Genomic DNA, 112,121 nt, shown 5'->3' with positions numbered 1-112,121 from the left:
AGTGATTGCTGCAGTTAGAGTTGTTTTACCGTGGTCAACGTGGCCGATTGTACCTACGTTTACGTGCGGTTTCGAACGTTCAAACTTTTCTTTTGCCATGACGGAACCTATAAGTTTTTGTGTATCTAGATTACATATAAAAATAATCCACGCGCGCGCGGATTAGGTTTATTCTTTACAATTATAAATGTTTTTGTGACAAATCAAAGGAAGTATTTGGGAAGATCCGGAGACTGGTGCTGATAGGCAGATTTGAACTGCCGACCTCACCCTTACCAAGGGTGCGCTCTACCAACTGAGCTATATCAGCACACCAGAAATCTGGAGCGGGCAGCGGGAATCGAACCCGCATCATCAGCTTGGAAGGCTGAGGTAATAGCCATTATACGATGCCCGCTTTAGGAACCTGTTCTTAACTACCTCAGAACCGTCAAGAATAAAGTGGTGGAGGGAGCTGGATTCGAACCAGCGAAGGCTGAGCCGTCAGATTTACAGTCTGATCCCTTTGGCCGCTCGGGAACCCCTCCACATAAAAATTCTTTTCTAAAGCGTGTTCTAAATCTTATAAAGATGGTGCCGACTATCCGAGTCGAACGGATGACCTACTGATTACAAGTCAGTTGCTCTACCAACTGAGCTAAGTCGGCACTGCTTTAGTACGGGGCGAGATATTAGAGCAACCGATGACACTATGCAACAGTTAAATCAAAAAAAATCGCAATTTCTTGTTTAAATGCTCATATTTACGACAAAACATTCATTATTTAAACGTTTTGCTGATATTTACGCCAAAACACCAGCCCTTGCATTACCAAGTCATCAAAATAGATTCCTGATGGATCAAGGTGTTGCTGTATCAACTCACCGTATCCACCCGCATAAATCAGCTGTATTTCATTGCCCACATGCTCGGTTTGTTCCACAGCTTGTTTAGCCAGTGCGACAGTGGCGCTTAAGGCTGCATTTTTTACAGCATTGGGCGTATTGATCCCAAGCACTGTATCAAACGAGGTAGTTGAATCGCTGAATACTTTTTGCGTATTGGCAACCAAGCTTTCAATCATCATGTCTAAACCCGGTAATATCCATCCACCTTGATGCTGACCATCGGCTCCGAGAACATCCACTTTAGTTGCCGTGCCTGAATCGACAATAATACAAGCTTTATTAGGAAATAAATGATAGCTCGCCACCACAGTCAACCATCTGTCGATCCCTAAATTTTTAAATTCAGGATAGGCGCACTTGAGCCCCCCCAGCGAAGCTGAAACGGACGCAAAATAATGAGGGATTTGGTGTAATTGGGCATTGTGCAATATCGGTTCAAGACCTTCATTGCCACCCACCTGAGCTATCAATACCTCCTCTATCTTTTGCCAAGGTATATGTACCTCACTGATAACCGAGATATTACCACCGCGCTCTAGCGCAACTTTTACAGCCGTATTGCCGACATCAACAAGTAATCGCATTAGCCTTCCTTACGCAGTGATAGTTCGCCACCATAATAGGTTTTGCACTCGCCATCTTGGCGCAATATCAATCCACCCTGTTGGTCAATTCCTTCACAGATCCCGCGCCATTGCCGTTGCCCTGTACTCAAACTGACAGCCTGATCGCGAAATGCATTGAGTTCATTCCACTGTGCTACCATCTCGCTCAGTCCATTCTTTTGGTACATGTGGAGGCGCTTTTGCAAACATAATGTCAGTACCACCACAAGCTGATTTTTATCAATATCAGTAATGTGTTGGCTTAAGTCAGTCCATGCTTGGTCAATGTATTGCGCAGCGGTATTCGGCATCGCCACATTTAGCCCAATACCAATCACTAAATGACATGGACCCTCCATTTGGCCATCTAACTCCACCAGCACACCCGCTAATTTGTGTTCATTAATATAAATATCATTTGGCCATTTTAACTGGACGTCTATTTCATATAGTGCTTTTAGGGCATCGTAAACGGCTAGGCCAACAGCAACCGACACCCCCATAGCGGCTTGCATACCCTCTTCAAAATGCCAGTAATAGCTATAATATAAATTTGCCCCAAATGGTGACTGCCATTGCCTTCCGCGACGGCCCCTGCCCGCCTGCTGCATTTCAGCAACGAGTACATGTCCCGAGTTTAAATCATCGACATTAGTTTGGATGCGGCGCATCAACTCGCTGTTGGTTGAGTCGATTATAGGCTGTACTTCTATACGACAAGGGTTATCACTGAGCGCTTGCCAAACAGGCAAAATTTTATTTTGGTCTAACAGCGGTAAACTGTGATTGAGTCGATAGCCTTTTCCCGATACCTTAAAAATATCAATGCCCATATCTTGTAATGATTTGATATGCTTAGAGACGGCTGCTCGGCTAATACCGAGATCCTCACCCAGTGCTTGACCGGAAATAAAATGGTCGCGGCTCAATGCACTCAATATAGCAAGTTTGTTGCCGACGGGAGCTTTAACCATGGTTATCTCCTTGAACCCACTCACCTTGCTGGGCAATCAACCTCACCTCAGGTGTCAATGCTATGGCAAACTTTTCTGATACAGCCTGCTGAATGTGTGCAATCATATTTAACAGTTCTGCCCCCTGCCCTTGTTGATCATTGACCAAGACCAGTGCTTGTTTGTCATAGACACTGATCCCCCCTATTCGGTGCCCTTTCAGCCCCGCTTGCTCAATGAGCCAACCCGCAGCGAGTTTAACCGTGAGATCACTCACCGGATAAACGGGCATATCTGCATACTGCTCACGCAATTTACACGCAACTTCTTTGCTAACTACTGGGTTTTTGAAAAAACTTCCGGCATTGGCACACACGCTAGGATCTGGTAATTTACTGCATCGGATCTGCATCACCCGCTCTGCGATGTCCTTTGCATTCACAGTCTGTCCAACAAGATCTTGTAATGGCCCATAATTTAATACTGGTCGCCACTGTTTGGGTAATTTAAGCACCACCTGAGTGATAACAAAGCGCCCTTGCAACGCCCCTTTGAAGATCGAATCTCGATAGCCAAAATGACAAGCAGCCTTGTCTAGCTCCTCAAACATCTTTGTTTCTATGTTATACCCCGTGAGAGAGTCAAACACATCTGCCAATTCGACACCATAAGCACCTATATTTTGCACCGGAGCGGCCCCCACAGTACCTGGGATCAAAGCAAGGTTTTCCAATCCACCAATACCCATGTCCAGAAGTTTGAGCACCAGTTGATGCCAATTTTCTCCAGCACTAGCTTTCACCACATAGTGTTGTTCGGTTTCTGTGACTTCAATACCACGATTGGCCATCAGTACGACCTTACCGTGAAAATCTTCTAGAAAAATACAGTTACTGCCTTCTCCCAAAATGAAAAAGGGGGGGTCAAAATCGATGCAAGTTAACTGCTCTGGCACTTCTATGCGCAACAATTCACGGCAGCGAGTGGGCAAAGCAAATGTATGTAAGGACTGTAAAGAGTGCACTGGCAGCGCCTTTCAAAATACCAACTATTTTCCCTAGTTTACCCGATTGATGTCTCCAACGCATCCGAGTGTCATTTATATACTGAAGTGGTATAACAGAGATAACTCTCAATCATGAGCAAGGATAAAAATGAAACTCTCAGCCTTAACATTTGGCCTCGCACTGGCGGGCCTCTCTCACACTGTTTTGGCGGCAAAAGCCGTCGATGAACACACTTTTGCCAATCTAGATGATGTAGTGAGCACACACTTACACTTAGATTTAGATATTGACTTTGATGACAAACAGCTAGAAGGGTTTGTCGAGCACACATTAAAGTGGCAAAACAAACACGCCCGTACATTAGTGTTAGATACACGCGATCTTGAGATTGATCGCGTAATGTACCAAACACCTCAGGGAAAGTGGCACCCAGCCCAGTTCACATTGGCACCTCGCAATGGGGTAAAAGGCGCTAAGCTAACAATTAAGTTTAAACAACAAGCGACCAAAGCGCGTATTTACTACAATAGCTTGCCTCAAGCTTCTGGCTTACAGTGGTTAACACCGATGCAAACTGCCAGCAAAACACACCCATTTATGTATAGCCAGTCTCAAGCTATTCATGCCAGAAGTTGGATCCCTGTACAAGATACCCCAGCGATGCGCACCACTTATACCGCCCGTATCCAAACACCCAAAGATGTACGCGCTGTGATGAGTGCCGATAATTCAGAAGCTTTTGTAAAAGACGGCGATTATTGGTTTGATATGCCCCAAGCTATTCCACCTTATTTAATCGCCATTGGTGCCGGTAATCTTGAATACAAAGAAATGTCTCACCAAACAGCTATTTTCGCAGAGCCACAAATCCTCGAAGCTTCTGTGGCTGAGTTTAACGATACGCAGGCGATGATAGACAAAACCAATGCCATGTATGGTGAATATGCATGGGGTAGATATGACTTATTAATGTTGCCACCAAGCTTCCCATTTGGCGGTATGGAAAACCCGCGTTTATCTTTTATCACACCAACTGTTGTTGCGGGAGATAAAAGCTTAGTAAACTTGATCGCACATGAGCTTGCACATTCTTGGTCAGGTAACCTTGTTACCAATGCCACTTGGGAAGACTTGTGGCTCAATGAAGGATTCACCTCTTATGTTGAAAACCGGATCATGGAAGAAGTGTTTGGCCGTGATCGTGCAGTTATGGAACAAGCATTGGATGCCGCAGGACTGCGCGCGCAGCTCAACAACATTCCAGCACCCGATACACGTCTAAACTTAAAGCTCAATGGCCGCGATCCTGATGATGCGTTCAGCAAAGTGCCCTATATTAAAGGCCAGTTATTTCTCATTTACCTTGAAGAAAAGTTTGGCCGCGAAAAATTTGACGTGTTTGTCAAAGGTTACTTTGATGCTTACGCTTTTAAATCACTGACTACCGCTGAATTTGTGCAGTATTTGGATAAGCACCTACTGAAAAAACATCCGGGTGTCGTATCTCTGGACAAAGCCAAAGAGTGGATATACCAACCAGGACTCCCTGCAGATGCCCCTACCCCAACCTCCAACGCATTTAATCAAGTTGATGCGCACATGCAGGCTTGGCTAAGTGGAAGCAAGCAACTCGACACCCTGCCGACACAAAACTGGACGGTACATGAGTGGCTACACTTTTTAAATAATTTGCCAAGGGATCTGTCGTTGGACAAGATGCAGGCACTGGACAAAGCCTTTAACCTAACAAATTCAAGCAATGCCGAATTAGCATTTGCTTGGTATATGCTCGCAGTCGGCAATGGCTACCAAGCTATCTACCCAGCACTGGACAAGCACCTAACAGGAATTGGCCGACGTAAATTGATTGTTCCACTATATAAAGCATTGGCTAAGACGGATAAGCGTGAGTGGGCATATCGCGTTTATCAGAATGCTCGAGCAGGTTACCACCCACTGGCGCAGGGAACTGTTGACGCTATTTTCAAATAAACACGCCCTCAGAGATAAAGCACATTGCTTTATCTCTGACAAATTTCCACATTAGGATACACAATCAATGCTGTGCTTCAATGGAAGCTAAAAATGCCGCGCGTTGCTCCGGTGTAGCCTGTTGCCACCAAAATTCAAGCATTGATACAGCATCGGGTTTTCCTGCACTCGGCGCTGGCTTATCGTTATCTATTTTTGCGGCAGTTGTATCATTTGTCACAGACACATGTACTGGCGCAGCAACCGGCTTTGTCGCTTCGCTCACACGACTAGCCGACACTTTGTTTCCTTGCTTAGCTTGTAGCCAAATAGTAGGTGACTTTGCAAAAGCACGAGCTTGCTCTACCGTTTCTATGGATTTAAAGCGCACTTGATAATCACTTTCCTTAATGTCTACTTCCACCCAAAATGGCTTTGAGTCAACCACCTCATGTTCGTCGTAGTCCAGCTCAAATAAATCTGAATACTTCACCTTGATCCGGTGAACACCTGCCGGCAATTCTAACGTGCGCACTTTGTTAAAAAATGAATGTTCAATTTCTCGGTCATTAACTTGTAAAGGCAGCAATTCTTCTGGGAAATTAACTTCCCCAGCAACAGAAATACCACTATAAAGTGCTATAAAAATTCCAAATATACTATTTTTCTTCATATTTCCTCTTTATTTGATTGCTACCTTGGTGGGGTAAGGTATTTGTGCCAAATTTAGTTACAATTATGAATAAGCATGAATTGTAATTTCCCTTGTATCTTGTTGAGTCCGCGCTATGCTGAACAGCTAAACTAACGTATATAAGGATAAAAGTAATGAGCCAAGAGACGATTTTTACAAAAATAATTAATCGTGAAATACCTGCAGATATTGTGTACGAAGACGATAAGGCGCTTGCATTTAAGGATATTAGTCCACAGGCTCCATTTCATGTTTTGGTGATCCCAAAGCAGCCGATCGCAACAATTAACGACGTGAACGAAGAAAATGCGCACTTAGTTGGGCACTTACATTTAGTAGCAGCTAAACTTGCGAAAGAGCACGGATTTGCTGAGGATGGTTATCGCGTTGTTATGAATTGCAATAATGATGGTGGACAAACCGTATACCACATTCACTTACATGTTCTAGCAGGACTGGAAATGGGTTGGCCTCCGTACCAAAGTAGGAAAAAAGTAGTATCTTAAATTATTCTTTGTTAATGAATGTAATTAACTAAGCTATTACTCTACGAAAAAAAATTTATAATTTAATCAACCAGTTGAAGCTTTATCTGAATTTGGTCGTTTACAAAATAGGCTATCGTGCCACACTTTATATCGTAAACTTCTTTTTATTGATGAAATTTCTAATACAAAAGGTCTGATTCACGTGTTAGCATTGCGTTATCAGACAGAATGAGAGTGTTTTTCAAATGAGCAGTACTGCATTTTTATTGCTAGATAAAGAGCCTATCAACACGATAGGAATAAACGTTTTGCAACCCCTGTTAAAAACACAAGGGCTAGACGTCGTCACAGGAACTGATATTTCCGAAGTACCAGAAGATACTCGGTTGCTTTTTATTGAGACAGCAGTCAATGATGCATGGGGCAAGCTGAAAGAGCAGTTAGTTAACCTCAAAGTCAGTTGCGACATCGTGCTGTTCAACTTAGATGAAAACCCAGAATTGGCTAATCGTGCATTACTCAGCGGCATTCGCGGTGTATTTTATACCACAGATAATGCAGATGTATTGATGAAAGGCATCCGCCTACTGATGGAAGATCAGCTTTGGTATCGTCGTGAGATCATGTGTAATGCGTTAAATCGCATGCTGCAATTTAACAAAGATGCGCTTCATAAACTGACTGAAGGTGATATCGAGCCAGTAAAACTCACTAAGCGTGAAAAAGCGATCATTTCTCTGATGAGTAAAGGCGCTAAAAATAAAGAAATTGCGGAAGATTTAAATATCAGCCCACATACGGTGAAAACTCACCTATATAGTGCATTTCGTAAAACTAAGTGCCGTAACCGTATCGAACTTTTGTCATGGGCACAGCAAAATATCCCTGACGAGATACGTTAATACACAACGTACACTTCCCTGTTCTGTCAAAAAGCATGCTGTTAGCATGCTTTTTGTTTTTTAGACTTATCATGTAACAGCTCGACAAGCCATCTCATTAATTTCTCGGTGCATCGCTTTACTGCGCTGAGTCTTCGCTCTATCCTAGGTACGTCTTTTAATTGTTAACAAAGCCCCTATGTTGGACCACAAAACCCTGTATGTAGCCAGTGCAGCGATGACGGCAATGATGACGCTCATTAATTATTTAACGTGGCGTGCAAATAAAAATACACCCGGTGTATTGCTGTATATTTTCTATCCATTAATTTTGTTTGCCGCCATATCCATGTTCGCACTGCATAGCTTTCTCTCGCAGTGGCAAACCATCGGCATTGCCAACACCTTACTGTTTCTCGCTTCAATCATACATTGTTGGGCAATAAGTCAGTTCCTCGGACAGCGGGGCGTTGAATTTAGAAGTTATCTTTTTGCTACCTTAGCGCTACTGTCAGCATTAATCTATTATGCGATGGTGGATGACAATTTGCGAAAGCGGATCTTGATCTCTGACCTTCAGCATATTGTCGAGGCAATTCTTCTCAGCTATTACTTTATTCGTTATGCCCGTAAGCAATACCCCAACGGTAGCATCGTCTATTTAATCGTACTGGGGTTTATCTTTACTGCATTCATTGGTCGCACGGTATTCATGGGCGAAGTTAACCAAGTTTCTCTTTTTGCTGATCCTTGGTTTTCTATTGCCATATTTTTCAACGGTGTACTGGCTCCTATATTCTATGCAACCGGTATGGCGCTACTCTGTAATGAAAGACGCGAGCTCAACCTCAACAATCTCACAGAAAAAGCGCAAAAAGACCTCGAAATTCGCGGCTTGTTTTTATCTACCATCAGCCATGAGATCCGCACGCCACTCAATGGCATTTTAGGCAGTGCGCAATTGGTCCTAAATCGCAGCCACGATCAACACAGCAAGGCCTATTGTGAGGCCATTATTAATTCAGCTGAGTCACTCAACTTATTGATTGATAAAGTCTTAGACTACGCTAGTTTAGATCAGAGCGACGAGGTACTGTCGTCTGAAGACGTTGAACTTAAAAGCTGGCTAGATAACCTGTGTTTATTGATGAGCCCGTTGGCCGAGCAAAAGAAGCTCACCTTTACCCTACTCTACGACTTGCCCGATCAAGTGTGCTACTACTGCGACCAACAAAAACTGCGGCAAATTTTACTCAACCTCGTCGGCAACGCCATTAAATTTACCGACAAAGGCGAAGTAAAACTGCGTGTTGAGCTGCTCGAAGAGGCCAATATGTCACATATTGTTCGATTTAGCGTGGTCGACTCAGGCCCAGGTATTGAAGAGGAAGACATCGACAAACTGACCGAACCTTATGTGCAAAGTAATGCAGGTAAAACCAAAGGAGGCACAGGTCTTGGTTTAGCGATAACAGCGCGCCTTCTCAGCAAGCTGGGTAGCCAACTTGAAATCATCAGTGAGTTGGGTAAAGGCAGTTCATTTAGCTTTGACGTCAGCCTGCCTGTCGGCGAGCTAAGCTTGGTTGAGCAGCGCCATCACAACCCAGAATATCCCACCGGACTGTCTGTGCTGTTGGTCGAAGACCTAGATTTAAACCGTAAGATCGCCATCGAATTTATGGCTGCGGACGAACATAAAATCAAATTGGCTTACGATGGTTCAAGTGCCATAGAACACCTCAAAGAGCATGTGTTTGACGTGGTATTACTAGATATGAATTTACCTGATTTTACTGGGCAAGAGGTACTTAGGCATCTGCAAACCATTGAACACAAAAACAAGCGCACGCCATTTTTAGCTTTCACCGCGAGCTTAAGCCCTGAAGAGATCAAAGAATACCTTTCTCTAGGGATCAAAGATGTGGTGGGTAAGCCCATCAAACAAGAAAAACTACGTCAGGCGATCAGTGACTCACAAAAAGCCCAAAAACCGGATATGCGTGTAGAGTTAAGCGACACTTTATATGATGATACGGCGGTTAATTCCCTTAAAAGTGGCTTTAGTGAAGATGAAGTATCGTCAATATACAATGAGTTTGTGTTATCTGCCCGAAACAAACTGATCCATATCCAACAGCTCTTAAGTGAAGATGAAGAACAATGTATTAAGTCCCTCCACCGCCAAGCCAGTACCGCCTTGCAATTAGGTTTTAACCGTTATGGCCTCGCTTTGAAAAAAATAGAACGTCGCCTGCTAGATGGCAAACAGTGCGACGATGATTTAACTCAGGCGATGGCACTGTGGCAAAAAAGTTTAGAGGCCTATTTACAATTTGTTCGCCAACAAACATTAAGCTAATAGTGAAAATTGCAGCTTCCTTTGGGAGCTGCGATCTTGCCTTACTGACAAAGTTACTTTTCTATTTGCTCAAGAATTAATACAAACGCCTCATAAGCTGTATAAAAATAATGCAAAGTTGCCGCAAATGAGCGCACTTTTATCGACACATTATCGACTTTAGTTAAAAAATTCGCCATCCTACCCGGGTAAATAGAAAATAAGCTCACAACAAGACAAGAAACCAAAACTCAGCAACAGACTGAGACTTGGCTTGACAACACATAGGAATACACCATGGCACTATTTAAATCACCTATTGCCGCTGCGATAGGTGCCGCATTGATCGGACTAAGCACTCCTTCTCTTGCCGCCTCAGGCGCAGAAGAAAGCACCGCAAAGTGGGATGTACTCAACCCACCAGGTGAAAAACAAACAATCACCATAGATACCAACGAAACAACTTGGAGTAACGTGGATGTTAGCCCAGATGGCCAACACGTGATCTTCGACATGCTAGGTGATATTTACGTTATGCCAATTTCAGGCGGTAAAGCGAAGGCCATTACCAGTGATCGTGCTTGGAACTTCCAACCAAAATTCTCACCTGATGGCAAACATATCGCGTTTATTTCCGATCGCGCGGGTGCTGAAAACCTATGGGTAATGGATATTGATGGCAGCAATATGCGTCAAGTATCTGATGAGTCACACAACCTACTGCACAATCCATCATGGTCACCTGATGGTCAGTATATCGCGGTAAAACAAGGGCAAGTAACTGGCCGTACTATCCCGGGTGGTTCTATTCGCATGTACCACATTTCAGGTGGTAAAGGCGTGCTAGTACGTGAGAGATTGCACGGAGCCAAATCACAAAAGAATATTGCAGAGCCTGCGTTCTCAACTGATGGCAAAAAAATATACTACTCAGTGGACGCCACACCGGGTGTACGCTGGCAATACAACAAAAATGCTCTTACTTCGGTATTTGAAGTTCGCTCTTGGGATCTAGCAACTGGCGAAGAAGAAACAGTTATTCGCGGTGCAGGTGGTGCGATCCGTCCAACGCCAAGTCCTGATGGCAAGTCTCTGGCGTTTGTAAAGCGTGAAGACAATGGCGAGAAAATGATCAGTGCACTGTATATCAAAGATTTAAAGTCTGGTATCGAAACACAGATCTTCACAGGCCTAGATCGAGACCTGCAAGAAGCCAACGGTGCACAAGGTAATACACCGGCGTTTGCCTATACACCAGATGGCAAAGCTTTAGTATTTTGGTCAGGTGGCGTATTCCACAAAGTGGATATTGCTACAAAACAAGCGCAAGTTATTCCTACTCGCGTCGTAACGGAAAAAGAAATCACGCCAGCATTAAAATTTGCGGTTGATGTGGCGCCTGACAACTTTAAAGTCAAGCTGGCACGTTGGTCACAGCTCTCACCAAACGGCGAAACAGCATTGTTCCAAGCTTTGGGTCACCTTTATGTCAAAGACATTGAATCTGGCAAAGTGCGTCGAGTGACCAAACAAAATGACCACTTTGAATTTTACCCAAGCTACTCACGCGATGGTAAATACATTGTCTATACGACATGGGATGATCAGGAACTAGGCAGTATCCGTGTTGTTTCAGCCAAAGGCGGCAAAGGCCGTGTCATTACCCAAGACCCAGGTCACTACATTTCACCTAGCTTCTCGCCAGATGGTAAAAAGATCTTGTTCAAGAAAGTAACTGGGGGTTACCTATTGAGTGGTGATTGGTCAATGCACCCGGGCATTTACCTAGTCGATGCAAAAGGTGGCGAAGCCAAGCGCGTTGTAAAAAGCGGTGACAACCCACACTTTGGTGCCGATCCCAAGCGCATTTATTTCTCAGTTGCCAGCAGCGAAACCAGTCGAGAGTTGAAAAGTGTCGACTTAAACGGTCATGAAGAGCGCAGCCATTTCAAAGGCGAATACATCTTTGATTACAAGGTCTCTCCTGATGGCAACTATGTCGCTTTTATTGAGCACTTCAATACATTCGTTGCCCCATTTACTAGCACAGGTAAAACACTATCGATCAACAAAGGCGGTAAGTCTTTCCCTGTAAAGCAAGTATCTAAGTACTCTGGTGACTTCCTAAACTGGAAGGCAGACAGCAGTGCTCTGACTTGGGCATTTGGTCCAAACTTATACCAACGTAAACTGACTGATACTTTCTCGTTTGTAGAGAATGCTGCAGATAACCTAGATGAGTTAACCGCAGAAGGTATCGATTTAAGCTTCGAGCAACCTTCAGACAAGCCAAAAGGTTTATTGGCGTTGGTTGGTGGTAAAGTTGTAACGATGCGTGATGCAGAGAACCAACAAGAAGTTATCGAAGACGGTGTGGTACTTATCGAAGACAACCGCATTATCGCAGTGGGCGCGCGTGGCGATGTCACCATTCCGAACTCTGCAAAAGTGATGGATATCAAGGGTAAAACGGTTATTCCAGGTCTTGTTGATGCACACGCACACGGTAGCTACGGTAGTCGCGAACTACAGCCTGAGCAAAACTGGAACCAATTCTCAAATGTAAGCTTTGGTGTAACCACTATTCACGATCCATCTAACAACTCTAACGAAGTATTCTCTATGGCTGAGCTACAGCGTGCTGGTTTAACCGTTGCTCCGCGTATTTACTCTGTAGGCCGTATTTTATACGCAGGTGAAGCCCCAGGTTATAAAACGCCAATCAACAATTTAGAAGATGCTCAATTCCATGTTAAGCGCCTCAAAGATGCCGGTGCAATCTCAGTTAAGAGTTACAACCACCCTCGCCGTGATACTCGCCAACAAGTACTTGAAGCGGCAAAACAAATGGAAATAATGGTGGTGCCAGAGGGCGGTTCGAAGTTCCAGCAAAACATGAACATGATCATCGATGGTCATACTGGCCTTGAACATGCTCTGCCTATCCCGAATATCTACTCAGACGTTACGCAAATGTGGAGTCAAACGGAAGCGGGCTTCACGCCAACTTTCAACGTAGCGTACGGCGGGATCAAGGGTGAAGACTATTTCTACAACACCACTAATGTTTGGGAAAACGAGCGACTCATGAGCTTTGTGCCTGAATATGTGGTTAAACCTATGTCTATCCGTCGTGAAAAGGCACCTGAACACCACTACAACCACATCGATGCTGCAAAATCGGCAAAACAATTGCGCGACAAAGGTGTAACGGTTCATATTGGTGCACACGGCCAGCGAGAAGGTTTAGGCGCACACTGGGAACTATGGTCAATGGCACAAGGTGGCTTTAGTGCTTGGGAAGCGCTGCGCAGCGGTACCATTGATGGTGCCAGATACCTTGCGATGGACCACGACATTGGCACCATTGAAAAAGGTAAGCTTGCGGATTTAGTCATTATTGATGGCGATGTCCTAAACGACATTCGCGAGTCAGAAAAAGTGACCTACACCATTCTAAATGGCCGTGTATATGATGCGGCGACCATGAACGAAATCGGTAACGACACGCGTAAGCGTCAGCCATTCTTCTTTGAAAATGGAAATAAGACGCCAATGCACCCTGACACGGAAGCGTACATGGAAGAAAAAGCACACAAGTATCACTGGAAGCACTAATAGCTAAGCTATAAATCAGAAAAAGGAAGCAGCATACGCTGCTTCTTTTTTATTTCTGCTCATAAGTCATCAAAAATTCACAACACAATTCGCTCACCTCTCATTATTGCAATATTCAGAGTTACCAAGCAACGCATTCAAAAATCAAAAAAGCAGCAATTTTTGCAACTTCCCAACGCTAGATCTTATCGGGAAGTGATCTACACTAACGTTAATTCTGTACGTTTATTAGCCACACTTTTTGTGTGGTTTATGCTGATTGAAAGCCGTTAGTAAACAATCAGTAGGCAGAATCATGTAGCAACACTTGCGTCGTACAAATGCCAGAATACAAGGATCGGAGGGCCACTTATGTCTCGTATTCGTCACTTCTTAAAATCTCTCGATTTAGCAAAAAAGCTGATGATCGCTTTTTTACTGGTCGCCCTCATCCCCACAGCTGTCATTATTACCTTTTCGTTAATCCAAGCGTCCAACACAATTAGCGAACAGGTATATGCACAGTTGGGCGCTGTCGGGAAGGTGAAAAAACGCGCCATCGAAAGACACTTTAAAACCGTCGAGGATAAACTCCAGGCACTAGCCATCAACCCTTATCTGCTTGAAGCAACACAAGACTTGCTAGATGGATTTGATGAAATAGAATCAACCGACAACCTACCCAATAATTTACAACGCTTTTACCAGCAAGAGTTTTTGCCTCGTTTCGAGCAGCAAACTAATAGCAAGGTCGCGCTCAACTCACTATTAGATTCATTGTCAGGACAAGGGGTGACACTGCAAACCCGCTATATTGCCGACAACCCCAACCCCATCGGAGAAAAAGACACATTGAAAGCGACTGGTCACCTCGATGCTTATGACAAAGCCCACCAGCGCCATCATGAATTTTTCCGAAAACTCACTGAAGTTTACCAACTTTACGATATCTTCATCGTGGATAACTACAGCGGCAATATTGTCTATTCTGTGTTTAAAGAAGTGGATTTTGCAACCTCGCTCAAAACAGGTCCTTATGCCAATAGTAGCATCGCCGATGTATTCACTCGGGCGCTGATAGAGCAAGATCAAATGCTGTTTGCCGACTATGAGCCGTATCTACCTTCCTACAATACACCAGCCAGTTTTGTTGCCATGCCATTGGACTTCGCAGGTATTTCCCAAGCAACTTTAATATTTCAGCTTTCTATTGATGCCCTCAATGAAATCATGAGCGAACGTCATGGGCTCGGCCAAAGTGGCGAAACATATTTAGTCGGCCCAGATGGTTTAATGCGCTCAGACTCATATTTAGATCCGGTCAATCACTCCGTGAAGGCATCTTTTGCAAACCCCGAAACTGGTGCCATAGCCACTGAATCTTACAAACTGGCCATGCAGGGCCAGCAAGGGCAAAAGGTCGTTATCGACTACAATGGTAACCCAGTGTTATCCGCATACAGTGATCTTCAAGTCTTTGATGTACGCTGGGCACTGCTGGCCGAAATTGATGAGGCAGAGGCCTTTGCTCCCGTTGTATCGCTGCGACAAACTATGGCAATTGTTATGGTCATCAGTATTGTAGTGATTCTTTTTACAGCACTGTGGTTTGCCAGAAGCCTATCTCGGCCTGTCCACAATTTAGTTAATACTATGCGCGCAGTGCAATCTCGCGGTGACTTCTCGCTCCGCGCTGAGATCAGCTCAAGAGACGAAATAGGGCAATGCGCCCAAGCATTCAATTCCTTGCTCGATGCACTGCAACTATCGATATCAGAAGCCAATCGCGTATTAAATCAAATGGCCAAAGGGAAATTCAACGATCGTATCAGCGCGCCATGCAATGGCGAGCTAAAAGAATTAAAAGATGCCACAAACGAATGTGCTGGCTGCTTAGAAACTGCGCTGGGCGAGATCAACTTTGTGATGAAAGCGATGGCAAAAGGACAATTTGATCAGCAGATCGAAGCTCAGTTAAGTGGCGACTTAAACACATTGAAATCCAATATTAACCGCTCAGTTACCTCCATTGATGACACCATGAATGACATTGTGACCGTTATGACTTCTGTTGAGCAAGGCCAATTCAAGATGCAAGTCGAAGTCGCTGCCAGTGGTAGTTTGGCGCGGCTTAAAGATTGTGTGAATAATTCGATCCGCAGTTTAAGTGGTGCAATTGACGAACTCAGTTGTACCATGAGCGCAATTAGCAATGGAGACTTTTCTAAACGGATCACACACCCTTTATCTGGACAATTAGCACAGCTCAAAGTCGATACAAATCAAAGCATGGACAACCTTGAAGCCATTATTCAAGATATCGGCAACACCATGGAGGCTGTCAGCGAGGGAGATTTTAAACATACTATTTCTACCCCCGCCCATGGCCAACTCGGGCAATTAAAAAGTAATATAAACCTCTCAATCTCCGGATTAGATCAAGCCATCGGAGAAATTTCATCGGTCATGATGGCGATTAGCCATGGCCGTTTTGACCGCACTATTAACTCTCCGCTTAAAGGACAGTTATCAACCCTAAAAAATGATATCAATAATACCGTCAATAACCTTGATCAGGTCATCGAGGAGCTTGTCAGTGTTATGGCAGCGATGAGTGAAGGCGACTTTTCTCACAAGATAGAGTCTTCATTACAAGGGCAACTGCTGTGCTTGAAAGAGGATGTTAACAGCTCCATTGACGCGGTTTCAGATGCAATACACGCCGTGACCGATAGTCTCAGCGCCATTGCTAAAGGTAACTTAAACAGCCACATTCAAGGCAACTATCAAGGTGTCTTTGCCACACTGCAACAAGACGTAAACACTACCACACAAAAGCTCACCCACGTGATCGAGAGTATTCAAAGTGCCGCCAGCTTAGTTGCTCACAGTACCGAAGAGATAGCCGCCAGTAATGCGGAGATAAGTCGACGCACCGAGGAGCAGGCAGCCAACTTGGAAGAGGCCAGCGCCAGTACAGGCCACATGTTAGAAGAGCTCACCCTAGTCGTACAGCAATCTGAAACCGCCGTTGAAAAGTCCCATAATGCAGAACACATTGCCAAAGAAGGAGGCACACTTTCGCAAGATACAGTACGCGCCATTGATGAAGTAAACACCGCCAGCAAAGATATTAATGAAATCGTTTCAGTCATCGACGAGCTAGCTTTTCAAACGAATCTCTTGGCCTTAAACGCAGCTGTGGAAGCTGCGCGTGCAGGTGAAAACGGTCGAGGCTTCGCTGTGGTTGCCAATGAAGTGCGAGAGCTTGCCGGGCGAAGCGCCGCTTCAGCAAAACAAATTAAAGACATTATCAGCAATAGTAACGATAAGGTCCAACAGGGCACCACTTTGGCTAACAGCTCAGGTGAAAAGCTGGATCATATTGTTCAAGCCGTGGCCGATGTAAACGACAATATTGTCAGTATTAATCGCTCGACGATAACTCAGAAGCAAGCTATCGAAGAAGTAGATGTGGTCGTTCAGCGACTGACAGATTTAATTCAGGAAAACTCCGCAATCACAGAAGAAACCATGTCCGCAGCAAAGCGAATGGCAACTCAAGCAATGGAGATGAAAAACTTACTGAACTACTTTACGCTGGCCGATGAACCACGCACACAATCACAAGAAATGACAGAGCCTAATCAAGCCCTACTCGTACATCAATACAATGTTTAAACTCAGTGGAGCGGCACTGGCTGCTCCACTAATCTTTATAATGTAATCTCAAACCCATCAGCATCTAGGTGTGCTGGGAATTGGCTTTTGTATTCAGCCAGTTTACCTTTATCCAGAGAGACCGTCACAACGCCCGTCAGATTGTCATCCACCTGCTCAATAGTCTGACCTAAATAGTCCAGTGCTATGGTTCCCCCATCGTGGGCAACACCTTTGCCATCTGGACCTATTCGGTTTGTAGCCAATACAAAACACTGATTTTCGATAGCACGGGCACGTAACAAGGTATCCCAAGCAAAGCGCCTTGCGGATGGCCAGTTTGCAACATTTACCATCACATCATAGTCGTTTTTACTGCGTTGAAAGACAGGAAAGCGCAAGTCATAACACACTTGAGGCAAGAGCTTAAAACCGTTGATTTCAAAAATTTTTCTTTCACAGCCCTGCGTCACATACTGGCCTTCATTGCCGAGACAAAATAAATGGCGTTTATCGTATGTTTGCTGCGACCCATCAGGCCAAACCCAATAAAAGCGGTTCGCTTTCTTATCACCGTTGGGGACCAGCACGGAACCTGCCACCACACATTGCAAACGCTCAGCTAGTTGCTGCATAAAACTCAGCGCCAGTGCGGCCTGCTCTGCGGTGGCTTGTTGCAGCGCAAAGCCTGTGGCAAAGGTCTCAGGCAACAGCAATAGATCACACCCTGTGGGTGCTGCTGTCAGCTGCTCAATAGTAGTAAAATTTTGCTCTGGTGACAGCCAGGCAATGTCGTACTGCACCAAACTAACCGTTAAAGTTGACATAGTTTCTCCGCCGCTGCGATAAGTGTATCGGTCTCTTTTGCAAAACACAGACGAATAATTTTATCCTGTGTTGGTTTTTCATAAAACACACTTAACGGAATAGCGGCTACACCACTTTGCTCAATCAATTGCTGGCAAAATGTAACATCATCCAGCGTTGAAATATCACTGTAATCTAGTAATAAAAAGTACGTGCCTTCACTAGGTAAAACCTTGAATCGACTTGGGGCGAGCGCTTGCACTAACACATCGCGTTTTTGCTGATAGAAGTCAGATAACTCATCGACATGCTCAGGCGCGTCACGCAACATTTCAGCCAAGGCAAACTGTGCTGGTGTAAAACTAGAGAAGTTGACAAACTGGTGAATTTTTCTGAACTCACTCGACAGTGCAGGCGGAGCCACGCAGTAGCCCATTTTCCATCCCGTACAATGGAAGGTTTTACCGAAACTCGAGATCACAAAAGCGCGCTCAGATAGCGCTGGGTCACGCAATACACTTAGGTGCGATGCGCCATCAAATGTAATATGCTCGTACACTTCATCACTGATAAGGTATATATCATGCTGATCCAAAAGCGTTTTCAGCGAGTCTAAATCAACTTGCTTGAGTGTTTTTGCACTGGGGTTGTGTGGAGAGTTTATGATGATCGCACGAGTTTTCTCGGTAATTTTGTTGCTCACCAAAGTCCAATCTATCTCATAATCCGGCGCACTTAATGGAATGTGTACAGTTTTGCCCCTCGCCAATTCTACAGCAGGTCGATAAGAGTCATAAGCGGGGTCAAAGACGATAACTTCATCACCGTCGCGGACCAGTGCTTGAATAGCGACAAACAAGGCCTCTGTCGCGCCTGCGGTCACCGTCACCTGCGCGCTGGCATCAATGTCTTGCTGATATCGACGCGCCACTAGTGCAGCAATCTCTTGTTGTAGCGCAGCAACGCCTGGTGAAGGTGCATATTGATTGTTGCCTGCGAGCGTTTGCTCGGCCAGTGCTTGCTTTAGCTTAGTCGGAGTATCAAACTCTGGAAATCCTTGCGACAAGTTAAGCGCACCATGTGCATTGGCAAGACCCGTCATCTTAGTAAAGATACTGGTACCGACATCTGGTAATTTACTTTCCATATTGTAACTCTTTTGGTTATGGCGTAGGCGATAAAGCGATGCTATCATTGCCAAAGATAGAAGTATAGCCGTCCAAACCTCTTAAGGTAGATCGAATATGCAAACAAAGGCAGCAAAACAAGCACTGATTGACGCTGGACGCTGGGTAAACCAACAAGGTTGGGTCCCTGCAACGGGTGGTAATTTTTCGATGAAGACCGATGATGGCTTTGTCGTCACCGCCAGTGGCTTTGATAAAGGGCACCTAACCCCTGAGCAATTTTTAGAATTAGACCAACAAGGTAATATTGTCTCTGGTGAAGGCAAGCCTTCCGCTGAAACCGCCTTACACTTAAAACTGTATGAGTTGCAACCTCAATCTGGTTGTATTTTACATACACATTCTGTTGCAGCTACGGTACTTTCGCGCTTTATACGCAGCGACAACTTTGCGGTTACAGGATATGAAATGCAAAAATCACTATCCGGTATTCAAAGTCATCTCGATACACTTTCCATTGCCATTTTTGATAATGATCAGGATATTCCAGCCTTGGCAGAGCGCGTAGCTAAACACCATCAATCATACCCAATTACCCACGGTGTCTTGATCCGTGGTCACGGCCTGTACGCGCTTGGCAACAGTATTTTTGAAACACGCCGACACATTGAAGGGTTAGAGTTTTTATTTGCTTGTGAGTTGGAGCGGATAAAACTAGAAGGAGCAGTAAAATGATAAAAGCCATACTCACAGATATTGAAGGCACAATTACTCGCATATCATTCGTTAAAGACATTCTTTTTCCTTATGCTGCAAAACACCTCACTGACTTTGTTATAAATGCGCAGCATGAGCCACAGGTAAGCGCTCAAATAGAAGCGGTTAGAGCAGAGATAAATCAACCGAATGCGAGCTTAGAAACCGTCATAGATACTTTGCTCGGCTGGATTGCAGCCGATAAAAAAATCACCCCACTTAAACAGTTGCAAGGTTTGATCTGGCAAAATGGCTATCAACAAGGAGACTTTACGGGCCATATCTACCCGGATGCTTACACCTATTTAACCGACCAGCAGCAGTCAGGAATCGTACTGTACGTCTATTCATCTGGCTCAGTCAAAGCGCAACAACTACTTTTCGCGCATTCAGATTTTGGTGATATGCGACCGTTATTTAGCGACTATTTTGATACCCGAGTAGGAGCTAAGCAGCAAACCCAGTCATATCACAACATCCTTCAAAGTGTCCCCTTTGCTGCACACGAAATCCTTTTTTTAAGTGATGTAGTCGCAGAGCTTGATGCAGCGAAAGAAGCGGGAATGCAGACATTACAGTTGTGGCGCGATGGGCAAACAACAAGCCCCCAACATGACTTCATAACCGACTTTGAACAAATAAAAGATGAGAAACCGTCATGAGTTACTTACACATCTACCAAGAACATCAGCCAAATACGGCAACGTTTCAAAGTGACGATGCCATAAAAATTACCCAGCAACTTGCTGAAGTTGGGGTGCGCTTTGAACAGTGGCAAGCAACACAAATACTGGCACATGATGCTGCAGAAGCAGACATCATAGATGCATACCAGCAAGATATCACACGCTTAAAAGCACAGGGTGGATATCAAACTGTTGATGTGATCGCGCTGCAAAAAGGTAATCCGAATGCGGCACAATTACGCGAGAAATTTCTTTTTGAGCACACCCACAGTGAAGATGAAGTACGTTTTTTTGTCGCAGGACAAGGTTTATTTTGCCTACATATTCAAGACAAAGTGTATCAAGTGCTGTGTCAACAAGGCGACTTGATCTCCGTGCCAGAAAACACACCTCATTGGTTTGATATGGGCAGTGATCCTGAGTTCACAGCCATTCGCCTATTCAATAACACCGAAGGTTGGGTTGCCAAAGAAACAGGGTCGAACATTGCAAAGCAATTTCCAATTTTAGACTAAATTCTAATCTCACAGTGACACATTGGACAGACATAACCTACCGTGTCACTTCACATTACAGCGCTGAAAACACGGGTTTGGTATATACACCGCTGTCAAATACCCAGCCAGTTACCAACCTTGCCGGTGTCACATCAAAAGCAGGATTATAAACATCAGCTTGCTTGGGTGCCCACTGACAGTCACCAAAACTGCCACTCACACCTGTCACTTCAAGTGCACTGCGCTGCTCTATTTCAATGTCTTGTCCGCTGGCACACAGTGGATCGAAAGTCGTTTTTGGCGCCACCACATAAAAAGGTATCTGATGAAAATGTGCTAACACAGCTAGGTTATACGTGCCGACCTTATTTGCAAAATCACCATTTGCCGCCACCCTATCCGCACCGACAAATATTTTGTCCACCTTGCCTGCAGCCATCAAAGAAGCTGCCATGCTATCGCACAATAAAGTGTACGGGATCTGCCAGCGAGCAAGCTCATACGCAGTCAACCGCCCACCTTGTAATAAAGGGCGCGTTTCATCTACCCAGACATGAATATTGCCATGGCGCTGTGCTGCTTGATAAATCACGCCAAGTGCAGTGCCAATTCCCGCTGTAGCCAGTGCTCCTGTATTGCAGTGGGTTAGAATGTTATCCCCAGCATTGATTAGCTCAACACCATGCTCCGCAATACGTTTACACAGAGCAATATCTTCTTCAAATAATTGTTCAGCGACGGCAACAACCGACTCAACATATCGCTCATTGTTTACTACCGCTCTCAATCTATCCATACAGTGTTTGAGATTCACCGCCGTTGGACGCGTAGCTTCTAAATCATCTATCGCCTGACCTAATTCTTGCTGTGATCCGCCCTGCTCAGCCAGATATGCCACCAGTAACGTTGCCGCTAGGCCAATTAAAGGCGCGCCTCGTACTTGAAGGTTATTGATCAGACCCTGCATCTCACTGACAGTTTGACATACATGCCAAACCTCCTGATGTGGCAATAAATATTGGTCAAGCACCTGCACTTTACCATCTTGATATTTCAAACTTTGAGCGATTAAGTCTTTCATTTTGTTTAAAGGATAGGCAGTTAATATTGTTACTCATTCTACATAAAGATCTAAAGATGTATAGACATCTAAACATTTAAAAATATAGAATGCCAAAAGTTACTTTAATTTTTGGTGAATAACAGTGAGCAAATACGTTGCCTTTAATAACGACACCGCCTTAAGTTACGTCCAAGAACTGGGGCAATTCTTTCCTACAGACTCTGTGCTTTCTTGCTATGAGTTTGGTGATGGCAATCTCAATTTGGTGTTCCGTATCCAAGATACAAACCAGCGAAGCATCATTTTGAAGCAAGCCCTGCCCTATGCACGTTGTGTTGGTGAAAGCTGGCCTCTAACCTTAGATAGGGCTAGGATTGAAGCAAGTGTTTTGCAAAAACATGGTAAGGTCTGCCCTGAGTTAACAGCAAAGGTGCTTCACCACGATAGCGAACTGGCAGTGACTATTTTGGAAGATCTCGGCGATTTGGCTATCTTGCGTGGCGAACTTAACCAAGGGCAAACATTTCGCCAGCTGGGCTCGGATGTCGCAACTTATCTTGCAAGAACGAGCTTTTACCACTCAGACTTTTACTTATCTCCAGCAGATAAAAAAGCCTTGGTACAAGAGTTCACCAACCCAGAGCTTTGCTCTATCACTGAAGATTTATTTTTCGACGACCCCTACCGAGTAAATGAGCGCAATAACTTTCCAACAGAATTAACAGAGCAAGTTCACCTACTGCGACAAAACAACACATTGCTGATCCATGTCGCCCGACTGAAAAGTAAGTTCTTTTCTTCGCCTCAGACATTGCTGCATGGCGACGTTCATACAGGAAGTATCTTTGTAGCACAAAATCAAACCAAGTTTATCGATCCTGAATTTGGTTTTTTTGGGCCTATTGGGTTTGATTTGGGTTCATTTATTGGAAACTTACTACTCAATTACTGCGCGCATAATGGCCGTGTTGCCGAAGCCCCCAAACGCCGTGACTTGCACAGCTATTTACTCAATACCATTTCTACTTGCCTGCAAGTATTTGAGCAGCAGTGGCTAACACTGGCAAAAGAAGAAGGCCGAGATTTAGCGTTGCAAGCACCAGGTTACAGCGAGCAATTTTTACAAGAAGTACTGCAAGACGCTATGGGCTATTGTGGGACAGAGCTTATCCGCCGCACCATCGGATTGGCGCATGTGGCAGATATTGATGAAATCGAAGCCGCTGACAAGCGCTTGGCGGTTCAAAAACAAACTCTGTTGTTGGGGGAACAATTAATCCTCAATGCAAAAAGCTGTCGCTCTACTGATGATTTTTATCAGCTCATTATCAGCTTTGTCCACTAATAAAAAAGCCGCCTAATGGCGGCCTTTTCACTGTGATTATTTTTGCATTTGCGCCTGTTCAATATACTTAGCAATTTGTGCTTCAAGAACAAACAGCGGTACTGAGCCATTTTTCAAGATTTGATGATGGAACTCGCGGATTTCAAACCGCTCACCTAGTGCTTGCTCAGCCTCAGCTCTGAGACGTCTAATTGTCAGTTCTCCCACCTTGTATGACAGGGCTTGCCCAGGCCAAGAAATATAGCGGTCCGTTTCTGTTTTTACGTTATGTAACGACAATGCCGTGTTATCTTGCATGAACTGCATCGCTTGCTCACGACTCCAGCCAAACATATGTATTCCCGTATCTACAACCAAACGGGCTGCACGCCACATTTCATAGGTTAGCCGACCAAAATCACTGTAGGGATCTTGATAAAACCCGGCTTCAATACCTAGATATTCTGAATAAAGTCCCCACCCCTCACCAAATGCCGAAATATATTCACTTCGATATTCGGGTAATTGAGTTAACTCGTCATTCATGGAAATTTGTAAATGGTGCCCTGGCACGCCTTCATGAAGGGTCAACGCTTCTAATACATACAAAGGCCTTTTATCCAGTGCATAAGTATTTACCCAGTAATAACCCGCATCCGTTTCCGTTGATGGGCTGAGATAGCGACCCGTGGTGTACTTAGGTGCTAAGCTGTCTGGCACTGGCGCAACCCCATATGGCACGCGCGGCAAAGTGGATGTATAGAAGAACTTTGGTAACTGCGCATCCATCTTTTTCGCGATAAATGAAGCTTCTTTTAACAATTCTTCCGGAGTCTTGGCATAAAATTGTGGATCTGTTCGCAAAAATTCGACAAATTCCGCAAAAGTGCCGTCAAAACCGACCTTTTTGATGATTTTATCCATTTCAGTACGAATGCGCTTCACTTCTTGCAGTCCCAGCTCATGGATCTGCTTGGGTGTCATAGAAGTTGTGGTGAAATGCTTAGCGCGATTTATATAAAATGCCTTGCCATTTGGAGAGGTAGACCAAGCAATATCATCCTTCGCAGCAGGTCGATACTCATTGACGAAAAAGTCATAGTAGGACTGATAAGCTGGATTTGCATATTGGAGAATGGCCGTTTTTGCTTGCTGCTGCAGCTGCTTAAATTCGGCATCAGGCAAACCCGCTTGGTTAACTTTAAATGGCGCATAAAATGGTGAACGCTCAACATCCTCCACTGCTATATAAGCGGTTATAGAAGACTCAAACCCTTTCAACACCACTTTAGGTTGGGTTAAACCTATTTTCATGCCCTCTCGCATCCATGCCATTTGCTGAGAAAAGTACCTTGGTAATTGTTTGATGCGTTCAATCAACAGCTGATAACCAAGGGCTGTGGTAAAGTCATGCTCTCTGATCTTAAACATCAGCGAGGTGTGAAATCCAGATTCAGACAACAGCGGTACATAGTGATGTTTATAGTGATACAAATCGACTTTATTTTGTACCTGTGCCCGTAAAATCGCAAAATTGATCTGATTTTCAGCACTAAGCTGAGATTCATCAATTGCATCGAACTGTGCTAACAAAGCCAACCTGCGCTGATTTTTGTTGGCCAAGCCTTGTGCTGACATATCTTCCAACAAAAATTCCGCGTCCAGCGATGTAATGGCAGAGCTATCTATCTCAGCACGAAACGCCATTACCTGCTCGGACAATGCCACAAAAGTTTGATCTGGATTAGTTGATGTCGTCTGACACGCTGACAGACTTAATGCCAGTGCAATAGCACTGAGTGGTTTAACAATGGCGTTTAACACAGGGGTTCCTTAACGTTCGCTGGGATAGCGCACCATAACGAAGGCTCCTATCTGGATGCAAGTATATTCGACCAAAGATCAGCAAGTGCGCTCTCCAAAACCTCTCTACAGGGAGGATAGTATAAAGTTGTTGATAAAATCACCTAAAGAACATAAACGGGTAACTTTTTACCGTTTAAGAGGCAAATTTTACTTTCAAAAAGTCGCATTTACGATTAATGTAGCGGGGCTTCAGATAGGATGAAATCATGACTTGTGCCGAAGGACATTAAGGCTTTAAAAATAACTTTAATGTGTGGTGTATAAGTAGATGACGTTCCATGATCCAATGGCGATAGCCCAAGAAAAGATGACCAAAGTATGTCATTTTTTGGAGCTACACTCTCTACCGCCAACACCACTCAATTATCAAGTGGCCTATACCTTTATCAGTCGTAGCAACGAACCTCTCACCTCTCGTTTGGAGCGGGATCTGCGCAACAGCACTACTATCGATACGGTATATATAGAGCAGCTGTATTTCGAATTTATATACACTGAGCACCAAGAAGAACTCGCAGTACTGAAAGAAGTTGATAATGTCATTGATGAGCTATCTACATCCTCGGCGCGCGCTCAGCACAGTATTTCGCAATTTACACAAAATATTCGCAAATACACCAGCGAGTTAGATACTCAAGATATCGCCAAAAGTAAAAAAGTACTCGGTGAGTTTGCCAATCAAACTGAGCGTTTTCTCGAACAGCAACAGCGTTTTAAAAACGGCTTACAAAAAGCCAGAGCATCGCAAAACCAGCAGTACATTGCGCTCAATCGAATTCGAAAACAACGTTTGATCGACCCACATACAGGCTTGTATAAACGACACTATCTTAATCAAAAGACACAGCTTTGGTTAGATCAAGATAAAACCCTGTGCGCTATCTCTATTCAAGTAGATAACCTCAGCGATTTCACTGCTAGGTTTGGGGATATGATCGGTGAAACGGTATTGCAACGCGTCGCGAACAAAATCAAAAAATATGTGTTAGAAAGTGGCGTACCTGGGCGTACAGGTAAGCAAGAGTTCACCATTTTGCTTGCAGATATTGAACCCGAAACAGCCAAAGTCATTGCCGCTAAAATCCGCAAAGGTGTTGAAAAGCTAAAATTTATCAGCAATAAAGGCAATGTACAATTTCCAGAAGTTCAACTGGCGATAGGGATTGCAAAAAGACAAACTGAACGCGATTTTAATGAATTGGCAGGCCAAGCGTCGTACGCAGCTCAAAAGGCACATGCTTTGGGCCGTGACTGCTACATTTCAGGCGCCATCTAACCACCCTTTGCCTATAAAAATTTTGCGATTAGCTGCCACTATAAATTGCACCTAAGTGTCGCTATCAAGTACACTATACCCATCTAAACTGTGTCACCAAGGCCAACATGAAAGAAGAAAATCGCGATACCACACACTTTGGTTATAAAACTGTAGAGTCCAATCAAAAAGAGTCGCTGGTTGCAGATGTTTTTCACTCTGTCGCAGCTAAATACGACATCATGAATGACTTTTTATCGTTTGGAATACACCGTCTATGGAAACGTCAAACCATTGCTTGCTCTGGTGTACGCAAAGGTCATCGAGTGTTAGACCTTGCCGGTGGTACAGGTGATTTAACTGCCAAGTTTAGCCAATTAGTTGGCGATACAGGCCAAGTGATCCTGGGCGATATCAATGACTCAATGTTGAAAGTTGGCCGTGACAAACTGCGTGATCTAGGTTTAGTAAACAACATTGAATATGTGCAAATGAATGCTCAGGCGTTGCCTTTTCCAGATAACAGTCTTGACGTCATCACCATCGCATTCGGACTACGCAACGTAACAGATAAAGACGAAGCCCTGCGCTCGATGTATCGAGTACTAAAACCGGGTGGACGCCTGTTGGTTTTAGAGTTTTCAAAAACCGAAAGCGAAGCACTGTCAAAGCTGTATGATTTCTATTCATTCAACATACTGCCAAACGTTGGTAAGCTGGTCGCCAATGACAGCGAGTCTTACCGCTATTTGGCGGAATCAATCCGTATGCACCCGGACCAAGAAACCTTAAAAAGTATGATGGAAGATGCAGGTTTTGAACAAACCAGCTATCAAAACTTCACTGGCGGCATCGTTGCGCTGCATAGAGGGTTCAAATACTAAAGTTTAGTAAGGATAAGTTTATGTGGGTTTCTGTATTGACGGCTGTTGCCGAACAAGCTGTTAATCGTCTTTTAACGCTTGAACCAAATCTTGCCAGCGATCTGCAAAGTTCAGCGCATAAAGTACTCGCGTTGACGCTAACAGACTTAAACTTATCCTGTGCACTGCACTACAACGGCAAACATTGTTTTGTCTATGGTAATTACCACGACAGTGCAGACTGTCATATTACCACCTCTGTTGATTCTCTGGGTGAATTAAAGGACCCCAGCCAACTGACACGTTTGATCCGCTCCGGTAAGCTGGACTTAGAAGGCGACCTTCACCTTGCACAGTCCTACAGTAAAGCGTTTGCCAATCTAAACATCGATTGGGCAGAACACCTGTCTCGTTATCTTGGCGATGCCGGCGCCGAGCATTTGGTGAGTAGCGTCAAACAGTGCGCTAACAGCGCACAGCAACATTCAAAATCTTGGCAACAGGTGGTAACTCAGCTGTGTCAGGATGAATTGAATGTGACCGTCCACCCTTTGGAATTACAACAATTTAAAGCTCAAACCAGAGCGCTTTCATCGCAACTGGCTGCGCTTGAACAACGCATTAATGCACTAACTGACTGACTTTAAGGAGCTGGAATTGTCCATCGCTCGCCTATATCAAATTGGTAAAACATTTCTAAACTACGGCCTAGATGAACTGCTACCTCAGCAACTACAACCTTGGTATGCAAAGCTCCTTAGAAAAAGCGTATTTTGGCTGCCAAACAAGCACCAAGATAAGTCAGCAGGTGCGCGATTACGTCTAGCACTTCAAACTTTAGGACCAGTCTGGGTCAAGTTTGGCCAGATGCTGTCAACACGACGTGATCTGTTACCTCATGACATGGCCCAAGAGTTAGCGCAGTTGCAAGATAACGTAGAGCCTTTTGATGGTGGTGAAGCGCAAAAACTCATCGAGCAGGCGTTGGATCTAACCCATATCAGCAACTTGTTCGAACATTTCGAACAGCAACCACTGGCATCTGCATCCATTGCGCAAGTACACACAGCGCAGTTACAAACCGAACATGGTCTAAAGGATGTCGTGGTCAAAGTGATCCGCCCGGACATTGAGAAACAGATATTGGCCGACCTCTCATTAATGGAGCAATTTGCCAAAATTCTAGCTTGGCTGGTCAGTGAAGGACGCAGGCTTCGCCCTGTTGAAGTTGTCCGTGAATACCGTAAAACACTGTTGGACGAACTTGATTTAATGCGCGAAGGGGCTAATGCCATTCAACTTAGGCGCAACTTTGAAGGCTCGGAAGCACTTTACATTCCAGAAGTGTATAGTGAGTTTTCACGCCAAAACGTTTTAGTGATGGAGCGCATCTATGGAATTCCAGTATCTGATACCGATACTCTAGAAGCGCAAGGTACTGACATGAAGCTGCTCGCTGAACGCGGTGTAGAAGTCTTTTTTACCCAAGTTTTCCGCGATAGCTTTTTCCACGCCGATATGCACCCTGGCAATATTTTTGTCTCGTATGAACACCCGGACAACCCACAATATATTGGTATTGACTGCGGTATCGTCGGCACCTTAAATCGTGAAGATAAGCGCTACTTAGCTGAAAACTTCATTGCCTTTTTCAACCGTGACTACCGTCAGGTTGCCCAGCTGCATGTCGACTCAGGTTGGGTTCCCGCTGATACCTGCGTAGAAGAATTTGAGTTTGCCATTCGCACTGTGTGCGAGCCAATATTTAATAAACCACTTGCCGAAATTTCGTTTGGCCATGTGCTAGTTAATCTATTCAATACTGCAAGACGCTTTAATATGGAGGTTCAACCTCAATTAGTGCTACTGCAAAAAACGCTGTTATATGTTGAGGGGCTTGGCCGTCAGCTATACCCGCAACTAGATCTGTGGAAAACGGCCAAACCGTTTTTAGAGCATTGGGTTAAAGAGCAAGTTGGGCCAATGGCAGTCGCGAAAAAGTTGTACCAAAACTTGCCGTTTTGGGCTGAAAAAATGCCCGAGCTGCCAGATTTGATCTATCAAAACCTCAAGCGCCAACACCATCGCCCTCAAGTAGCTTCACCAAGCTTCAATAAACAAACAATGCAGAGCATTTTACTCGGCATGGCGGCGTCGACCTTTGCAATTATTGCCGGGCTCTGTTTTATCGCCGAACTTAACGGCGCAAGCCTTGGTAGTGCAGTGCTGGCAAGCTTGCTATTTATTTGCGCTTGGCGTAAAACAGGGTGATATTTTATACGCTAGGCGTATAATCAATTCAGTAAATACAAATAACACATAAATGGAGTCGTTATGGGATTAGGTGGAATCAGTATATGGCAATTGTTGATTGTCCTTGCAATCATTGTCTTGCTTTTTGGCACGAAAAAATTACGCGGTATGGGTGGGGATCTCGGTAACGCAGTAAAAGGCTTTAAAAAGGCAATGTCTGATGAAGACAATAAAGAAGCGGATAAACCCAAAGACGCGATTCAAAGCCAAGCACAAACTAAATCTGCTAGCACCGAAACAGATAAAGAAAAGGTATAATTTACATGGGCATGTGGGAGCTCGTCGTCATTTTGATTGTCGGTTTAGTGGTGCTGGGGCCGGAACGCTTACCCGTGGCCATTCGAACAGTCAGTCGCTGGATACGTACCGTAAAATCAGTCGCTAACTCAGTAAAAGCTGAGGTAAATGAAGAACTCAGAGTTCATGAACTTCATGCCAATTTGAAAAAAGCTGAGCAACAAAACATGAATGACTTAGCGCCGGAGTTACAGGAGTCCGTTGACGAACTCAAAAAGGCGGCAGAGTCTGTGCGCCACAGTTATCAAAGTGACTCCACAACACAAACATCGAAAAAAGACTAGCCCCGTCAGAAGTAACAGGAATCACCATGTCAGAATCGGAGAACAGTGGTTTTATAGGTCACCTCATTGAACTGAGAGACCGAATTATCAAAGCCCTGCTTAGCGTATTGGTTATCTTTTTATCTTTGGTTTATTTTGCCAATGATATCTATGCTTTTGTTGCCAACCCTCTGGTATTAAGCCTGCCAGAGAACGCCACAATGATAGCAACTGACGTGACAGCGCCGTTTTTTGCCCCTTTCAAACTCACTTTGTTTGTCTCTTTGTTTTTGGCGATACCCTTTATTTTGCATCAAGTCTGGGGCTTTTTAGCACCGGGGTTGTACCAGCATGAAAAGCGCATGTTAATGCCGATACTGCTCTCCAGTATTGTGCTTTTTTATGCGGGAATTGCATTCTGTTACTTCGTTGTTATGCCAATTATTTTAGGCTTTTTTACCGCCGTTGGCCCAACAATGATGACACTGTCCCCAGATATTAGTAGCTATCTCGCTTTTATTCTGAAACTCTTTTTTGCTTTTGGCATTGCATTTGAAATTCCGGTCGCCATCATGTTGCTATGTTGGAGCGGTGTAACAACAACCCAAAGCTTAAGAGATAAACGCCCTTATATTGTCGTCGGCGTATTTGTCGTGGCCATGTTTTTGACACCGCCAGATGTACTGTCACAAACCTTACTTGCCGTGCCAATGCTATTATTATTTGAAATGGGCATTATACTCGCTGGTGTATACAGCAAAAAATCTCAGCAACAGGAAATGAATAATGAATAATTGGTTTGCCTTAATGACCTTGTGTGCGTCTATTGCAGCGCATGCCCATGAGACGATTGATGCAAACCTAACAGCTTGCCAAAGTATTCAGCAAGATCAACAGCGACTGCAATGCTATGATCAATTTATGAATCAATATCAGAGCAAACAAGTTGTAAAAAATAACCAGGCGAACACCGCGTTACCACACCAACACAACGCAGTCGAACAAACGAATTCTACCCAGCCAGAGCGCTTTGGTTTAGAAAATAAAATCACACAGCAAAAAGACTACGTAGACAACATCACTGCAAAAGTTACCCAAGTGAACAAATCAGCACATGGAGTACGCACATTTGAATTGTCAAACCAACAAGTTTGGAAACAAATCGGCAGCGATGCGTTTTTTGCGAAACAAGGTGACTCTGTCACCATCAAACGAGGCTCGTTTAGCTCCTTTCTAATGAGTAAATCGGGTTCTAGCCGGACAATTCGCGTAAAAAGAATAAAATAAATGCACACAATGATCGACGCAGGGGTCAATTTAACCAGTGCGCAATTTGATAAAGATCGCGCCGACGTCATTCAAAGAGCCAAAGACGCAAAAATCAATAACATGCTCTTAATTGGCTGTGATTTGATCACTAGCCACGAAAGTCTCGACTTGGCAAAAACTCACCAATTTGTGAGTACGGCGGGGATCCATCCACACGATGCGAAAGACGCGCCGGAAGATTATATTGCACAAATAACCCAGCTTGCACGTGCACCGCAGGTAGTAGCCATTGGCGAATGTGGCCTCGACTTTAATCGTGACTTTTCACCACGTGACCAACAAGAAAAGATCTGTCGAGCCCAATTGGCGCTTGCACAGCAATTGAACATGCCGGCATACCTTCATGAGCGCGATGCCTATGAGCGCATGCGCGCTTTGCTCTTGGAGCATCGCATCAAAGGGGTGCTGCACTGTTTTACAGGAGATCGCCAAGCACTGAAGTTTTATCTCGATTATGGCTTGATGATCGGTGTGACGGGATGGGTATGCGACGAAAGACGAGGCCAGCAATTACGCGAATTGATTCAATATATTCCCAGTGATAGGCTGTTAATTGAAACTGATGCCCCGTATTTATTACCACGTACGCTGTCGCCTAAACCCAAATCTAGACGCAATGAGCCAGCTTATTTACACGCTGTTGCCGAGCAAATCGCCTTACTAAAAAACACCGATGTCGATACCATTGCAGCCCATAGCCGTGATAACTTCAATGCGCTGTTTATGGCGCAAAAACAGAGTACTGTATGATGAAGGTATGGTTGCTGCTAGTTCTTCTTTTGAACGTTTATCAGGCGTTTGCCAGCATCGAGTTTAACCCTGAGGCACAAGCAAACACCTACAAGCTCCATGCTCAATTTATGCATGAAGCCTCAATGCCTTTCAGCTACACAGTAACCACGATTGACAATATTCAAGACTTACTCAACAGCCGCCCTAAATGGCAATATCATGATTCTGGGGCGCTTAACTTAGGCGAAGTTGAACAACAAGTATGGCTCAAAGTAGTTCTTCGAAATGATAGCCTTATAGAATTACCACTGCTGCTCAGCGTGAATAATAATCTACTGGACAATATCACGGCTTATATCATGCAGCCGAACCATGCCATATTGACGCTAGACCTGGGTGACAGCAGGCCCTTGATGCAACGTCCAATTAAGCACGAAGCACAATTGATCCCCCTTGAGCTCCTCGGCAAGCGCCAGACAACGCTCTACCTCAAAGTCAAACACCATGGCGCCCTCAATATCCCACTCAGTTTGTGGCACCCGGTGGAATACTTAAAGTATAAAAGTAAGTTTAATCTTATTTATGGTATTTTAGCTGGTTTCTTGCTGGCAATGATCGCGACAAACTTTACCATGTACAGCTTTACACGCCGTAAGTACTTCCTTCACGGTACTTTATTGCTGTCTAGTGTATGGCTGTTGCTAGTGCATTTGTATGGCTTTGGCTATAGGTACCTGTATGCAGACTGGCAATGGATGCAACAATACGGACAAAGCATTCTAGTTCTGCTGTCAACGTTAGCGATTATTCCAATTTTACGCAGCAGAATATTGCCGATTAGCACAGCTCCCAATGTAGATAGCTGGTTAAAATACCTGCTTGCGGGTGGCCTTGTTATCACTTTGTTGTGCACATTTTTACCCATCACCATGGCACTTAAAGTGGCTTATGCCTTTGCCATCACCTCAGTAGTATACTTTTTTGTGATCACCATCAAGTCGCCGTTACAAAAACTCAGTCAAAGAATACCTGCGGTAACTGTCTACCTAAGTTTGATGATATCTTTATGCTATCAATTTGGTTTTGAGCTCGGACTCCTTTCGGGCGCTTTGCTTGAACGTCCAGTAACCTATGTGTGTTCGCTATTTGTGTGTATCTATATTAGTTATGCACTGGCCAAACAGTACATTTTCGAACGTGAAAGCCATATCAAACAACAAGAGCAGAAATTGGCTAAAACACGTGCAGAAGATGCGCTTCTTAAAGAAAAACTGATGATCCATGAACAGGCACAACAAGACCTAGAAAGCAGTATTGATGAGCGCACATTTGAGCTGCAAGTCACACTGCGCGAATTGGAAGAAAAAAATCGAGAACTTGAACGGCTCAATATGGAAGATCCATTAACTAAAGTGAAAAACCGCCGTTATTTCGATAAACGCCTAATGATGGAAGTCAGGCGCTCTCGCCGAGAACAAACCACCTTAAGTGTGATTATGCTCGATATTGATCACTTTAAGCGAGTCAACGATGTATACGGTCACTTAGCTGGGGATCAAACCATTTGTGCTTTTGCCAATACCATTCAACAACATTTGAAACGACCTCATGATGAAGTCTTTCGTTATGGCGGTGAAGAGTTTGTGATTTTATTACCTAATACTGATGCAACTGGCGCACAGGAGCTTGCTGAAAAAATTCGTCAGGCAACGGCAACTTGCACGGTCAATATCGCTGATCAAAGCATTCAGTTCACAGCCAGCGCTGGTCTTTACAGCGCCATCGCACAAGACACACAAAACCCGACCCTATTCACTGATTTCGCTGACAAAGCACTTTATGAAGCTAAACAACAAGGGCGCAATCAGGTTTGTATTTATCAACATAAGCAGGAGACTTAATGTGGCTCAATCAGGACTAGATCTATTTCCTTACACACGTATGCGACGTATGCGTCGTGACGGCTTCTCTCGCCGTTTAATGTGTGAAAACACTTTAACCGTTGCCGATCTAATTTATCCTGTCTTCGTCTTAGAAGGGAAAAACCGCCGTGAAGCCATTCCCTCAATGCCGGGGATCGAGCGTTTGTCCATCGATTTACTCGTAGAAGAAGCAAAACAACTTCACACATTAGGCGTGCCAGCTATCGCTATCTTTCCAGTTACACCAGCGGATAAAAAATCTCTCATGGCGGAAGAGGCATATAACCCGGAAGGCCTCGCACAGCGCACTATTCAAGCACTCAAGGCTGCCTGTCCTGAACTAGGTGTGATCACAGATGTAGCACTAGATCCATTCACAGTTCATGGCCAAGACGGCATCATAGATGACAGTGGGTATGTAATAAATGATGTCACGACTGAAATTTTAATTAAGCAAGCGCTTTCTCATGCAGAAGCTGGAGCGGATGTCGTGGCACCGTCAGACATGATGGATGGTCGTATCGGAGCCATCCGCGACGCCCTAGAAGAAGCTGGTCATATTCATACACGTATCATGGCCTACTCAGCTAAGTATGCGTCAAGTTACTACGGCCCATTCAGAGATGCGGTTGGTTCAGCAGGAAATTTGAAAGGCGCTGACAAAAAAACCTATCAAATGGATCCTGCAAACTCGGATGAAGCACTGCGTGAAGTTGCGCTAGATCTGCAAGAAGGTGCTGACATGGTGATGGTAAAACCAGGTATGCCCTATCTCGACGTAGTCAGAAGAGTGAAAGACGAATTTGGTGTACCAACATTTGCCTATCAAGTCAGTGGTGAGTATGCAATGCATAAGGCGGCCATTGACAATGGTTGGCTCGCAGAAAAACCTGTCGTCATGGAATCTCTTTTAGCATTTAAGCGCGCTGGTGCTGATGGTATTTTGACCTACTTTGCCAAACAAGTCGCGATCTGGCTCAATGAATAATTAAAAATTAAAGAATATTTTATAAAGGAGCAATAAATTGCTCCTTTTTTTTATCTTGATTATTAACATTTATTCATTAATGTGTAACATACTCCCCGTAAGCTGTCGGCCCCTTTTGGGCCTAAATACACTACACGGGACAACTATGATAAAAACAAAACTAACACCACTGGCGATGCTAATCGCTGCAACAACCGCATCTGCGCAAGCTCAAGTCATTATTTCAGAGTATATTGAGGGTAGCTCGAATAATAAGGCGATAGAGCTATACAACACATCTGATGAAACGATTTCTCTGTCAGACTACACCTTGAGTTACTACTCTAACGGCAATACCAGTGCATCTAACAATATCTCTTTGAGTGGTTCAATCGCAGCCAAAGGTACTTTTGTCATTGCCAATAGCAATGCCGTGGCGCTAATCAAAGATAAAGCCGATTTAGATGTCGGCGGTAGCTGGTTTAATGGTGATGATGCGGTCGTACTGCATAAAGGAGATGCCATTGTTGACAGTTTCGGTCAATTGGGCACAGATCCAGGCTCCAACTGGGAGGGCGGCGGTGTAATTACAAAAGATAAAACACTGCGTCGTAAATCTGAAATCACGACCGGCCGAAATACCGCTGACGCTGCTTTTGACCCGAGTGAACAATGGTTACAATTCGACAAAGACGACTTTTCTGGGTTAGGAGTGCACGGCCAGAGCAGTACAGAGGACGGTGGTGAAGAACCAATCGAGCCGCCAGCAGAGCCTTTAGTGTGCGGCGATCCGATCACCACAATTAACGCGATTCAGGGTAGCGGTGAAATTAGCCCGATTAAAGATCAAGTCGTTACCTTAGAGGGCGTTGTAACTGCTGATTTGCAAGCAGACAACCAGCTTAAGGGGTTCTTTGTACAATCTCTATCTGCTCATATGGATACCGACCCAAGCACGTCTGAAGGTCTATTTATTTACGATGCAAATTCAGACGTAAACGTTGGTGATACCGTACGTGTTAAAGGCACAGTTCAGGAGTTCTACAATTCAACACAACTGGGCAATATAGAGCAAGTTGAAATCTGTGGTAGTGCTGAATTCAAAGCAACCCAACTGACACTACCGGTCAGTGATCTCAGTGATTTTGAAGCAATTGAAGGCATGTTAGTTACCATCAACCAGCCGCTTTATGTTACAGATAATTATGGCCTTTCTCGCTACGGCGAACTAGGCCTTGCGTCTGAAAGACTGTATCAAAGCACCCAAGTTGCTGAGCCAGGTGAAGCCGCCAATGCAGTAGAAGCCGCCAACAAATTAAAAGCAATCACGCTTGATGACGGCTCCACAACGCAAAACCCAGAAACAGTTCCTTACCCTAGCACAGGCTTTGATGCATATAACACACTGCGTTTAGGTGACAGTACGAACAGCGTAACCGGTGTCGTAGCATACAGCTTTAGCAAATATCGTATTCACCCAACTACAGCACCCGAGTTCGTCAATACCAATCCGCGCACTGATGCGCCTGAGCTAAGTGAAGAAGGCGATCTACGTATTGCAAGTTTCAATGTCTTAAATTACTTCAATGGTGATGGCCAAGGTGGTGGCTTCCCAACACCGCGTGGCGCAGACAACGAGGCAGAGCTACAGCGCCAACAAGCTAAACTGGTATCGGCAATCACAGCATTAGATGCTGACGTACTCGGTTTAATGGAAGTAGAAAATGACGGCTTTGGCGAACTCAGCGCAATTGCATCTTTGGTCAATGCACTCAATGCAGCAGACACCAGCAAACAATATGCATTTGTGAATTTCAATACAGACCAGATTGGGACAGATGCCATCACTTCAGCCATTATTTATCGTGCAGATAAAGTGGCAGAAGCAGGCGTTGCAAGCTTTACCACAGCAGAGCCGTTCGACTATGGGAACCGTCCACCAATTGCCCAAAGTTTCCGCGCTATCAGCACAGGTGAAGAGTTTACTTTTGCGGTAGGTCACCTTCGCTCCAAAGGAAGCTGTAGTAAGGCTGAGGGGCTAGATAAAGACCAAAATGATGGTCAAGGTTGCTGGAACGCGACACGCACACAAGCTGCAGCTCTTTTTACTGAGTGGTTAAACAGCAAGCCGACAGGCAACCAAGATGCAGATATCCTACTCGTTGGTGATATGAATGCCTATGCGAAAGAAGACCCAATCTCTGAGTTTGCTAACCAAGGCTTGCACAATGTGATCCACCATATTGATGGCAATACACACAGCTACTCATATAGCTACGGCGCTCGTATCGGGAGCTTAGACCATGCTCTGGCAAGTCAATCTCTACTAGATAAAGTGACTGATGCAACAGATTGGCATATCAGTGCGGATGAGCCTATCGCGCTCGATTACAATACGGAATTCAAATCAGAGCATCATGTTGCCGCCTTATATGCTGAGCACATGTATCGTGCATCAGATCACGATCCAGTGATTGTTGAGTTTAAAACTCAAGCACCAATACCACCAGTGAACCCGGTTCCAGAGATCACGACAGGCCAAAGCTTTTCAGTCAAAGAAGACACGCCAATCAACTCTGTGATCGGCATACTTGACTTTATTGATAGAGATGCAGAAGAGACACCCGTTGAGAAATTCATTGTTTCCGGCAGCACTGCGGTGCGAATTAATGCCAATGGACAGATCGTTACCACAGGTGAACTCGATTATGAATTTGATAATCGTCTAAATTTACTTGTTCATGCACAGGACTCTGCAGGGAACCTTTCTGAACAAGTTGAAGTTATTATTCATATTGAAAATGTCGATGACACCGATGAAGAGCAAAGTGGTAGCTTTGGCTGGTTAAGCCTACTCGCGCTTCCTTTCGCTTTCAGACGTCGCACACATAAATAGCATGCAATAAAAAAGCGCCTTACGGCGCTTTTTTATTAAGCTTTAACTTCTGAGAGCGACGCACCGACAAGTGCACAACCAAACTGCTTCGCAGCTCTTTGCACCTCATCTTGATCCGCCACCCAATATGGAAAATAAGTTTGCTTATTTGACTTTAACTGCACCGTGAGTATGTATGAACCAGCTATTTTAGTGACTTTTAACGCTTTAATATCATCGGAATGCAAATAACATGTTTTAGAAAAAATCCGATAACTAAAACCTGCTTTATCAATGTGAACGTATTTTTTTCCAAAGATAACACTAACCACTGACAGCATAGTTGCAATACTACCGACACCACCGATCAGTTTTGCCATCATTGCGAGCTCAAACTTCAAAAACATTACGTACAGTAGAACAAACACCAGCAACTGTAATGAATACACGTACCAGTTGATTTGCAAGTTGATTGTTTTCATGAGTACCTCCAAATTTTACTCAATTCACTCACCGAAAGACTACAAGCCGCACATGATAAATACGCCATGTCCCTAAATCAAGTTCGCTTGATAGTTTTTTTCAACAATACGGTGTTAATTTAAACAGCAGAATTATGCTTGATATGTTTGAACAGAAAAATAAGTCTACTTAACCTATTGATAAATAGTTTTACTTAATAATAAAGATGTATCTCTTAAATTGGATTGAATCCAAAAGGATTGGAATTATCCCTTGACAATTATTTACATTTTACAAATAAATAAATTCATTAAATGAGATTTGAAAGTACCAAATGAACCAATTTACTAAGTAGGTTGATAAAGAGGTGATATAAAAAAACCGCCCTAAGGCGGTTTTTATAAAAAGAAAGTAATGGGCTAATTACTTAGCAGCTTTCTTTTCTTTCTCTGCAGCGATTACCGCGTCAGCAACGTTTTGCGGACATGGTGCATAGTGAGAGAATTCCATTGAGAACTGACCACGACCAGACGTGATAGTACGTAGGTGACCAATGTATCCGAACATTTCAGATAGAGGTACTTCACCCTTGATACGAACGCCCATTGCGCCAGCTTCTTGGTCTTTGATCATACCACGACGACGGTTAAGGTCACCGATTACGTCACCTACGTTGTCATCTGGCGTGAACACGTCAACTTTCATGATTGGCTCAAGAAGTTGTGCACCCGCTTTAGGGATAGACTGACGGAAAGCGCCTTTAGCAGCGATTTCGAAAGCGATTGCTGATGAGTCAACTGCGTGGAAACCACCGTCGAATAGCTCAACTTCAACGTCTAGTACAGGGAAGCCTGCTAGAACACCTTCTTCCATCATTGACGCGAAGCCTTTCTCAACTGCAGGCCAGAATTCTTTAGGTACGTTACCACCAACAACTGAAGATGAGAACGTGAAACCAGAACCAACTTCACCTGGCTTGATGCGGTAGTCGATCTTACCGAACTGACCAGAACCACCAGACTGCTTCTTGTGCGTGTAGCTGTCTTCAACTTCTTGCGTGATAGTTTCACGGTAAGCAACCTGAGGCTGACCAACAACTAGCTCAACGCCGTAAGTACGCTTAAGGATGTCTACCTTGATGTCTAGGTGAAGTTCACCCATACCTTTAAGGATAGTTTCACCTGAATCTTCATCAGTCTCAACCTGGAATGACGGATCTTCTGCAACCATCTTACCGATAGCGATACCCATCTTCTCGTTACCACCTTTATCTTTAGGTGCAACAGCGATAGAGATTACCGGATCAGGGAAGATCATCGCTTCTAGAGTACATTCGTGCTTAGGATCACATAGCGTGTGACCAGTTTGAACGTTCTTCATACCTACAACTGCGATGATGTCACCAGCTTGTGCTTCAGTAAGTTCGTTACGCTCGTCTGCTTGCATCTCAACCATACGGCCGATACGCTCAGTTTTACCAGTTGCAGAGTTAAGGATCGTGTCACCTTTCTTCATGCGACCAGCGTAGATACGGATGAACGTAAGTGCACCGAAACGGTCGTCCATGATTTTGAACGCAAGCGCTTTAAGTGGCTCTTCTGCGTCAACTGTCGCAACGTCACCAGTAGGCTCACCAGTTTCAGGATCAGTTAGAGGCTGAGGATCAACTTCTGTTGGAGAAGGTAGGTAATCAACAACTGCGTCTAGTACTAGCTGCATACCTTTGTTTTTGAATGCAGAACCACAGAAAGTTGGGAAGAAAGCAAGGTCACGTGTACCTTTACGGATACAAGCTTTGATTTGCTCTAGTGAAGGAGTTTCACCTTCCATGTATGCTTCCATTAGGTCGTCGTCTTGCTCAACAGCAGACTCAACTAGCATCTCATGGTACTCTTCAACTTTCTCAACCATGTCAGCTGGAACGTCAGTGATTTCGTAGTTTTCTGGAAGGCCAGTCTCGTCCCAGATGTATGCTTTTTTAGTAAGTACGTCAACAACACCTGTGAACTGATCTTCGATACCAATAGGAAGAGTCATAACTAGTGGGTTTGCGCCAAGTACTTTCTCTACTTGACCAACTACGCGGTAGAAGTCAGCACCCATACGGTCTAGTTTGTTTACGAAGATACAACGTGCAACTTCTGATTCGTTCGCATAACGCCAGTTAGTTTCTGACTGAGGCTCAACACCACCAGAACCACAGAATACACCGATACCGCCGTCAAGAACTTTAAGTGAACGGTATACTTCAACTGTGAAGTCAACGTGTCCAGGAGTATCGATAACGTTTAAACGGTGGCCTTTCCACTCACAAGTAACAGCTGCTGACTGGATAGTAATACCACGCTCTGCTTCCTGTTCCATGAAGTCAGTAGTTGACTCACCATCGTGTACTTCACCAGTTTTGTGAATCTTACCAGTAAGCTTAAGAATACGCTCAGTGGTAGTAGTTTTACCCGCATCAACGTGCGCGAAAATACCAATGTTTCTGTATTTCGATAAATCTGCCATTGTTTTACTCTATTTAAAGTAGAAAAATTATTCGGCGGGAGTATATCACCTCTTTAGGCGAACATCATCCTTGAAGTCGATTAAAATGCAGCCAATTTGCAATTAAAACGCATTCGCTGCGATATTGCATTGTTGAACTGCATTAAATAAGCCGTGTTTGAGCTTAATCACCGTCAATAATATCGCCAACACTGCCTAACACAGAGCCTTCACCCTGCCTGCTGCCGCCATGTTTTGGCGCATGTTCAAGTACACGATCCGCCAACCTCGAGAATGGTAAACTTTGGATCCAAACAGTGCCATGACCACGCAAAGTTGCCAAAAAGAGGCCTTCTCCTCCAAAGAACATACTTTTTAGACCTTTGACACGCTCGATATCAAACTCTATGCCTTCACTAAAACCAACCACACAGCCTGTGTCCACTCTGAGGGTTTCTCCGTTGAGCTGCTTTTCTACAACGGTGCCACCGGCGTGGGCAAATGCCATTCCGTCCCCTTGTAAGTGCTCCAAAATAAACCCTTCACCACCAAAAAAACCGGCGCCGAGTTTGCGCTGAAATGCAATATCAACTTTGGTCCCCAGTGCCGCACATAAAAATGAATCTTTTTGCAAGTAAACTGACTGACCTAACGTCGCCATATCTAACGCCAAGATAGAGCCTGGAAAAGGCGCTGCGAAAGCCACGCGTTTTTTGCCACTGCCTTCATTGGTGAAATGCGTCATAAATAGCGACTCACCACTTATTAAACGCTTGCCTGCACTAAATAACTTACCCATAAACCCTTGGTCGACATCCGAGCCATCACCCATTTTAGCCTCAAAGCTAATGCCATCTTGCATATAGTTCATGGCGCCGGCTTCCGCTATCACCGTTTCATTTGGATCGAGCTCCACTTCAACCATTTGCATAGATTCGCCAATGATTTCGTAATCAATTTCATGACAATGCATATTTTTCTCCTTTTATGTGCTCTGTTTGCTGATATGACTCAGCCCTTGTGTTTGTCAAAGTTAGTACAACGCAATGAATTTTGCATGACAACCGTTAAGCTAACGTACAACCTTGCGATTAAAACCAAATGAACAATCCAAGTATCAAGGCCACGCCCAATAAAGGAACACATACTGTTAAAACAGCTAATGGCCAATAGGCGTCCTGATGCTTTTCGCCGCAAATCGCGCGGACTGTTGTCACAACGTAGCCATTGTGCGGTAAGGTATCCAAAGCCCCGGAACTAATTGCCACCACCCGGTGCAATTGATTTTCGTCTACACCCAGATCCAGATAGTGTGGCGCGACCAGCGGTAATGCAATTGCTTGCCCACCAGATGCTGAACCGGTCAGTGCGGCAATTACACTGATCGCAATGGCGGCGCCAAGCAGCTCATTGCCAGGAATAGAAGTCATCAAAGCAACGGCTTCTTGAAATGCTGGGGTGCCCTTGGCCACTGCGCCAAAACCCACCACAGCAGCGGTATTGCCAATCGCCACTAGCGCCCCCGTGGTCCCCAAATTAATGGCTTTAGAGATGTCTTTAAAATATCTAAAATTCACTGCCAAGATCGTCAAAACACCGCCAAGTAATGCCACAATCAACGCACTTTGCTGTAATTTCTCATGCAGAAAAAATGACAAAGCCAGTACCACAAACAGCGGTAAAAGACCGGTGATTGGATGAGGAAGGTGACGGCTGTCTTCGATGGGGTCATCGTGCCTTGCGACAAATTGCTCACCATTTGCCACTGCTTTTTTAATCATTTTAACGAGTAAAAAGTAACCCAAAACTGCCATAAAAACTGCGACAACCAAGCTCTCCTGCCAGGCCGCATAAGGGGAGGTCCCTAAATACTTAATCGGGATCCAATTTTGTATTTCGGGCGACCCCGCGGAGGTCATGGTAAAAGTGACCGAACCAAATGCCAGTACAGCAGGAATAAACCGCCGGGGTAAGTTTGCATCTTTAAATAAGCTCAGTGCCATTGGATACACGGAGAAGGCCACAATAAATACGCTAACACCACCATAGGTAAGCAGTGCACAGGCCAGCACTATCGCAAAAACGGCATGTTTCATACCTATTTTGTCAGTGATGTAACGCGCTATGGCGTCTGCTGCCCCTGTGTCCTCCATAAATTTACCGAACAGTGACCCCAGTAAAAACATAAAAAACCAAGCTTGAATAAAACCGCCAAATCCCGCCATATATAAGGAAACAAAATTGCCCCCCTCTGCACCATTAAACAGCGCAATATTACTGCTAAGCGCCACCAGCACAGCACACAAAGGCGCCGTAATAAACAGGTTCATTCCCCGTAATGTCAGCCAGATCAGCGCACCTAATGCAAAGATCAACCCCAAAGTACTGACCATGAAACCACCTCTTTTGTTATTTTTATGTAACTTTTATACCTCGTTCTATAGATAAAATACAGCATAGTTAGGTTGCTAAACTCTATGGCGCTGTATTGAAAAATGTACTCTGAGTCACACAGTCTGGATTGAGATATTCGTTTTTGAGCCGCTCTATTCAGAAAAGCCCGCTAATATTCGTACGCAAAAAGCAAGATAGTATGTAAGTAGTCCAAATTACGTATATCACCTCCTTGTAAAAAGAGCGATTGCGTAGCTCCACTTTTCAACACATATCCATGCACATTATACCTATGGGCAATATGCCATCTGACACATGCGTTGATAACACAAAAAATAAATGAGAATTATTTGCAAATAAGTATTGACACCAAGTCAAATGTTATTGATAATCAATCTCAACAAAGTAAGTGACGGTTTATTTTGTTGAAGTACTCTAATTTTGTTTCTCGACCCTGAAACACGTTGAGCGAACGTAACACGCTAGGTAATAACGCGTTGCTTTACGCCCCTAAAGCAACCTGTAAAGACCGACTATTTTACTTGCTACATTGCTCATATCAGTGACGGTAGATATGAACACAAAAAGCCCGCTTGACCCGCGGGCTTTTCTATATTCAGAGCAAGATCAACACACCACTCTATTACCCAATACTATTGAGCATTACATAATCTCACCTGCTCGTATTTAAAGCACTGACCAAGGTTTTCAGCCCCCAAGATCTAAATGAGAATTATTTTCAAAATAATATTGACATAGATCAAAATACAATTGATAATCAATCTCAACAAAACGAGTAGACGGCTCATTTTGTTAAGTACGCTAAATTGTTTCAAGACCCTGAAACACGTGGTGCACACGTAAAATGCATAGGTTGTATGTGCTTTATCTTAACGCCCCTTAAGTAAAGCACACTCAACCCACTTACTATTTTACTTGCTACATTGCTCATATCGGTGACGGTAGATATGATCAAAAAAGGCCCGCGATTGCGGGCTTTTTTATTACTTGCCATTCTTATCAGTTGTTAACCACTCAATATAAATGCCACACTACAAGGCCTGCTTTACCGAAAGCCACATCACTTCCAACGACGCACAAAGTACACCCCAAATTCAGCCCCAAAAATACAAATGAGAATTATTTTCAAATATGTATTGACACTGATCCAAATCTAATTGATAATCAATCTCAACAAAGCGAACAACCTCTCACTTTGTTGACGTACTCAGATTTTGTTTCTCGACCCCGAAAAACACGTGTGGCGCACGTAAACAGCCACAGGTTGTCAGTGATGAGCATTAACGCCCCTTAACGTGAGTCACTAACAACCAACTTACTATTTTACTTGCTACATTGCTCATATCGGTGACGGTAGATATGAACCTAAAAGGCCCTTACAGGGCCTTTTTTATTGCACGCAAAAAACAGCTGTAATCTAGTGTAATGGAATGGTTTCACCCTGACTGCTACAGTCTCGACCTCTTTGTTCCAATATCTAGTGCAATGACTAACACACGATACCGATATAACTGCATATTGACGGTGCTTTTATTAGCCGGATTCATATTTACCAGCTGGTTTAGTTTACTCATTGCCAAACAATCACTGTTTCGCGGTATTGAAAATGACGCACTGCCATTGACCAGTCACCTGATCCACACCGATCTGCAAAAACAGTTGCAAGCTCCGATCATTATCTCCTCTCAAATGGCCAACAATACTTTTTTGCACACCTGGTTAGCAGAACCTGATAAAAAACCGGACGTTTTATTTCAGTATTTACGCCAAACACGCAGTGATTTTAATGCGGTGACCAGCTTTTTAGTTACCAGTGATGACAAAACCTACTACCGCTATGATGGTAAATACACCACACTTGATACACGAGATGAGTGGTACCAAGAAACCATGGACAACGCAGCACCTTACACCCTCAATGTTGACTTAGACCCAAGAGACGACCACCAGGCGACAATATTCGTGAACCACAAAATTATGGTCGACAAGAAAGTGAAAGGGATCACAGGTGTTGGCATCAAGCTTGACCATTTAAAGCGTTTAATCGATAAATATCAGCATACCTACGATAGAAAAATCTATTTTATCGATCACAAAGGCCGCCTATTGTTTTATAACGACACAACCTTTACCCACTACTCCCTCGCTGATAAGTTTGGTCACCACGGCGCTAAGTTGCTGGACAATAAAACCTATAAATTACGCCTAGAACAAGAAAACACGACGCTATTTATTAATTCTCGCTATTTGGAACATTTCGGCTGGTATCTCATTGTCGAACAATCACTGGATCAAGATAATTCCGTCTCAGAAAGCCTATATATCAACTTGCTGATGGGCATAGTCATAACCAGCGTCATTTTATTTAGTGCTCAACTCACTTTTAATCATTACCAAAAACGCCTTGAAAAAATGGCGACCTACGACAAGCTGACGAGTACTTACAACCGCCAAGCTTTTGAGCCAAAGCTGCAACTTGAATTGCAAAAAGCACGTAACCAGTTTTCACCCCTAGTGATGATGATGCTGGATATTGATCACTTTAAACAGGTCAATGACCGCCATGGACACCTTGTCGGAGACAAAGTACTGGAGCACGTTGCACATATCTGTAAAACAGTTGTAGGTGAACGAGGTACGGTATGTCGTTGGGGTGGAGAGGAGTTTGTTGTCTTATTACCAAAAACAGATTTAGCTCAAGGACGCGAAGTCGGCGATGCCATCCATCAGGAGCTCAAAGTGAGCCACTGTGAAGTCAAGGTCACCGCCAGTATCGGCATTGCACAATATCATATTGACGAATCAGAAGATGGTCTGCTCAAACGCGCTGATGCCGCTTTGTATCAGGCAAAAAGCACTGGACGAAATCGCTCAGTGCTGGCTGAAGCCGCTTAATTAGCGGCGGTTTTTTCTCGCGCGCGCGCGGCGCTGACGCTTCTCTTCTTCGCGAGCCGCTTTTTTAGCTTCAGCTGCGGCGCGGATCTCAGCGACCATCTGTTCTTCTTCTTCACGCATTTGCGGCGTTTCCATCGTCACATGGCCAAGCACCGCATCACGCAACTCATTGATGAGGATCTCTGACATTTTATGGGTGTCCACCTGATTACCACCGCGAATACAGCCGCGTTTACGCCCGGCCATTTCAATGAATGTCCAGTCGCAGTCTGGCAGCTCATCTATTTTATAGCGGCTCTTTAATAATTCAGGGTATGCCTTAAGTAGATACTCAGCGGTATAACTCGCCACTTCTTCATAGTTAATGGCGGTATCACGAATAGCACCCGTTGCGGCTAGGCGATAGCCCGAGTTTTCGTTTTCTACTTTTGGCCACAACATGCCCGGTGTGTCATACAGCATAATACCGTCTTCTAAGCGAATACGTTGCTGCGCCTTGGTTACCGCCGGCTCATTGCCTGTTTTTGCCACAATGCGGCCAGCTAATATATTGATAAGTGTTGATTTGCCAACATTAGGAATACCCATGATCATGGCTTTTAACTGCTTATCTTGACCCACCTTATGTGGCGCCAACTTTTTACACAGTGCATTAATGCGATGTACTTCAGCCGCTTTGTCATGACCAAATGATAAGGTTTTCACCCCATCCTCTTGCTCAAAATAAGCCATCCAAGCTTTAGTCATCTCGGGATCTGCTAAGTCCGCTTTGTTTAAGATTTTGATGACCGGCTTGTCACCGCGTAATTGCGCAACCATTGGGTTTTCACTGCTATACGGAATACGCGCATCAAGTACTTCAATAATGACATCCATTTGCGGCATGATCTCTTTGATCTCATTGCGCGCCTTATTCATATGTCCAGGAAACCATTGGATGGCCATAAAAATCTCTCCAAAACTAAAATCTGTGACTATTTTAACGTAAAACGCACCAGATAGATAAATCTTGATATACTGGGCCTTTAAAAACTCTCAGCATATTAACATGGCCCTAAAATCTACAATTCTAAAAGCACACCTAAATATCAGTGATATGGATAGGCATGTCTATACCGATAAGTCACTAACTTTGGCACAGCATCCCTCTGAAAATGAACAGCGATTGATGGTGCGTTTGCTTGCCTATATTTTGCAGTACACCGAAGAGTTGAGCTTTACCAAGGGGCTGTGTGTAGATGATGAGCCTGCGGCATGGCAGAAAAACCTGACCGATGATATTGAGCTGTGGATTGATGTTGGTTTACCTGATGAGAAGCGGCTTAAAAAAGCGGCTGTGCGTTCACAGCAAGTGGTGCTATACACTTATGGCGAGAATACCCAAGAGATTTGGTGGAAGAAAAATCAATCAGCTGCAAATCAATATAGTAATTTGACCGTATACAGCTTGCCTTATTCTGCGACTTCACAAATGACTGAGCTTTTCGCCCGCTCCATGGATTTGACAGCCACCATCCAAGATGGCGAAATATGGCTCAGCGACTCATCTCATAGTGTGCAAATAGTGCCACAACAACTTAAGTAAGGTTCAACATGAAAATAAAGCGGATCGTCGTCCTTCACGGGCTCTATATGTCAGGTTTTGTGATGCAGCCGCTTTGTACTCGGTTAGAAAAAACCGGATGTGAGATTCTAAATTTAAGTTACAACACGCTCGACCCGAACAGACAGGCAATCTTCAATCAAATAGATCAGTTTATCGGTGATAAACCCACTGCTTTTGTCTGCCATTCAATGGGGGGCTTGGTAGCCAGAGATTACTTAACCAATGCGTCCCAGCAAAGTCAGTACGTCAAAAAAGTCATCACGCTTGGCACGCCACATAAGGGCAGCGCCATTGCAAAACATATGCATGACAAAGGCCTTGATGGCTTGCTAAAAAATAGTGTCGAATATTTGTTGAGTGAAACCAATACCTGGCCATTTTCTGCACGCCTTTACAGCATTGCAGGCGATCTGCCGCTCGGCTTAATGCCATTGTTACAAAAAGGCAGTCGCTCAGATGGCACAGTTTTATTGGATGAAACCAAATTAAAAGGTATGGCCGAGCACAAAATCTTCCACCGCAGCCATACCACGTTAATCTACTCTCGCAGCGTGATGGACTATATTATTGAGGTCATCAGTCGCGATACTTAAACTATTTATCGGCTTTTTGTGCCACTTTATATGCAACTAGGGCAATGATACCTGTGATCAGTGGAACAGGTGCCGCCAAGTATCCAAAGCTGTCAGAGTTGGCATAACTTGCACCAGCCAAATGACCTACCAACCCGACCACAAAAGTCACCAGCGCAATGACAACCACGGTAAGCTCACCTTTATGTTGTGATTCTGTTTTACCTTTCATAGTGCTCTCCTTAAAAATAACGCCCTGAAAATGGCTCAAATAAAACAAAATGGGCGCTTTGCATAATCATTATGGCTTGAATAAAAGTATGATTTTTGACCTACATCAAGCAGTAAAATCACTCTAAATAGACACTAAGTTGAGTTTGTTGTGGATCAAAAAGTTGATGAATGATTGAACACATTGGCAAGGTTTAAGCAGGCTCAACCCGCTTTTTCGATGGCGATAATCGGTTTTAATCGTTAGTCTTTTACCTGTCATTCAGCCACACTGTAAAGCATACAAGGTCACACAGTGACACACTTTTTAAAGCGCCGTGAAGTACACGGATTAAAAATACAAGGTAGCAAATTATGACGAACAGTATCGGTTTAGATGAACAAAAAAGTGAACAACTGGTTGCAGCATTAAACATATTATTGAGCAGCTACCAGATCCAATATATGAATGCCCGCAGCTTTCATTGGAATATCAAAGGCCGTGAATTTTTTGAACTACATGTGAAGTTTGAAGAAATTTATAATCAATTGCTGTTGAAAGTGGATGAGTTAGCGGAGCGCATTCTCACCATTGAAGGTACGCCATTACATGCTTTTAGCGACTACTTAAGCGCCAGTGAAATTGTTGAAGCACAAGATATCCAAAATGGTCCAGAAGCGGTTGCAACACTCCTTGCTGGTTTTACACAATTGATTAAGTCACAGCGTCAAATTCTGGCTCAAGCCGCAGATGCAGAAGACGAAGGCACAGCCTCTTTGATGAGTGATTACATTACCGAACAAGAAAAACTGGTGTGGATGCTCAAAGCTTACCTAGGTTAGTCCAACCAAGGCGCAGCACCTCGGTATGCCGGGTGCTGACTCAGATATGCTGCAACATCAAGGTATAGCTGTATCTTGATGTTGCTGTCAGCCCATAGCTCACGAATGACTTTACGTGACAATGCATCGATACCTATATAGTCAATCCTGCGATAGCCACGTACTTCCATATCTTTACAATATGTTTTGAGGGCCGACATACTGTCCAGCGTGGTCATTTCAAAATCACTCAAATTGACCACTGCACATTGTAATTGGCCCGGTTTAAATGCTTGCCAACGTTTAAGTGCGTCCTGCTCTAACGCTATCACTCCCTCACAGTTAAATGCGCCAACTAATTTGACAAACACCGTAGGCGGAGCAATATCAATTTGCCATTGACCGTGTGCTGAAAACATCCCCCCTCCTAAACCAAGGTCGCGATGCCTGCACAACGCAATGGTTAATTAGTCAGTTGGTTGTGGCAGCAAAGATATGAAAAACGCCATTTCTAACGCTTTTTCATGTAAGCTCTTAAATCTGCCTGAAGCACCACCGTGCCCCGCATCCATATCTGTTTTAAATACCAATAGGTTGTCGTCAGTTTTAAGTTCTCTGAGCTTGGCAACCCATTTCATTGGCTCCCAGTATTGGACTTGCGAGTCATGTAGACCAGTAGTGACCAAAGTATTAGGATAGTCCTTCGCCGCTAAATTGTCATAGGGAGAATAGGATAAAATTGTCTCGTAATCGGCTAACTGATTAGGATTGCCCCACTCGTCATATTCATTGGTCGTTAAAGGAATAGATTCATCAAGCATGGTGGTCAATACATCCAAAAATGGCACATGACAACCAACACCTAAATACAGCTCTGGCGCCTGATTCATCACTGCACCCATTAATAATCCACCTGCACTGCCACCAGATGCAAAGATCTTATCTGTCGCGCCGTACTGTTGCGTAATTAAAGCACGCGTCACATCCACAAAGTCATTGAAGCTATTTTCTTTATTGGCCTTTTTACCATTGTCATACCACTGGCGACCGAGCATTTCCGAGCCGCGAATATGCGCAATTACATAGACAAACCCTCTATCTAATAAACTCAGTGTCGAGCTGGAAAACAGCGGATCTATGGTATAACCGTAGGCACCATAACCATATTGCAACAACGGGTTGGTACCATCTTTATTGAAAAGAGATTTACGATACACAATAGAAACAGGTACTTTTTCACCATCGCGGGCCGTGATATGTAGACGCTCAGATGCATAGTCCTGTGGCTTAAAGTCTCCTAGTACTTTTATTTGCTTCTTCAGTGTTTTTTGTCCCGTAGCCAAATCACACTCATAAACGCTGCTTGGCGTCGTTAGACTTGAATAAGTAATGCGCACCGACGAGGAACTCGGCTCCGGGTTATACCCTAAGCCAGCGTAATAACACTCATCGGCAAAACCCAGCTGATAGCTCGCCCCCGCGTAATCGTGGACCACAAAGCGGATCTGACCCATTTCCCGTTCCGTGATCACAAAGTGCGAGTCAAACAGCTCTAAACCTTCCAACAACACATGTTTACGATGTGCGATTAATTCCTGCCATTGACTAGGGTCATTTACCGCATCTAATGCAACACGTATCATGCGAAAGTTTTTCGCATCACTATTGGTCAGTAGGTAATAATATTCGCCAAACTTATCTAAGCCATATTCATGGCCCTCTTGACGTGCTAACAGTCGCTGGAAATCGCCCATAGGCTGCTCAGCATCAAGATAAAGAACATCACTGGTTTCTGTCGCAGATAAGTAAATAAAGATTTGGCTGTCGTCGCGGCTTTTACCTAAGCCCATGTAATATTGACTGTCTTGCTCTTCGTAAACAAGTACATCTTCACTTTGTGGCGTACCTAGAACATGACGATAGACTTGAAACCCAAGTAGGGTTTGAAGGTCTTTTTTTACGTAAAATAAAGTACGATTGTCATTGGCCCAGATCACTTCACCTTCCGTTTCAAGGAGGCAATCTTCCAACATTTGACCTGTGGTTAAATCTTTAAACTTCACGGTATAAATGCGGCGGCCATCGGTGTCTTCGCTATACGCCAGTAAGTTATCATCTGGACTTACTGTCAAGTCTGCCAATTCATAGTATTCAAACTCTTTGGCCAACTCATTGACATCGAGCAATAAGCTTTTGTCTTCCATCGCTTCATTCAACGCACGATAGTGACGGCCATACTCTTCCTCACCACTTACCTCATTGGTATACCAATAGCGACCATCTTTTACTGGCACGGATGAATCATCTTTGACGATACGCCCTTTCATTTCATCAAACAGCTGGTCTTGAAGACTTTTTTGCGGTGCCATCACCGCTTCACAGTAGTCATTTTCAGCTTTTAAGTGGGCTAATATCTCGTCATTTTGACGCTTATCATCACGCATCCAGTAATAATTATCTGTCCTTTGATGCCCATGAATTTCCATTTCATGTGGTACTTTTTTAGCCACTGGCGGGGTAAGCGCTTTGGTCATATATCTGTTCCTGATTTGTTATTATTCATCCAGTTTAACATAGCTCAAGGTGAGGTACAGTGTTGTGCCATTAACTTACACAGATATATAAATGGCAAATTACACATGTGCGACATACGTCATATCGGTGAATTTAAAAATATTGATAAAGCATGAGACGAACTTGAAAAGTGTTACTTTATAACTTTAATCTACAAAACTAAGTTAAGGTATAAGCCAGCGGTATGACAACCAGACAAGCCCAGCACTAGGCTGGGCCTGCCATCACGGCGCTACTAACGCGTATATTCTCTGTGTTGCTTCATATACGAGCATACCATTTTAAAATCAGGCCACTTCCTGAATTGGTGTACGTAGGGATACACTTGAATTCAAGCTCACCTAATAAATTACGAATAGAGTTCTCTCTGTTTCTATGTTCAGCATTTTCAACGGTACTAGAGCCGTCACCAGCAGGCATGGAAACCGCAGTGTCTCCATTTACTAACTCTCTAAAATTGACGTCATACTGCATCTGACAAAATTTACATGCCCCTACAGGCACCTGTTTTCCACCTTCTAGACGGGTAGTAACAAAGAACATGCTCACCCTCCCATTAGGTTTACCACTTTCTGCTTTTAAGTAATCAGCCACAAAGTGTCAAAGTGTCAAAGTGTCAAAGTGTCAAAGTGTCAAAGTGTCAAAGTGTCAAAGTGTCAAAGTGTCAAAGTGTCAAAGTGTCAAAGTGTCAACATGGCTTGGTTCATACGGTGCAATAACATGCTTGTAGAAACGTTTATATTATAGTGCCGCCACAAAGTCAGCCATAACTGCCACCCCTTGGGTCTGGAAATATAGTGGCTTTATACCAACTCAAATTTAACATGCTGAAAAATTAAAAATATAATTTTTGACCACAATAGGAACAAAGGCCGTAATCATATTTTTGGGCAGAACACACAAACAAAAAAGCCCAGCATCAAGCTGGGCTTTACCATCACATTTCAATTTATGTAATTGGCTGAGTTGAGTCTTTCTTAAAGCGCTTAGGCTTACGGAACAACTTTGCAAACACACTCTTAATATCAACCAGAATAATGTACAAACACGGTACCAATACCAAGGTGATCACAGTTGCGAATAGCACTGCAAAACCAAGTGAAATCGCCATCGGGATAACAAACTTCGCCTGCAAGCTGGTTTCAAAGATAATAGGGGTTACACCTGCAAATGTGGTGATAGAGGTCAAGGTGATCGCTCTAAAGCGCGCACACCCAGCTTCAATAACCGCATCCTTTAAAGCCACACCTTCTTTTCGCACTTGGTTGACATAATCGGTCATGACAAGAGAGTCATTGATCACAACCCCCGCGGCCGCGATTAAACCAAAGGTCGACATCATGCTCATATCCAAACCATTAAACCAGTGGCCCCAAATGGCGCCAATCAAGCTAAATGGAATAACCGACATGATGATCAGAGGTTGTGAATAACTCTTCAAAGGCACTGCCAGCAAAATATAAACTATCATCATACCAGCAACAAAGAAGAGCTTTTGCTCATCCGCTTGGGCCTGAGTTTCCTCCACTGAACCTCCTAGCTCAGACTTAATTCCTGGAAATTGACTTTGTAAATCTGGTAGTAACTTTTTGCGGATATTATCAACCACAACAGAAGGTTCAATGACTTGCTCATCAATACTACCGTAGACGTATACGGTGCGATAACCGCCTTCACGTCGAATATAACTAACGCCTGGTTTTTCAGTGAATTCAACCACATCACCAAGAACAACTTCTTTCCCTTGCGGCGTCTTCACTAACGCATACTTAAGAGAGGCAATCGCTTCTCGGTCAAGTTCAGGGTAGCGCACCATAACACGGATTTCTTCACCATCTCGAAGCACGCGCTGGGCTTCACCACCATAAAAGCTATTACCTATTTGATTTGCGATATCAGCAAGGTTTAGCCCCAAGTCATAAGCCACTGGTTTCAGCGTTAACTGAACTTCTTTGCTCGGCGGGTCGATAGTCGAACTGATATCAAACAGGCCTTTCTCTTGCTGCAACATAGAAATAAACTGCCTGCCTGCGGCATTCAAGGTGTCAATATCAGGACCATAAAGTAAATAGCCAAACTCACCATCACCAGCGCCAAAATCATTCACATCATCGATCACTAGTAAAGATTTCACACCGGCAATGGTTGGCATGTTTTCACGCCATCTACGAGAAAGTTCAAACGCGTCAAACGGACGAAGATCTTCATCAACCAATACTGCGAGTACAGACCCTTCACTGCGGCCTTCATTCCAAACAAGAACATCTTTTAGCATTTTTTGCCCATATTCTTGTTCAATCTCTCTGTCTACTTCGAGCATCATTTGTTCAACTTTCGTCACCGCAGATAAAGTTTGCTCATCAGATACATTGTCATTAAGCAAAATTTTAACCATTGGGAAGTCATGAGGCACTTTAGGGAGTGGAATAAATCGCACTTGGCTCGTCGTAATAAGTGACATACTGATCAGGAACACAGCGATAAAACCAGAGAACACAGCCCAGCGCCACTCCACACACTTTTCTACAGTACGGCGATATGGACCATTCACAAATTCAAAAAAGCGTTTGTTAAATTTCGCTCGCCAGCTATTTTCGCGCATTGGCTTAAATTTGGTGTGTGCAAGGTGAGCAGGCAAGATCCACTTAGACTCGATCAAACTAAATACCAAGCACAAAATAACCACAATAGAAATGGATTTAAAGAAAGCGCCCTGGGGACCTGTAGACATGACCATAGGTGCAAATACCGCCATGGTTGTCAAAACACCGAAAGTTGCAGGGGTAGCAACACGCTTTGCCCCTCGCACAACGCTATCTACGCTAGGGCCACTACGCTCTACCTCTGTATAGGAGGACTCTCCTATGACAATGGCGTCATCGACGACTATCCCCAGTACCATAATAAATGCGAACAAAGATACAATATTGATGCTAATACCAAACACCGGCATTAACATAATCGCGCCAAGGAAACACACAGGTAAACCTATCATTACCCACAATGCCAACTTGAAACGCAGGAAAATAGACAGCATGATGGCAACAAGAAAGGCCCCTTGCAGCATATTCTTTTTCATCATTTCTAATCGCGCATCTAGGTAGTAAGTCATATCAACAATGGGCGTTAACGATACACCTGCGGGCAAAGTACTATTTTTTGCTTCAATGTAGGCATGAACTGTGTTTGCTATTGGGATCATGTTTTGGTCTTTAGTTGCTTTCACAGATAGAAAAGCAGCATTGACACCATTTTGTTTAAAGTAGAATTCACCTTCAACAAATTCATCTTTGATCACCGCAACATCTTGGAGGTAAACTTTTGCACCATTATCACCGACCTTGACTGGAATACGTTTAAACTCATCACCACTGTACTTTTGATTTTCGACACGGACAGAAATGATGCCAGCTTCAGTTCGGATCTGACCTGCCGACATATTGGCAGAATAACGCTGAATCGAATTACTGATGTCGTTTATAGTTAAGTCATAGCGTCTAAGCGTATCAGGATCTATCTCAATGGCGATTTCATACTCTGGAGTATTGCGTTCAACCAAAGACACATTGGATAGCTGCAGCAGTTCGTCTTCAATTTCTTTTGCCAGAGGCTTAAGTTCCGTAAGTGGAATATCCGCTGCCAACGCCATCTGAATGACATCTTGACGAAACTCTCTCAATTGGACTCGAACAGGCTCCATATCGCCCGGAAAGGTGGCAATACCGTTAACTCTTGTCCTGACTTTTTCAGTCACTTCATTTAGGTCAGCGTCAACATCAATATCTAACACCACACTGCCACTGCCGCGAGTAGCACGATATACACCTTTGTCGATTTCAGTAACGTCTTTAATCGCTTCTTCAATCTTAATTAAAATACTCTCCTCAATCTCTTGGGGAGATGCACCTGGGTATACAGCACTCACTGATATTTTATTAATTTCCTGACTAGGAAACATCTGTCGCTGGATTGTCATATAACTCACAACCCCCATGATCAAGATAAATATCATCATCAAGTTTGCAGCGACAGGATTATGCGCAAAGTATGCGATTAACCCTTTTTGGGAAGTTCTTATTTGCTCACTCATAGTTCATTCCCTGCTGTTACAGCTTTCCCACGTTGTCAGAATCTCCATCTGCATCTTCAGAGCCAGCAACCTTTACAGCCATGCCGCGCTGCGGGTACTCTGGTAGGGTTACAACAACTTTATCATTGTTGGATAACCCTTCTCCGACCAAGTAATATGTGCCTTCTTCACGGATCACTTGCACAGGGCGAGGCTCGAGCTCCGCTTCTTCATTTAGTAGCCAAACCGTTTGATTGTTCACTAGCTCCTGAGGTAGACGATAGATTTGACGAAGTGTTTTGCCTTGAAACTGCACTTGTACATAAGTGCCAAACTTAATCGCAGGTGCGTTGCTTGTCAGTCCATATGGGTCTTCAATTCTAACCACTAGGCTACTCATCCGCGTTTGCTGATCAACGATACCTAAATCGCGATGAATGACAGCTTCGCGAGTAAAGCCATTAACGCCTCTTTGTGTCAAAGTTGCCTTAAGTCCAGAAACTTGTTCAGGTAGGAAAATAGAGTCAAAACCCGCGATTGGAATTACAATTTCTGCTTGCTCAATATTATTTAATTGTGCAACCGGACTACCAGTGCTGACAAACTGACCAAGACCCACTTCTCTCGATACGATCAATGCATTAAAAGGTGCAACAACTTCACAGTTATCAAGATCACGCTGCGCCCTTTTAAGTGCCGCTTTGGCCGATTTCACCGCAGCTTTAGCACTCATCAGCTGAGGCTTTCGCAAGAATAAGTCAGTATGCTTTTTATTGGGGAAACGCTTTGCTTCATCAGCGGCCACATCAGCCAGCGCTTGCTCTTCAATCAATTTAGCCTGCGCACTCGATAGTGACGCTTCCGCTTGCAGTACTGCCGCTTGGTAATTGTCTTTTTCAATACGCAGCAGAACATCGCCTTTGCTTACCACGCCACCTGTGACAAATTTAGGGTGCCAATATTCAATTTCACCAGAAACTTGCACGGAAAGCATGGTTTGTTCAAGCGGTGTGACTTCACCATAACTATTGATTAAAACCTGATGATCTTGCGCTTGCAGCGCTTCGACTTCTACAATGGGACGAGTATCCACTGCACTAGAATCATCGTCGTTTTTGGCCACGGCATTAATGCCCTTAAACCCAATGATCCCTATACCCAACGCGACGAAGGGTATTATCCACTTCAGTATTCTTGCTTGCATGACTGTACCTATTGATAATTTCCTAGCGCTATATTATCAAGATTTCTCATCCCTAGGGTGTGACATTTGTAAGAATCTGTTACAACTTCTCAATAATTTTTCAACTGCCCGTAAAGGTGATAAATATCTATAATAAACAACACTATAAACAAGACAGAAACAGAGAATAAGTAACAGAGCAACAAAGTATAGGTCACGGTGGGTAATAAACTTACCAAACCTAGGATTACACTTGTTGCGATTAAGAGCGCTCCAGTAAAATGAACTAGTCTAAATCGAACTTGTTCCTTTATCAGTTGCTTTCGTGTGGCACCAACTTGCTGCTTAATCAGCAATAGTGGCTTTTGCATTAAAGCGATGTTGCCCAAAAGCCCATACAGCCCCACCAGCACTTGCATCGTCATTAAAAAGCTTAGTCCAAGGCCGCAATAAAAGCTCAATACCGCTACTTTATTCAATTGTGCCAAATCCGCATCCAAAAACGCCACATCTTGAATTCTCTGTGTACTCGCTTGCTGCTGTAATACTTCGCTTAGCTCCTGCTTGTCCATTGTTTGCCCGGGCTTAAACTTGATCACCATATTGCACTCGTAAAAATCATGGGGGTAGTAAATGGTAGCGGGGGTCCCCTGCGCATGGCTGTAGATGTTTTCCACGATACCCACCAATTTGATTGGCAGAGCGTCTCGTCCGTACAAAGTCATGCCTATATCATCTAGATCAATTCCAAGCTTAGTTGCCGCTTGTCGATTAATGATGACCGATTGACGAGTATCGCTATCCGCAGTGACAAATGCGTTGCCTGCCAACAAATGCAAACCCAAAAGTGAAAAGTAATCTTCTCCCACCAGCTGAGATTGCATTGTCTGTTGCACCTCAGCGTCCGGTTGAGTGCCTATCACAGCCAAATAGCTTGTATCCAATGGACTAATGCTACTTAAAGACACCGATGCAATTTTTGGGTGTGCTAGGAGCGCTTGTTTATTAGATAAAAAAAGCTGTTTGCGAGCTGAAACAGCCTGTTCATCATGCAGCCAAGAGGTTTGATGACGGGTAACAAATACAACTTCTTTAGCATTCAAACCCGAGGGCATGCCCAGTTTGTTACCAAAATATATCGCGGTCCACAGGCCAATACATAAGACGACCAACCCGACACTAAGCTGGGTGATCAAAACCGAGGTGCTGAACCACTGTGGAAGCTGTTTTGCTTGACCTTTACCTGAGCTCTGTAAATTTTGATAGAGGCTGGAAAAAGAGAGTTGTTTAAATCCAAAAGCTGCAAATCCTCTGGCAAAAAGCAGCGCAATACCCGCAACCATCAAATAGTGAACAATATGCAGTTCTAACCAATCAAGGTGTGCCACTTCTTGTTTGCCAAAGCGCTGAATTGCTGCCACTCCCAGCTCAGCCAAAACCAGTGCGAACATTGCCGACAACAAAAAGAGCGCACTCAATTGCCAGCGATGTGCAGTTCGTAAGGTATCCAATTGCGCCCCCAACACCGTTTTCAACACCCATTGCGCCTGCTGCTTTTTTATATCTAACAAGTAAAAGGTCAGTAAGTTAACCAGTGTGATCAACAAAAAGGCCACACCACTTAACAGCAACCATCGACTTGTCTGTTGCAAATCACCCTTAAGATATTGCTGTAGCGGTATGTACTCAAAGTGCAGCTGATTGCTGATCGCACTACCAAAATCTGTTATGCCTGCGCTAAATTGTTCATTCAAATACACTGAAATACCTGCTGCCATCACAGTAGCAAGAGATTCGCTTCTAGTTCGTCCAACCAAAAAGGTGTTGTAGCGCACCGTAATATGCTCTCGCAATAGGTCGGTGTTATCAATCGCATGTGCAAATGACACAAATACATCTGTATGGCGGTTTGGCATATACAGTTGTGGCTCTGTGCGGTCACATGCCACAACCCCAACAACATGAAAGACTTGCTGATCAAGCTCCAAACTATATGGCAGGCTTGAGGTCAGTGCGCTCTGAGCTAATAGCGCTGGTATATAGCGTTCGACAAAACATTGACTGACTACCACTTCGGGCGCTGTTACGCCATCTTGCTGCTGTTCGCTAAAATATCTTCCCTGTATCAGTGTTTGCCCAAACAAGTTAAAAAACTCATTAGAGGTGTAAGTCATATTCAGCTTGGGTTGCTGCACATGATCCATATATAGCGCTTCCCCATAGTAAATCGGAGCCGCCATGGAAAGAGCAGAGTCCTGACTGGCTATGTGCTGTGCCGCAATGTTAGATAGCGCATTGCCCATCACTTGTTCGCCTTTTTGATTTGTCATGCTGCCACGTAACCACACCAATGATTCATCTTGTGCATAGGGTAACGGGGCATAGGCATGCCAAGTAATCAAGCCAACAAGGGTGCCGCCAGCCAGCGCACTGGCCAACAACACCACAAACAACACTGTAAATTTTGTCTTTTTAAATAGCTCTGAAATCGAGCTTAAGTTTTCTTTCCACATCAACGTCACTTCCGCTACAAGGGCCCATACATACTTATCTCAGTCTGTGGCGCTGTATAACCACAACCCAGTAACTCGCCGTCAAACAGTTTCACTTGGCGTGATGCCATATCTGCATAACGCGGATCGTGGGTAACCATGCAAATGGTGGTGCCCTGTTGATGTAGCTCACCAATTAAACCCATTACGGCATCACCGCTTTTAGAGTCCAAGTTTCCGGTTGCCTCATCGACCAATAAAATACTTGGTTGCGTCACAAGCGCACGCGCAATGGCCACCCTTTGTTGTTGACCACCAGACAATTGGCCGGGAAGATGCTGAACGCGATGAGAAAGACCCACCTTTTCTAAACACAACATGACTCTTTGTCGGGTCTCCTGCGCGCTGAGCTTGGGCACGCGATAACGCAGCGGTAGCGCCACGTTATCAAATACCGACATCGCATCTACCAAGTTAAAAGATTGAAATATAAACCCAATATGTAAGTTTCTTAGCGCCGCAGCTTGGTCAAATGTTAAATTATCCACCGGTTGTCCAGCCAACCAATAGCGTCCTGTCGACGCTGGCTCTAGCAAGCCCATAATCGACAACAAGGTAGACTTCCCGCATCCAGATGGGCCTGAGATGGATACAAACTCACCTTGCTCTATTGAGATATTGATATTTCTCAAAGCATGAGTTTGAAAGTCCTGTGTTTCGAATACCTTTCCAATCTCCTGCATTTCAATCATATTTTGCATCTTCACTCCTATTGAATAACCACGGCTTGTGCCTGTTGCGCATAACTACTGAGATCAGATATGACTACGGAGTCTCCGACCTTTAACCCACTTTTTATTTCGATGTAGCGACCACTTTGTTGACCGAATTTGACATCAACCAACTCGGTTTTCCCCCCCTCTAATACGCGGTACAAAGTTGCCTTTTTGGCTACCTCTCCAACAGGGCTTCGCACATAAAGTGCGTCTTCTATGGTATCGACGACAATTGACGCTCTAATACTTTGCATTGGCCTCAGTTCTGTATCACCCAATTTTACTAAGCTGACCTCCACTATCACATTATGCGCGGTAATGACTGGGTCAATACGTGTTACTTTACCGCGCAGCACTTGCGCCGCAGCAAATACCTTGACCCACTGACCCACTTGTATATTTGCCGCCTGAGATTGGTTCACTTTTAGCTCAGCCTTCAAAGCATGCTGGCTGCCAATTGTTGCGACATGCGCGCCTCTTTCAACTCGAGCACCTAACTCAAGTGGCATCACCTCTATCACTCCCTGCTCGGCGGCGACAATGGCAAGTTGCGCAACCTTTGCGGCCAATAGTGCCTGCTCCTGTCTTGCTAACTCAACCTTTTCTTGCGCAAGTGCTGTGGCACTTAAGTGCAGTGCATGCAATTGCTCAATGCGTTTTTTTGCATGCGCGACTCGCGTTTGCAAACTACCTAGCTGCGCTTGAGTTTCAAGAAAAGATAACTCTGAAATAATACCGCGATCCGCCAAATTTTTTTGCGCTTGAAATCGAAAAGATAAAGTTGCCAACTCTCCTTCCAATTCACCCAATCCTGACTGCTCTAACAAGCGCTCACGTTGCTGCCGCAAATTCAATTGCAGCTTGTCTGCTTTAGCTTCAATGAGTTGCTGCTGTGACCGCTTAAATTCCAATGAGAGATCCGGATTTTCCATCTTTGCAATCACCGTACCCACCTCAACTACACTGCCTGCTTTGTTGACTACCTCAGTGACAATACCAGCACTGGCAGCGGTAATGATGTGTCGCTGTGCACTTTGCAACTTACCAAATGCATCCACTTCAATGTCTAACGCGCCTGCTTTTACTGTTGCAATCGTTATGTCACTCCGTGGCAACTGCGTTGCCAGCCCAATATCCAACTGCATTAACAACCAGATCATCAATAAACAGGCGATAACACCCAAGCTCTTATGGCGTTTAAAGAAAGGTTGCCTGATAGGCTTTGGTACTTGAATATCCATCTATGCTTCTCGTTACTTGTTACTTTCTCGTATCAAGGATGACACGGGCCTAACTCCCTGTGAGCGAAATACATGCCAATCAAATAAAAGATTAATAATCAATAACTTGATAATTTTACAGTGAAAATAAATAACCAGAATCGGAAAGATCTTGTGTCAATTCCGGAATCGGAATGCAAGGCTATTGCGCTTCGTAAAGATAATTTGGGTATTTTTCACAATGACACAGTGTTGCCATTAATGGTGCTATTGGGCGGGTTTGAATACCGCCACTAACCATTTAATTCCGCTGGCTATTGATGTATTTGGACACTTCGGACTGCTCACTATTTTGCTAAGCCAGTTAAAGTTATAAGCTATTTAAAATCATAGCCTTGATGTATTATTAACGACAAAAACCCAAGCACCTAAAACAGCTTCAGGGGCAAAATAGGGATCTATCAATTAGCACCAGCAAGAAACAAGCTTGGCACGATACGGCACTCATCCCATGTAGCGTTGATTTGTATTGAATAATCGAAAAGTCACTCCAATGGTCAAAACTTAAACGTTGTAAAATATTTAATTATCATTTTCTTTACAATTACGTTATATACGATTACCTTGTTTCTTGTTGTTTATATTTTACTCAACACAAAACTAACAAGGAACATAAATGAAAACTCGTTATATATTACCAGCACTAGGACTTGTCTCAGCAAGCTGTTTTGCGCAAACCACCGCGCTTACAGAAGCGCAAATGATGCAATATACTAGCAAAACAAGTATGGCCACAATTGGTAAACGCGCTGAGCTGAACCTTGTGATTCAACCTCAAGCAATGGCGGCATTCTCAGCCAACAACGCCAGCAATGTCATCACACAAACCGTGACACACCCCAACGCCAGCTATATAAAACTGCATTTTAAAAACATTAATTTAGCCGGTGGTGGCAAACTAGTTGTACGTTCAGAAGATGGCAGCGAGCGCTATGAGTACACTGAACACAACATGCGCGCAGCAACACTTAGCCAAAGTGACGACGGCGTAACAAGCTTCTCTGCCATGTCTATTTCTGCTGAAACAGCAGTAGTAGAATACACACCTGGCAGCCAAGTTAGTACAAGCCAAAACGCCATCATAGATTATTATGATCACGGCACTGAAAATGAACCACAAATGGCACCTGCTACGGATGTTGGGATCAGCTCTACGTGTGGTGCGATGGAGCGAAAAGACGTACAGTGCTGGGCAAACAGCAACCCTACTGAGTTTGAACGCAGCCGCCCTGTTGCACGTCTACTCATGAACGGTAGCGGACTATGTACCGGCTGGCGTGTTGGCCCTGATAACCGCATGTTTACCAATAACCACTGCGTAGAATCTGCATCCGAATTATCCAACACAGAAGTATGGTTCAACTACCAACACACTTCATGTAATGGCTCTACCTTAGAGACCGTAGTAAAAGTTACCGGTAAAGACTTCCTTTCGACAGATTATACCCTTGATTATACGCTATTCACGATTAATGACTTCGCCAAAGCCCAGCCATTTGGCTACTTTGGATTAGACGTTCGTGATGCAACTCAAGGTGAACGTATCTATATCCCGCAGCACGGCTCAGGCAATCCAAAAGAATTGTCCATTGAATCCGATCGCGACACGGATGGATTGTGTTCAGTCAATAACGCGAACGCCAATGGTAGAGGCACAGGTACAGATCTTGGCTACTACTGTGACACCATAGGTGGTTCATCTGGCTCTCCTGTACTTGCGGCATCTAGCAATAAGGTCATCGCACTACATCACTTGGGTGGCTGTCACAACAAAGGGGCAAAAGTCAGCTTGATCTGGCCAAAAGTAGCAAGCCATTTCAACAATCAAATTCCGGATGGCGATAACAACAGCGATCCATTGCCAGTCGCGCAATTCACAGCTTCATGCACAGCGTTAAGCTGTAGCTTTGACGGAAGTGCTTCAAGCTCACCTAACGGGTCTATCAGCCAATACGAGTGGAGCTATGGAGACACTTCAAGCAATGGCTTTGGTGCCAACGTAACTCATAGTTATGCAGCTTATGGCTCATACAACGTATCACTGACAGTCACAGATGCCAGCGGCGCATCAGCAACGACAACAAAACAAATACTGTTGACCGATCCAAACGAAGATCCAGCCAAGCTCATCAACGGTGTGGCGAAAGAAGGACTGCAAGGCGATAGATTGGCGACCGCATTTTACTATTTAGACTTGCCAGCAGGTGCTTCGAATGTCCAAGTGAGTATTTCTGGCGGTTCAGGTGATGCGGATCTGTATGTGAGAAAAGGCAGTAAGCCAACAACTTCAACTTACGACTGTCGCCCTTACAGATGGGGAAATAGCGAATCATGTAACATCACTGGTGGCGCAGGCAAGTACTGGGTCATGTTACGCGGCTATAGCGCTTATTCTAACGTGACACTGGTTGCGACCTATACTGAATAAGATCTCATTTTTATCAAACCAACCAATTGCACAAGGCGGGTGACCACTCGCCTTTTTCCTAAAGAGCACAAATTTACCAGGGGTGCCAAAGCCCGAACCAAGTGCGCCATTCATCTTCCCGAGCGTCACGAGAAAGACGAGAAAATCCCACATCTAGATACATATTAGAGATCCCTGCCGGCGCGTATTTAGCCGCACTACCAAGCACTTTTTGGCTTAAGTTCACTTGCCATTTTATACCCCAACTCTTTGCAAAGTTTTGACTGTCCATTTGGTGACGTGCATAAAATAAACGCGGTTGCCCTGCACGCCAGCTAGTTGCAAACTCATAACCTAAGTAATGGGCACCCGATGTAAACATAAAAGGTAACTCAGCAACATACTGCTGACTCCCACCCACACCACTGTATATACTGTTGGTCGCAAATCCACCAACGCTAAGCGCCTGTTCGGTACGGTAACGGTTACTCACATTGATGTACATAGGCCATTGCCACAACGCCACAGCCCCCTTGAGCATCATCTCATGGCCCGCGTTGTGCCCCCATATTTTCGCGCCATCCATCACAACATCCACAGAATATTGCTGCTGATCATGGTGATAAGAGACCTGATTGCCCGCCCAATAGCTATGCTCAAGATCTTGATAGCGTTGATCGGCCATATGCCAACCAACATAGGGCCGCCAGCGCCACTTTTGGCTGTGCTGTGCAAATGAAATATCCAATGTGTTGGACCAGGATTTTCGCACAGCTTGAAAATTGCCAAACTCATCTCGCTGTACAGAGGTATCTAATTCACTCGCCTTTAGTTCGTTGCGAACGTCAAAGTTCCCCCACCGGTATGCCATATCCAGATATCCACCTTGCAATACGTCATCGAAAAGAGATTGACTCACCCCCGCTTGCCAGCTCCAATGCTTGAGTATATCTGCGCCTGTGATACCGACACTGAGCACTTCTGTGCTTGCTAAAGCGCCCTGTACAGACACAGCAAAAGACCAGTCTTGCAAGGTAGGGTCGTAATTTGCCACAGTTTGTGCAAAGCCAATGGGTAGGGCCTGTGCCTTTCGCTTGTCATCACTGTGTGTTGTCTCTTGAGTATCAAGTACCGTGACTTGCTGCACGTGTGCGTTCGAATTAGAGATCGCCATGAGTCTTGAGCCATATGGCGTACTCTCTAAAAAGAGTAACTGGTTGTTAAACTCACCTAATACCTCTTCATATACATGCTCCGCATCGCTTATTTGTTTTAATTCGTCCCTTTGCAGATGATAGTAATAGATGCCCAAGGCGCCTTTGCGCCCCATCACAAAATAGATCCCCGCACCGGTTTTGTCCCAGCGTGGCGACGCGATGTATTGGCTGTCGTCAAGTAATGGAACTTCCTTACCCACCAATGTCGAGTCAGCCAAATCAGCAATATATAAACGCCACCCACGACCTTGAGCTGCTTTTAAATAAGCCAATTGCTTACCACTTGGGCTGATCACAGGATGGTCGTAAACAGAGTTTAAGTCTCTCGAAAACAAAGGTATAACTTGCTGATCGGATAGACTAATCTGAACCAATTGAGAAAAGCCATGCTCGGTGCGCTCTGCTATCACTAGAGACTCATTGATAATACTAAAACGCCGGACCCCAATGCTGTTAGATAAACGCGTGACCTTGTCAGTGGGAATATGCCATTTGAAAAGCGCATTTGCCCAACCATGCTCCACCCTTTGCCGCGCGACAAAATAAACAGTTTCCTCATCTAGCCATTGCGGATGGTAAATCCCATTGAAGTCCACAGCCGCCAAAGTTGCTAATTTTTCATGTCGGAAGGACGCCGGATATTTGTCTGGTATATCGTCGGGATCGCGGGCCAATATCGCCGCTTGGCGCTGCTCAAATTGCTCAACCGCTTTGTGGTTTTTTTCACTGGCATAAACAACCAGTGATACTTGACCAGACTGAGTAGACTCCACAGCCAAAAATTGCTGTTTGTTTGCGGACAGTTGTATATCTCGAGCAGCAAACGTAAATTGCATGAATTCATACTGTTCAAGCACAGTACGCTGAGAAACTGACTGAATAGCCTGGTGGGTATACTCGGCTATAAAGCGTCGATATAGTTGTATTGCAGATTTGCCAAAGGCACCTTGAAATGCCGCTTCGAAGCTTCGACTCTCCACCCCATTTACTCTCGTCCATACAGCATCTAAAGTAGCCTCATCATATTCTTGCTCAAGCCAAGCCAAAAATCTTGCCCCTAATAAATACGCCATCGCGCTGGCACGAAAGCTCCCGTCTCCATGACTTAGGGCATGATAGGGCAGCAAAGCACCTTGGCGAGCAAAAGTTTGCAATAGCGCTTCAGAGTAGTTGTCATATAAACGGCCCTGACCCGTCAGCTTAGATTCCTGCAACGTCGCGTAACCCTCAGCAACCCAGCGCGGCAACACAGCATCTGCCAAATCAAAACTATCGCTCACATCTCGTAACCACTGTCGAGCAGGGTGTCTGTTTGGCTGCGATAAATGTACTAAGTGAATATATTCGTGAAGTACCAATAACTTTAACCAACTAGGGTTGTATGCTATTGCCGTATCTGATTGCGGTGGTGTGACATACAAGGCCATAAACGGGCTATCAGAACTTGGTAAAGCAAACCCATTTGGCAAATTGAAAGGGTCGATCACTATGGCGTCAATAATGACCTCGAGCGCCCGACCTTGCTGACTTAATACCTCACTGCGAACTCGTTCCAGCTCCTTTACTGACGCTTCAGCCCAAACGGAGTAAGGCGGTTGGTAATGCACTCGAAAATGAGGGCTTTGAATGGTCTTCCAATCACTTTTTCCCGCCTGAGAAGGTGTCGCAAAGAGCCACACAGACACCATTAGAATAAGTTGTATACTGACGCGCATTGAATATCCTTGGTACTACCATATTGATAGTAAACCTTATGCCAATTTTTGGCGTCAAGGAAGGGCTAATCATGTCGTGCCATCGCACCCAAGGAAGTGAACAAGGTCAAAATTGCACCCACAACCACAAATGCAATCATTGAAAATGGCGCGCTCAGCCCAAGGGCAAATTTAGCACTCGCCATCGCCGCAGCGACAGCCCACACACTCAACCGGCTCAGCCAACGCTTGGTATGACTAGGCAATTGAATGTGCTTTAGGGCAAAACTCATCACAAGAAAAGCGATAAACGGATATAACACCAACACAATACACTCCTCGCTGAATACTTAAGTCAAATTCAGAAACTTCCCGGTTAGAATGTCACTGACTCTCGTTGAGCGTTAATTATATGGTAATGATAATTATTATCAACTAGGGAGTGTAATTTTCACTTCCGCCCCGTGTAAACCATTGCTTACTGTTAGGCTCCCTTCATGCTGCTCGATAATACGTCGGCTTAGCGTTAAGCCAATCCCTTGCCCTGTGCTTTTGGTGGTATAAAACGGCGTCATGGCATTTTCTATATTGGCAAATCCACCGCCCTGATCTGTAATGGTTATCACAACATGGGCTGCCTGATAGCCTGCTTGAATGCTGACTGTTTTGCCTTGTGGGCCTTGTTTTGCATTCGCCTCGGCGGCATTACTCAGTAAATTAATTAACGCTTGCTCTAATAACTGAGGATCACACTGACAAACCCGTACTGTGCAATCCAATAGCAGGGTTTGATCTTGATATATCTGTGCGATAAGTGCTTTGACAGACATCAATAAATCTTTGAGCACCACCTTTTTTGTGTGTAACTCAAGTGGCTTGGAGAGCTCACTGAAACGACCCACAAATTGCTGTAAGTGATAACAACGCTGATCAATAACCGACAGCGCTTGCTGATCTCTTGGCAAGGTCATTTTACTCTGTAAGCTTTGCGCTAAAGAACTAACGGGCGTTAAGGTGTTATTTATCTCGTGGCTGATAACTCGAATCAAGTTCTGCCATGCTGTCAGCTCTTGGTGACGTAGTGCTTTTCTGATATCCATGGCAATAAGCAAGCTATAACGCTTGCCCTGTTCATAAAATTCACTGCTGCTTATTGTCCAACTCGTGTTTAGTGTTCGATTTAAAAACTGCCAGTGATCGTTATCTCGAGCCAGCCCTAGTACCTGAGCGTCACGCCCTTTCTCTAACTGCCAAGACCTGTGGTATATCACCTCAAAAGCAGGGTTTGCATAACTAAGTTTATTATCTTCGTCAAACACCAGGATAGGGCTTGGCAGCTTATCTATGAGCTGATAAATAACATAAATATGGCTATTGTAGCGCGCTTTTTGGCTGTGTAGCTCATCGCTCAGTGCCACTAATTCACGTTCAAATTTCGCTACTGCGCCACTGCGATAATGCGGCTTGAGCTGGTAAGTAAAATCAGCTTGTTGCAGCGCTTCTATTTGAATACTTGCGCGCTTAAAAACGCCGCTAAGGCGACCCAATAATAAATTAGAAACGCTCTGAAGGCAGGCAAATATGAGTATCGCAACTAGGATAGTGACCCACGACGCAAAGAGCCATTCCTTGACAAAAAAGCCACCGAGTACACTCACTAACCCATTGAGCAGCATAAAATATAGGGCTAGCACTCGCTCAAAATTAGCCGACATCTTTTAGACCATATTTGTCCAAACGGCGATATAGCGAAGACTTGGTTAACCCTAACCGCTGTGCAGCTTGGCTGATCACGCCACACTCTTCTTCCAACACTTGCATGATCAGGTTTTTTTCCATATCAGCCAAAGTGCACGAGGTGTCTTCTAATCGAGTCTGAACACCTTTTGAAGCGGCAGGCTGCTTTGCCAATCGCAATTGACAATCCTCCACGCAGATCTGCTGCCCTTCACTCATTAATAGCGCGCGCTCCATTACATGGCTAAGCTCGCGAATGTTGCCCGGCCAAGGATAAGCTTTCAGTGCGCTTTTGACCTCAACTGCCAACTCTTTATCAGTGATCCCATAACGCTTCGCATGCTGTGCAAGCAAATGTTTAGCCAATGGAACAATATCCGCCTCGCGTTCACGTAAAGGGGGCAACTCAAACACCAAGGTATTAATACGGTAAAATAAGTCTCTGCGAAAAGTACCTTGTTCGATACAGGTGGGCAAATTAGCATTGGTTGCGCAAATTAAACGGATATCGCTGCGGGTCGTTTGGCTGCTTCCCAACGCCTCGTATTCACCCGTTTCTAACACACGCAGTAATTTTGCTTGTAAAGGCAAAGATAAAGTCGCTATTTCATCCATAAAGAGCGTACCGCCTGACGCTTTGGTAAAGCGGCCAGTCCGATTCTGCTTCGCGTCAGTAAACGCCCCTTTCACATGGCCAAACAGTTCACTTTCAAATAATGATTCGGCCAATGCCCCCATATTCACACTGACAAGTGGCCCGTGTGCTCGCAGGGAATGACGATGAAGCCATGAAACAATATGACTTTTACCTACACCACTTTCGCCACAAAGTAAGATGCTGGCATCAGACCTCGCGACCCTTTCAAGCTTTTTTTGCAGTGCTCGCATGCTCGCGGATTGCCAAACAAACTCAGTGACTGGCTGCGACGTTCGGGTCTCTTGGTTGGCAATATGAGATAACTGGGTTTGCTGTCGAGTTTGTAGCTTGAGCTGCTGCTGAATTGAAGTTAAAAGCGCTGTGTTTTGCCACGGCTTCTCTATAAAGTCACTGGCCCCGAGCTGCAGTGCCCTAACCGCAAGATTGATGTTTCCCCAACCGGTAATACACAGCACGGCAGGTGCATTATCTTGCTCTTTCAACCAAGTCAAAAAGTCCAGTCCTTCTTGTCCTGAGGTTGTATCCTTAGAAAAGTTCATATCCAGCAAAATAATGGCAACAGCTTTTACACTGAGCAGCTGTTTAGCTATATCTGGGGAATCGGCTTCCAATACTTTGAAGCCTTGATCTTCAAGAAAGTAAGCTGCGCTTAGTCGCACCTCAATATTATCATCGATGATCAGAATGGTTGGCACTGACATAAATGTACCCTAACGTTCACTTCACGTTAGGATACGTCAATCAAGCTAATTGGAAAAGTTTAACACCAGCGTATTGTTGTAGTTAACGTGTGACTTTGACCAGGTTCGACAGTTGCAATATCTTCCAGTACATTAGCAGCTTCTAAACACAGCATGCTCAAGTACTCTTCGTCTTGAAAATTGCTTAGACGCTTAGATTTGTCAATCCAAGGGTTCCACAGTACACAAGATGTCGAGTTTTCACGGCCAACTTCAATAGTGCCTTCTGGCGTATGGATAAACTGAACTGGCGCCGCTTGCGTGTAAACCATATCGGTTTCTCGTGCAAACCCAACCTGCTCTGATTGCGCAAAAGGCCCTTCACCAAACTCGATATATTTTGCCCCTTGCAAACCGTCAACTGTGGTGTTTTTAATATTGGAGGTTGGAAAATAGGTATGTAGCGCTTGTGTCAATGAAAAAGGTGATTGACCTAAGTTAGTGTTCGTCAGCCTTACCTCTAATTGTTCACTCAAAATAAATTCGACTTCCAATTTAGATTCATGTGGCCAATACTCCCTGCCAACTTGCATCATGGGTAGCGACAGTGAAATGCGCACAGCTTCCGATGTTTCAGTCACTTGCTCAGCACGCCACACAATTTTTCGTGCAAATCCATGAGCTGGCCAGTCTGCGTTTTCATGCACGCCAAACCAAGGCCAACAAATTGGGATACCGCCGCGTACAGATTTTCCTTCTTGATAATCCTCATCTGCCGACACCCACAGTAAGTCGCTCTTACCATTCGGGGTAAACTCTGTAATTTGCGCACCTTGTAAAAATATTTTTGCCTGACACAGGGGGCTATTAACCTCAAAATACTCTAGCCCGGTATCAGTTCTTGCTAATTTTACTGAGTCGGAAAATTCCATGATCCACCTTTAAATTTTATTCAACTGTCCTTACATTACCGAGCCGTCTCCACAGAGTAAACATGAATTGCTCACTATGAATGATCTTCAACAATTTTGTATAAAATAACAGCACGTTAGCATAATTTATCAACTAAACTTTAAACTTGCCTACTAACTCGGTAAGTTGCTTAGAAAGGCCCGTCATTTTATCACCATTGTCACAGGTATCGCTGGCTATCATAGAGACACTGTCGGCGGCGTTTTTAATCTCGACCACGTTACGATTGATATCTTCCGCTACATGCTGCTGTTCTTCTGCCGCAGTTGCGATCTGGGTATTGAGATCACTGATATTTTGAATGGACTGCGTAATTTCAACGAATTGATTTTGCGCAGAGTGAGTCAGTTCAACTGTTTTTTCGGTTGTTTCTAGGCTATTTGTCATGTCTGACGACACACCTTCTGTCATTTTACGCAGTTTATCCAATTGAGAGGCGATTTCCTCTGTTGATTCAGAAGTACGCTGTGACAATGCCCGCACCTCGTCTGCGACCACAGCGAAACCACGACCATGCTCTCCGGCTCTTGCCGCTTCAATCGCCGCATTTAATGCCAACAAATTTGTTTGCTCTGCTATCCCGCGTATTACACTCAAAATCGACATAATATTTTCACTTTCACTATCGAGTTTGGTGATATCTGAGGTTGCGCGGTTTATTACACCGGATAACTCTGCGACACTGTCCACCGTTTGTGTGATCACGGTTTGGCCGAGTTCGGAAGCGTGCTGAGTTTGTGTCGCCAATTCAGCCGCATTGGCACAACTTGATGCCACTTCATTAGCCGTTGCCGCCATTTCATTGATGGCTGTCGCCGCCATTTCTAAAGACTGCTGCTGGGCACTGGTTGACCCTGTCAGTTCATCCGCCTGTCCTGCGGTTGTCAACGCAGTTTGATTCACCTGCTGAGCACAGTGATTGATTTGCTGTACCAGTTGCGCAATTAAATTTAAAAACTGGTTAAAGCTCTCTGCTAATTTTCCAGTCTCATCTTGTGTGGACACTTGCAATCGTTTGGTCAGATCCCCTCCACCTTGGGAAATAGCAGTTAGGCCGTCACTCACATTGACAATTGGCCCAGACAGCAAATTCGCGATATAGGTTGCAAGGGCAATAAAAATTGCCACCAAGATCCCACTGATCACCAAGATGGTCACTTTCATTTTGTTGGCTGTGCTCATCACCTCTTGTTGCTCAACAAATGCGATAAACTTCCACCCCAGTGTTTTCGAGGTATAGATATTGGAAAAGAAATCTACTCCGTCTATAGAAATTTCAAACAGCCCATCAGGGGCACGATTTAGTTCGGTGTAGAGGCCATTTTCAACCTCATCAATATGTTTGAAAGTATATTCTGGATGTTTAGCATTCACCAAGATAGTACCGCTATCCTCTTCCAACATAAGATAGCCTGTCTCACCTAACCGAATACTCTTGATGATGTCCGTCAAGCCTTTAAGTGATACATCCATTCCTTGCACACCAATCAATTCACCACCCGACTGCACAGCCTTAACCGTTGAAATAATTGCCGTGTCATCTGGTTCCCAATAATAAGCTTTGGTCAGTGCCGTTTGACCACCGCTGGCTTTACCTGTGGTGTACCAAGGCCGCACACGAGGGTCATATCTTGCACTCACTTGACCTTTTGGCCACTGAATATACCCGCCTTGAGGGTTGCCAAAATAAATATAAGAAATGCCAGGATGTGAAGAGCCAAATTGCCTGTAGAGCTCATACAGGCGACGCTCCACTGAGGTTCCTGTATCCGGTGACATCTGCTCAGCACTGCCATTGTCTATATAAATCGACACTTGATCACCCCCTTGCAATACATCTGGGTGACTGGCCAGGTAGGTCACATTTTTGGCCACTTCCTCAAATAACATGCTAATCCCATTGTCAATTTGCTGTGCTTCTCTGCTACTCATTTCTACAAATTTATCCACTGCAAGCTGCCTCGTTTGAGAAATAACGATGACGGCAATAATCAGCAGTGGCACCACAATCGCGGTGATGAATGCAAGGCGTAACTTTTGAGAAATAGTCATAATGAAACTTCCTGTGGGCATTCAAAAAATATAGTTGTTGATCTTCAACTATACAAAAAGATTAAAAAATTCCTGTCACGTTGCACACCAAGGCAATGGACAGCATCAAATACTCAACTACGCTTTATGTCAGATACGCCTGCTTTTAAGGATATACCCCAATGTCGCTCACAAATTGTAAACGCCTCGCAGCTAGCTGCCTTTTGCTGCTGACGCCAGCACTGGCTGCAGCGTCAGACGCTGAACTTGCCGAGCTCAAACAGCAACTACTAAAATTGCAAAAGAAAATTGAGAAACTGGAAGCACAACAAAAGCGTAAAACCAAAGAGAAAAAGCCAGCTTCCACTATCAAGGTCGGTGGTGCCGTGAGGACCACTCTCAGCCACACCTCATATGATGACGACAATAAAAATCGCGGTGGCGATTTCGAACTCGATGTATTTCGTCTGAACTTTTCCGGCAATATAGGTGGCTTTGGACTTAATGCAGAGTGGCGATATTTTGATTACATGACAGCGGTGAAGTACGCCTATTTATATTATGACTTTGCAAAAGATTGGCAGGCCCAAGTGGGCATGACCAAAGTGCCATTTGGGAATTGGCCATATAATTCACATAGCTGGTTTTTTGGTACCACTTATTATGTCGGCTTAGAAGACGATCACGACATGGGCATACTCTTCAAGCGTAAGCTGGCCGATAATTGGCAGCTGGATGTAGGCTTTTTCAAAAACGATGAGCTCGGTGGCGTTGATGGCTATGTTGAGTCGCGAAGCGATCGTTACTCCTATGATATCGTGGGTGCAAGAGGCGCAAGTGAAGGGATCTACGATGATCCAACTCAGCCGCTGGGCGAGTACAATACGTTTTCAGGTAGATATGGCTACCATTTTAAACACAAAGGCGGCACAACGGAGTTAGGTGTCTCAGGCCTCATGGGCGATTTGCACAACGGAATTGAAAAAGCAGGAGAATATCAAGCATGGGCGCTGCACCTAAATGCCAACATTGGTAAATGGAATCTGCAAATGCAACATGGTGAATATGAGTACGATATCGCAGGTATCAACCGCATTGCCGTGGGTGCTTATGCGTTTTATGACTCTATTGCTGCCGAGGCAACCATGTCTAACTTTAATGTCGCATATAACATGAAAGTAAAGATTGGCCCGATCAATGCGCTGCAGTTTTACAATGATTTCGGCATCATCTACGACAAATCAGATAATAGCAGCGACACTTGGATGAATGTCACGGGAGTGTCCATGTCCGCAGGGGCATTTTTTTCTTATCTAGATTTTGTTAATGCCAAGAACCAGCCCTTTGTCGGCGGTTCTATTGCTGGGGACAGTGACGACACAGAGCGTCGCTTTAATCTCAATTTTGGATACTACTTCTAGACAGTCGTTTGTCGCGTGGCCAAATATCTCGATTTGGCCAAAAAAGTAATAAAAACTGATTTTTTTAAAAGTACAAAACACGTCTAGCGAAATATTGATGATTCGTTTACAAAGAACACAGCAACACATTGATAGAAATAAATAAATTTGTGAACAAAGTAACACCTAGAACGTTCTAAATAGACCGTAAAGGTAACAAAATTTAAGCAATAACCTGACAACCCCCAATCCTTTTTACCACTGCGATACAATCCGATTACAAACCATGAAAATTTGCAATTTCCGCCAATTTGCACACATAAATATTGTGGGTTAGTCTTGCGCCTTTGTTAATTCTCACCCTCTGGATAGTCTAATCAATGTCAAGAAGTACTAGACAAGTAATCGCCTTAGGTGGCGCGCTATTAGTGACCACGCCTCATGCATTTTCGGCCAATAGTGAACTGTCAGCCTTGAAACAACAGCTCGCACAATTAGAGCAAAAAATACAACAATTAGAAAATAATCAAGCAGCTGAAGAGGAAGCTAAAGACAATTCAGAGTCCGGTATCAAAGTTGGCGGTGCTATCCGTGTCAACTACTCAACAAACTCCTATGACGAGGATACTAAAAACCGCGGTGGAGATTTAGACTTTGATGTATTTCGCTTTAACGTGTCTGGTGAGATTGCCAACATCGGTGTCAATGCGGAGATTCGCTTCTTTGACTATATGAGTGTTGTTAAATATGCCTACCTTGATTACGACATCACTCCTCAGTGGCAAACACAGCTCGGCTTAACACAAGTGCCATTTGGTAATGACCCTTACAACTCTCACAGTTTTTTTATGAGTCCAAATTATTATTTGGGCCTGGAAGACGACTATGACATGGGTCTCGTGATGCGAAGAAAAGTCGCCGATAATTGGCAACTAGACTTAGGCTTTTTCAAAAATGATGAGCTGGGAGGGATTGACGGCTATGTGGAAGACCGCAAAGACAGATACTCTATCGATATTGTCGGTATTCGCGCCGATGATGAAGGTATCTATGACGCTCCAGCCTCTAAATTAGCTGAACAAAACACCTTTGTCGCGCGCTACGCATACCATCTAGAGCACCGAACAGGCTCAACAGCAATCGGGGTATCTGCTTTATCTGGTGGCTTACATGATGGCAATTATAGTGCTGGTGATTATCAAGCGTGGGCTGTGCACCTGAACAGCAACCTTGGCAATTGGAACCTGCAATTGCAACATGGCCAATACGACTATCAACTCGATGCAACGCAGCGTATTGCGATAGCAGCTAATGCAACCTATGACACCATGCCAACCGAAGCAACCTCGAGCAGTGTAAATATAGCCTACAACTTATCAGTTAACTATGGCCCTATCACACACCTTCAGCTATATAACGATTTTGGTGCCATCTACAACAAGTCGGATGAATCAAATAATTCATGGATGAATGTGACTGGGGTCGCTGTCACCGCAGGCCCTATCTTCTCGTACGTTGACTTGGTTCACGCTAAAAACCAACCTTTTGTAGGCGGTACACTTTCAGGACAAAGTGACGACGTAGAAAGACGCTTTAATATCAACATAGGTTACTACTTCTAAGATATCTTCAAAGGCCATGAAAACAAACGCTATTTTTATGGCCTTTCAAAAGAATATTCTCTTTTAATTAGGATAATTAACTACGTTTTTCGTCTATAATGGAGAGACGTCTGCTGTTAAAATACTGCATAACCACTTCGGTATTTAGGCAATCAGGCCGAATATTGTTTTAAATCGGCGCATACAACCAAGGAGAAACAGCTATTTATGAAGAAGCTTTTTAACCGCTGTTTCTGGTTGCACGCAGCAGGCATCATTTTTGTAGGATTGGGATTTATTGGCATGGCCTTGCCCGTGATGCCTACTACCATCTTTTTTATCCTAGCACTTGCCTGCTTTTCACGCTCATCACCAAAATTCGAAAACTGGCTGCTAACACATCCCAAATTTGGTCCTTCCCTTGTCGCATGGCGAGAATATCAAGTAGTCCCTCCCAAGGGGAAATGGGGAGCAGGTATCGGTATGCTGATAGGCTATATTGCACTGTGTTTTAGTACCGCTCCTTGGTATGTGTTGATAATAGTGGCTGTCATTGAAATACTGGCTTTGACCTACATTCTCACACGTCCCTCACAGCCACCCGTTACCAGCAATTAAACTCTCCGAGTCGATCCGCCTACAAATATCAGCAGATTTCAATTAGAAGGTATAGTTCAAAGTCAACTTGTAGTTTCGTCCTAATTCACTCGGGTCATTCGCTTCCCCCGCTGGTGCTCTTAAATAGCGCTCATCTGTCACATTATCGATACCTGCACGGACAACCAGATCAGAGAAATAACCTGTGCCTTGGAACTTTGCAGTCAAGTTATACACTTGGTAAGAGTCCGTGCCATAACCGCGTTCAAGATATGCTTCAGTTAAACGCTGCTGAGCCCGATAAGCCAGCATTTGTGCACCAAGCTCTAAAGAATCGAACAAAGCATACTGGATGCTTAAATTGAGTTTGTCCGCAGGTGCTTCTGAATAGGGTTGTTTGTCAGTCTCTATCGTGCCTAAAAAGAAGTTTGGAACACCATACGCATCCATATTAATTGTTGAATATCCCAGGTAGGTACGCAGCGCTCCCAGCTCATAATGAAGTTCTACTTCCCACCCACGACTCACTAATTTGCCAATGTTTTTTGCACTATAATCACGGTGCGTCGCCACAGGAATACCATTTGCTGGCTTAGGGCCTGGTGACCCTTGCTGTTTTTCCCCCTGCGCATCGACGTAATACATAAAGGGGACATTGTCGATAAAATTCGTGATATTGTTATCAAAGTGAAGTACTTTCAGTTCAAACTTATCACCCCAATTAAGGTCATCTAAGAAGATACCAAAGCCGCCCTCTAAATTTTCCGATTCTTCTGGTTTTAAGTCGGGTTGAGGCTCGTTGTAGCAGAATTTGCCACCGATATGGCAGCGCCACTCACGCTTTTTATACAGCTCTTGTACCGATGGCGCGCGAAATGCTTCGGCATATTTCACATAGATGTTGAAATAATCGGTTAGCTTTAATGTCACACCGAGTTCATTGGAAAGTTCATCATCGTCATGATCATCATATTGGGTGTACACGTCACTGCTGCGTTTATACCCATCATACCGTATGCCCGCCGTGATCAATATGGAGTCGTCAACCAATGACACTTGATCTATCACTGACAGAGAAATATTTTGAGCATCACTGTCACCGTATTCAGATGTTTGAATTTGCTCAGCATCGAATTCTGTTTGGCTAAACTTTTCAAAATCATAATTCAACTCGACGGCCACCTGATGGTCAAAAGCATCGGTTAAGTCAAATAGGTTAGCCAGTCTTGCACCATAGCGTTTAGTGCTGCCAAATTCACTGCCCGAAAAGTCGATTTGCTGTCCGCGACGCGTGATATAGCCCATTGTTTTTTCTTCGTAGTCTTTATCTGAGTACACCAATTGAGCATCAAAATCTACATAGCGACTGTCAGGCTGATATACATATGTTGAAGCGACTTCTAAGTAGTCATTATTGAAATCTTTTGACAACATTGGGTATCTAAGACCTAAACTGGCATCTAAGTTATAAGGTTGATCATCAGAGCGGGTTTTAGACCAGTCAATTTTACTTTGCACACTATGTGCTTCACCAATAAACCACGTATTTTTTAAAGCAATATTTTGTCGCTCAGAATCGTTTTTAATGGTGTCCAATTTGGCGGCGTCGGCAATCTCTTGCTCATCACTGCCCAGATTTTCACTGCCCACCACATCGATATCGGAATAGCGCACAGTACTGACGTGCAATACGGTATCCATATTATTTGACAGTGCGAAAAGAGAGCCTGTGATCTGATTACTGTCACCATTTGTTTGATGAGTAATACTAACGTGGGAACCCACCCCTTTTGCACCATCTAAGTAGTCACTGGCATCCTTGGTCGTCAATCGAATACTACCACCAATTGCCCCTGACCCCACTGTGAGCGAATCAGCACCACGTAAAACTTGCACTTGCTTTAGCTGACTTGGGTCAACACCTAAGCTATTGATCGACGCCAAGTTACGGCCACCATCCGATTCTATTTTTCTCTTTACGTTGTCAACTGATATGTGGATCCGCTCTCCATAAAGGCCTCGGATACTGGGTTGCGCAGCTAATGGTGCCGCACTACCTGTTAACTCAACGCTGGGGATCTCACGTAATATTTGGGTCAGTTCAGCTTGTTGACGACGCGCTATAGCCTCACTGTCCATTGCAGTCACAGAGCCAGCTGCGTCTTTATTTAATACTGACAATTTATGCCCGTGAATTTCAATCACATCATCAATGTTATTGGGTTTTGAGGAGTTGGCAAACGTCTGTGTCGAAACTGCCGCGCTAAGTAAACTAAATGGCAGCACTGAGAGTGTAAATTTCATGTCCTTATATACCTCCAAATGATAATAATTATAAATCGCATTTGAAATGCGCAGCTAGAATAATTAAACTAATCACTGAAAGCAATAACCAAATAACTAAAAGTTATAATAAAACCAATACCAATTACCTAGTAAGTTAGTTTGAGCACTGTTCCAATATGTTGCTCTTTGTCGTAACTTATTGTTCCATATATACACTTAGATTAAGGAAAAGATATGAAAGCGGGTACAACTCTGGCCATGATGGTCTGTGCATTAATGTTTAGCCAATTGGCTATCGGTAAAACTTATAACGGTGGTGCGGACAAAAGTAAATTGGTGACCATTTCTCAGCTACTGAACGATGCGCAAAGGTATACAACTCAAACTGCTACGATCCAAGGTACTATCACGAGAGTCTGCAAAAAACGTGGTTGCTGGATGCAACTTGCCAGCGATCAAAAGTTTCAATCTTTAAGAGTGAAAGTGCGCGATGGAGACATGGTTTTTCCAATGACAGCGCAAGGAAAAACAGCCTACGCTACCGGTACATTGAGAATAAAGCCACTGACCCTTGAACAAACCAACCAAAAGCGCACTGCACAAAACCTAAGCCCAGTTGATACTCCAGAGGTAATGCACCTTTTCATTCCTACAGCTGTGACCATTGAGGACTAACCTGCATAATGTCATGGTTCAAACTCAATCGCAGCTTGCACAGAGATATTGGCTATTTTTGTATTGGCATGACCCTCGTATTTGCAATCTCAGGAATAGCACTCAATCATATCCATCAGTTCAATTCCAACTATCAAGTTTCGCGCACAACTCACTCTGTGCAACTAAAAAATTCAGAGTTAGAGAGTCAGTCTTTTGAATCCCGACTACTGCAAAAATTGGCATTGGACGACACCATCAAAGCCCGTTTCTGGCAAGATCAGACGACGTATAAGTTGTTTTTACAGGAGTCTACTCTATACCTTTACCCGAACCAAAATAAGGTGATCGTGGAGCAAGTCAAGCCGCGTCTTTTACTTCGGCAACTAAACGCATTACACCTCAATGAGGCGCGTGCCGCTTGGATGTGGTTTTCAGATTTTTATGCAATCTTGCTCATTTACTTAGCATTGTCGTCTTTATTTATGATCAAAGGTAAACGCGGAGTGCTAGGACCTCGGGGATGGTTAGTGATTGCCGGGTTTGCCGCACCCGCTGCATTTATCTATGTTTACGCTCTATAAGTTTGTAAATACACACTTACATAAATAATACTGTAATTAGCTGTAATGGCATAAACCCACTGCCCAATCTAGAGTAACAATAATTGAATAGACTGCAGCAATATGTGCAGCAGTCTAGATAGTAAACTCAGTTAAGGGGCTGGCATGCTGTCAACATCTTGCGGTATTAACGGACTTTTTCTAGCCAATTATATACTTGGTAATGATACGGCTAAGCCAATTTGCCAAATCTCTCTGCTTGTTTACGTAGGAGATAAAACCATTTCTGGGCGCGCTAAAGTACACCTTACACAAAGTGATTATACCGACCTCATGTTTCACCTTAATGGTGAATTTCACTATCAGCAGTCGTCAGGTTCACAGTGTATCGCTATCACTTTACTTGGCCAGCAACCCCAGGTATGTACACCACGTCAAGGCGTATCATGTCACTATATCAAACTGGATATGCTGCTGAATGACAACTGGCGAACTGGCCAAGCTAGTTTTAGCTATAAAGATCTCAGCAGCAACACTTGGTGCCATTTAAATCCGCTCAAAATTAAACAGGTTTATAACAACAACATTTCTGATCTAGCCCAGTTGTCATTGCAGGTTAAAGATTAAGGCCTATCGCGATACGATTCCAATTGTTAATTTGCAATGTTAAGCCAATAATCGCCAACTGCTGTGATTCACTCAATAGTTGTTGAAAGCATTTATCAAGCTCACAGGAGGACGCCGAAGTCACTCTGTTTGCCAACAACAACGCAGCTTGGTCAAACGCCTCTAGGGACGATAAATCAGAATTCGATAACGCTACTTTGTATCGTTCATACAACTTCGAAGGTGCACTTTTTTTGAGTGCTTCGTCATGCATCTCTTGGCAAAATTGACACCCATTGATGTTCGATACATAGAGTCGAATTAGGTGAACCGTAGCTTCAGGAAGAGACTGCTCGGCAGGCTCTCCCAGCTGGGCTAACGCGGTGTGAATAAATGGATAGTTAGAATATAGTTGTGTACGTGAAATCATCGCTTACTCCTTATTTTTTCGACAACAAGAGCTTACGATGAAACAACAAAGAAAAAATTGGACATTTACGACAGTGCAAAACAGATGACTGCGATGCCGTCAAGTATCACTTTAGCTGCGCAGATTGAAAGGGGGTACACAATATAATCATCATCGCCCCAATCAAAATAACAACATCAGCGATGTTAAAAATTCCCGTACGGATAGAGCCAATCCCTAAATTGATAAAATCAATCACCGCACCGTGATTAAAAATACGGTCAAGCAAGTTACCAATACCACCAGCAAAAATTAAAGACAAAGAAGTTAATTGCAACTTGGACAGATCTCGGCTTTTAACCATATAACTCAGTAATGCCAATAAAAATAGACCGACTACACCAATAAATAGCACCATTCGCTGCTCAGGAGAGAAACCAGCGCCTACCGACAAAAAGACACCTAGGTTTTCGGTGTAACCAATGCGCACCATATCGCCTAAGTAACTGGTCATTTGCCAAGCTACAAGGTTGTCACTGGCCCACCACTTTGAGCCTTGATCTAGTAGTAAGCAAACGATGCATACCAATGCAATATGGCCCGCTTTGCTGTCATTCATTGTTCAAATTCCTACATTGCTTTTTTTCACTATAAAAAGCGCTTGGTGAATATAAAATGACAAATCGATAAATTTTCCTGCCTAGTCTAGTCGGTGACAAAGCGATTAAAATTGGTATGCAAGTCAATAATACGCTTGGCTATATTGTGATTCGCGTCGGCGGTTTCACTTGCCCCCTGCGCGGTTTCCTTTGCCAATTCATTGATATTGTTTATATTTTTATCAATATCAACTGCCACCATCGATTGCTGCTCAGTCGCTGTTGCAATTTGAGTATTTAAATCGTTGATTTGCTCTATTGCATCTGAAGCTGAGTCCAACATTTGCTGTGTCTGCTCACTTTTTTGATAGCAGTTATGCGCGCTCGTTTTGCCTTTTTCCATACTGCTCACGACTTTATTAGCCTCTGTTTTGAGTCGTTCAAGTAAATCTTGAATATCGGCTGTTGACGACTGAGTGCGTGTTGCCAAGGTCCGAACTTCATCCGCAACGACCGCAAAGCCACGCCCCGTTTCACCCGCCCTGGCAGCTTCAATCGCCGCGTTAAGTGCCAATAAGTTGGTTTGCTCTGAAATACTTTGTATCGCTTCTAATACCGAGCTTATGTTGTTGGTCTCTTCGACTAATTCACCGATGTCATCGGAAGCTAAATTAAGCTCAGTCACTAGATTCTCAATAATTTGATTGGTCTGAGTGGCAATACTCTTACCGGCATTCACTTTTTCACGCACTTGTGCTGTTGCTTCAGCGGCGTGGGCCGTGCTTTTTGACATGTCTTGGGTGGTGGTGGTCATCTCGTATACAGCCGCGGCAACCATCTCTGTTTGCTGCTTTTGCTCCGTGACACTTTGCTCAGTTTGACGCATCACATTCATTGCCAGTTCCGATGAGCTACCCAAACTTTTCACCACTTCATTGGTACTTTGAATGGTTTCCCTTAGACCTGAGACAAATTTGTTAAACTCTTTGGCCATAACGCCAGTCTCATCTTTTGCTGAGTCATCCAACATCACGGTCAGATCGCCGTCACCGCTGGAAATTGACTTTAACCTTACAATCAATGCCGCTAACGGCTGTGTGATAGAGCGACCTATCAGCAGTGCGGAGGCTATGGCCACAACAATGGCAAATACAGCTGCAACAGAAATCAATTTAATGGCCAAAATTTCATCGTGCTCCGCTTGTAGCGTCGCTTTTTGAGTGAACTCCTGAACATCTGCCAACACGGCTATCAATTCATCTTTTAACTGATCTTCTTCTGCCTCGATCTGCTTCACCAAAGGCATAAGTTCAATCAAAGGCTGCTGTGTTAGCTGTTGCATTAACGCAGTTATATCTCTGCTAGCTTGCGCATAATGCTTGTTTATGACATCAAGCTCCTGTTGTACCTGCTGAAATTTCTTGGCCGCTTCTTGTGAGTGCGCCAAAGTAATTGCTTTGGTGGCAAAAGCCCGTGTATCTTTGATTTCTTTATCGACCTTTTCCACTGAATCAGACAATTTTAATGACAATTGCTGAACTTTTGTGTCATACCCTGGGTGATTGGCATCAGCCAAAGATTTATATAACAACATGCGCTCTAATAAAATGGCCTGCTCTAATTGATGTTCCGTTATCTGCGTAAGGAAGTTATTTAAGGGGATGTCTTCCTCCGCTATATCAATTAGCTCATAGCCAATTTTAGCCATTTGCACTAAAGCTATTCCACTCACCAACAACAACATCGCAAGCTGAATAGCACTCATGAAATATATTCTATGTGCAATTTTTAGTTGATTCATAATCAACACCTTTTAGTTTGTTAAGCAATATCAGCCTCATCAACACTGTTTAAAATAGTGGAGTAACTGAATAGAAAACTCGGGGTTATGCTGTAAATAACCGTAACTGTCTTGTTGATTCAAAAACTCTGACATACCTTCGTGTTTATCAATGTCACAACTTTCAACACACCTGAAACCCATTTGCCACTGCGCAAACAGACGTTGTTCAACATACTGCTCATGTAACTTGTTCACTCTTTCATGGCGTGGGTCTCGGCAAATGCACGCATATAGTGCACTCACAGACGCGGCCTCCCCCTCCAACAATTGGACAAAGGTGCCTTTGCCGTCATACAGCAGCAACCCAGTAATACCATTGGCTGCATTGCGTTGACGAAACTGTGACATCATCTTCAACAGCTCCTGTTCAGTAAATCGCTTTTTCGCCTTGCTGATGTAGACAAGTTGAAACATGTTACCTGACTCTCCAAACCGAATAAGACTCGCAAGCGCAACCGCCTTTTTGCACTCATAAACTCAAATATGACTAACGCACTTTAAAAAAGCCGATGGCACTGCGCATACCTGCCGATAACGCATCCAGTTTTTGTGTTGCATCTCGATTGGTTTCAGTCACTTCAATGGCGTTATCAGACATCGCCGCGATAGAATTCATCGCCTCTGATACTTCAGAGATTGCGCCCACTTGCTCGGTACTTGCTTGTACGACTTCTCGAACTCGCTGCAATGAATCACTGGCTTGGGCATCAATACTTTGCAACAACTCAGTAGCTTGCTGGATCAAGGCTTTACCATTTTCGACTTGAGGCTGGGTCTGCTCCATGGCTTCAACAGAAGCTGATGTTTCTTTTTGGATTTCCCCTATCATGGCCTCTATTTGTGCCGTTGCTTCCCCGGTGCGTTTGGCAAGCTGTCTGACTTCATCCGCCACCACAGCAAAACCGCGCCCTGATTCTCCGGCACGCGCAGCTTCAATGGCAGCATTGAGTGCCAATAAGTTGGTTTGTTCTGAAATACCACTGATCACATTGGCGATACCACCAATTTGTTCTGTATTGGCCTCTAGTTTTTTAATTTGTGCAACCGTGCCATTGACGGTTTCGGCAATCTTCACAATCTCTGCTGCACTCGCTGCTATCGCATCACGACCTTTGTCTGCAAACTCAACGGTCGACTCCGAGTTTTCTTCCGTTTTTGTAGTCAACTCACTGACATGATCGATACTGCTACGTAAATTCTCCAGCCTTACAACAGTCTGCTGCGTCAATGACGCTTGCTGCTGCGCCGCAGCATAAATATTGTCAGAGCCCGTAGAAACCACCTTGGCTTGCTCTGCTAAGTCAGCCGATCCACCTACAATCTTTGATACGATTTCCGTTAGTTGCAGTTTCATATCAAACAATTTAGACAGCATACTGTTGGGGTAATCCGTCGACATGCTCTGAGTAAGGTCACCTTGCGAAATCGCAGAAAGCGCCTTTTCAGCCTGACGCACCTCTCCTCCGAGTGCTTCACGAATACTTTTGGCAATCATTAAGCCAATAAACACACTCACCGCGATTGCCAGTAAAGTAGCGCCAACCATAAACTGGCCAAAGCCCCCGGCCACTGCACGCGCTTCTGGCGTTGCAATTTGATTGGCCTCTTCTTGATAGTCAATAAACTCATTAATGCGTGCTAGCCAGGTTATAAAAGCGGGGCGCGCTTGCTGTAAAACCACCTCATCGACATTGTCACCCGCACGTTTGTCAGCAATAATTTGCGCAACCAAGGGGCGCGTCGTGACTTTGATATCTGCGATGCTTTTCAATATTCGCCGCTCATTATCGTTAAATGGCACACCCTGAGATTTCATCTGTGCCATGTTGTTTTCCGCTTCGACGTAAAAGCGTTCTAGTTCTGCGATTTCTCGTTCGAACTGGCTTAATTCAGCATCGGAGTTAGTAATAGCCACATCGCGAATGGCAATCGCCGTATCGTGCACGCTGCCTCTAAAATTAATTGCATAACGTTGCTTTACCGAATTGACATCGGTCATTTGTGCCAAGGTATCATCAATAAAGTTGACATCCTTAATACCTATCCCAGTCAATATGATCATCAAACATAAAATTGCGCCATATCCAACTGAAAGTCGCTGTCGTATCGTCAGCCCCGCTAAAAAGTTCATTCATTCACCTTTTCGTCACATCCGCTTAGTAAATTTAGGGCTTAAATTGTGCCAACGCCAATTTAAGTCCAGTAAAAAATACGGATTTTTCTGTTTTTATGCTTATCTAGACCTACAAAAGAACATTCTAATCACAACAATAAAATAAATTATTGCTTGCAGTCTAAAGTGATAAAAGCTTAATATAAATGATAATCATTATCATGCATAAAATAACAACACGTGAATTATCTGTATCCTTCTCTCTTGGCGACCACCCTGCTAAGCAGTCCTGCTGCATTGGCAAAATCAACTGATCAAAATGCTCTTGAGCACATTGAAGTACAGGGCGTACAAGCACGCCTTCAATCACGCGGTATACTGAAAGACAGCATCGCGAAAACAGAACTGATTGATGCTGAGCAATTAAAAAATATGCAGGCTTCGAATTTAACGGAAGCAATAGATAAAGCGCTCGGGATACGAGTATCAAACGAGTGCTCAATGTGTGGCGCAAAGCGCGTTATGATCAACGGTATGAAAGGCGAGCACACCAATGTTCTTGTCGATGGTGTTCCCATGCATACCATGCTGTCTGGTTTTTACGGTATGGACAGTGTTGCTACGGCGGGGATTGGCACCATTGAAATCGCGCGAGGCGCAGGTGCATCGCTCACCGCGCCTGAAGCAATAGGCGGTACAGTCAATTTAGTCTCGCAAAAACCCAGTAAAAATGCGGCTGAGCTGGAAATGGCAACAGGTAATCAGGGATACAGAAAAGTTTCCATGGTTGCAATGGGCATCAGTGAAGATGAACACAGTGCCATCAGTGCCATTGCTCAACAGAACACTCGCGATCAATTTGATGGAGACAACAATGGCGTCAGCGAATCACCGTTACTCGACAACCAATCTATAGCCATTACCCTAAGTCATGACCTGTCTTTAGATACTTCTGTCAAAATCCGCTATGGGCGCAGTATCTCCGAAGTCTTTGGCGGCCCTGTACTAGGCGATACCACCAGCTCAATTGCAGAAACACTTGCCAGTGTAACTCGCGGCGAAGCGGCAAACTTATTCTCTGATAACACTGTGGATGGACGATATACTGGCCACCCTTGGGAAACCGCAGAGTGGGTCGATACGCAAAGAGAGGAGTGGCTGTTTTCCATTTTACACAGCATCAATGATCAGCTGACGCTGGATATCAGCTATGCCAACGTTGAACACATCCAAGATTCTTTTTATGAAAGCATCGACTATTGGGCCAAAGATGATATGCAGTTTTTCGCGGCAAAATTATACTATGCCATAAACGATCAGCACCTTATCACCGTAGGTATGGATAACCGCGATGAGCAAATGCGCAGCCACAGTGCCGCGCTCGCAGATAACCCACTGTATATGTCTGATAGTTTCGATTACACCGTGTCTGGTTTGTACATCCAAGAGACATACACTCCCTCCATTGATTTTGAGCTAGCGCTGGCAGTTAGATTTGATCGCATCACCGCGGATTTTATCGCTAACCAAACCAGCGATGACGAAATAGATGAAACGCTGGTTTCACCGCGTATCGATATGCGCTGGTTTCATCACGAAAATTGGATTTCTCGCTTGTCTATAGGCCAAGGCTATCGCGCCCCTTTGTCTTTCTTTGAAAGTGATCATGGAATTTTAGATGCCGAAAAAGGATACCTCGTGGATGTACACGAGGTTGAACGCTCAACTGGCTACAACTATTCACTCAACCACAGCGCAGATAAGATCAACGCAACTCTGTCTGTGGCATATACCCAAGTAGATAACTTGGCATCACTCTCCCACAATGAGGCGGGCACACCTGTGCTTGGACAGCTGACGGAACAAGCAGATGTGTGGGCTTGGGATCTCGCTGTGAGCTATCAGTTACTGGAGCAACTGCAACTGGGCGCCAGTATTGAAAACTATCGCTACAATGACGCCTTTAAGTCGTCTTTTGGCATTGCGCCAACAGAAAAGCGCGCCAGCATGAATCTTGAATTTGCACAGGCAAATTGGACTGTGAACGCAAACTACCTTTTTGTACCGAGTCGCAATTTGAGTGACTATGGGTATGAAGGGTTTAATGATACACAAGCGCAACACGCTAAAAAAACTGACGTATCAAGTTACGGCATATTGGATTTTAAAGTCAGCTATGCACTTTCTGAGGATATTAAACTCTATGTAGGTATGAACAATGCGCTTGATTACAACCAAGCAGCCGACGAAGAGTCACCGCTTTTGTTTGATAGCGAAGGGGGTTATGACGTCACCTTTATCTACGCTCCGATGCGAGGTCGGCTTGCGTATTTAGGGTTTGATTATGACTTTTAAACACCTTTGTGTGTTGGTGATATTGCTGTTGGCACCAATGGGCGCCATGGCATCAAGCCCTTTCTATCAGCTTAAACTCACCCCGATAACACCGAACGCACCTTCAACGCTGGCAGTATATCGCGGTCAAGTTTTAGCTCTCTTACTGGTGCAACCTCAGTGTAGCTGGTGTAAAAAGCAGCATAAGTTAATCGCTCGTATGATTGAGCAACAACCAAAACACTGTCAGAAATTCGCAGCCATGATGATGGCAACTGGCGGTGACAAACATTCATTGAAAAGAGAAATGAAGCGCTACCAGAGCCCGTTTGCCATAACCACTTTTCCAAGTAGGTTATCTCAGTCTCTGACGGTGAAAAGTACACCCCAATTATTTATTTTGGATAGCGAAGGTACGCTCGTGACCTATCATATTGGCTTTATGCCTGAAACCGCTTTGCGAAAAACCATAAATGGCTTGTTGGATACAACACAGTGCCAACAAAGCAAGGATTTGCTGGGTTAGTTCGCGCTACCCAGCCAGTTTAGAAAGCCTTTTGCATCGGCAGAATTGGCAAAATCAATATAGCTTAAGCCATCTTGATGTTTAACAGCCATGCGGCATTTATTCATAGAAATTGAATGGACCGGCAACGTGATCGCTACCTGCTGTCCTTGGTATAAGTAAGACATAATAAAACGCTCATTTTTAACTTTAATATCTCATTGCAGGGTATTGCTGCACGGATATTTATTTACATGATGCCTTATTAAGGTCTGCTGAATCGTTGCCCCACTTGGTGGCGGCATTTATAACCATGGCATTGCATGATTGCACAATTGATAATTTCAAAACAGACGCAGTAAGGCGCTAACTTTAAAACTATGACTGACTGGATCAAGGTAAGACATATTACTGCTTATTTTTGTGAGTTTCATAAGCAAGTTGGTCAGCATACTTTAATAAAGCCCACTGTACAAGAGAAAAATGATATTTATATGGCAGTTTTACGCAAATTTCCTTGTAATCAGCCAACATGCAATATATTGAGGTGAGGCCCGGTCTCACTGTATATTAAACATGCAATAGTCACGCAGCCAAATTATGTTGTGACTATACTAGTACTAGCAACTAGTCTAACTTTGGAGGGGCCTTGTGCACAGACTAGAAAAGGAACTGTACGCAAAGCTACAAAAACACCCAGAAATTTTCGATTTTGTGGCTGGATCAGCTCTTGATGGCTTTTGGTATTGGGATCTTGAAAACCCGGTAGAAGAATGGATGAGCCCAAAACTCTGGCAAACCTTAGGATATGACCCAAACACCAAAAAACATGAAGTATCTGAATGGCAAAATATCATCAACCAAGACGACCTCAAGTTAGCACTTGAAAACTTCGAAAAGCACAAAGCCGACCCCAGCTACCCCTACGACCAAATCGTTCGTTATACACATGCAACAGGAAAAACAATTTGGATCCGTTGTCGTGGCCTTATCATACGAGATGACAACAATCACCCAATTAGAATGATCGGGGCGCATATTGATATCACAGAAATTAAAGAAAGCGAGCGCCGTGCAATAGAAGCACTTGAAGCCAGAGAGCGTTTTTTTGCTCGTATGTCTCACGAGATCCGCACTCCGCTATTTGGCATTTTAGGTATCGCAGGCACCCTTAAAAGTGCAGTTAACAACGAAAAAATAGCACAAGATATTAGCACCATATTAAGCTGTGGTGAGCAACTACAATCCTTGCTCAATGACATTTTAACACTGGCAAAACTAGATGCTGAAAAGCTCTCAACAAGCATAGAAAAAGTCGCTTTAGGTAACGTATTTAGTCATATCCATGAGTTATACGATGCAGCGGCCAAAGAGAAAAACCTAACACTGGAAATCGATACCAACAACGCCCAACATGTCTTTGTAAAAACAGACAAAGTACGTCTAACACAGGTTTTGAGCAACTTGGTCAGCAACGCAATCAAATACACCAAGTCAGGGTCAGTGACGTTAAGTGCTACGCTAAAAGCACATACTTGCACTATTTCCGTCATTGATACCGGAGTCGGCATCAAAGACGTCGACACCATTTTTCAAGCATACAAGCAAGAAGTTAACTCTTATGAAGACATGGTAAGTGGCAGTGGATTAGGGCTTGAAGTCGTCGCGCAACTGTGTGAACTATTAAACTATCAACTGAAATTTGAGTCTCAGCTAGGAGTAGGCACGCAAGTACATATCACCATGCCAGCTGATAAAATGCAGCCACAACAGGAACCTGCCCCCACTCTGTCAGTGTTTAATATGCCCACTATTGAACGGGTGCTCGTGGTTGATGACAACGCTCTAAACTTGGTCATTACCAACAAAATGCTTGCTGCATTCTGCACTACAATTGAACAAGCTTCCGATGGCTATGAAGCGCTTCAAGTAATTAATAAATCTGAACAATTCGACTTGATTTTGCTCGATATTAATATGCCAAAAATGAATGGTTACGAAGTACTCGCCTTACTAAATACCATGTCGCTCACAGAGTCAACTCGGATCATCATGTTGTCCGCTGATGCGTACGAAGCCACTCAGCAAAAGTGCCTTGAATTAGGCGCTGATGGGTATTTAACCAAACCGTTTACACAACAAGACTTAATGGCAGCACTCACTGCAACCAACCCAAACACATAGCGTATTCAACTTATGATGAAAATAAAGCGACAAACACGCCCTTTGATCCTCGCTATTTTAGTCTATTTTGCAGGCTGCCATACAAGCTATGCGCAAACATTGACGATCACCATAGGTGAGTACCCGCCTTATTCAGGGGTTCAACTTGTCGAACAAGGGCTCGTGCCGCAAATCATTCGCAAAGCGTTTGCGCAGCAGGGGATCAAAGTGAAGTTTGTATTTATGCCGTGGGCGCGCAGTTTCAAAGAGTCAGAGAAAGTGCGCTATGATGCATCTGCATATTGGTTCTGTACCACTGAAAGACAGCGCGACTATCTGTGCAGCACAGCTCTATATGAAGAAACAGCGGTCTTTTTTTATAATAAAAACAATCCAATACCGCCATGGCAAAGGCTAGAAGAGTTAGATAAATATCGCATTGGTGCTACCCGAGGCTACAGCTATACACAAGAATTTTGGCAGCTTGCCAGTACTGGACTACTCAATATCAGCATCATGACACGCGATGAGCAAAACCTGTCCATGCTGATAAAAGGCCGAATTGACTTGTTTCCAATGGGCCTGCTCCCAGCCAATTATTTGTTGGAGCAAGAATATCCCAATGATAAACACGTACTCAGTTATCACTCCACCCCGCTAATGACTGGAACGCTACATCTGCTATTTCCCAGAACTAAACCAACCTCTGAAAAGCTCCTGAAGATCTTTAACGATGGCATGCAAAAAATAATACACAGCGGCGAATATCAAACGATATTGAATAGCACAAAAACTAAATGACAGAACCGCTTAAGTAATTAAATCTCCATAACTTAACCCCTAAACAGCACTTCCGTTTTCGCTTGGGTATGATCAAAAAAACGCGGCAAGCGCCGCGTTCTATCAGATTATATTGCCTTTATTTGTTTAGCAAAAGATATGACAAATGAAATGTTTGGCACCATTGTAAGCATCTTTGGCTGTATCTTCAGCCTTATCTTTGGCGCTATCAAATGCCGTTCCAGCAAAGTCTCCTGCCTTCGCGCCATAGTTATTGACGGCGTCATCAACGCTGATAATGCCGCTAAATACGGCTTGCTGCGCGGAGACACCATACTGCCCCATCGCTTGATCAAGTGGCAACATATTGGTCTGTACAAACCGAATAGCTGGCACGTAATACTGCGTAACTGCTTGGTCCACGGTAAGCATATTGGAGTTAACTGCTTCTAGCCCTCCAATGACACCATTGCCAACTAAGTCAGCCGTATCTGCCACCGAGTTGGTATCAATGACCACATTGACATCCACATCAAGGCCAATCAATACCGCAAGTTCACCTGACACACCCACGGTTAATTCACCGTCTTCATATCCCGCAGTTGCTCCTGCGTTGATCCCAACACCAAGGCCAGCTTCTACACCCCCTTCAGCATTACCACCAACGCCAGCTAAAGAGCCGCTTGCATACCCAGAAGCGGTGGCCATTATCCCAGCTTCCGCACCAGCAGAGCCAGAAATACCATAACACCCATCGCCGTAGCAAAGCTGGCTATCGCCCTCGACATTTGCATAAGCCGTCAATGCCGCAGTCCCTTCAGTCGTCGCACTTGTGCCCGGCACAAAATCCACTTCGACTTCTAGCGTACTTGTGGCTGATACTGTTGCCTGCGTGCCCAATTTAACATGTTGAGAGATCTGGGTTTTATCAATCGTTAATTGCGCTTCAATTTCTGCATCAACCGTAACTTCTGCGCTGTACTCTTGCGACGCTGAACCCACTCCGTCGACTTCAACAGAGCCACCAGCTGTCGCAACCGCGCCAGCACCAATATAGCTTCTTGCTTCTGCATTTACACCATCGGGCCCCACTGAAAACGACAGCTCAGCATCCGCTTCAGCATACGCTTTTGCATTTGCATAACCATTAATACGCGCACCACCAATCAACTCCTTACTCACAGAGGTTTCAGCAGTCACCCCCACTTTCAGTTCAACCGCTTTGTCCACCTCAACAGTTGGAAAATCAATTGAAAAAGCACCAGATTGGATTTCATCACCAATTAATGCAAATACTCCGTTACCCATAGCAACTGAGTTATTCACCACGGCACCAGCGGGCACTCCCGCTATCATTACAATGTTACCGGGGCTAGTATTGACAGACGCTGGCAACTGGTAAGTCTTATAATAGTCAGCGATGGCCACTACGTTGTCGGTAAAACGAATGTAGTCTACATCGGTCATCAATAAGCGTGTTACACGAGTAGAGTCATAACGGTACGTCAACACCAGTGAGTTACCTACTCTCTCAACTGTATAGTTATTTCTGCTGTCGGCTACTTGGAAGACAGTCCCGCCACTAACGCTGCGCTCTAACTCAGCGTCATCAATAAAAACCTTTTGCTGTGTCGATATTGGGTTGCCGTCATAGCGTGTATTTAGCTCAACATTGACATAAAAATCATGATGGGCTTTCGTCACATCTAACTTTAGACCTGTAGCATCATCCGCACTCAGATCTATGCTGCCCCCCTGAATTAAATACTGATTATTTTTATCCAGTAAAACCACATCGTGAGGTAGTCCAGAAATGGTCACAGTCGCATCTTTGCGTACTTTTGGATTGACGATCACATTTAATGGAACGGCCTTTCCAACACCAAAGCTACTTTTGATATCACGGTATTTTCCTTGCACTAAATACCAAGGTTGATCTGCACTCCCCCTCACATAGCGGTCATTTTTTTCGGTAACAACCCATACCCGACCATCGTTATCAACGGCTATTTCTTTCGCTTTGGCACTTAATTCATATTCACCACCATAACTGGGAATATAGTTCGGATCATTCACTGGTACGGCTTTACTCGTGTCACCAAATACATCGGTTGTGGGATCAAAAGGTGCGTTGTCATCAAATGATTTTACTTTCTTAGGATCAATCGCATCCGAAGGCGTAAAGTACCATGGAGCTGAGATACCAAAACGATTTTTTACGTATCCAGCGGCATCAATACCCCAAACCTGGCCATCTGCGCCAACAGCCAGTTTTTTCATAAAGCCATCTTGCGTCAACCAGTCCCCGGATGATTTTTTACCATGTAACTTAATTTCACCTTTAAGGCCATTTCTTACATAGACTTCTCCATTTTGATTGGTTGCCGCAGCCCAAACATAACCATTAGGCTGTACTGCTAACTGCGGGAAAAAGCCATCAACTTGTTGCCATGGCGAATCAAAACGGTCTCGAAAGTATACTCTTCCATCATCCGTACCCGCCCAAACACCTCCGTCTTTATCACTGCCAATGCTGACAAACCGCATCCCTTGATCAACGTCTGTATCTACTTTCCATTCGGTATTTTTGGCACGACTATAAACGACGCCGCGTTTGTTAATACCCCAGTAGATATCACTATGATGCGTTACTTGTTCAATTGGCTCGCCAAAGTCGATACTGCCACTTTTGGCAAACAGTAAGTCATCGTCTTTTGGCGGCACAATGTAAACAAAATTATGCTGCTGAACAGGTTTCACGGCATAGGGTTTTATGCTGCCTGCGTGAACTTCCACCTGGAGTGAGAATTTACCGAAAAAACCTTGTGGAATGTTGAGTAACAGTGCCCCATTTTTCAATGCATTTAAATCGACTACCTGCATATAGGTGCCATTTTTATTTTTCTTAGGTAGCAAAGCATTGCCTTTAATACTCACCCCTTTTGGCAACCCAGATACCGTGACTGCACGATAATCTTGTGGCACGCTTAGCTGTGGTACGGTAAACGGGTAGTCTGCTGACGTAGTGCGAGCTGTGCCAGCTTGCGCACCATGCAGGTGTAGGTAATCTCCGCCCGTTGCATGATCTCGCACACTACCGCCCATCATATCGCTCATATTTAACGGATAATTGGCGATCAACCCCGCAGTGCCAGCCTCAAATACGGCGCGGTTATTTGCGATAATTTGCTTTTGACTACGCACAACATTCCACACCCTAAAGTCATGTATCGCACCTTTAAATAACGCATCTCCATTCCAAGCGCTGCGTCCGATATAACGATGCCGACGACTTTGAGAGCTCGGCACATTCATATTGTTGTTGGTGGCGACCAGCTCCCCATTAATGTATAAATTGGCTGTTTTTGTCTCACGCTCAAAGGTTGCCGCTAGATGCGTCCAATGGCCAATTGATATTGCCTTAGGTGAATCAACAACTGTTTCATGGCCATCGCGATAAATACTAAAACGAGGTTTGCCTGTTTTAGCGATAGACGTCGCAAAAATTATATTGTCGCTACCAGTTTGATTGAAAAAGTCCAGTAATCGCGAAAAATGCGTTACTTTGTCGACCTTTACCCAAGCTTCAATCGTAAAACTGCCGCCAAAGTCGACATTTTTGTCACTTACCAGTTCCGCATAGTCATCTTGCCCATCGAAAACAACGGATGACGCTACGTCGCGCTCTAGCACACGATACTCGTCAGCTGCAATCGTTTGCGAAAATATGCCAAACAAGACAACAACCGCATATTGAGTGAATCGCCCAATACAGTGTTTTAACATTATCAATTACCCTTTCTTTATTAATGCGCTTTAATCACATGAATTGATTAGCACATTCGAGATATGCAATACCTAATAACCAAAATATCAAGAATGAAATATTCCGAAGGCTGGGAGGTTATCATGTTAATCAACATAAAGTGGTGCGAAGAGCGCATAAAAACCAGACTAAAGGAGTGGTTTTTAAATGAATCATTTGATTTAGCGAGCTTTTTCACCTTTAAAAAAGTTATGGTTAAAGTATCTGGTGAACTCTCAACTCTGTTTTTCAAAAAATATTGAAATATATATGTATGGCATGCGGTCTTTAAGTCTAATCAATTTTCCTGGAGTTCGTATGCAACATAAAATGATTCTTAATATAGTCACTGGATTAACCGCATTCAGCCTGTTTGTTTTTGGACTGTCTATGATGCTCGGTGGGAATGACCGCTATGTGCACGCTCTACTGCAATTCTACACCCTAGATCTTGCGATTTCCGATATGCTGTCTGCGCAACTGTTAGGTGGCATTATTGTTATCACCAGTGCTTTGGTCGTTCTACAGCAACCGATGTTCAAAAAAGCGGCACTGATAAGCATTGTAGTTATTGCGATTGCCTTTTTAGTCACTCTTTTTGGTGAAGCGAGATGGATCCAAGCACATGGTGGATTCCCAGTGATCGGCTCAGGGCAAGGGATCATTAAATACTTTGCTTTGTTACCTATCGTGGCTTACTTATTCTGCCGTGAGAGATTCAGTGCAGCTCAACACATCTGGCTTAATTTCTTTCCTGTTGCATTAGTTTTACTGTGGATCGGCGGCATGAAGTTTATGGAACTAGAAGCCAAAGGTATTGAGCCACTGGTCAGTAACTCTCCATTTATGTCGTGGATGTATCAACTTTTTTCGATACAAATGGCCTCTAACTTAATCGGTATTTATGACATACTCTTTGTCGTGTTACTTATGACGGCCATCATTTTACGCCACACCTTGCTCTTAAAAATAGCGGTACTTGGCTGTGGTGCGGTGTTCTTGATGACACAAACCTTCTTGTTTACCACACCTGGTGCATTAAGCGCGACAACGATACTCACTGGTACTGGACAGTTCGTTATAAAAGATATTTGGTTCATTTGTAATCTATTAATATTAAGCTTTTTGGTGTTATCTCAGTCAAATAAACCCTCTATTCAACCGCACTCATTGACACCTGCGGTGGACTAGGCTTAACAAGGTTAATCACTTTAGCGCAATTACGGCCTGTTTCTTTGGCCGTATACATTGCCCTATCAGCGTGATTTAGCAATACTTCTTCACTTTCTCCATTGCTAGGGCGCATAACACATGCGCCAACACTCACAGAGACATATTTAAACACTGATGAACCTTGATGGCGTAACTTAAGCGCCTGAACCGCCGCTAGGCACTTGTCGCAAAAAGCATCTACTTTTTCCGTATCAGGCAAAATAAACACAAACTCTTCACCTCCTACACGGGCGAATACATCACAAGGTCGCTGTGCGAGTTCGTTCAGTGCTTGCGCCACACTACGTAAGCATTCATCTCCCATCACGTGACCATAGTGGTCGTTGTATTCTTTAAAGTAATCAATATCGATCACCAACAAGCTAATTGGGCTGGCAATACGCGCGGCTCGGCGCCATTCTTTCTGTAGCTGCAAGTCAAAATAGCGGCGATTGGACACCTGTGTTAGGCCATCAATTTGCGTCAATACCTGCAATTGAGCATTGGCTTTGTCTAGTTCATACGTTTTAACTCTCACAGCACGCTGAATAGCAAGCTGTCTTCGATATAACAAACGTACATACAGGAAAGTCAATGCCGTCAAGAAAAAACCAATTACGATTATGATATACGGCAGCGCAGAGGTTCTATTCTGGATAAATTGAGTCGAAGGCACTGCGCTGATAGCCCAGTCTCGACCCCACACTTGCAACCACACAGTGTTTGGTGCAAGCTGCGTTTGCATTGGACCATGGCGATGAAGTATTTTTGGCGCTTTGGCTTTTGTCACATCCTCCAGTACAAACTCTATATCACCTTCGCTTTTACCCAATTTCGAGTTTGCAATCAGTGTCTGTATTTTAAATACACCGACCACAAACCCCAAAATATGCGCGCGTTTTTCCAATACCGTGACTGGCTGGTTTAGATATACAGGCCGCATAGCCAAAAAAGCACTATGCCCTTTGGGGTCTTGCACTAACTTAATCCCCGACGTTGCCAAAGGTAGAGCTAAGTCTCTTGACGCTTCAATTATCGTTTGTCGACGACTATCAGACAGCAGGTCAAAGCCAAGTGCAATTTCATTGCCATACAGCGGCTCAACAAATTGTACAGGGTAATACTCGGCCCGCTGTAGTGCACGTTGCATCACTCCTGATTGCTCGCGCTCGGTCACCGAAAAGTGAGAGTAATGACTTAACCCTTGCTGTTCAAATGCGGCGCGATCTTGGTGCAATACGCGTGGTGCCCACTCTAAAGCTTGGATACCTGGGTGATTGATAAGTAAACCAGCAGATACTTGTCTGAATAACGATTTACTCACCTGTGGTTGAGTCTCAAATAAAATTGCCAGGCTATGTAAGGTCGCTAACCGACTCAACACACTTTGTTTGAATGAATCGACGCGCAATAAATATTCTTTATTAAACTCTTGGGAAATGAGCCGTTGTTGTTCAGCATAGAGCATAAAGCCCAATACCCCGGTAAAACCAAAGCCAAACAAAACAACTAACCCTTGAAGTAGTTTAGCGGAGTGACGGTGTGTTAAATCCATACTTATTCCCTCTCATCCTTGCCACATGAAAGTATAGATAAAAGTCGCAAATCCGCTGCATTCTAGTAAGAAAAGAATGTGCCAGCTTAATTTTCCCAGCCAATAATTCATTCGGCAGAAAACCACAACTCTGCTATGATCGCTCTCTCATGGTGTCACTATCGCCTCAAACTAGTCAAAGCAAAGGTCGAGCAGTATCCCGACCAAAAAGAAGAGAACTTGCATGAATTTTTCCCAACTTGGGCTATCTCAAGTATTGCTAAATACACTCCAATCGAAAGGTTACCAATCACCAACCCCTATTCAGCAGCAAGCAATTCCAGCAGTTCTTGCGGGGAAAGATGTCATGGCTGCAGCACAGACGGGGACTGGTAAAACCGCTGCATTCACCTTACCGCTTATCGAGCAGCTACTTGAGGCGCAACAACCCCATGCAAACCAAGCACGTATTCTGGTATTGGCACCAACTCGAGAGCTTGCGATACAAATTGCAGAAAATGTAGAAACGTATAGCGCTGGAACCCGAATTCGCAGCACTGTTGTCTACGGTGGTGTAAAAATAAACCCGCAAATGATGCGCCTTAGAAAAGGGGTTGATATTTTAATTGCCACTCCGGGTAGACTCCTTGATCTGTACCAGCAAAATGCAGTCAAATTTACAGAATTAAGCGCTTTGGTACTCGATGAAGCCGATCGCATGCTGGATATGGGCTTTATTCACGATTTGAAAAAAATCATTAGCCTGTTACCTAAAAAACGTCAAAATTTACTTTTCTCTGCAACTTTCTCAGAACCAATTAGAGCACTCGCGAAAGGACTTTTTTCTGCCCCTGTCGAAATCTCTGTCGCGGCTGAAAATACTGCCGCGAAGAGTGTTAATCAAAGTGCCTATGCGTTAGATAAGTCTCAAAAAAATAAACTTCTTAGTCATTTCATTTTGAATAAGCAATGGCGACAAGTGTTGGTTTTTTGTCGAACAAAACATGGTGCAAACCGATTGGTCACGTACCTTGAGAAAAACCATATCAGCGCGGCAGCGATACATGGGAATAAATCACAAGGAGCCAGGGTTAAAGCGCTAAACGGTTTCAAAAGCGGCGAAGTCAATGTCCTAGTTGCCACCGATATTGTCGCGCGAGGATTAGACATCAGTGAACTTCCTTATGTTGTGAATTATGACTTACCGAATACCTATGAGGACTATGTACACAGAATTGGACGCACAGGTCGTGCAGGCAGTGAAGGAGTTGCGGTTTCTTTTGTGACATTAGCTGATGCTGATGATTTGTACGGAATTGAGCGTTTCATTGGGGCGTTGATACCGCGAGCTGAAGAACCTGGATTTACACCACAAAACCCGGTCCCAGAAAAGGCGCTAGATACACGCCCAATCAAACCTAAAAAGCCTAAGAAGCCGAAAAAAAAGCAGCAACCACAAGCTGAAACGGTGCAGGATACAGCAACCAATAAAGACCCCAAAAAAGGTCAAAAGCCACAAAGACAACAACGTGCTACAAAAACGCATGAAAACCGCAGTGGCAAGCCTGCATCTAGGCCCAATAAAAAACGACATTCAGCGCACAATAAGCCAAAAAGTGGTGGCCACACTAAACCTAGTTAATCACGCTCATCGTTTACTGTGAAGCGCAAGTCAAATTGACACTTCACAGTAAACCCTATTTTGCCTTATGAGGGCCTGAGTCGTAATTTACGCATGGCTACTAAGCCTACATACCACGTTTTTACCACCAGCAAAACAGCTGTAAAATTAATCAGCTTGAGTGTAACTCCCCCATTAACTGAAACAGTTCATAAGTAGAACTTCTATCGATATAAGAAGGTACTTTTACGGTGTGAAAAAGTAAGTTCACTGAAACACAGATCGTGGGCATGATCAAAGAAGCTGAATCAGGAGTGCCTGTACTGGAAATATGTCGTAATCATGGGGTTGATCAAAGTACACTTTATAAGTGACGTTCTAAATATGGTGGGATGGAAGCCTCTGATGTAAAACGTTTATAAGAGCTTGAAGATGAAAACCGAAAGCTAAAAGATATGTTTAAGATCAGTGTGGTATTTGCTTATGGTGCAGCTGGTTTGAGTCGTAGAATGGGCTATCTTGAGGCAGCATAGTTCTACTAATGAGCTGTACTAAAACTGGGGCAGTTACATATAGCGCTATTACTTTGTTTACTTTACTAATATTTATTACAAACGGTAACAGAAAGGTGGTTATGAAATCAGCTAGTAAAAAGAATAAAAGCCAGTACTGCACTCCTTGCAGTTATTTGGCAATCCCTCTTGATAAGGAATAACACAAACTCGGCAGCCTTCCTTGAATTAGCAAACATTCCCAGATTCAACTCTCAGTAACACCCTGTTTAGGAATAACTGTCTTTCTCACATACTTGTGAGAAGGGAAATAAACTTTTCTCGTTTTAAGCTGGCTTTTTCTTTTATTTCTACTCGCTTTCGAGGCTTTTGCCTTTTAGCTAAACTACAACATATTAGGCCTTAAGGTATCTTAACGACCTTACAGCATCCTAGCTGATTCTCTTCAGCATCCTGGCTGATTCTCTTCAGCGTCCTGGCTGATTCACTTCAGCATCCTGGCTGACTCACTTCAGCATCCTGGCTGACTCACTTCAGCATCCTGGCTGACTCACTTCAGCATCCTGGCTGACTCACTTCAGCGTCCTGGCTGATTCACTTCAGCGTCCTGGCTGATTCTCTTCAGCATCCTGGCTGATTCTCTTCAGCATCCTGGCTGATTCTCTTCAGCGTCCTGGCTGATTCTCTTCAGCGTCCTGGCTGATTCTCTTCAGCGTCCTGGCTGATTCTCTTCAGCGTCCTGGCTGATTCACTTCAGCATCCTGGCTGATTCACTTCAGCGTCCTGGCTGATTCACTTCAGCATCCTGGATGATTCACTTCAGCATCCTGGCTGATTCACTTCAGCGTCCTGGCTGATTCACTTCAGCGTCCTGGCTGATTCACTTCAGCGTCCTGGCTGATTCTCTTCAGCATCCTGGCTGATTCTCTTCAGCATCCTGGCTGATTCTCTTCAGCATCCTGGCTGACCATGGCTTAAACTCTTCACTGGCTGATTACAGCTTCCTTGCTGACTTAAGAGAGTTTAGCGACTCAGCCTCCAATAAAGTTTTGCATCCTTACAAAGCATTGGAGGTGAATCACACTACCAAGTGCCCACTCCTTGCTGCGATAACCAAATTATTAAAATGTGTATCAAACACCAACAACTAAACGATTGTTTTTTTATAACTTAAATAATAAGCTTTTTTATCATGATGTTATAAATCCTATTATTATGTTTATTTCAATCGCGTAAGTGAGAATATTACTTGGTAAACCAGTTCAGAAAGAGAGGGAAGCAGTTGCTCTATAGGCCTAAAAGCATATAAAAGAATATTTACTCACCTTTTCCATAAGGATCACTGCACTCTTTTCCGATATGACAAAACTCAGGTGAAGACGAGTTCAATACGTACAGTGGGCCTAAGGTAAGCGCTGCAATAAAGGCAAGGCTCAACAGTTTATTGACGTTCATAATAGTTCTCTTCTTTAGTTAAAGTTACTTTATAGAAAAAGCATCGCAAGGTTACTCAAAATACAACTGCTGTATTGCAGAGTTGTTTATCTGAACAGATAGATACACAATGTGTTCGCCCAATTGATCTGCAGAAGTTCTTGGGTACATACTCAAAAACAAGTCCTCAATTACGGTATGCTTTTGCGTTACTAAATCCACATGGTGCACATAACTTTTTAAATAATCATAATCTGACCAGATGACAGAATTTTGTTTAACATGCCAACGAGTAATTAACTGAAGACCAATACGATGTTTCATTGCCTCTAAAACTGCTAAGCTAGAGTCTAAATGGTAAAGGTCACCATTGCCGTCAGCAGCTATAAATCCACTTTTTGAAGGTCGGATAGACATATACCCTCGTAGAAAGACATCTATCGTGGATGTGGAAATATTGAATCTTTGTATCTCCCACTCACCAGCTACTTGCACACCAAAGAAAACCTCTTCGCCATTATGACTAAATACACCATCACTACTTAAACCTGAATCAGCGGTTAAATAGTGAATATGGTTATTTTCAATAGAGAATATTGCGAGCCTATGGCCTTCTTTGACAAGTAAATACTTGTTGTTCGGTGCCGAATCTAGAAGCTCAAGCCGCTTCTTCGTTTCGTAGTGAATAGTCTGCTGCTCTGTGTTGATATTGAGGTGGGCTATATAATTGATGTTATTTTTTTTAATTCGTACCCATCTCATATTTTCATTTTCAGGGTCAAACATCATGGATGTAACTTCCGGTGCAGTATCAATGACCCGGCTTACTGCACCCGCATCAGCAAAAGAGCGTTCAATGTACAACCTATCAGCCCTAACTTGCGACTTTTTAATCGCAACCACACCACCATTATTATCAACAGCTATATCGGTGATTAAGTCGCCTTGATTTTGCAAAACAACTTGCATAGCTCCGGTATGAACATCAACAATATTTAGAGCGTCCCTATCTAGCATAAGAATTTGTTCATCATTCAACCAAACAGCACCATGAACCTGTGCACTTGTTTCACTGAGAACTCGCTCTTGTTGTGATTCAAAGTTTAATATAACAAGCTGATAACTATCCGGTTTCATCACTATAGTCATTAACTTTTTTTTGTCCGGTGAAACCGTGCCTCCCCAGATATATTGATCCGAATGACTCGGGGCAACAAGCCGAGTTTTTTGCAAAGTTTCAAGGTCAACTGCATATATCATCAATCTTGATTCAGCTTTATTAGCAAGCTGTACAATAACTTCCGATGGAACTCGCCCCGGTTGAATACCACTAATAAGGTATTGCTCATCAAACAGGGTGATCATGGCGCTTTCTGGATCGGATACAGTTAACGGTAATAACTTGAGAGAAGATGCGCCTGTTACGGTGTCGCTAAAGAGCAGAACTTTATCATTCTGTGCAAAACTCACAAATCGCGCATTGGTAGCCTTGGTAGTCAACTGCCGGACTGACCCATCTTGATTATCCAATAGGTACACTTGGCTTAGTTCATTTTCTAGGTTTCTACCAGTAAATGCCACGAAGCGTCCATCCGATGATACTGCTACAGATTTTTTTTCACCCTTGTACTCTGTCAGTAATTTCTCTCCAATAAAATCGAAACGGCTGGAGGAATGTTGAATTGCAACATATATACATGTCATTGCTACGATGACAGCGCAGGTAAACCAAATTAAATAGCGTTGCTTGTTGCTTTTTGGTTGGGTTACTCGATCTGATATTGACGCAGCCGCGTCAGGCTCTTCAATTGTGGTGGTTAACGTTTCATCGTGCGACTCATCAAGTATTGAAGACTCACAAATTAACTTATAACCTCGCTTGGCGACCGACTTTACATATTTAGGGTTATGTAAATCATCATCTCTAAGAGCTACCCGCAGTTTTTTCACTGTACCACGCACAGCGGTATCCGTTACCACACGGTCTGCCCAGACATGCTCATGCAACTCCTCTACCGTGACATAACGACCACGGCAATGATAGAGGTACAGCAGCAACTCCATGACTTTAGGTTCTACCGAGATTTCTTCGCCGTTTAAAAAGAGCAAACCTTGCTCCAAATCCACGACAAACTCCCCAAGTGAAGCTCTATTACTATCCTTTTGCAACAAACTATTCCCAACTAAAGTTTTACGCACAAGATGGACTAAAAACCAACGTCAATAATGCTAAATATGTAAATATTCATAAAAGTATCGACACATCAAGTGTACCAAGGAAATCCTTGACAATTCAACCAAAACAGTTTCTCCACAAGATGAAAATCTCTTTATAAATATATAGTTATATTCATAATCACCGGTATTACACTGCCTTAGTGGTATAAATTAGTACTTAATAAACATTCACTTAAGATATTTTTTAATGAGTGATACGCATCAAATTTCAAAAACGAGAGAACAAATTTGTATTGACACTTTTTCACAATCTATACCCATTGACGTCCAATGTGGCAAGGATTGCACTTCTTTCATATGCGAAAAAAGGAACAATAAAGGGTTTACTATAATAAAAAAGTGTCAAACTGTTCAGTTTGAGGCTACTAGATAGGATGAAGTATTATTTTCCGTATATATCGATCAGCCCTTCAGTGAGTAACAAGGCAAACACACTAAAATGCGAGGTATTAGGGATCACCTTATATTGATAGTCTAAGTTTTTGTACTGGCGTTTATCTAAGATGCCAACAAAGGTTTTCAGATCCGTCACCATCCCCCCTTCTTTGCCACCAATATAGTAGCGGACAGTAGCAGGTAAAGCCTTGTTATGCTTTGCATAACGCCGCTCCATCTCGAATATGACTTTATTGTCATACCATAGAGATGGACTGCCTAATATATATGACTCGAACAAGCTTGGCTGATGCAACATAATGTATGTACCAAGCAACCCACCATAGGAGTGACCCACAAAGGTCTTTCGTGTTTTATCCACACGGAATTGACTCGCAATCAGTGGTAGCACTTGGCTATCTATAAATTTCACGTAATTATTTGCTTGTCCGGATACTTGCTGAGCCGCTTTTGAATGGCCTTGTGTCTCTTTCGGTGCAAACGTAGGCGTGTAGTCCCGTGTCCGACTAAATAACGGGTTTGTTCCTTTAGAATATGAGATGCCGACGAGAATGACTTCTTCAATGTCCCTCCCTTCAATTAGGTGTAAAATCCCACTGGCAGTGGCAATGGAATAACTTGTATCATTGATCAATACAAGTGGATAATTGCGTTTTGACTTTTTATATCCTTTGGGTAGTCGCACATACAGCTCATAGTTTTGTTGATTGAACTCTGATGTAATTTGCAACGTCTGCGTGTTTTGAATAACAAACTGATCACTGGCACTTACTTGCGTAAAAAACGTTAATAAGATTATATTTAAAGTAAGAAAAAGCTGCTTATACATTAGCGTTGATACTCCTTGAGGATCTGATTAAAGACGAACTCTGACTGTTCATTTTGTTTTGAATAGCTGTGTTTTAATTGCGCTTCAATACGTGCAACAGTTTGAGAAAAAGCTTCCAATTTAGCTCCAGAAAGTTTGCCTGCTGAATATCGATGAGTCTTGAGCGTCAAAGGATTAATAGCATGACCATCTTTGTGCACTTCAAAGTGTAAATGGGGTGCTTGAGACAAACCTGTATTGCCCAGATAACCAATTACCTCACCCTGACTCACCTCACGTCCTGCTTTTATTCCCTTAGCAACCCCTTGCAAGTGGGCGTACAACGACTGGTATCCATTTTCATGCCTAATCACAATGCGATTTCCAAAGCTGCCGCCCCAACTGGCTTTAAGCACCTTTCCATCTCCGGCTGAAAAAATTGGCGTGCCCACTGCTGCACCAAAATCCAATCCCTTGTGGAGTCTTGAGTAACCTAATATTGGGTGTTTTCTGCGTCCAAATGTAGACGATAACCGAGCCCCGTTAAGCGGTGTTTTAAGCAAAAAGCTTTGCACAGGGCGTCCATCTGCATAGTAAAACCTATCCTGTGATTCACCATTCCCTCTATAGCGATACAAAAGATGAGGTACACCTGATACTGTCAACTTGATAAAGTTTACCTTGTCCGCTTTACTTTTTTTGGATAGTTGGTGTGTATCAATCAGCTGAGCTGACTGATAGATCACTTCAAACACATCTGTATCTTGAAGCGACCTTTGAAAATCTACTCGATGAGAAAGAACAGCAATAGCTCTTTGAATGACTTCCACCGCAACACCTGCGTCTAACGCACTGTTATATAGGCTACGACCAACATTAATTCGAATATGCTCGTCTACCAATTCAGTTTCCAGAGTGGAATCTCTTACTTGCCAATCCCCATCTTCTAAAGTTGCCGTTACGGTTGTCGCAAAACGTACACCTATGGAAAACGCGGTTAATGCGCCTTGCTCGTTAAGTGTTATTTGGATCTGTTTTCCCGCAGTCAACTTATTCAGATCCAGCCACGGCTTTAATTCACGTATCAGCGCCATAGCTTGCTGCGTATTTACGTCATAACGACGTAATACACCTATCAAGTTCTCTCCAGCAGCTAGCTTTAAGGTTTTATGTGAGTTCTTTGTTGTGTTTTTAGGCTTCTTAGCCTCATTGGCGTCAATATTAGAGTCAATTGGCGTCTTACCTACTGTTGAATGCGGCTTAGGCGCTTCAGATCCCGGTGCTGCCGTCACTACTTTTTCGCAGGTGCAAGCAACCCCTACAACTAAAGCTGCAGCCATTAATAAACCGTTTTTTATCATGATTATTCTAGTGCTAAAATTGCCAAAGGATTGATCCGTTGCTCTTGATACAACAGCTCAAAGTGAAGATGTGGCCCTGTAACACGGCCTGTCGCGCCTAACGTCCCAACTTTACCGCCTCCTTTTATCCGCGTCCCCGGCTCTACCACAATTGTATCTAGATGTGCGTACAAGCTTTGATAACCATTTTCATGCTGCACTAGTACCACATTCCCATACCGTGACGATAAGGTTGTCGCATCAGCAATAACAACAGTACCGCTGGATACAGCCATCACCGGCGCGCCAACAGGTGCAACCAAGTCAATACCTCCGTGCGCTTTTGAGTTTCGAAACTCAGAGATATGACCATAGTGCGAACTCACCCAAAATGTATCCAATGGATTGTGCCAATGGCTGGTGTTTACGTGTATCGCAGGTGCCGCTTTTAAGTTCACAAAGCCGAGTAAAGCAGTGATCAGTGAGAGTAAAATGATCAAATAAGCTGGTTTATTGGATTTCGGCTCAATAATTTCCTGTAATCTAAGTTTATAATCAGCCAAACTCAAAGCTCCGGATGAAAAATTAGCAGCACTCGCAAAAGAATGGGTGTTCACAGAGTGTTTAAGTGCAGTCACCAAGGTTGCAGCATAGTGTTTTTTATTTAGTTCAAAATGTGTCACTGTAAACTGATCACACCTTAGCTCTAAAGCATGAACAAAACACTTCTCCATACGCTTTATAAAAGGGTTAAACCAAAAAATGCACCCGAGTAAGCTCCACGCTATCAAGGCCAAATGATCTTTGCTACGTATATGGGTCACTTCGTGACAAAGTAAACTGTATTGCTGTTCGCTATCTAAGTTCGAAAAGTAGTTGGGCAATACAATTTTGCAATTAGCAATACCGAAAACAAAAGGAGAGCAATTAATTGGAAGCTGGACGCATGGCACCGAAGTAACTGATTGCTTGAAAGGCTCTGATGTACTCAGCAGCCTATTTATGTTCTGCCAGCTTGCAAATAGCGTATATAACCTGTAAACAGCCACAGCCAAATACAGTGCAATCACACCATAAAGTAAAACATCAGCCAAAAACAGTGTACTTTGTTCTGAGGTACGCGGTACTTGATGCTGTTTCTGCTCAATATAACTTCCGAACTCTAAAAGTACTTTTGGGATATGTACTAATTCAGAACTAGAACCAATAGGTAAAATAGGTAAAGCCGATAATGCCAATACGGCCCACCAGATTGTCGGAGAAGATGGATACCTGCGAGCTATCAGATTACCTACATTCAATAGTAGATAACTCGTAAATAGCCATAAAGCTAGCACCATGACAGGGCTTACTAATGTCCAATCCATGCCATTTTACCCTATTCTTTACTCTTTCCATTTAGCTCATCAAGCAGAGATTCAAGCTCATCTAACTCTTCAGCTTCAATAAGACGGCTATCCGCAAACATCGCAACAGGAAGCGGTCCATCCAACTCAAATACAGATTGAGCAAACTCTTGGGCACACGCAGCAAGTGTGGGTACTTTCTCAGCTGCCGCAGTAAATATTTTTTTGTTGCCTTGCTCTCCTACATTGAGCAACCCTTTGTCTGCCATTCGCTCAAGTGTTTTCCGAGTTGACGAGTAGCTCCAAGAAAAATCCGCTTCAATTTCATCATGAATTTCTCTAGCTGTTCTTGGTTCACGCTTCCAAAGTAATTTTAGAATTACTAGCTCTGTGTTGTTTGGCTTTAACATACTACCTCCTGTGACATATGTCGCACCTTAACACACAGCAAAGTGCGACACAAGTCGCACTTCAACACATAAGTACACTATCGATATATAAGATTGTCCCTACAGAAGGTTAAGTTGCACTTTGATATTGTGCATAAAAGTTTGCGAAACAGGCACTTCCAGCCCATTAGATAGTATCAAAACCAGTTTCCTCCCATCTTTTTTTGTGGAATCAACTGCTTCTTTGGCAACCCACCAAGAGCGATGAGTTTGAAAACCAGGAAACTCATGGAGTTGCAACAAAGCATCTTTAAACCGCATTAATAATAAGTGCTCCCCCTTATCAGTGATGACTTTTAGGTAATGATCATCCATTTGTAAACACAACAGCGAACCGCGCTTCTCGAGAGGGAGCTTATTAATGAATTCGATTGAATTACGCTCCTTCAGCTCTCCAACTTGCGCCTGTTCAGTGTCAATTTTTACTTGCTGATCAATGATCAATTGACGTTGCAATTTCACATATGTCTTAACTGCACTTGCCGCTGTAATAATCCCACCTATAAACATACTGGCAATAATTGATGAAACAACAGATCCCCAGTAGCCTGAAGACATGGAGAAAAAAGCCGAGATGATAAACGGCGCAACCAACCCCATGGCTAGACTCGCTAAAAAGGTTGAGACAATCAGGGCGATCAGTTTATGGCGTGCCCATGTCGGTAAATAAACATCAAACAATCTGTCTCCTACCTTGATTGCTGGAGCATATAGCGCATAACCGCAAAAACACATTGTCAGCCAAAAGCCGAGGGCATAAACAAAACTCACACCATCCATGCCAAACGGCTTTAAATAAGCCAAAAACATTGCAAACACAAATACAACTACGCAGTCAGAGAAAAAATCTCGGATTGACCAAGATTTAGTTAAACCATGATTTGATTGAATATTTTTTTCATTTTCACGATTCGCCAATTTGACACCTTATAAATCAGACCGTTTCACGAAGTAATTGTCACCCCTACGAAATCCAGATTGCTCGCAGGGTAACCGCATTTTATCTTGTTTATCGACAAGCGCAATTACGCGTCAGAAAATAACAACAGCAGAGGATCAAAAATGAAAGCATTACTAATGACACTTAGTCTATTAAGCACTCCAATAATGGCAAATGAGTTAGAGCTACGAATTGAAGATATCAATAGCAGTGAAGGAAAGATTTACATTGAACTGTTCAAAGGTGAGCAAAACTATAAAGAGGGCCAAAGTTACACTGCAAGTATTATTAAGGCTCAAAAAGGGCACACCACAGCCCACTTCAGCAATTTAGAAGCTGGCGAGTACGTTGTGCGTTTTTTTCACGACATCAACAATAATGCAAAGTTGGATAGTAACTTATTTGGTATTCCTACAGAAGGCGTAGGGTTTTCAAATAATGCAACCATACAATTCGGCCCACCTAGCTATCAAGAGATGGTTATCGCCATAAATTCAGGTCGCAATGTAGAAAATACCACTATCCACTATTAAGGAGCCGACGATGGAACGCCGACAATTGTTAAAAGGTATGCTAGCAGCACCATTGGCACATGCTGCAATTTCTAATCCGTGTTTAGCAAGTAACTTGTTTGCTACGGAAGACATAATGACAATTAACCAAAAACGCTTTACGGCCGCATTGGAAAAACGTCCAGAGCTTATCGGTGTGGTCGGTGTTGACTCTAATTACAGACCACAAAAGCTACTTTTGGAGGGGAAGTTACCGGATGATTTAACGGGAGCGTTTTACCGTAATGGGCCAGGCCTTCACCAAAGAGCCGGTCAGCGCTATACACACCTGTTCGAAGGTGACGGCATGGTGCATCAGTTCCAAATTGGTAACGGCGCGGTTCATCACCAAGGAAAGTTCATACGCACTGATAAGTTTGAACAAGAAGCAAAGGCAGGAAAATTTTTATACTCAGGTCCAGACAGTAAGTTGCAAAACAGCCAATCAATTGCGAACCCTGATTCGATAAACACCGCAAACACAAACGTTATACCGGTGAATGGTGAGCTTTGGGCACTTTGGGAGGCAGGCTCTGCAACAGCTCTAAATAGCCAATCTTTAGAAACGTTAGGGCGAGTCAACATTGGTAAGAATACACAGCATGAGCAAAGCCTAAAAGGGCTTCCTTTTTCTGCACACCCAAGGCTAGAAAAAGACGGGTCTATTTGGAATTTTGGCTACGCACTTAGTGGGCATATCGTATTATATCATTTAAGCCCCACAGGAACTCTTAAAAACGTCGCATTGATAAACAGTGGTTTTAAAGGTGGGATGGTACATGATTTCCTGATCACCAAAAACCATATAGTATTGGTTTTACCTTCGCTTAAACGAGACCTAAGTACAGAAGGGTTATTTTCCTCAATACAGTTTCACCAGCAGCAGCCGATGGAAGTATTAGTGATCAGTAAAAATACATTAAAGATCACAAAACGCTATGAATTAGAGCCTGGTTTTGTTTTTCACTTTGGAAATGCGTGGGAAGATCAACAAGGAAATATTCATCTTGATATGAGCCTCTACCCAGATAGTACAGTATTACATCACATGGCATCTATGATGAGAGGAGAGGTCAATATTCCCGTTTCTCCAGCACAGACAGTTATATTTTCTCTAATGTCTAACGGCAAAACAAAGTCGCATAAAATTGATGGAATTAGCGAATTTCCAAGGATTTATGGCCATTTGACAGGTAATAGAAATCGCGACTTGTTCACACTCTCTTCTGTTGAAAGCGATGTTTGGAGTGACAGTGTAAGACGCATCAACCTTGATACTGACAGCCAAGATTTATACACCTATGGGAAAGACTTTTTAGTTGAAGAGCACGTATTGGTAGATCAAAACCACAACGCAAAGGGAGGCTACCTAATTGGCACAGCATTGCATATCCCAAGTAAGCGAACTTGCTTAAACATTTTTCGAGCACAGCATGTCGCTGATGGACCCATTTGTAGAGCATGGCTGAACCATGCAATTCCATTGGGTTTTCATGGGAACTTTTTGCCAAGTTAATTTAGGCTAAGTATGATTTACAATAGGTACTAATAGCCTTAAAAACAGCTCGCTGTGGCATGTTCATATCCATGCCACAGAATCGTTAAGGCGACATAACCGTCGCCTTAAAAGTTTAATTCGGGTTATGGCAAAGCCCGTCAAACGAATAACAGTCTCGCCCAGTAACACAACCTAAATAGACAGCTGTGTCACACCCATAGCTACACATACCATAAGTCTCGAAATTTCCGCCACCTACTTCTGCCGTTTGCTTGGCCGCTAGCTCACTTGATGTCTTAGATAAATTTTTTACGCGTTTCTTATTCAATTTTATTTTCATAATTATATCCTTTAACTTATTATTGCTGCTCAAATAACAGCCTTTACATTTTTACCGTTTTTAGTGAATTTAGCAAAGAAAGTCTGCCTCTTTTCTGTAACCAAATACGATAAACCTAGCCAGCATCAAAACATAGATCCTGAAATGAGTTCAGGATGACATCGTGCAAAAGGCTACCGACAGCGAACGCAGTGAGCACGGTTTTTTTGCGCAAGGTGAAATGAGCCGTTTTGACAGTTGCTAAGGCTACCACCTCTAACACCTAGCTAATATCGAATGCATGGATCCTGAAACGAGTTCAGGATGACATCGTGCAAAAGGCTACCGACAGCGAACGCAGTATTACCTAGCTAATATCGAATACATAGATTCTAAAGC

87 protein-coding genes, 4 tRNA genes and 1 pseudogene are annotated in these 112,121 nt (G+C 43.9%); 42 read left to right on the top strand and 50 right to left on the bottom strand.

Annotated elements, in window-relative coordinates:
• The 8 genes from MHN81_RS25375 to murB all read right to left on the bottom strand — a co-directional run.
• Positions 1 to 99, bottom strand: a 99-nt coding sequence (locus MHN81_RS25375) for a GTP-binding protein (protein ID WP_235408380.1), incomplete at its 3' end; no start/stop codon positions are given.
• A gap of 135 nt (positions 100 to 234) precedes the next feature.
• A tRNA-Thr gene (locus tag MHN81_RS25370) sits at positions 235 to 310 on the bottom strand.
• Positions 311 to 322: 12 nt separating this feature from the next.
• Positions 323 to 397, bottom strand: a tRNA-Gly gene (locus tag MHN81_RS25365).
• A gap of 45 nt (positions 398 to 442) precedes the next feature.
• Positions 443 to 527 (bottom strand) — tRNA-Tyr (locus tag MHN81_RS25360).
• A gap of 44 nt (positions 528 to 571) precedes the next feature.
• Positions 572 to 647 (bottom strand) — tRNA-Thr (locus tag MHN81_RS25355).
• A gap of 117 nt (positions 648 to 764) precedes the next feature.
• Positions 765 to 1,472 carry a type III pantothenate kinase gene (locus MHN81_RS25350; protein WP_023400207.1) on the bottom strand — a complete coding sequence of 236 codons (708 nt, stop codon included), beginning with the start codon at positions 1,470 to 1,472 and terminating at the stop codon, positions 765 to 767.
• A complete protein-coding gene (birA, locus tag MHN81_RS25345) occupies positions 1,472 to 2,467 on the bottom strand; it encodes a bifunctional biotin--[acetyl-CoA-carboxylase] ligase/biotin operon repressor BirA (protein ID WP_023400208.1) in 996 nt (331 codons plus the stop codon). Before birA ends, MHN81_RS25350 begins: the two co-directional genes overlap by 1 nt.
• A complete protein-coding gene (gene murB, locus MHN81_RS25340; RefSeq protein WP_023400209.1) occupies positions 2,460 to 3,470 on the bottom strand; it encodes a UDP-N-acetylmuramate dehydrogenase in 1,011 nt (336 codons plus the stop codon). Before murB ends, birA begins: the two co-directional genes overlap by 8 nt.
• Before the next feature lie 130 nt (positions 3,471 to 3,600).
• On the opposite strand from murB, the gene MHN81_RS25335 reads away from it, so the two are divergent.
• The gene (locus MHN81_RS25335; RefSeq protein WP_023400210.1) at positions 3,601 to 5,445 is read left to right on the top strand and encodes a M1 family metallopeptidase; all 1,845 of its coding nucleotides are present in this window, start codon (positions 3,601 to 3,603) and stop codon (positions 5,443 to 5,445) included.
• A gap of 64 nt (positions 5,446 to 5,509) precedes the next feature.
• Here MHN81_RS25335 and MHN81_RS25330 read toward each other — a convergent pair whose 3' ends face one another.
• Positions 5,510 to 6,097, bottom strand: a complete 588-nt coding sequence (locus MHN81_RS25330; protein ID WP_023400211.1) for a DUF2057 domain-containing protein — start codon at positions 6,095 to 6,097, stop codon at positions 5,510 to 5,512.
• A gap of 155 nt (positions 6,098 to 6,252) precedes the next feature.
• Between MHN81_RS25330 and MHN81_RS25325 the strand changes: the two genes are divergently transcribed.
• From MHN81_RS25325 to MHN81_RS25305, 5 genes are all read left to right on the top strand, one after another.
• Entirely contained in the window at positions 6,253 to 6,624 is a 372-nt protein-coding gene (locus tag MHN81_RS25325) for a histidine triad nucleotide-binding protein (protein ID WP_023400212.1), read from the top strand.
• 227 nt (positions 6,625 to 6,851) lie between these two features.
• Positions 6,852 to 7,508 (top strand): response regulator transcription factor, encoded by a 657-nt coding sequence (locus MHN81_RS25320; protein ID WP_023400213.1) that lies wholly within the window; start codon positions 6,852 to 6,854, stop codon positions 7,506 to 7,508.
• Between the two features lie 178 nt (positions 7,509 to 7,686).
• On the top strand, positions 7,687 to 9,846 hold the full coding sequence (locus tag MHN81_RS25315; RefSeq protein WP_239427081.1) for an ATP-binding protein: 2,160 nt from the start codon (positions 7,687 to 7,689) through the stop codon (positions 9,844 to 9,846).
• 276 nt (positions 9,847 to 10,122) lie between these two features.
• Positions 10,123 to 13,443 (top strand): amidohydrolase family protein, encoded by a 3,321-nt coding sequence (locus MHN81_RS25310; protein ID WP_239427080.1) that lies wholly within the window; start codon positions 10,123 to 10,125, stop codon positions 13,441 to 13,443.
• 351 nt (positions 13,444 to 13,794) lie between these two features.
• Complete coding sequence (locus MHN81_RS25305) at positions 13,795 to 17,103, top strand: methyl-accepting chemotaxis protein (protein ID WP_239427079.1); 3,309 nt, start codon at positions 13,795 to 13,797, stop codon at positions 17,101 to 17,103.
• A gap of 35 nt (positions 17,104 to 17,138) precedes the next feature.
• Here MHN81_RS25305 and MHN81_RS25300 read toward each other — a convergent pair whose 3' ends face one another.
• Together MHN81_RS25300 and MHN81_RS25295 are read right to left on the bottom strand one after the other, a co-directional pair.
• Complete coding sequence (locus MHN81_RS25300; RefSeq protein ID WP_023400217.1) at positions 17,139 to 17,909, bottom strand: nitrilase-related carbon-nitrogen hydrolase; 771 nt, start codon at positions 17,907 to 17,909, stop codon at positions 17,139 to 17,141.
• Positions 17,897 to 19,036, bottom strand: coding sequence for a methionine aminotransferase (locus tag MHN81_RS25295; RefSeq protein WP_239427078.1), 1,140 nt, complete (start codon positions 19,034 to 19,036; stop codon positions 17,897 to 17,899). Before MHN81_RS25295 ends, MHN81_RS25300 begins: the two co-directional genes overlap by 13 nt.
• 97 nt (positions 19,037 to 19,133) lie before the next feature.
• Here MHN81_RS25295 and MHN81_RS25290 point away from each other — a divergent pair, with 97 nt between their 5' ends.
• From MHN81_RS25290 to MHN81_RS25280, 3 genes are read left to right on the top strand one after another with little or no spacing between them, the layout of a single operon-like run.
• Positions 19,134 to 19,751 carry a methylthioribulose 1-phosphate dehydratase gene (locus MHN81_RS25290; protein WP_239427077.1) on the top strand — a complete coding sequence of 206 codons (618 nt, stop codon included), beginning with the start codon at positions 19,134 to 19,136 and terminating at the stop codon, positions 19,749 to 19,751.
• Positions 19,748 to 20,434 (top strand): acireductone synthase, encoded by a 687-nt coding sequence (gene mtnC / locus MHN81_RS25285; RefSeq protein ID WP_023400220.1) that lies wholly within the window; start codon positions 19,748 to 19,750, stop codon positions 20,432 to 20,434. Before MHN81_RS25290 ends, mtnC begins: the two co-directional genes overlap by 4 nt.
• A complete protein-coding gene (locus MHN81_RS25280) occupies positions 20,431 to 20,973 on the top strand; it encodes an acireductone dioxygenase (protein WP_239427076.1) in 543 nt (180 codons plus the stop codon). Before mtnC ends, MHN81_RS25280 begins: the two co-directional genes overlap by 4 nt.
• Positions 20,974 to 21,028: 55 nt before the next feature.
• On the opposite strand, the gene mtnA is transcribed toward MHN81_RS25280, so the two are convergent.
• Positions 21,029 to 22,036, bottom strand: coding sequence for an S-methyl-5-thioribose-1-phosphate isomerase (gene mtnA / locus MHN81_RS25275; protein ID WP_239427075.1), 1,008 nt, complete (start codon positions 22,034 to 22,036; stop codon positions 21,029 to 21,031).
• A 124-nt stretch (positions 22,037 to 22,160) separates the two neighbouring features.
• Here mtnA and mtnK point away from each other — a divergent pair, with 124 nt between their 5' ends.
• Positions 22,161 to 23,363 carry an S-methyl-5-thioribose kinase gene (gene mtnK, locus MHN81_RS25270; RefSeq protein ID WP_023400223.1) on the top strand — a complete coding sequence of 401 codons (1,203 nt, stop codon included), beginning with the start codon at positions 22,161 to 22,163 and terminating at the stop codon, positions 23,361 to 23,363.
• Positions 23,364 to 23,399: 36 nt separating this feature from the next.
• On the opposite strand, the gene MHN81_RS25265 is transcribed toward mtnK, so the two are convergent.
• Positions 23,400 to 25,166, bottom strand: a complete 1,767-nt coding sequence (locus tag MHN81_RS25265; RefSeq protein WP_023400224.1) for a DUF885 domain-containing protein — start codon at positions 25,164 to 25,166, stop codon at positions 23,400 to 23,402.
• A gap of 310 nt (positions 25,167 to 25,476) precedes the next feature.
• Between MHN81_RS25265 and MHN81_RS25260 the strand changes: the two genes are divergently transcribed.
• The 12 genes from MHN81_RS25260 (at position 25,477) to MHN81_RS25205 (ending at position 38,045) form a co-directional block, all read left to right on the top strand.
• Entirely contained in the window at positions 25,477 to 26,484 is a 1,008-nt protein-coding gene (locus MHN81_RS25260) for a GGDEF domain-containing protein (RefSeq protein WP_023400225.1), read from the top strand.
• 107 nt (positions 26,485 to 26,591) lie between these two features.
• Positions 26,592 to 27,347: a bifunctional demethylmenaquinone methyltransferase/2-methoxy-6-polyprenyl-1,4-benzoquinol methylase UbiE gene (ubiE, locus tag MHN81_RS25255; protein WP_023400226.1), complete on the top strand. Its 756-nt coding sequence runs from the start codon at positions 26,592 to 26,594 to the stop codon at positions 27,345 to 27,347.
• Between the two features lie 20 nt (positions 27,348 to 27,367).
• Complete coding sequence (locus MHN81_RS25250) at positions 27,368 to 27,967, top strand: SCP2 sterol-binding domain-containing protein (RefSeq protein WP_023400227.1); 600 nt, start codon at positions 27,368 to 27,370, stop codon at positions 27,965 to 27,967.
• A gap of 16 nt (positions 27,968 to 27,983) precedes the next feature.
• A complete protein-coding gene (ubiB, locus tag MHN81_RS25245; protein ID WP_023400228.1) occupies positions 27,984 to 29,597 on the top strand; it encodes a ubiquinone biosynthesis regulatory protein kinase UbiB in 1,614 nt (537 codons plus the stop codon).
• A gap of 63 nt (positions 29,598 to 29,660) precedes the next feature.
• Positions 29,661 to 29,897 (top strand): Sec-independent protein translocase subunit TatA, encoded by a 237-nt coding sequence (tatA, locus tag MHN81_RS25240; RefSeq protein WP_023400229.1) that lies wholly within the window; start codon positions 29,661 to 29,663, stop codon positions 29,895 to 29,897.
• Positions 29,898 to 29,902: 5 nt separating this feature from the next.
• Complete coding sequence (tatB, locus tag MHN81_RS25235) at positions 29,903 to 30,220, top strand: Sec-independent protein translocase protein TatB (RefSeq protein WP_023400230.1); 318 nt, start codon at positions 29,903 to 29,905, stop codon at positions 30,218 to 30,220.
• A 26-nt stretch (positions 30,221 to 30,246) separates the two neighbouring features.
• Positions 30,247 to 30,993: a twin-arginine translocase subunit TatC gene (tatC, locus tag MHN81_RS25230; RefSeq protein WP_023400231.1), complete on the top strand. Its 747-nt coding sequence runs from the start codon at positions 30,247 to 30,249 to the stop codon at positions 30,991 to 30,993.
• On the top strand, positions 30,986 to 31,486 hold the full coding sequence (locus tag MHN81_RS25225; RefSeq protein ID WP_239427074.1) for a hypothetical protein: 501 nt from the start codon (positions 30,986 to 30,988) through the stop codon (positions 31,484 to 31,486). The genes tatC and MHN81_RS25225 overlap by 8 nt, the downstream gene beginning before the upstream one ends.
• On the top strand, positions 31,487 to 32,278 hold the full coding sequence (locus MHN81_RS25220) for a TatD family hydrolase (RefSeq protein ID WP_036976667.1): 792 nt from the start codon (positions 31,487 to 31,489) through the stop codon (positions 32,276 to 32,278).
• Positions 32,275 to 34,161, top strand: coding sequence for a diguanylate cyclase (locus MHN81_RS25215; RefSeq protein WP_239427073.1), 1,887 nt, complete (start codon positions 32,275 to 32,277; stop codon positions 34,159 to 34,161). Before MHN81_RS25220 ends, MHN81_RS25215 begins: the two co-directional genes overlap by 4 nt.
• A 1-nt stretch (position 34,162) precedes the next feature.
• Positions 34,163 to 35,170, top strand: coding sequence for a porphobilinogen synthase (gene hemB, locus MHN81_RS25210; protein ID WP_239427072.1), 1,008 nt, complete (start codon positions 34,163 to 34,165; stop codon positions 35,168 to 35,170).
• Positions 35,171 to 35,315: 145 nt separating this feature from the next.
• Positions 35,316 to 38,045 carry an ExeM/NucH family extracellular endonuclease gene (locus tag MHN81_RS25205; protein ID WP_239427071.1) on the top strand — a complete coding sequence of 910 codons (2,730 nt, stop codon included), beginning with the start codon at positions 35,316 to 35,318 and terminating at the stop codon, positions 38,043 to 38,045.
• Positions 38,046 to 38,080: 35 nt separating this feature from the next.
• Here MHN81_RS25205 and MHN81_RS25200 read toward each other — a convergent pair whose 3' ends face one another.
• The 4 genes from MHN81_RS25200 to MHN81_RS25185 all read right to left on the bottom strand — a co-directional run bounded on the left by MHN81_RS25200 (position 38,081) and on the right by MHN81_RS25185 (position 43,369).
• A complete protein-coding gene (locus MHN81_RS25200) occupies positions 38,081 to 38,506 on the bottom strand; it encodes a hypothetical protein (protein WP_239427070.1) in 426 nt (141 codons plus the stop codon).
• A gap of 403 nt (positions 38,507 to 38,909) precedes the next feature.
• Positions 38,910 to 40,997 (bottom strand): elongation factor G, encoded by a 2,088-nt coding sequence (fusA, locus tag MHN81_RS25195; protein ID WP_023400238.1) that lies wholly within the window; start codon positions 40,995 to 40,997, stop codon positions 38,910 to 38,912.
• A gap of 163 nt (positions 40,998 to 41,160) precedes the next feature.
• A complete protein-coding gene (locus MHN81_RS25190; protein ID WP_023400239.1) occupies positions 41,161 to 41,949 on the bottom strand; it encodes a TIGR00266 family protein in 789 nt (262 codons plus the stop codon).
• A gap of 118 nt (positions 41,950 to 42,067) precedes the next feature.
• Positions 42,068 to 43,369 (bottom strand): GntP family permease, encoded by a 1,302-nt coding sequence (locus MHN81_RS25185; protein WP_023400240.1) that lies wholly within the window; start codon positions 43,367 to 43,369, stop codon positions 42,068 to 42,070.
• A 1,507-nt stretch (positions 43,370 to 44,876) separates the two neighbouring features.
• Between MHN81_RS25185 and MHN81_RS25180 the strand changes: the two genes are divergently transcribed.
• Positions 44,877 to 46,286 (top strand): sensor domain-containing diguanylate cyclase, encoded by a 1,410-nt coding sequence (locus tag MHN81_RS25180; RefSeq protein ID WP_239427069.1) that lies wholly within the window; start codon positions 44,877 to 44,879, stop codon positions 46,284 to 46,286.
• Here the strand turns inward: MHN81_RS25180 and ylqF are convergent, their stop codons facing one another.
• On the bottom strand, positions 46,287 to 47,231 hold the full coding sequence (ylqF, locus tag MHN81_RS25175) for a ribosome biogenesis GTPase YlqF (RefSeq protein ID WP_046354279.1): 945 nt from the start codon (positions 47,229 to 47,231) through the stop codon (positions 46,287 to 46,289).
• A gap of 103 nt (positions 47,232 to 47,334) precedes the next feature.
• Between ylqF and MHN81_RS25170 the strand changes: the two genes are divergently transcribed.
• Both MHN81_RS25170 and MHN81_RS25165 read left to right on the top strand, forming a co-directional pair.
• Complete coding sequence (locus tag MHN81_RS25170; protein ID WP_023400243.1) at positions 47,335 to 47,871, top strand: YaeQ family protein; 537 nt, start codon at positions 47,335 to 47,337, stop codon at positions 47,869 to 47,871.
• Positions 47,872 to 47,879: 8 nt separating this feature from the next.
• On the top strand, positions 47,880 to 48,485 hold the full coding sequence (locus MHN81_RS25165; RefSeq protein ID WP_023400244.1) for an alpha/beta hydrolase: 606 nt from the start codon (positions 47,880 to 47,882) through the stop codon (positions 48,483 to 48,485).
• A gap of 1 nt (position 48,486) precedes the next feature.
• On the opposite strand, the gene MHN81_RS25160 is transcribed toward MHN81_RS25165, so the two are convergent.
• The gene (locus MHN81_RS25160; RefSeq protein ID WP_023400245.1) at positions 48,487 to 48,696 is read right to left on the bottom strand and encodes a hypothetical protein; all 210 of its coding nucleotides are present in this window, start codon (positions 48,694 to 48,696) and stop codon (positions 48,487 to 48,489) included.
• A gap of 353 nt (positions 48,697 to 49,049) precedes the next feature.
• Here MHN81_RS25160 and MHN81_RS25155 point away from each other — a divergent pair, with 353 nt between their 5' ends.
• Positions 49,050 to 49,517, top strand: a complete 468-nt coding sequence (locus MHN81_RS25155) for a Dps family protein (RefSeq protein ID WP_239427068.1) — start codon at positions 49,050 to 49,052, stop codon at positions 49,515 to 49,517.
• Here the strand turns inward: MHN81_RS25155 and MHN81_RS25150 are convergent.
• The 8 genes from MHN81_RS25150 to MHN81_RS25115 all read right to left on the bottom strand — a co-directional run bounded on the left by MHN81_RS25150 (position 49,514) and on the right by MHN81_RS25115 (position 61,831).
• Entirely contained in the window at positions 49,514 to 49,915 is a 402-nt protein-coding gene (locus tag MHN81_RS25150; protein WP_023400247.1) for a hypothetical protein, read from the bottom strand. The genes MHN81_RS25155 and MHN81_RS25150 overlap by 4 nt on opposite strands.
• Before the next feature lie 48 nt (positions 49,916 to 49,963).
• Positions 49,964 to 52,030 carry a S9 family peptidase gene (locus MHN81_RS25145; RefSeq protein WP_239427067.1) on the bottom strand — a complete coding sequence of 689 codons (2,067 nt, stop codon included), beginning with the start codon at positions 52,028 to 52,030 and terminating at the stop codon, positions 49,964 to 49,966.
• Between the two features lie 301 nt (positions 52,031 to 52,331).
• Positions 52,332 to 52,613 carry a hypothetical protein gene (locus MHN81_RS25140; RefSeq protein WP_239427066.1) on the bottom strand — a complete coding sequence of 94 codons (282 nt, stop codon included), beginning with the start codon at positions 52,611 to 52,613 and terminating at the stop codon, positions 52,332 to 52,334.
• 406 nt (positions 52,614 to 53,019) lie between these two features.
• Positions 53,020 to 56,160, bottom strand: a complete 3,141-nt coding sequence (locus MHN81_RS25135; protein ID WP_239427065.1) for an efflux RND transporter permease subunit — start codon at positions 56,158 to 56,160, stop codon at positions 53,020 to 53,022.
• Positions 56,161 to 56,176: 16 nt separating this feature from the next.
• Positions 56,177 to 57,343 carry an efflux RND transporter periplasmic adaptor subunit gene (locus MHN81_RS25130; RefSeq protein WP_239427064.1) on the bottom strand — a complete coding sequence of 389 codons (1,167 nt, stop codon included), beginning with the start codon at positions 57,341 to 57,343 and terminating at the stop codon, positions 56,177 to 56,179.
• A gap of 89 nt (positions 57,344 to 57,432) precedes the next feature.
• The gene (locus MHN81_RS25125) at positions 57,433 to 59,835 is read right to left on the bottom strand and encodes an ABC transporter permease (protein ID WP_239427063.1); all 2,403 of its coding nucleotides are present in this window, start codon (positions 59,833 to 59,835) and stop codon (positions 57,433 to 57,435) included.
• Positions 59,836 to 59,849: 14 nt separating this feature from the next.
• Entirely contained in the window at positions 59,850 to 60,566 is a 717-nt protein-coding gene (locus MHN81_RS25120) for an ABC transporter ATP-binding protein (protein WP_052027399.1), read from the bottom strand.
• Positions 60,567 to 60,583: 17 nt separating this feature from the next.
• The gene (locus MHN81_RS25115) at positions 60,584 to 61,831 is read right to left on the bottom strand and encodes an HlyD family efflux transporter periplasmic adaptor subunit (RefSeq protein WP_023400254.1); all 1,248 of its coding nucleotides are present in this window, start codon (positions 61,829 to 61,831) and stop codon (positions 60,584 to 60,586) included.
• Between the two features lie 655 nt (positions 61,832 to 62,486).
• On the opposite strand from MHN81_RS25115, the gene MHN81_RS25110 reads away from it, so the two are divergent.
• On the top strand, positions 62,487 to 64,298 hold the full coding sequence (locus tag MHN81_RS25110; protein WP_023400255.1) for a PKD domain-containing protein: 1,812 nt from the start codon (positions 62,487 to 62,489) through the stop codon (positions 64,296 to 64,298).
• 73 nt (positions 64,299 to 64,371) lie between these two features.
• On the opposite strand, the gene MHN81_RS25105 is transcribed toward MHN81_RS25110, so the two are convergent.
• From MHN81_RS25105 to MHN81_RS25080, 6 genes are all read right to left on the bottom strand, one after another.
• Complete coding sequence (locus MHN81_RS25105; RefSeq protein ID WP_239427062.1) at positions 64,372 to 67,209, bottom strand: hypothetical protein; 2,838 nt, start codon at positions 67,207 to 67,209, stop codon at positions 64,372 to 64,374.
• Positions 67,210 to 67,274: 65 nt separating this feature from the next.
• Positions 67,275 to 67,517: a hypothetical protein gene (locus MHN81_RS25100; RefSeq protein ID WP_211013199.1), complete on the bottom strand. Its 243-nt coding sequence runs from the start codon at positions 67,515 to 67,517 to the stop codon at positions 67,275 to 67,277.
• A 102-nt stretch (positions 67,518 to 67,619) separates the two neighbouring features.
• Positions 67,620 to 68,903 (bottom strand): ATP-binding protein, encoded by a 1,284-nt coding sequence (locus MHN81_RS25095; protein WP_239427061.1) that lies wholly within the window; start codon positions 68,901 to 68,903, stop codon positions 67,620 to 67,622.
• The gene (locus tag MHN81_RS25090) at positions 68,893 to 70,284 is read right to left on the bottom strand and encodes a sigma-54 dependent transcriptional regulator (RefSeq protein WP_023400259.1); all 1,392 of its coding nucleotides are present in this window, start codon (positions 70,282 to 70,284) and stop codon (positions 68,893 to 68,895) included. The genes MHN81_RS25095 and MHN81_RS25090 overlap by 11 nt, the downstream gene beginning before the upstream one ends.
• 59 nt (positions 70,285 to 70,343) lie before the next feature.
• A complete protein-coding gene (locus MHN81_RS25085) occupies positions 70,344 to 71,195 on the bottom strand; it encodes a D-hexose-6-phosphate mutarotase (protein WP_023400260.1) in 852 nt (283 codons plus the stop codon).
• Positions 71,196 to 71,328: 133 nt separating this feature from the next.
• Positions 71,329 to 73,287: a methyl-accepting chemotaxis protein gene (locus tag MHN81_RS25080; protein ID WP_023400261.1), complete on the bottom strand. Its 1,959-nt coding sequence runs from the start codon at positions 73,285 to 73,287 to the stop codon at positions 71,329 to 71,331.
• Positions 73,288 to 73,448: 161 nt separating this feature from the next.
• Between MHN81_RS25080 and MHN81_RS25075 the strand changes: the two genes are divergently transcribed.
• From MHN81_RS25075 to MHN81_RS25065, 3 genes are all read left to right on the top strand, one after another.
• Positions 73,449 to 74,687, top strand: a complete 1,239-nt coding sequence (locus MHN81_RS25075; RefSeq protein WP_023400262.1) for a hypothetical protein — start codon at positions 73,449 to 73,451, stop codon at positions 74,685 to 74,687.
• Between the two features lie 359 nt (positions 74,688 to 75,046).
• Complete coding sequence (locus MHN81_RS25070) at positions 75,047 to 76,288, top strand: carbohydrate porin (protein WP_239427060.1); 1,242 nt, start codon at positions 75,047 to 75,049, stop codon at positions 76,286 to 76,288.
• 207 nt (positions 76,289 to 76,495) lie between these two features.
• Positions 76,496 to 76,885, top strand: a complete 390-nt coding sequence (locus MHN81_RS25065) for a YbaN family protein (protein WP_023400264.1) — start codon at positions 76,496 to 76,498, stop codon at positions 76,883 to 76,885.
• A 42-nt stretch (positions 76,886 to 76,927) separates the two neighbouring features.
• On the opposite strand, the gene MHN81_RS25060 is transcribed toward MHN81_RS25065, so the two are convergent.
• Positions 76,928 to 79,168, bottom strand: a complete 2,241-nt coding sequence (locus MHN81_RS25060) for a TonB-dependent receptor (protein WP_239427059.1) — start codon at positions 79,166 to 79,168, stop codon at positions 76,928 to 76,930.
• A 216-nt stretch (positions 79,169 to 79,384) separates the two neighbouring features.
• On the opposite strand from MHN81_RS25060, the gene MHN81_RS25055 reads away from it, so the two are divergent.
• The 3 genes from MHN81_RS25055 (at position 79,385) to MHN81_RS25045 (ending at position 80,994) form a co-directional block, all read left to right on the top strand.
• Positions 79,385 to 79,825, top strand: a complete 441-nt coding sequence (locus MHN81_RS25055) for a DUF4920 domain-containing protein (RefSeq protein WP_239427058.1) — start codon at positions 79,385 to 79,387, stop codon at positions 79,823 to 79,825.
• 8 nt (positions 79,826 to 79,833) lie between these two features.
• Positions 79,834 to 80,388, top strand: a complete 555-nt coding sequence (locus MHN81_RS25050) for a PepSY-associated TM helix domain-containing protein (RefSeq protein ID WP_023400267.1) — start codon at positions 79,834 to 79,836, stop codon at positions 80,386 to 80,388.
• A 144-nt stretch (positions 80,389 to 80,532) separates the two neighbouring features.
• On the top strand, positions 80,533 to 80,994 hold the full coding sequence (locus MHN81_RS25045; RefSeq protein ID WP_023400268.1) for a DUF1842 domain-containing protein: 462 nt from the start codon (positions 80,533 to 80,535) through the stop codon (positions 80,992 to 80,994).
• Here the strand turns inward: MHN81_RS25045 and MHN81_RS25040 are convergent.
• The 5 genes from MHN81_RS25040 to MHN81_RS25020 form a co-directional block, all read right to left on the bottom strand.
• Positions 80,984 to 81,403, bottom strand: a complete 420-nt coding sequence (locus tag MHN81_RS25040; RefSeq protein ID WP_239427057.1) for a carboxymuconolactone decarboxylase family protein — start codon at positions 81,401 to 81,403, stop codon at positions 80,984 to 80,986. The genes MHN81_RS25045 and MHN81_RS25040 overlap by 11 nt on opposite strands.
• 106 nt (positions 81,404 to 81,509) lie before the next feature.
• Positions 81,510 to 82,001, bottom strand: a complete 492-nt coding sequence (lspA, locus tag MHN81_RS25035; protein ID WP_239427056.1) for a signal peptidase II — start codon at positions 81,999 to 82,001, stop codon at positions 81,510 to 81,512.
• Positions 82,002 to 82,087: 86 nt separating this feature from the next.
• A complete protein-coding gene (locus tag MHN81_RS25030) occupies positions 82,088 to 83,782 on the bottom strand; it encodes a methyl-accepting chemotaxis protein (protein WP_239427055.1) in 1,695 nt (564 codons plus the stop codon).
• Positions 83,783 to 83,821: 39 nt separating this feature from the next.
• Entirely contained in the window at positions 83,822 to 84,238 is a 417-nt protein-coding gene (locus MHN81_RS25025; RefSeq protein WP_239427054.1) for a BLUF domain-containing protein, read from the bottom strand.
• A 73-nt stretch (positions 84,239 to 84,311) separates the two neighbouring features.
• The gene (locus MHN81_RS25020) at positions 84,312 to 85,955 is read right to left on the bottom strand and encodes a methyl-accepting chemotaxis protein (RefSeq protein ID WP_239427053.1); all 1,644 of its coding nucleotides are present in this window, start codon (positions 85,953 to 85,955) and stop codon (positions 84,312 to 84,314) included.
• A 222-nt stretch (positions 85,956 to 86,177) separates the two neighbouring features.
• On the opposite strand from MHN81_RS25020, the gene MHN81_RS25015 reads away from it, so the two are divergent.
• A complete protein-coding gene (locus tag MHN81_RS25015) occupies positions 86,178 to 88,292 on the top strand; it encodes a TonB-dependent receptor (protein ID WP_239427052.1) in 2,115 nt (704 codons plus the stop codon).
• Positions 88,282 to 88,797 carry a thioredoxin family protein gene (locus MHN81_RS25010; protein WP_239427051.1) on the top strand — a complete coding sequence of 172 codons (516 nt, stop codon included), beginning with the start codon at positions 88,282 to 88,284 and terminating at the stop codon, positions 88,795 to 88,797. The genes MHN81_RS25015 and MHN81_RS25010 overlap by 11 nt, the downstream gene beginning before the upstream one ends.
• Here the strand turns inward: MHN81_RS25010 and MHN81_RS25005 are convergent.
• Positions 88,794 to 88,964 carry a hypothetical protein gene (locus MHN81_RS25005; protein WP_023400276.1) on the bottom strand — a complete coding sequence of 57 codons (171 nt, stop codon included), beginning with the start codon at positions 88,962 to 88,964 and terminating at the stop codon, positions 88,794 to 88,796. The genes MHN81_RS25010 and MHN81_RS25005 overlap by 4 nt on opposite strands.
• 463 nt (positions 88,965 to 89,427) lie before the next feature.
• Between MHN81_RS25005 and MHN81_RS25000 the strand changes: the two genes are divergently transcribed.
• Both MHN81_RS25000 and MHN81_RS24995 read left to right on the top strand, forming a co-directional pair.
• A complete protein-coding gene (locus tag MHN81_RS25000) occupies positions 89,428 to 90,960 on the top strand; it encodes a PAS domain-containing hybrid sensor histidine kinase/response regulator (RefSeq protein ID WP_239427050.1) in 1,533 nt (510 codons plus the stop codon).
• A gap of 12 nt (positions 90,961 to 90,972) precedes the next feature.
• On the top strand, positions 90,973 to 91,740 hold the full coding sequence (locus MHN81_RS24995) for a transporter substrate-binding domain-containing protein (protein WP_239427049.1): 768 nt from the start codon (positions 90,973 to 90,975) through the stop codon (positions 91,738 to 91,740).
• A gap of 126 nt (positions 91,741 to 91,866) precedes the next feature.
• Here MHN81_RS24995 and MHN81_RS24990 read toward each other — a convergent pair whose 3' ends face one another.
• On the bottom strand, positions 91,867 to 95,505 hold the full coding sequence (locus MHN81_RS24990; RefSeq protein ID WP_239427048.1) for a LamG-like jellyroll fold domain-containing protein: 3,639 nt from the start codon (positions 95,503 to 95,505) through the stop codon (positions 91,867 to 91,869).
• A 337-nt stretch (positions 95,506 to 95,842) separates the two neighbouring features.
• Between MHN81_RS24990 and MHN81_RS24985 the strand changes: the two genes are divergently transcribed.
• Positions 95,843 to 96,715, top strand: coding sequence for a DUF417 family protein (locus tag MHN81_RS24985; protein ID WP_023400280.1), 873 nt, complete (start codon positions 95,843 to 95,845; stop codon positions 96,713 to 96,715).
• Here MHN81_RS24985 and MHN81_RS24980 read toward each other — a convergent pair.
• Positions 96,678 to 98,291: a diguanylate cyclase gene (locus MHN81_RS24980; RefSeq protein ID WP_239427047.1), complete on the bottom strand. Its 1,614-nt coding sequence runs from the start codon at positions 98,289 to 98,291 to the stop codon at positions 96,678 to 96,680. The genes MHN81_RS24985 and MHN81_RS24980 overlap by 38 nt on opposite strands.
• Before the next feature lie 223 nt (positions 98,292 to 98,514).
• On the opposite strand from MHN81_RS24980, the gene MHN81_RS24975 reads away from it, so the two are divergent.
• Positions 98,515 to 99,912, top strand: coding sequence for a DEAD/DEAH box helicase (locus MHN81_RS24975; RefSeq protein WP_239427046.1), 1,398 nt, complete (start codon positions 98,515 to 98,517; stop codon positions 99,910 to 99,912).
• A gap of 230 nt (positions 99,913 to 100,142) precedes the next feature.
• Positions 100,143 to 100,310 (top strand): annotated as a pseudogene (locus MHN81_RS24970) (transposase); the annotation flags it as partial.
• Positions 100,311 to 101,720: 1,410 nt separating this feature from the next.
• On the opposite strand, the gene MHN81_RS24965 reads toward MHN81_RS24970, so the two are convergent.
• The 7 genes from MHN81_RS24965 to MHN81_RS24935 form a co-directional block, all read right to left on the bottom strand.
• A complete protein-coding gene (locus MHN81_RS24965) occupies positions 101,721 to 101,858 on the bottom strand; it encodes a hypothetical protein (protein ID WP_023400571.1) in 138 nt (45 codons plus the stop codon).
• 51 nt (positions 101,859 to 101,909) lie between these two features.
• Positions 101,910 to 104,006 (bottom strand): winged helix-turn-helix domain-containing protein, encoded by a 2,097-nt coding sequence (locus MHN81_RS24960; protein ID WP_155250788.1) that lies wholly within the window; start codon positions 104,004 to 104,006, stop codon positions 101,910 to 101,912.
• Between the two features lie 451 nt (positions 104,007 to 104,457).
• Positions 104,458 to 105,300: an alpha/beta hydrolase-fold protein gene (locus MHN81_RS24955; protein ID WP_023400573.1), complete on the bottom strand. Its 843-nt coding sequence runs from the start codon at positions 105,298 to 105,300 to the stop codon at positions 104,458 to 104,460.
• A complete protein-coding gene (locus tag MHN81_RS24950; RefSeq protein ID WP_239427045.1) occupies positions 105,300 to 106,619 on the bottom strand; it encodes a peptidoglycan DD-metalloendopeptidase family protein in 1,320 nt (439 codons plus the stop codon). Before MHN81_RS24950 ends, MHN81_RS24955 begins: the two co-directional genes overlap by 1 nt.
• Positions 106,620 to 106,642: 23 nt before the next feature.
• Positions 106,643 to 107,986 carry a M23/M56 family metallopeptidase gene (locus MHN81_RS24945; protein WP_239427044.1) on the bottom strand — a complete coding sequence of 448 codons (1,344 nt, stop codon included), beginning with the start codon at positions 107,984 to 107,986 and terminating at the stop codon, positions 106,643 to 106,645.
• 11 nt (positions 107,987 to 107,997) lie between these two features.
• Entirely contained in the window at positions 107,998 to 108,375 is a 378-nt protein-coding gene (locus tag MHN81_RS24940) for a crosslink repair DNA glycosylase YcaQ family protein (RefSeq protein ID WP_023400576.1), read from the bottom strand.
• 99 nt (positions 108,376 to 108,474) lie between these two features.
• Positions 108,475 to 109,332 carry a LytTR family DNA-binding domain-containing protein gene (locus MHN81_RS24935; RefSeq protein WP_023400577.1) on the bottom strand — a complete coding sequence of 286 codons (858 nt, stop codon included), beginning with the start codon at positions 109,330 to 109,332 and terminating at the stop codon, positions 108,475 to 108,477.
• Between the two features lie 144 nt (positions 109,333 to 109,476).
• Between MHN81_RS24935 and MHN81_RS24930 the strand changes: the two genes are divergently transcribed.
• On the top strand, positions 109,477 to 109,887 hold the full coding sequence (locus MHN81_RS24930; RefSeq protein ID WP_023400578.1) for a DUF2141 domain-containing protein: 411 nt from the start codon (positions 109,477 to 109,479) through the stop codon (positions 109,885 to 109,887).
• A 10-nt stretch (positions 109,888 to 109,897) separates the two neighbouring features.
• Positions 109,898 to 111,421 carry a carotenoid oxygenase family protein gene (locus MHN81_RS24925; protein WP_239427043.1) on the top strand — a complete coding sequence of 508 codons (1,524 nt, stop codon included), beginning with the start codon at positions 109,898 to 109,900 and terminating at the stop codon, positions 111,419 to 111,421.
• 115 nt (positions 111,422 to 111,536) lie between these two features.
• On the opposite strand, the gene MHN81_RS24920 is transcribed toward MHN81_RS24925, so the two are convergent.
• Positions 111,537 to 111,743 (bottom strand): hypothetical protein, encoded by a 207-nt coding sequence (locus tag MHN81_RS24920; protein ID WP_023400580.1) that lies wholly within the window; start codon positions 111,741 to 111,743, stop codon positions 111,537 to 111,539.
• Positions 111,744 to 112,121 lie beyond the last annotated feature (378 nt).

Source organism: Pseudoalteromonas sp. Of7M-16 (assembly GCF_022347805.1).
GTDB classification, from domain to species: domain Bacteria; phylum Pseudomonadota; class Gammaproteobacteria; order Enterobacterales; family Alteromonadaceae; genus Pseudoalteromonas; species Pseudoalteromonas luteoviolacea_F.
Note: the sequence above shows the minus strand (reverse complement) of the source record. Positions and strands in the feature narration are given on the sequence as shown.

What these genes read in the sequence shown, in the direction of transcription:
- MHN81_RS25350 (WP_023400207.1), bottom strand. Translation starts at nt 1,472, where the DNA reads ATGCGATTACTTGTTGATGTCGGCAATACGGCTGTAAAAGTTGCGCTA.
- birA (WP_023400208.1), bottom strand. Translation starts at nt 2,467, where the DNA reads ATGGTTAAAGCTCCCGTCGGCAACAAACTTGCTATATTGAGTGCATTG.
- MHN81_RS25335 (WP_023400210.1), top strand. Translation starts at nt 3,601, where the DNA reads ATGAAACTCTCAGCCTTAACATTTGGCCTCGCACTGGCGGGCCTCTCT.
- MHN81_RS25330 (WP_023400211.1), bottom strand. Translation starts at nt 6,097, where the DNA reads ATGAAGAAAAATAGTATATTTGGAATTTTTATAGCACTTTATAGTGGT.
- MHN81_RS25325 (WP_023400212.1), top strand. Translation starts at nt 6,253, where the DNA reads ATGAGCCAAGAGACGATTTTTACAAAAATAATTAATCGTGAAATACCT.
- MHN81_RS25320 (WP_023400213.1), top strand. Translation starts at nt 6,852, where the DNA reads ATGAGCAGTACTGCATTTTTATTGCTAGATAAAGAGCCTATCAACACG.
- MHN81_RS25315 (WP_239427081.1), top strand. Translation starts at nt 7,687, where the DNA reads ATGTTGGACCACAAAACCCTGTATGTAGCCAGTGCAGCGATGACGGCA.
- MHN81_RS25310 (WP_239427080.1), top strand. Translation starts at nt 10,123, where the DNA reads ATGGCACTATTTAAATCACCTATTGCCGCTGCGATAGGTGCCGCATTG.
- MHN81_RS25305 (WP_239427079.1), top strand. Translation starts at nt 13,795, where the DNA reads ATGTCTCGTATTCGTCACTTCTTAAAATCTCTCGATTTAGCAAAAAAG.
- MHN81_RS25300 (WP_023400217.1), bottom strand. Translation starts at nt 17,909, where the DNA reads ATGTCAACTTTAACGGTTAGTTTGGTGCAGTACGACATTGCCTGGCTG.
- MHN81_RS25295 (WP_239427078.1), bottom strand. Translation starts at nt 19,036, where the DNA reads ATGGAAAGTAAATTACCAGATGTCGGTACCAGTATCTTTACTAAGATG.
- MHN81_RS25290 (WP_239427077.1), top strand. Translation starts at nt 19,134, where the DNA reads ATGCAAACAAAGGCAGCAAAACAAGCACTGATTGACGCTGGACGCTGG.
- mtnC (WP_023400220.1), top strand. Translation starts at nt 19,748, where the DNA reads ATGATAAAAGCCATACTCACAGATATTGAAGGCACAATTACTCGCATA.
- MHN81_RS25280 (WP_239427076.1), top strand. Translation starts at nt 20,431, where the DNA reads ATGAGTTACTTACACATCTACCAAGAACATCAGCCAAATACGGCAACG.
- mtnA (WP_239427075.1), bottom strand. Translation starts at nt 22,036, where the DNA reads ATGAAAGACTTAATCGCTCAAAGTTTGAAATATCAAGATGGTAAAGTG.
- MHN81_RS25260 (WP_023400225.1), top strand. Translation starts at nt 25,477, where the DNA reads ATGACGTTCCATGATCCAATGGCGATAGCCCAAGAAAAGATGACCAAA.
- ubiE (WP_023400226.1), top strand. Translation starts at nt 26,592, where the DNA reads ATGAAAGAAGAAAATCGCGATACCACACACTTTGGTTATAAAACTGTA.
- MHN81_RS25250 (WP_023400227.1), top strand. Translation starts at nt 27,368, where the DNA reads ATGTGGGTTTCTGTATTGACGGCTGTTGCCGAACAAGCTGTTAATCGT.
- tatA (WP_023400229.1), top strand. Translation starts at nt 29,661, where the DNA reads ATGGGATTAGGTGGAATCAGTATATGGCAATTGTTGATTGTCCTTGCA.
- tatB (WP_023400230.1), top strand. Translation starts at nt 29,903, where the DNA reads ATGGGCATGTGGGAGCTCGTCGTCATTTTGATTGTCGGTTTAGTGGTG.
- tatC (WP_023400231.1), top strand. Translation starts at nt 30,247, where the DNA reads ATGTCAGAATCGGAGAACAGTGGTTTTATAGGTCACCTCATTGAACTG.
- MHN81_RS25225 (WP_239427074.1), top strand. Translation starts at nt 30,986, where the DNA reads ATGAATAATTGGTTTGCCTTAATGACCTTGTGTGCGTCTATTGCAGCG.
- MHN81_RS25220 (WP_036976667.1), top strand. Translation starts at nt 31,487, where the DNA reads ATGCACACAATGATCGACGCAGGGGTCAATTTAACCAGTGCGCAATTT.
- MHN81_RS25215 (WP_239427073.1), top strand. Translation starts at nt 32,275, where the DNA reads ATGATGAAGGTATGGTTGCTGCTAGTTCTTCTTTTGAACGTTTATCAG.
- MHN81_RS25205 (WP_239427071.1), top strand. Translation starts at nt 35,316, where the DNA reads ATGATAAAAACAAAACTAACACCACTGGCGATGCTAATCGCTGCAACA.
- MHN81_RS25200 (WP_239427070.1), bottom strand. Translation starts at nt 38,506, where the DNA reads ATGAAAACAATCAACTTGCAAATCAACTGGTACGTGTATTCATTACAG.
- fusA (WP_023400238.1), bottom strand. Translation starts at nt 40,997, where the DNA reads ATGGCAGATTTATCGAAATACAGAAACATTGGTATTTTCGCGCACGTT.
- MHN81_RS25190 (WP_023400239.1), bottom strand. Translation starts at nt 41,949, where the DNA reads ATGCATTGTCATGAAATTGATTACGAAATCATTGGCGAATCTATGCAA.
- MHN81_RS25185 (WP_023400240.1), bottom strand. Translation starts at nt 43,369, where the DNA reads ATGGTCAGTACTTTGGGGTTGATCTTTGCATTAGGTGCGCTGATCTGG.
- MHN81_RS25180 (WP_239427069.1), top strand. Translation starts at nt 44,877, where the DNA reads ATGACTAACACACGATACCGATATAACTGCATATTGACGGTGCTTTTA.
- ylqF (WP_046354279.1), bottom strand. Translation starts at nt 47,231, where the DNA reads ATGGCCATCCAATGGTTTCCTGGACATATGAATAAGGCGCGCAATGAG.
- MHN81_RS25170 (WP_023400243.1), top strand. Translation starts at nt 47,335, where the DNA reads ATGGCCCTAAAATCTACAATTCTAAAAGCACACCTAAATATCAGTGAT.
- MHN81_RS25165 (WP_023400244.1), top strand. Translation starts at nt 47,880, where the DNA reads ATGAAAATAAAGCGGATCGTCGTCCTTCACGGGCTCTATATGTCAGGT.
- MHN81_RS25160 (WP_023400245.1), bottom strand. Translation starts at nt 48,696, where the DNA reads ATGAAAGGTAAAACAGAATCACAACATAAAGGTGAGCTTACCGTGGTT.
- MHN81_RS25155 (WP_239427068.1), top strand. Translation starts at nt 49,050, where the DNA reads ATGACGAACAGTATCGGTTTAGATGAACAAAAAAGTGAACAACTGGTT.
- MHN81_RS25150 (WP_023400247.1), bottom strand. Translation starts at nt 49,915, where the DNA reads ATGTTTTCAGCACACGGTCAATGGCAAATTGATATTGCTCCGCCTACG.
- MHN81_RS25145 (WP_239427067.1), bottom strand. Translation starts at nt 52,030, where the DNA reads ATGACCAAAGCGCTTACCCCGCCAGTGGCTAAAAAAGTACCACATGAA.
- MHN81_RS25140 (WP_239427066.1), bottom strand. Translation starts at nt 52,613, where the DNA reads ATGTTCTTTGTTACTACCCGTCTAGAAGGTGGAAAACAGGTGCCTGTA.
- MHN81_RS25135 (WP_239427065.1), bottom strand. Translation starts at nt 56,160, where the DNA reads ATGAGTGAGCAAATAAGAACTTCCCAAAAAGGGTTAATCGCATACTTT.
- MHN81_RS25130 (WP_239427064.1), bottom strand. Translation starts at nt 57,343, where the DNA reads ATGCAAGCAAGAATACTGAAGTGGATAATACCCTTCGTCGCGTTGGGT.
- MHN81_RS25125 (WP_239427063.1), bottom strand. Translation starts at nt 59,835, where the DNA reads ATGTGGAAAGAAAACTTAAGCTCGATTTCAGAGCTATTTAAAAAGACA.
- MHN81_RS25120 (WP_052027399.1), bottom strand. Translation starts at nt 60,566, where the DNA reads ATGATTGAAATGCAGGAGATTGGAAAGGTATTCGAAACACAGGACTTT.
- MHN81_RS25115 (WP_023400254.1), bottom strand. Translation starts at nt 61,831, where the DNA reads ATGGATATTCAAGTACCAAAGCCTATCAGGCAACCTTTCTTTAAACGC.
- MHN81_RS25110 (WP_023400255.1), top strand. Translation starts at nt 62,487, where the DNA reads ATGAAAACTCGTTATATATTACCAGCACTAGGACTTGTCTCAGCAAGC.
- MHN81_RS25105 (WP_239427062.1), bottom strand. Translation starts at nt 67,209, where the DNA reads ATGCGCGTCAGTATACAACTTATTCTAATGGTGTCTGTGTGGCTCTTT.
- MHN81_RS25095 (WP_239427061.1), bottom strand. Translation starts at nt 68,903, where the DNA reads ATGTCGGCTAATTTTGAGCGAGTGCTAGCCCTATATTTTATGCTGCTC.
- MHN81_RS25090 (WP_023400259.1), bottom strand. Translation starts at nt 70,284, where the DNA reads ATGTCAGTGCCAACCATTCTGATCATCGATGATAATATTGAGGTGCGA.
- MHN81_RS25085 (WP_023400260.1), bottom strand. Translation starts at nt 71,195, where the DNA reads ATGGAATTTTCCGACTCAGTAAAATTAGCAAGAACTGATACCGGGCTA.
- MHN81_RS25080 (WP_023400261.1), bottom strand. Translation starts at nt 73,287, where the DNA reads ATGACTATTTCTCAAAAGTTACGCCTTGCATTCATCACCGCGATTGTG.
- MHN81_RS25075 (WP_023400262.1), top strand. Translation starts at nt 73,449, where the DNA reads ATGTCGCTCACAAATTGTAAACGCCTCGCAGCTAGCTGCCTTTTGCTG.
- MHN81_RS25070 (WP_239427060.1), top strand. Translation starts at nt 75,047, where the DNA reads ATGTCAAGAAGTACTAGACAAGTAATCGCCTTAGGTGGCGCGCTATTA.
- MHN81_RS25065 (WP_023400264.1), top strand. Translation starts at nt 76,496, where the DNA reads ATGAAGAAGCTTTTTAACCGCTGTTTCTGGTTGCACGCAGCAGGCATC.
- MHN81_RS25060 (WP_239427059.1), bottom strand. Translation starts at nt 79,168, where the DNA reads ATGAAATTTACACTCTCAGTGCTGCCATTTAGTTTACTTAGCGCGGCA.
- MHN81_RS25055 (WP_239427058.1), top strand. Translation starts at nt 79,385, where the DNA reads ATGAAAGCGGGTACAACTCTGGCCATGATGGTCTGTGCATTAATGTTT.
- MHN81_RS25050 (WP_023400267.1), top strand. Translation starts at nt 79,834, where the DNA reads ATGTCATGGTTCAAACTCAATCGCAGCTTGCACAGAGATATTGGCTAT.
- MHN81_RS25045 (WP_023400268.1), top strand. Translation starts at nt 80,533, where the DNA reads ATGCTGTCAACATCTTGCGGTATTAACGGACTTTTTCTAGCCAATTAT.
- MHN81_RS25040 (WP_239427057.1), bottom strand. Translation starts at nt 81,403, where the DNA reads ATGATTTCACGTACACAACTATATTCTAACTATCCATTTATTCACACC.
- lspA (WP_239427056.1), bottom strand. Translation starts at nt 82,001, where the DNA reads ATGAATGACAGCAAAGCGGGCCATATTGCATTGGTATGCATCGTTTGC.
- MHN81_RS25030 (WP_239427055.1), bottom strand. Translation starts at nt 83,782, where the DNA reads ATGAATCAACTAAAAATTGCACATAGAATATATTTCATGAGTGCTATT.
- MHN81_RS25025 (WP_239427054.1), bottom strand. Translation starts at nt 84,238, where the DNA reads ATGTTTCAACTTGTCTACATCAGCAAGGCGAAAAAGCGATTTACTGAA.
- MHN81_RS25020 (WP_239427053.1), bottom strand. Translation starts at nt 85,955, where the DNA reads ATGAACTTTTTAGCGGGGCTGACGATACGACAGCGACTTTCAGTTGGA.
- MHN81_RS25010 (WP_239427051.1), top strand. Translation starts at nt 88,282, where the DNA reads ATGACTTTTAAACACCTTTGTGTGTTGGTGATATTGCTGTTGGCACCA.
- MHN81_RS25005 (WP_023400276.1), bottom strand. Translation starts at nt 88,964, where the DNA reads ATGTCTTACTTATACCAAGGACAGCAGGTAGCGATCACGTTGCCGGTC.
- MHN81_RS24995 (WP_239427049.1), top strand. Translation starts at nt 90,973, where the DNA reads ATGATGAAAATAAAGCGACAAACACGCCCTTTGATCCTCGCTATTTTA.
- MHN81_RS24990 (WP_239427048.1), bottom strand. Translation starts at nt 95,505, where the DNA reads ATGTTAAAACACTGTATTGGGCGATTCACTCAATATGCGGTTGTTGTC.
- MHN81_RS24985 (WP_023400280.1), top strand. Translation starts at nt 95,843, where the DNA reads ATGCAACATAAAATGATTCTTAATATAGTCACTGGATTAACCGCATTC.
- MHN81_RS24980 (WP_239427047.1), bottom strand. Translation starts at nt 98,291, where the DNA reads ATGGATTTAACACACCGTCACTCCGCTAAACTACTTCAAGGGTTAGTT.
- MHN81_RS24975 (WP_239427046.1), top strand. Translation starts at nt 98,515, where the DNA reads ATGAATTTTTCCCAACTTGGGCTATCTCAAGTATTGCTAAATACACTC.
- MHN81_RS24965 (WP_023400571.1), bottom strand. Translation starts at nt 101,858, where the DNA reads ATGAACGTCAATAAACTGTTGAGCCTTGCCTTTATTGCAGCGCTTACC.
- MHN81_RS24955 (WP_023400573.1), bottom strand. Translation starts at nt 105,300, where the DNA reads ATGTATAAGCAGCTTTTTCTTACTTTAAATATAATCTTATTAACGTTT.
- MHN81_RS24950 (WP_239427045.1), bottom strand. Translation starts at nt 106,619, where the DNA reads ATGGCTGCAGCTTTAGTTGTAGGGGTTGCTTGCACCTGCGAAAAAGTA.
- MHN81_RS24945 (WP_239427044.1), bottom strand. Translation starts at nt 107,986, where the DNA reads ATGGATTGGACATTAGTAAGCCCTGTCATGGTGCTAGCTTTATGGCTA.
- MHN81_RS24940 (WP_023400576.1), bottom strand. Translation starts at nt 108,375, where the DNA reads ATGTTAAAGCCAAACAACACAGAGCTAGTAATTCTAAAATTACTTTGG.
- MHN81_RS24930 (WP_023400578.1), top strand. Translation starts at nt 109,477, where the DNA reads ATGAAAGCATTACTAATGACACTTAGTCTATTAAGCACTCCAATAATG.
- MHN81_RS24925 (WP_239427043.1), top strand. Translation starts at nt 109,898, where the DNA reads ATGGAACGCCGACAATTGTTAAAAGGTATGCTAGCAGCACCATTGGCA.
- MHN81_RS24920 (WP_023400580.1), bottom strand. Translation starts at nt 111,743, where the DNA reads ATGAAAATAAAATTGAATAAGAAACGCGTAAAAAATTTATCTAAGACA.